This is a genomic window from Leifsonia sp. ALI-44-B, from assembly GCF_001984125.1.
GTDB lineage: Bacteria > Actinomycetota > Actinomycetes > Actinomycetales > Microbacteriaceae > Okibacterium.
Genome location: NZ_MTQL01000007.1, coordinates 1,066,923 through 1,181,504 on the forward strand (window position 1 = coordinate 1,066,923; position 114,582 = coordinate 1,181,504).

The following is a 114,582-nucleotide window of genomic DNA, read 5'->3' on the forward strand; positions in this document are numbered from 1 at the left end:
CCGCATCGACGCCATCCGACCCGCCGCCTGCCCGCGCACCCTTCGCCTTCGAACGTGCCATCTCGCCTCCGAACGTCGCCTATCGCCTCGCACCAGCTAATCGAAAGCGGGGTTCGGCCGACCTCCACCGATCGGCGGGTTCTGCGCCGTGATGTTCCGTCGCTCTCATGAGGGGCGCGTTGCTGAGCGGGTGCGCGGGCGCGGCGACGAAGTGGGCAGGCCGTCGGGCGTTCGCACGTTCAGGCGTTCAGGCGTTCAGGAGGAGCGAAGCATAGAGCCGCGTCGCCCGTCGGTCGAGGAGACGCCCGCCCGCTCGCACGCCGACGATCAACGCCGCACCCCCCAGAAGCGCGGCGGCCAGCACCGATCCGCCGGCCGCGATGGGCGACCCCGTGGCGGACGTGACCACGGTCAGCACGATCGACGGTGCGGCAACGACGAGGGCCGAAGCGGTCGCCGCGGCGAAGACCAGGATGCTGGGGGCCCCGGCGCCGGATCGTGAGGCGTTCGGGCCTTCCTCGTTCTTGGCCACGGGCACCACGACGAGTGTCGACACGACTGCGCTGCAGGCCAGCGCGCCGGCGGCCACCGCGAAGAGGATGCCGCCGAACGCCAGGACGACGAGAGGGTCCAACTGCAGGGCGGCGATCCCGAGCGCCACGAGGGCCACCGGCACAGTGATGACGGCGTGCGCGATCAGGCGGCCCAGCCGGTCATCTCGCCCACGAACCGCCGAGGTGATGGTCGCGGCGAATGCCGTCGAGTCGTGGCTCACGTCGAGCGATCCGCTCGCGGCGACGAGCAGGACCGACACCACGACATAGATGATCATGGGGCTGTATTCGCCCGAGAGCGCGCCCAGGGCGAGACCCAGGAGGGGGAGGGCCAGCGCGAAGATGAGGTTTTGTGAATAACGAGGGTCGCGAAGCCAGGCCGTGAGCGTGCGCGCGGTGATGGCACCCCGCACGGTGTCGGGCACGATGCCGAAGAACCCGAGCCCACGACGGGCCGTTCCGCGCGGAGGTGCCGAGCTCGGCTTCATGCGCGCGCCGACGAGCGCCGCCCAGAGCAGCGTCAGCAGCGCGATGGCGCCCGCCGATACGGCCAGGGCGACGAGGAGGCCGGAGGTATCGCCGACGACGACGCTCGAGGCGAGCGCCCAGGGGGCTCCAACGGGTGTGACTGCGACGATGGTGGCCCCGGATTGGACGCTGCCGAACGCCCCGCTCAACATGTCCCGAGGCAACAGGGCGAGGACGGGGATTGCCAACAGGACACCGCCGAGAACGATGCCGCCGACGATCTCGGTGCCTCGACGCGTGGACGCGACGAGCGCGAGGCCGTCGAGCACGACGCGCTGTGCCAGAACCGCGATCATCAGACCCAGCAGTCCGCCCAGGAGCGCGACGCCGGCCGTGCCGATACCGCTGCCGGCCCACGTGGCCGCGAAGCCGAGGACGAAGCCGAGTGACAGGAGCCCGGGCAACCCCAGCACGCTCGAGAGGGCGAGACCCGCCATCACCTGCCAGCGGCGCAGGGGATACCCCCGCAGCTTCTCGATCGTCAGCGCTGAGTCGGCGCCGAACATCAAGACCGGTCCGAGGGCCCACGTCACGATGAGGGAAGCCCCGGCCAGCACGCCCGCCGCCGCGGCGAAATCGTCATCGAGACCGGTCGAGCCGGTCGAACCGGTCGAACCGGTCGAACCGGCGACCGCGAAACCCGCGATCACCATAGCGACCACCAGACACGAGGCGACCACCCAGACGACGAGTTGCGAGCGCCGACGCCGGAGATCGTTCGCGAGGAGTGCGAGCTTGGCGCTCAGGATTGCCGTAACCACGCGGGCCCCTGCGTGTTGGTGCGGCCGCCGACCAGGTCGACGAATCGTTGCTCGAGCGTGAGCCCCGCCCTGACCTCGTCGATCGTGCCGACGGCGAGGATGCGACCGGATGCGACGACGGCGACGCGGTCGCACATGCGTTCCACGAGATCCATCGAGTGGCTCGAGACGAGGACCGTGCCCGAACCGGCGACGAAATCCTGAAGGATGCCTCGGATGTTGACGGCCGAAACGGGATCGACGGACTCGAACGGCTCGTCGAGGATCAGCACCCGGGGCGCGTGCACGAGCGCCGCCGCGATGGCGACCTTCTTACGCATCCCCGCCGAATAGTCGACGACGAGTTTCGACGCCGACGACGTGAGTTCGAGCAACTCGAACAGGTCGCGAGCCCGGCTCCGCGCGGTCGCCCGGGGGATGCCGTGCAGCATGCCCGCGTGCACGACCAGCTGTTCGCCGGTCAATCGGTCGAACATCTGGGCCCCGTCGGACAGGACACCGATCGACCGTTTGGCCGGGATCGGGTCGCTGTGCACGTCGACGCCGAGGATGCGGGCGGTGCCGGCGTCGGGTGCCAGCAGACCCGTGAGGATCGACAGCGATGTCGTCTTACCGGCGCCGTTCGGGCCGACCAGGCCGAAGAAGGAACCGCGAGGAACGGTCAGGTCGATGTCGTCGACGGCGACCACGCCGTCGAACGCCTTGCGAAGGGCACGCAGTTCGATAGCGGACATCCGACCATCGACGCCGGGCTCGTCATCCGTCATGCCGCTCCGTTCGGTCGGTGCAGCCTCGCGGCCGCCGTCTCGTCGCTGTGCCCTCCAGGCTACGAAAAGACGGCGGCCGCGGGCTCCACCGGTGGCCGGATTTCGATCACCGGCGCTCCCCCGAACGACGGAGGCGGGTCGTGCGGCCCGTGCGGCCCGTGCGTCAGTACGCGAACTGCCACATGTAGCGACGGCCCTCGAGCGCATAGCCGCGCGTGGCCGCGTAGTGTGCCGCGAGGCGGAACATGAGGCTGTAGAACACGACGGGTGCCACGAGCGCGCGCTGGTCGGCGGCGATGCCCGGCAACTCGAGGTCGCGGCCGTCGAGCACGACGGTCTCGCCCGAATACTGCTCGAGGAAGCGCAGCACGCGCTCGCCCATGGGCCGCGTCTCGTCCTCGCCGAGGAACAGGAAGCTTTTCGTGTTCTTGTCGAAGACCTCGAACGGGCCCTGGAAGAACTCGTCCGAGTTGATGGTCTGCGCGTGCATCCACTGCATTTCCTGCAGGAAGCAGCTCGTGAACGTGTTGCCCGGTCCGATGAGGGGGCCGGATGCCATGAGGTAGGTCACCGGCACATCCTTCATGTCCTCGGCGATCGCGGCGGCGCGCGGCTCGAACGCGTGAACGGCGGCTTCGAGCGCGGCGGGGAGGGCGCGCAGGGCGGCGAGCTCGGCATCCACGGCCACGCCGTCGCGTTTCAGGATGGCGAGGGCCACGAGTTGCAGCAGGATCTGGTTGCCCTCACCCGATTGGGCGACGAACGCGGTGTCGAGGGCCTGGGCGAGGGGCCCGTCGGCCTTCAGTGTGACGGCCGCGACGGAGGCTCCGCGCGAGACGGCCCACTCGGCGGCCTGAACGGTCTCGGGCGTCTGGCCCGTGCCCGACAACGTGATGACGAGCGTGTCGGCGCCTACCGACGGGGGTGCGCGAAAGAAGAACTCGTCCGAGTTGATGGCCACCGACGGGGTCAGGCCCTTGCGGTCGAGCTGGTACTGCGCGGCCTGCAGGCCCACGTAGGAGCCGCCGGCGCCGACCCAGAAGACGCGACGAAGGCTCGGCATTCCGCTCACGAAGGCGTCGATCTCGGGCCAGAGCGAGAGCGCGTGCTCGCCCGCCGAGCGGTAGGTGTCGGGGATGTCGGTGACGGCTGTCTCGGGGTTGTACGTACCGTTCGTCACGGTGTGTGCTCCTTTATCTGGGTGGTCGGCGACGCGGATGCCGCCGACGCGGTGTGTGGATGAGAAAAATGTGAGGCGGCCCGCGCCGACAGGGCGATGGGGATGCCGTGTCCGAATGCCCCCGGTGCCGCGCACGTCGAGGCTGCCGCCCGGGCGGCAGCGGCCAGCAGTTCGTCGACGTCGTCGCCGCGCAACAACCCGACCAGCACCCTGGCGACGAACGTGTCGCCGGCCCCTAATGTGTCGACGACGGTCGCGGGGGCCGCGGGTGTCGTCCAGCGCTCGCCGCGCGTCGCCAGCAACGCGCCGCGCTCGCCGCGGGTCACGAGCGCGTAGACCGCCCCGGCATCGAGCGCGCGATCGGCGAGGGCAGCGGCATCCACGTCGTCGAGCGAGCCGCCCGAGAACGTGCCCAAAAACGTGTGCGGCGCAATGCGCTCGATGTGCTCGGGATCGCGGAAGATGGCGAAGTCGTAGGAGACCCGCGTGAGGCGGCCGAAAGCGGGGATGAAGGCATCCAACCCCGAGGTTGCGCCGACATGCACGGCATCGGCCGCGGCGATCAACTCGAGGTCACCGGCCGTGGGCTCGAATTCGCTCACACCCTTGGCCGACGACAGGAACACGCGGTCGCCGTCGACATGCCCGATGACGCAGTGCGCCGTGTCACCGCCGTCGATCACGCCGACTCCGCGGATGTCGACCCCCTCGTTCTCGAGCGACGCCACCAGGTGTCGCCCCGCCGCATCCGCCCCGACGCGCCCGATGTAGCCCGTGCGCGCCCCGAACCGCCGCGCGAAAACGGCCACGTTGAGACAGTTGCCGCCCGGATACATGAGCCCCGCTGCGTCATAGCAATCGACCACGTTGTCGCCGGCCGCCATGATCGTCGGCGCGCGCCGGCCACCGGCTGGTCCCGTCGTTGCACCGACGGGACCAGCCGGGTTCTGCGCAGCGCGGCCGGGTGAGCCCCCGGTCACCGACCCACGGGCGCGAAACGACCCGCGCCGAAAGCGGTGAGCAGCGGGCTCTTCTGCCCCGTCACGATCTCGTCGGCCACGAGCTCGCCCACGATGAGCGCGAGCGTGGCGCCCGAGTGCGTGAAGATGGCGTGCAGCCCCTCGATCTCGTCGATGGCACCGATGAGCGGGTCGCCGTCGGCCGGGATGGGCTTCGGGCCGACGCCGTAGTGCGCCAACTCGAGCGTGGGCGAGCCGGCGAGCACGCGGGATGCCTCGGCCAGCAGCCCCTCGACGGTCGAATCGTGCACGGTGTAGGTGCCGTCGCCGTTGTCGACGACCTCCTCCTCCGACCATCCGGAGTCGAGCACCAGGTGCCCGTGCGGTGTCGGGCGCACGGCCACGCGCGGGGTGTTGAGCACTGCCGTGAGGGCCACGTCGACGGGTTTCGTGGCGACCAGCAGCGAGATGGGCGTCTGCTCGCCGACCTCGATGCCCAGCTCGCTGAGCGCGCGCGGCACCCAGGGGCCCGTCGCGAGCACGACGTGGTCGGCGGGGATGGTCTCACCCGAGGCCGTGAGCGCGCCCGTCGCCCGGCCGCCCTCCACCTGCACGGTCGTGCGGCCCACGCCGTCGCGCACGACGCCGCCCGCGGCGCGGAACGCGGCCAGCAGGTGCTCGCCGAGCATCGGCAGGTCGACCCAGCCCTCGCCGGGGTTGAAGATGGCGCCCTCGGGGTTGATGGCCGTTGCGTCGACGCCGGGGGTCCAGCTCGCGACGTCCTCGGGGGAGAGCCAGCGGGAGTCGTAGCCGATCGACTTCTCGTGCAGGTGGCGCTCGCGGTAGGAGGCATCCGGGTCGGCCCATGTGAGGCCGCCGTCGAAGCGCACGAAAGCGGTGCCGCCGGCGTCGACGCCGCCCGTGCGTGCCACGAGCGTGCGGTAGCGGTCGATGCCCGCCAGGCGCAGGGCGTGGTATTCGGCGCTGCGCTCACCGGCCGAGTTGAGCCACGAGAGCGATCGACCCGAGGCGCCCGAGTTGAGCGTGGATTCGGTGACGAGCGTGACGGCGGCACCCGCCGCGGCGAGCTGGGTGGCGGTCGAGATGCCCAGGATTCCGCCGCCGATGACGACGACGCGGGGGGACGAGGAGGAGGTGGTCATGAGTGAGATTCCTTCGAGCTGGTGATGAGAAAAGATCAAGACTGGATGTCGGCGCGCAGGCGTTCGATGAGTTCGAGCACGTGCAGCGAGTCGTTTGGGTCGACGGGCAGCGAACCGCCGCGCAGCAAAGCGTCGGCGAACTGCCGGTAGAACAGCGGGTAGGAACCGGGGTGGGCGGGCACGGGCGACGTGCCGCCGTCGATGCCGAGCAGCCCCCAAGAGGTCTCGGGTTCGACCCCGTAGCCCTCGGCGGTCGGCAGCAGCCCCGCTTTCAGCTGCGCCTCCTGACCGTCGAGACCCCACTTCGTGTAGGCGCTCTCGGAGCCGAGCACGTGAAAACGGGCCCCGGCCTGCGCGGCGAACGAGCTCATCCAGAGGTGTGAGCGCACGCCGCCGCGGTGCTGCAGCGCCACGAACGTGTCGTCGTCGGCGCGCCCGCCCGGGCGTCGGGTATCGATCTCGGCAGACGCCTCGACGACCTCGCCGAAGAGCTGCACGGCCTGGTCGATGAGGTGCGTGCCCAGATCGAACAGGATGCCCCCGCCATCCGCCGCCGTCGTCTCGGCTTTCCACTCCTTCGCGAGTGTCGGCTTCCACCATTCGAAACGCGATTCGAAGCGGTGCACGGTGCCGAGGCGGCCGTCGCCGATGAGCTGCCGCAGCGTGAGGAAGTCGGCGTCGAGGCGCCGATTCTGGAACACCGTGAGCGGCACCCCCGCGTCGGCGGCGTGCGCGATGACCTCGCGGGCCGCCGCGCTCGTCGGCACGAACGGTTTGTCGATCACGACGGCGAGCCCCGCATCGATGGCGCGGTGCGCGAGCTCGGCGTGCGTGACGGGCGGCGTGCCGATGACGACCAGATCGAGGGCCAGGGCCTCGGCGCGCGCGAACACGTCGTCGGCGTGGGCGAGGATCTCGGCGGCCGGGTGCAGTGTGGCGGCATCCGCTCGTCGTTCGTCGTCGGCCGTGACGATGGCCGCGACCTCGAACTCGGGGTCGGCGGCCAGCAGCGGGCCGTGGAAGACGCGGCCCGAGGTGCCGAAACCGAAGATGGCTGCGCGCAGGGGCATCACAGCACCTCCGACAGGAAGCGCTGCAGGCGCGGGCTCTGCGGGTTGTCGAAGAGGTCCTCTGGTCGGCCCTTCTCCACGATCTTGCCCTCGTCCATGAACACGACCTGATCGGCCACGCGCCGCGCGAACTTCATCTCGTGCGTGACGACGACCATGGTCATACCGCGCTGGCCGAGGGATGCCATGAGGTTCAACACGCCCTTCACGAGTTCGGGGTCGAGCGCGCTCGTGACCTCGTCGAAGAGCATGACCTCGGGCTCCATGGCAAGGGCGCGGGCGATGGCGACGCGCTGCTGCTGGCCGCCCGAGAGGTCGCGCGGGCGGTGGTCGGCGCGTTCGGCGAGCCCCACCTCGGCGAGGCGTTCCGCGGCGATGCGCAGCGCCACATCCTTCTTCATGCCCTTCACGTGTTGCAGCGAGAGCGCCACGTTCTCGAGCGCCGTGTGGTCGGGGAACAGGTTGAAGTGCTGGAAGACGAGGCCGATGCGCCGGCGCAGGGCGTCGGGCTTCTCGGCCAGGGCGCTGTCGCCCGCGATGCGCACGTCTCCCGACTTCGGTTCGTGCAGCCGGTTGATGCCGCGCAGCATGGTCGACTTGCCCGAGCCGGAGGGCCCGATGACGCACGTCGTGGTGCCGGGCTGCACCTTCAGGCTCACGCCGCGCAGCACCTCGATGGGGCCGTAGGCGAGCGTCAGATCGATGAGCTCGAGGCTCGAACCGCGAAACAGGGTGCCGTCGGCGACGGGCAGGGGGGAGGTGTAGGTCACGTGTTGCTCCCGTGGGTGAGGGTGACGGAGGGGGTGGCGGGCGCTTCGTGACGCGGCGGGATGCCGGTGGCGGGCGTTCCGGGGGATGACGGGGTGGCGCCGGGCCCGGCGGGGCTCTGCGGCGTGACCTCGTCGAGTTCGTCGAGTCCGCTCTTCGGCGGTGCCGGCTTGCGGCGGCCCGCGCGGAACCGGTTGTCGAAGTAGTTGACGAGGTGGGTGAGCGGCACCGTGATGACGAGGTAGAACAGGCCCGCGAGCACGAGCGGCGACAGGTTGCCGGTCAGGACGGCCGCGTCCTGGCCCACGCGGAACAGTTCGCGCTCGGACACGAGCAGGCCGAGGAAGTAGACGAGGCTCGAATCCTTGACGATGGCGATGAACTGGTTCACCAGGGCGGGCAGCACGCGGCGGATGCCCTGCGGCACGACGACGAGGCGCATGGCGCGGCCGTAGCTCATGCCGAGCGCGCGGCAGGCTTCGAGCTGGCCGCGGTCGACCGATTGGATGCCGGCGCGGAAGATCTCGCCGATGTAGGCGCTCGCGATGAGGGCCAGGGCCAGGATGCCGAGCGGGTAGGGCGATGGGCCGAACAGCTGCTGGCTGAACCGGGCGAAGCCCTGCCCGATGAGCAGGATCGTGAGAATGGCGGGCAGCCCGCGGAAGATGTCGGTGTAGATGCGGGCCGGGATGCGCAGCCACCGCGATGTGGAGATGCCCATGACGGCCAGGATCATGCCGCCGACGACACCGATGATGGTGGCAGCGGCGCTGATGATGAGGGTGTTGACGAGTCCGACGGTCAGCAGCTGCGGCAGCACCGCGAGCATGGCGTCGAAGTCGAAGAAGGTTCGGACGATGTTGTCGAGCCAGTCCATTTTTGTCTCTCAGACGTGGATTCGGTGGGGAGATGTCGAGGGTGTCGGGCGGCCACGGCCGGCGGGGGAGCCGCAGCGGCCGCCCGACACGACGTCGGTCAGGACGCGGGGGTGGGGGTGGCCGACGAGGTCTGCTCGGCCTTCGGCAGGTACTGCTCGGGCATGGGCGAACCGGGGAACCACTTCTCGTAGAGGGTCTTCCAGGTGCCGTCCTCCATGGCCTCGGCGAGGCCCTTGTCGAGCGCTTCCTTCAGGCCGTCATTGCCCTTGGCGAGGGCGAACCCGGCCGGGGCATCGAACGAGGGGATGTCTTCGACCGACACGAGCCCGTACTGCTCGATGTAGGCCTTGGCCGACTCGTAGTCGAGGAAGTGCGCGTCGATGGTGCCCGTGTTGAGCGCCGAGACGGCCGCGTTGTTGTCGGGGAATCGCACGAGGCTGGCGTCGGGGAAGTTCTTCACGGCGTAGCTTTCCTGCAGCGTGCCCTGCACGACGCCGAGGCGCTTGCCGCTCAGCTCGTCTTCGGAGGTGATGCCGCCCTCGGTGCTGAGGATGGTGAGGTAGCCCGCGAGGTAGCCGCTCGAGAAGTCGACGGTCTGCTTGCGTTCGTCGGTGATGCCGATGGCGGCGACCCCCACGTCGTACTGCTTGTTGGCGACGGCCGCGAGCAGGGCCGAGAAGTCCTGGCCCGTGAAGGTGACCTTGTCGATACCGATGCGCTTGGCGACATCCGTGAAGAGTTCGATGTCGAAGCCCGTGAAGTTGCCCGAGGCGTCGGTGAACGAGTAGGGCTTGATGTCGCCGACACTCGCCACGCGGATCTCACCGGGGGTGATGAGGTCGTAGGGGTTGTCGGCGGCCGAGGTGGTGGATCCCCCGGACGATGCGCAGCCGACGAGGAGCAGGGCGGCCGCGGCGGTGGCGGCGAGGGCGGCCGTGAGGCGGCCGGTGGAACGTTTCTTCACTGCAGGTCCAATCTGGGTGGGGGAGGGAATGGAGACCGGTGTTCGGTCAAGCGACTCCGTTGTTGCTTGCGGTGCGTGGTGAAGCGGTTTCTTGGTGGATGAGTCCGGACTCAGTGCGTAGATTGAGTCCGGACTCAACGTGTGTGAGAAGCTACAGGCAGCCCTGGTGGGTGTCAAGCGTTGCATTTGTCGATCGAAGGGGTTTCCGCATGGCCGTTCCACCCGCACGACGCCGCGAGGTCACCGTCGCCGATGTGGCGAAGAAGGCCGGCGTGGGCAAGGCCACGGCATCCCGCGCGCTCGGCAATTACGGGGCCGTCAGCGATGCCGTGCGCGAGCGCGTGCTGGCCGCCGCCGAAGAGCTCGACTACCGCCCCAACGAGCTCGCCCGCAGCATGAATACGGGAAAATCGAACACCATCGGCGTCATCGTGGGCGATATCGAGAACGGCTATTTCGGCCTCGCCATGCGGGGCATCTCCGACACCGCCAAGGCCGCCGGATACGACGTCATCCTCATCAACACGTCCGAGAACACGGATGCCGAAATCGACGCCGTCCGCGTGCTCCTCGATAAGCGGGTCGACGCCCTGATCGTGGCGCCCGCGTCCTCCTACGTGACACAGCATTTACATGATGTTTACGAATCCGGCCGCCCGCTGGTGCTCCTCGACCGCCGCATCGACGGCCTGCCCGTCGCCTCGGCGCTCGTCGATCTGGCCCCCGCCGCTCACGCCGCGACGACCCTGCTGCTCGACGAGGGGCACCGCCGCATCGCCTTCGTCTCGGCCCTCGGAACCGACGGCGACGGCTTCGAAGCCCTACCCCTCGGCAACTCCTCCGTGGCCGACCGCCTCGACGGCATCATCGCGGCACTCGGCGCGCGCGGGGTGAGCGTCGACCCGGCCCTCATTCGGTTTCACGCCCACGGGCTCGAGGCGACGAGGGATGTCGTCACGGGCCTGCTCGACAGGGCCGACCCGCCCACGGCGCTCATCGTCTCGGACAGCCTCATCGCCATGAACACGCTCCTCGTGCTGCGCGAACGCGGCGTGCGCGTGCCCGACGACCTTTCGCTCATCTCGTTCGATGACTTCGAGTGGGCTGCGCTCGTCGACCCGCCGCTGACGGTCATCGCGCAGCCCATCTACGAGGTGGGCGTGCAGGCGGCGACCACGGCTCTGCGCCTGCTCGACGTGGGCGCGGGCACGGCGACGCCCCAGCCCCTCGCGGCCCAGGTCATCCGCCGCGCCTCGGTCGCCCCGCCCCGCGCTCTGCCTAGCTCGTCGGCCAGCTAGTCGGCGACGTCGCCCGCGCGCAGCAGATCGGCCTCGAGGCTGCGCACGATCGGCAGAACCTTCTCGCCGAACTGTTCGACCTCCTCGATGAAGTGCAGGAAGCCGAGCAGCATGAGGTCGACGCCGCGCTTCTTGTAGTCGACGATGCGCGTGGCCACCTGTTCGGCGTCGCCGATGAGCCGCGTGCGGAACCCGTCGTTGTATTGCACGAGGTCGTCGAACGACGAGTCGGCCCACATGCCCTTCTTGTCGCCCGTCGAGGCACCCGCCTGCTGCACCGACGCGCGGAAGGCTTCGACCGATTTCACGTCGGCGTGCGCGATGATCTCGCGCAGCTGCTCGCGGGCCTCGGCCTCGCTGTCGCGCACGATGGTGAACCCGTTCAACCCGAAGCGCACCGTGCGGTCGTGCGCCCGCGCGACGGCCGTGACGTCGTCGTACTGCTCAGTGAAACCGTCGAAGTCCTTGCCGTTCGAGAAGTACCAATCGGCGTGGGCACCCCCGTTGAAGCGGGCCGCCGTCGAGTTGCCGCCCTGGAAGATCTCGGGATGCGGTCGCCCCTCGACCGGGTAGGGCCCGGGCCGCAGGCTGAAACCGTGCGAGCGGTAGAAGTCGCCGTTGAAGTCGAACTCCTCGGTCGTCCAGAGACCCCGCAGCATCTCGATGAACTCCGCGGACCGCCGGTAGCGTTCGTCGTGCTCGAGCCAGGGCAGGCCCAGGTCGGTGTACTCGTTCTTGAACCATCCCGACACGACGTTGACGGCCGCGCGGCCCTTCGAGAACTGGTCGGCCGTGAGGATGAACTTGGCGAGCACGGCGGGCTCCCAGAAGCCCGGGTGCACCGCGGCGATGACCTTGAGCTTCTCGGTGGCGAGCAGCAGGGCGAGGCTCATGCTGGTCGACTCGTGCTGTTGCGCGGCGCCGTAGCTCGACGCGTATCGCACCTGGCTGAGCGCGTATTCGAACCCCACGCGCTCGGCCGTCTGCGCGAGCTTCACGTTGTAGTCGTAGTCCCATGACGTGCGCTGCTCGATGGTCGAGACGACGAGGCCGCCCGAGACGTTGGGCACCCAATAGGCGAATTTGAGCGGTTCGGCGGAGGGCAGCGTGCGGATATCGGTCATCGAAACTCCTCGGAATGCGGATGGACTGCCCCCACGCTAAGGACCCACCCTGGAGACCGGTTCGAAATCCCGAACTGTGACGAAGAATGACGCCGTGCGCGCCGCTCAGCAGCGCTGCAGCTCGTGGCCCTCAGTGCCCGCCGGCGCAAGATCGCGATCGCGGATGACGGTGGATGCGGGCAGCTGCGGGTCGTCGCACACCTCGGCGACCGAGCCGCCCAGGTCATCCGTGTATTCGATGTCGATCACGCGGTCGCCGTAGACGTCGGTGTAGGCCGCGCACTCGTCGTACGGCTGGCACTCCTCGGCCACCGCGAAGTCGAAGCCGATCTCAGTGCGCCCGCGATCACCGAGCTCCGCCGTGTTCTTCTGCCCGGCGGCGAGCCCGTTCTCGTGCGCCAGCCCGACCAGCAGCGTCGCGAGCGCTTCGGCGTCGGCCACGTCGAGTGCGCCATCCGACCGTGTGTAGGAGTCGAGGTTGTCGAACTCGACCGCCTGATAGCCGTCGGATGCGCAGTGCCCCACGACCGCGGTCAGTTGACGCGCGATGCCCTCACGTTTCTCCGCCGTCGAAGCGTCGAGGATGCGCTCATCTGGCCACCCCGGGTCGAACACCTCGGCCCCCGACGCATCGTGCAGGATCAACTCGTCGGGCCACTCGGCGCCCGGCTGCGTCTGGAACCCGTTGACGTAACAGATCGAATACACCCCCGGCGCGGGCATCTCGGCGCTGTCGCGCACGACGATCCCGACCCCGGCATCGGGTTCGTACGGGCCCCCGAGCTGGTAATCCACGGCCGCCCCGGCCGGCCAGTCGACGTCGGACTGCCCGGCGGACGTCTGCGAAACCCCGGCGGTGTCGCCAGAGCTGACCGGGCCCGCGGAGGCGCACCCGGCTAGTGTCGCCAGCCCCACACTGAGCGCGCCGACCGCGCCGACCACGCCGAGAGAGGCGCGAAGGCGCGCACCCCTCGTACTCACGGCGCGGTGCAGGGTCTTCGGGGTCGGAGTCATTTGGCCAGGATGACACACGCCGGCGGTGCACCGAGACGAAGCCGGGAGACGATCGCCGGGCGAAGCGGAGGATGACGCGTTGAGCCCGGGGCCGGGTCGGCGCGCCTGAGCGATACCGCCGACACGGTGTGCCCGACAACGCAGAAGCGCGCAGACATCCGAGGATGCCCGCGCGCTTCGCGAGGTGCTGCAGGGGGTTAGTGGTTGCCGTCCACCGAACGCTTATCGCCCGCGTCGGGCGCCGTGCCCGGCTGGACACCGGACTCGGTGGGGTGAGCCGGTTTGGCCGAGCCCTCGACCGGCGCACCGGCGGCGTGGGCGGTGGCGGCATCCGGGGCCCCGACCTTCGCCGTCTGGGCGGCCTGACCGCGCGTCTTGCGCAGGCTGAGCACGGTGGCCACGGCGATCGTCAGACCGATGAACACGAGCGAGAACCAGATGGGGATCTCGGGCGCCCACTCGACGTGCTCGCCGCCGTTGATGAAGGGCAGTTCGTTCACGTGCAGAGCGTGCAGCACGAGCTTCACACCGATGAACGCGAGGATGACGGCCAGCCCCTGCGCCAGGTAGACGAGACGCTCGAGCAGCCCACCGATGAGGAAGTACAGCTGACGCAGACCCATGAGGGCGAACGCGTTGGCCGTGAACACGATGTAGGCCTCGCTCGTGAGGCCGTAGATGGCGGGGATCGAGTCGACGGCGAACACCAGGTCGACGAAACCGATGGCGATGATCGTCAGCAGCATGGGCGTGAAGAAGCGTTTGCCGTCGATCTTCACGGTGATGCGGTCGCGGTGGTAGTCGTTCGTGAGCGGCAGGATGCGGCGCGCGAACGAGATCATCTTGCCGTTGGCGGGGTCGCTCTCGTGGTTGCTGAACGCCTGACGGTAGGCCAGGAAGAGCAGCAGCGCGCCGAAGATGTAGAAGATCCAGGAGTAGTTCTCGATCAGGCCGGCGCCCACGGCGATGAAGATGCCGCGCAGGATGAGGGCGATGATGATGCCGATCATCAGCACCTTCTGCTGGTAGGCCTTCGGCACCGCGAAGCCCGTCATGATGATCAGGAACACGAAGAGGTTGTCGATCGACAGGGCCTTCTCGGTGAGGTAGCCGGCGAAGTACTCGCCGCCGAAGCTCCAGCCAGAGAAGATGCCGATGCCCACGCCGAAGATGAGGGCCAGGCCGATGTAGAAGGCGGACCAGCGGGCGGATTCGCCGATCGAGGGCTCGTGCGGTTTGCGCACGTGGGCGAAGAATTCGTACACGAAGAAGGCGATGGTCACCGCGATGGTGATCAGCCAGATGGTGGGGGTCACGTTCACGTGAGGCTCCAAGGGGTCGACGAAATAGGACTCAAAGTCTCATCCGCCATCGCGTGGGTTGCGCGTGTGATGGCCGTTGCTCCGGGACGCGGCTATGGGTCCGTACTGACGAAGCTTCCGTTGGTGGATTACTCCCCTTGCGGAGGAAAAAGTACCGTCCGAACCTGAGGAAACCATGTATTTGGATGGAATCAGGAGCGCTCGGTGGCACCATTCGCGTCGGCGAGGGCGCGGGCGGTCGAAGCGAGCACCGCGCGGAAAGCGACCGTGGCCGGGTGTTCGGCGCCCGAGTGTCGCACCGAGGTGAAGATCGTGCGGCGCGGGGCAGCTTCGAGGTCGATGAGGCGGCACGACGTGTCGCGGCCCGTCCAGACGAGGTCGGGCATGAGCGCGACGGCGTTACCCGACTCGATGAGGCGGATCTGGGCCTGCAGGTCGGCTGTCTGATAGCGCACATCGGGCTCGAAACCGGCGCGGCGGCAGAGCTGCTCGGCGAAGTGGCGCGACGCGGTGCCGTGCGGCTCCATGACCCAGGCGAGATCGGCGGCATCCTCGATGCGGTCGACGGCGTGCAGCTGGCGGCTCGCGGGTGGCGCGGCCAGGCGGATGGCGTCGGTCGTCAGCTGTTGGCGGTCGAGGTCGGGCCAGAGCGGCGCGGCGTGAGCCGGGTATTGCTCGGCCACCACCATGTCGTAATCACGCGCCCACGTTTCCGAGAGCGCCGTCTCGGGTTCGCGCTGCGTCATCTCGACGCGGACATCCGGATGCTGCGTGCGCATGGTGTTGAGCGCGTCGGGCATGAGCGCCAGGGCCGCCGACTGGAACACGGCAACGCGCACGGTGCCGCTCGCGCGATCTTCGGCCCCGCGCAGCTGGCCCTCGGCGCGTTCGAGAATATCGAGCAGCTCGGCCGTGTGTGCCACGAGCATCTCGGCCTCGGGCGTGAGCTGCACGCGGCGGCCCACCTTGCGCAACAGCTCGACGCCCGTTTCCTGCTCGAGGATCGAGAGCTGCTGCGACACCGTCGAGGGGCTGAAATTGAGCGCCGCGGCGACATCGGCGAGGGTGCCGCGGATGCTGAGTTCGCGCAGCAGGCGCAATCGTCGCACGTCGAGCATCCGGCCCCTTTCATTCTTCGGAAATCCTAATGGATACCGCTCGAAAAGAGTTGCTATTCATAACGGGAGCGCGACCGCATACTGAACTCACCCCCACCTCCTCAGGCGACGCCCGACCGGCGCCGTCTCCGCGTAAAGGACAGTCAATGACCGACGTCACCGAGAACCGCTCCGCTCCGGCCCCCGAACCCGCGCGTGAGGATGCCTCAGCCAGCGCTTCTGCCGCCTCTGCTGCCGCCGCCGCCGACACGTCGTTCGAGCAGGAGCTCGCGGGGCTCTCCGACGAGGCCATCGCGCTCGTGCGCCGCTGGCTGACCGCGGCCGACGACCAGCCCGTCGACGCCTCCGCGCAGCAGCTCGCGGGTGTGCTGAAAGACCCCAACGGCCTCGACTTCACGGTCGGCTTCGTGGACGGCGTCGTGCGGCCAGAAGACCTCACCGTCGCGGCGCGCAACCTGGCCCGCCTGGCCCCCAAGGTGCCCGCGTTCCTGCCCGTTCCCATGCGCGCGGCCGTGCGCCTCGGCGGCATCGCAGCCCCCATGCTGCCGGGTGTCGTCATCCCGATCGCCCGCAAGGTGCTGCGCCAGATGGTGAGCCACCTCATCGTCGACGCCACCGACCAGAAGCTCGGCGCGGCCATCGCCAAGATCAAACGCGACGACGTGCGCCTGAACGTCAACCTGCTCGGCGAGGCCGTCCTCGGTCAGAAAGAAGCGTCCCGCCGCCTCGCGGGAACCCACGCCCTGCTGGCGCGCGACGACGTCGACTACGTGTCGATCAAAGTGTCCTCCACGGTCAACCCGCACTCGCCGTGGGCGTTCGACGAGGATGTCGACCACGTCGTCGAAAGCCTGACGCCCCTGTTCGAGCGTGCGGCCGCGGCATCCACGCCCAAGTTCATCAACCTCGACATGGAGGAGTACAAGGACCTCGACCTGACGATCGCGGTCTTCACGCGCATCCTCGACAAGCCCGAGTTCCACGACCTCGAGGCCGGCATCGTGCTGCAGGCCTACCTGCCCGACGCGCTCTCGGCCATGATGCGCCTGCAGGAGTGGGCCGCCGCCCGCCGCGCCACCGGGGGTGCCGCCATCAAGGTGCGCATCGTCAAGGGTGCCAACCTGCCCATGGAACAGGTCGAGGCGTCGCTGCACGACTGGCCGCTCGCCACCTGGGGCAGCAAACAGGACAGCGACACCAACTACAAACGCGTCGTCGACTACGCCCTGCACCCCGACCGCGTGAAGAACGTGCGCATCGGCGTGGCCGGGCACAACCTCTTCGACATCGCCTTCGCCTGGCTGCTCGCCGGCCGCCGGGGCGCGCGCGACGGCATCGAATTCGAGATGTTGCTCGGCATGGCGCAGGGCCAGGCCGCGGCCGTGAAGAAGGATGTCGGCAGCCTGCTGCTCTACACGCCCGTCGTGCACCCGCAGGAGTTCGACGTGGCCATCGCCTACCTCATCCGTCGCCTCGAAGAGGGCGCCTCGTCGTCGAACTTCATGTCGGCCGTGTTCGAGCTGTCGGCCAATGAGGAACTGTTCGAGCGCGAGAAGAACCGCTTCCTGGCCTCGCTCGCCGACTTCGACCGCGCCGTGCCGGGGCCCAACCGCACGCAGAACCGCCAGCTGCCGGCCGCCCCCGCGCCCACCGACACGTTCGAGAACACGCCGGACACCGACCCGTCGCTGCCCGCCAACCGCGAGTGGGCGCGCGACATCCTGTCGCGCGTCGCCGACACGCGGCTCGGGCTCGACACGCTCGAGGCATCCACCGTCACGACCAAGAAGGCTCTGGCCGAGCGCATCAAGACGGCCACGCAGGCCGCCGGCGACTGGGCCGCGCGGGGCGGGGACGGCCGCGCCGAACTGCTGCACCGCGTGGGCGACGTGCTCGAACAGAACCGAGCACGCCTCATCGAGGTGATGGCCGCCGAAACCGGCAAGACCGTCGACCAGGCCGACCCCGAGATCTCTGAAGCCATCGACTTCGCCCACTTCTACGCCGAGCAGGCGCGCGAACTCGACCGCGTCGACGGCGCCACCTTCGTGCCCGCGCGCCTCACGGTCGTGGCGCCGCCGTGGAACTTCCCCGTGGCGATTCCCGCCGGTTCGGCGCTCGCCGCGTTGGCCGCCGGGTCGTCGGTGATCATGAAACCCGCGCCCCAGGCATCCCGCTGCGGTGCCGTGCTGGCCGATGCGCTGTGGGAGGCCGGCATCCCCGCCGACGTCTTCCAGCTCGTGCAGGTCGACGAGGGCGCCCTCGGCCGCGAGCTCATCGCGCACCCGAGCGTCGACCGCGTCATCCTGACCGGCGGCTACGAGACGGCCGAGCTGTTCCGCTCGTTCCGCCAGGATCTGCCCCTGCTCGCCGAGACGAGCGGCAAGAACGCCATCATTGTCGCCCCGAGCGCCGACATCGACCTCGCCGTGAAGGATGTCGTGAACTCGGCATTCGGTCACGCCGGCCAGAAGTGCTCGGCCGCGTCGCTCGTCATCCTCGTCGGCTCGGTCGCCCGCTCGCGCCGGTTCCACGACCAGCTCGTCGACGCCGTGTCGTCGCTCACGGTCGGCTACCCGACCGATGCGACCACGCAGATGGGTCCCGTCATCGAACCCGCCGCGGGCAAGCTGCTCTCGGGTCTCACCGAACTGGGTGCGGGCGAGAGCTGGCTCGTGCAGCCGCAGAAACTCGACGACACCGGGCGTCTCTGGAGCCCCGGCATCCGTGACGGTGTGCGCCGCGGCTCGACGTTCCACAAGACCGAGTACTTCGGTCCCATCCTCGGCATCATGACGGCCGCCACGCTCGACGAGGCCATCGCCATGCAGAACGAGGTCGACTACGGTCTGACCGCCGGGCTGCACTCGCTCGACCCCGCCGACCTCGAGGTGTGGCTGGCGGATGTCGCGGCCGGAAACCTCTACATCAACCGTGGCATCACGGGCGCCATCGTGCGTCGTCAGCCGTTCGGCGGCTGGAAGAAATCGGCCGTGGGCCCCGGCACCAAGGCCGGCGGACCGAACTACCTCATCGGGCTGGGCTCCTGGCAGTCGGACACGTCGTCCGCGTCGACGCCCGTCACCAACCCGGATGTCGTGGCGCTGCGTGACGCGGCCCTCGCGTCCGGCGCGCTCGACGCCACCTCCGGCATCCCCGCCATCGACCGCCTCGAGCGCTCGCTCGCGAGCGACGCCGAAGCGTGGGCGACCCGCTTCGGAACCGCGACCGATGTCTCGGGGCTCAGCGCCGAACGCAACGTGTTCCGCTACCTGCCGCGCCACACCGCCATCCGCCTGTCGGAGGGAGAGTCACTCGCCGACCTCGTGCGCGTCGTGGCGGCGGCCTTCGCGGCCGGTGCGCGCCCCACGGTGTCGGTGCCCGAGGCGCTGCCCGCGCGCATCCACTCGGTTCTCGAGGCGCGCGACCTGCGCGTGACGGTCGAATCGGATGAGGCGTTCCTCACGCGCGCCGGCCGCAGCCGCGCCGACCGCGTGCGCCTCATCGGCGGCTCGGTGTCGGCCCTGGCCGCGGCGACGGGCGGCCGCCCCGACCTCGGCATCTACGGCAACCCGGTCACCGAATCGGGCCGCGTCGAAATGCTCCCGTTCCTGCAGGAGCAGGCCGTCAGCATCACGGCGCACCGCTTCGGCACGCCCAACGCGCTGTCCGAGGGCCTCATCTAGCCTGCTCGTTCGGCAGCGCACGCCGCTGCATCATCCGGCCCTCGGCCTCGCGGATTCAACCCGCGGAGCCGAGGGCCGGTCTGCGTTTACTGCGTGCGGCTGTTTTAGACCGTCGGGCCCGTGACGGGCCAGACGTAGTCGAGGTCGGGCGGCACGTCGGGGAAGAGGGGCGCGTAGAACTCCGGATACTTGCGCAGCAGGTTCGAGCGGTGCGAAATCATGATCGACTCGTCGGTGAGCCAGGGTGGGCGTTCGAACGTTTCGCCGATGTAGGCGTCGAGGTCGGCCGGGGCGGTGGCGAGGTCATCCAGCGTCTTCTCGAGGCACGTGTCACCGAAACCGCGGCGCACCCATTCGGCGCACGTCGCCTCCTGATAGTCCATGAGGGCGGCTCGATAACCCCGCCACATGCGCGTGACGGGGTGGTTTTGCCATCCGTAGGTCGGGATGGTGAGGGCGCGCATGATCTGCAGGGTCTCGACGCGTTGTTTGCCGAGGCGGCGGTCGTCGAGCACGCGGGCGCTCTCGTCGAAGTCGGCGAAGGGCACGAAGGTTTGCATGGGTCCTCGGTTCTTGACGGCAGAGGGCAGGCGGCAGGCGCAGGCGCGCGGCAGAGAAAAACCCCCGCCTCCCGGAGTGTTCTCCGAATGACGGGGGCGATGGTGGGTGGGCGCCCTACTCGGGTGAACCGCCCGAGACGGTGTCGGCCTGAGGCTCGTCGTCCTTGCCATCGGTGCCCGTGCCGTCGGGCAGGTTGTCGGTCTTCTGCGTCTCCTCGTCGGACACGTTGGTCGAACCGTTGGAATCTTCCTCTGGGGTCTCGATCTTGTCGCTCATGACTCCAACCTACGCCCGGTGCGGATGCTCTGCAGGGGCTTTCATCGCGTGCAACGGTGAGCGTAGAATCGCTCGCCCTCGCCCCGCGGTCCACCCCGGCGGTCGACTCCGGGGGCCTACTCCGGTGGGTGCAGTCGCGGGCGGAATGTCCCCCTCACGGACGATTGTGGCCCGTATGGTCGCCCTGTCAGCATGGAATCTCCGCCACAGTCAGGACATCCGCATGATTGAAGCCCGCTCGCTCACGAAACAGTACGGCGATAAGACCGCCGTCAACGACGTGAGTTTCACCGTCCAATCCGGCAAGGTCACGGGGTTCCTCGGGCCCAACGGCGCCGGCAAATCCACCACCATGCGCATGATCGTGGGGCTCGACCGCCCGACGAGCGGGTCCGTGACGGTCGACGGCAAGCCGTACGCCGACTACCCGGCGCCGTTGCACGAGGTCGGCGTCCTGCTCGACGCCAAGGCCGTGCACACGGGCCGCAGCGCCTACAATCACTTGCGCGCCATGGCCGCCACCCACGGCATCCCCACGTCGCGTGTGAACGAGGTCATCGAGATGACCGGCCTCACGGGCGTGGCCAAGAAACGCGTCGGCGGCTTCTCGCTCGGCATGGGGCAGCGCCTCGGCATCGCGGCGGCCCTTCTGGGCGACCCGCGCGTGCTCATTCTCGACGAGCCGGTCAACGGCCTCGACCCCGAGGGTGTGCTGTGGGTGCGTCAGTTGGTGCGTTACCTCGCGTCCGAGGGGCGCACGGTTCTGCTGTCATCGCACCTCATGAGCGAGATGGCTCAGACCGCCGACCACCTGATCGTGCTCGGGCGGGGCCGCGTGATTGCGGATGCTCCCATCGCCGACATCCTCGCCGGTGACCAGACCGCGGCCGTGCAGGTGAAGAGCCCGCGGCTCGACGACTTGGCGGCAGCCCTCGTGGCGCTCGGCCGGCCGAACGTTGCGCTCGCACCCCTCTCTCCCGGAACCGCCTCGGTGACCGGGCTGACCGCCGAGGTGATCGGCGACACGGCCGCCGCCAACGGCATCGCGCTGCACGAACTCACGCCGACGTCCGCGTCGCTCGAGGACGTGTTCATGCGCCTCACCCAAGATGAGGTCGAGTACCGAACCGGGGTGGGCGAGCAGGGCTCGATGCCCTCCGGTGCCCACGCGGCCGCCTCGACCACTTCCGCTTCCGACGCCCAGGAGGCGACCCGATGAGCACGACATCCGCCCCCAGCCGTTCCCACGCGGGCGCCCCCGCACCCGCTCAGCGCGGAAAGCTCAACTTCGGCGGTCTGCTCGTCTCCGAGTGGATCAAGCTGACGACCGTGCGGTCGACCGTGTGGTCGCTCGCCATCCTGGTGCTCATCAGCGTGGGCCTGGGCCTCTTGATCGCCACCTTCCTCGAGGCGGGGGATGCCGGTGCCGCAGCAGGCTCCGACGCCCCGGGTGGGCCTGCCGCCGCCGCCGCAGCCACCGACTGGGCCCTCACCTCGGCAACCGCGGGCATGGCGATGGCCTCGCTCGTGGCCGCCATCCTCGGCGCCCTGAACATCACAAGCGAGTACTCGACGGGCATGATCCGCTCGTCGCTCGCGGCCGTGCCGAAGCGCCTGCCCGTGCTGTTCGCCAAGGCCGTCGTGCTGGCGCTCGTCACGTTCGGCGTGGGCCTCATCACGCTCTTCGGCACCTACCTCATCGTCACGCCCATCCTCGAGGGCAAGGGTTTCGAAGCCCACCTCGACGACCCGCAGACCGTCATCGCCCTGATCGGCGGGGCGGCCTACCTCGCCATCGTGGCGGTCTTCTCGCTCGGCCTCGGCACGATCATCCGCAGCGGTGCCGGCGCGATCGCCGCTGCTGTCGGCGTGCTGCTGATCCTGCCGCCGCTGTTCATGCTCGTGCCCCTCAAGTGGCTGCAAGATCTCGCCCCCTACCTGCTGTCGAGCGCGGGCGCGCAGATGCACACCATCCCCAACGGGGCATCGGATGTCGAGGGCTGGGTCGCGGTTATCGTGAGTGTCGCCTGGGCGGTCGTGTCGCTGGCCATTGCGGCCGTGATGCTGAAGCGTCGCGACGCGTAACCTCGCAGCATGGAGAAGTGGCTGTTCGATGCCCCGACGGCGACGGCGCTCTCGCAGATCATGCCGGTGCTCTTGCTGGCGCTGATCCTCGAGATGCGTCGCACCGAGATGCATCTGCGGGGTCGCAGCATCCGCAAGACGCGCATCATCCTCGCGGTGTTCTTCGGGGCGTTCGCGGTGATCGAGACGCTGCTCGTGTTGTCGATCGACGGCCGTCTCTTCCCCGCACGCTGGAGCGACCTCGTGGCGGCGCTCGTGATCTTCGCGCTGCTGTGGCTGCTATTCGTGCTATCGATGATGTCGGAGCGCGGGAAGCAGCCGTCGGCGGGGCGCGACGAGCCGCGGGACGACGACTAGGCGCCGAGCCCCGGCGAACGCGTGACGGCGACTAGCCTTCGACCTCGACGAGGATGAGGGGCAGCTCGTCGAGCAGTTCGCGAGCGAGGAAGCCGAGTGGGCCGACGCGCACCGAGAGTCGATCACCTGCGGCCGCGTGCGCGTGGGACGCCCAGACGGCGGCCTGCGCCGGCTCGGCTCCGCGGGCGCACAGGCCCGTGATCGCGCCGGCCAGAACGTCTCCCGAGCCGGAGGTGCCGAGCCCGCTATGGCCCGTGCCCGACTGCCACACGCGGCCGTCCGGGTGGGCGATGACGTTGTGGCACGAGACGACTGCCTGGTAGCGGCGGGCGATGGCGAGGGTGTCGGCGACGAGGTCGGTGTCGCCATCCTCGTCGGAATCGCGCTCGAGCAGGCGGTCGGCCTCGCTCGTGTTGGGGGTCAGAACGAGTCGGTTCGAGAAGGTTTGCACGATCTCCTCGACCTTCGGCAGAACCCCGAGGGCGTAAGCATCCAGGGCCAGGATGGTGTCGTCCCCGAGCAGGTCGGGAAGCTCGCGCAGCAGCGCCTCGGCTTCGTCGGCATCGTCGAGCCCGGGGCCCACGAGCACGACATCGGCGGACGAGAGGTCGTCGGCGATGTCTCGCGCCGAGGCTCCGGCGACGTGGCCACGGTCGGTCTCGGCCAGTGGCGCGACGCCGGATTCGGGAACGGCCACGGCGACGTGCGGTGCGACCGATCGCGCCACGGCGAGCGTGAGCCGCCCGGCCCCGACGCGCAGGGCGGCAAGGCCCGCGAGTTGAGCGGCACCGGGGGAGCGGAGCGCGCCGCCCACGACGACGACCTGTCCGCGGCCGTACTTCGAGTCGCCGCCGCCCGGCAGGGTCCACTCGCGCAACAGGTTGGGCGTGATGACGGTCGGCGTGGGCGTCACGTCGGGTCGCCCTTCGGATGCCGGTTGAGACGCTGCGGGCGAGCCATCCGTGTGGTCTGCCGAGGTCGTGTCAGTGTCGCTCATGCTGTTCCTCCGATGACGGCCGCCTCGGGCGACCCTTCGCTGCGGGTGTCGTCGCGCTCGCCCGAGTGATGGGTGACGGGAGCGCCGGCGCGTTCGAGGTGGGTGGTGTCCGAGAAGGCGTCGAGCTGCCAGGGCTCGCCGGGGGCACCGCGGCTGATGCGGGTCAGCGACGCATTCTTGACCGAGTGCGACGACGCGAATTCGAGCAGCTCGGCTTCGTCCCAGCCGAGGCACACGTAGAGCAGCAGCATGACGATCGAGTCGTGCGCGACGATCACGCCGAGGCTATTCGACCCGGTGTCGTGCGCATCGTCCTCGATGTCGCGCAGCACGCTGCGCAGGCGAAGGGCCAGGTCGGCCCAGGATTCGCCGCCGGGCGGTCGGTAGGAGAACTTGCCGAGCCAGTCGCGCCGCTCCTCTTCTTCGGGATGCCGTGTCTGCACCCCGTGGCGCGTGAGCAGATCGAGGATGCCGAGCTCGCGGTCGCGCAGACGCTCATCCCGTCGCGGCGACAGCGGCAGCTGCGCAGCATCGAGCGCCAGCTCGAGTGTCTGGCGGGCGCGCAGGTAGTTCGACACCCAGAGCCGGGTGCTGTCGAGGCGCAGTCGCTCGTCGTTGTCGGCGAAGACCGAGCCGAGCGCGGCCGCCTGCCGTTCGCCATCCTCTGAGAGGGGAACATCGGCGTCGCGCATCTCGATGTGGATGACTTCGGCGCCCTCCGCTTCGGCAGCGCTCGCGGCCCGGTTGGCGATGCTCTCGCCGTGGCGGATGAGCCAGAGTTCTGTGACAGCCATGTTTTCAGGCTATCCAGCCCCTGCCGCCAGACAAGTGGTTGACGTGTTGTGCGCCGACCCCTATCGGGAGGCGCTCGCGGCACCCGTCAGAAGCGTGAGGATGTCTTGATAACGCTCGGTCGTGCGCGCGACGATATCGGCGGGCAGCTCGGGTGGGGTGCCCGTCTGGTCCCAGTTCGCGGCCAGCCAGTCGCGCACGATCTGCTTGTCGAACGAGGCCATGCGCTCGGCCGGTGTTCCGCCGGATGCCCACGCCTCGGCATCCCAATAGCGGGACGAGTCGGAGGTGAGCACCTCGTCGGCCAGGACGATTTCGCCCGTGTGCGGGTCGCGCCCGAACTCGAACTTGGTGTCGGCGAGGATGACGCCCGCGGGTTCGGCGAGGGCCGAGGCGCGGCGGTAGATCGACAGGGAGAGGTCGCTCAGGGCTGCGGCGTCGTCGGCGCCGATGAGTTCAACGACGCGCTCGAAGCTGATGTTCTCGTCGTGTTCGCCGAGCGGCGCCTTGTAGGCGGGGGTGAAGAGCGGCTCGGGCAGCCGGTCGCCGTTCTGCAGGCCGGCGGGCAGCGGGATGCCGCACACGCTCTGCTGGGCCTCGTACTCTTTCCAGCCCGACCCGGTCAGGTAGCCGCGCACGACGCATTCGACGGGGAACATGTCGAGCTTTTTGACGAGCATGCTGCGGCCGACGACCTCGGTGGGGATGATCTCGCGCACGGTGGCCGGATCGGTGGCCGCGTCATCCGAGCTCAGTTCGTGATCGGCCACGAGATGGTTGGGCACATCGGACAGCTGGTCGAACCACCACAGGCTCAAGGTCGTGAGCAGCTCGCCTTTGCCCGGGATGGCGGGCGACAGAACGTGGTCGAAGGCGCTGACCCGGTCGCTGGCGACGACGAGCATGCGCCCCGCGGCCCCGTCGGTGCGCCCGGCGGCGGGCTCGTACAGGTCACGCACCTTGCCGGAGTAGACGTGGGTGAAGCCGGGCAGTTCGAGGTAATCGCTCACACGCCCATTATCGCGGAGTCTCCGTGCTCATCGATGCGTGCTGCTGCTCGGTAGATTGGCTCGCAACGAGGTTTTCGGGGGAGGGTGCATCCGCGCACTCAAGATGGGGGTTCACATGTCGATGGGTTCGCGCGATGGTCTGCGGTCGGAGAATTCCGGAGCGCCCGACGTCGGAGTGAGCGTCAGCACGGACGCGCCTTCGTCGAGGCGTCGGGTGTGGTTGCTCGTCGGTGGGATCGTGGCGGCGGTCGTGATCATCTCGCTCGTCGTCGTGTTTTTCCTCACCCGCTCGGGCGGCGATCCCGTCTCCGCTCCGACATCCTCGGCCTCGGCCTCCGCATCGTCGACCACGGTTCCGACCGCGTCGCCCGCCGCCGCGCCCTCGGCTACGTCCAGCGCTGCCCCCGTCGAACCGGCCGAGCCCGTCGCCCTGCCGACCGATTGCTACAAGATCTTCGACCAGGACTACCTCGACACGTATGGTTCGGCCGAACTGAACAGCCCCCTTCTCGACCCGATCATCTCGCGCATCCCCGATATCGAGGCGCTCCGCGCGAGCTTGCCCGGTATCGACTGCCGCTGGGGCGGCCCCACCGAGGGTGGCACGGCGAGTTCCGTCAACGCGGTCACGCCCGCGCAGCAGGATGATGCGATCGCGCTCGCCGTCGCGAACGGGGCCTCGTGCGAGGATTGGGAGCAGGGCACCAAATGCCGCATCTTCCAGCGCTTGGACGAGTGGTACACCGCCGAAGAGTATTTCTTCCGCGACGGCCTGTGGGTGTCCTCCTGGGTTGCCGGCACGATCGGCGACGAGAACACGATCACCCAGGAGATGACGTCGTCCATCGAGTCGACGCTCTGGCCCTGACCCCGGCTTCGGCGGCGGTTGCGCTACCGAGGCGCGGAGGGCGCTGCCGGCTCGGTGGGCGCCGCGGCGGCGATGAGCTTGTGCAGCGTGGAGCGCAGGCCGTCGAGTTCGTCTAGCGTCATGCCCAGTTCGCCGACGATGGTGGCCGGGATGCTCTCGGCCCTCGACCGCAGCGCCCGCCCCGCGTCGCTCAGCGTGATGTCGAGAACGCGTTCGTCTCGCTGCGAACGCTCGCGTTGAACGAGGCCGGCGCTCTCGAGGCGCTTGAGCAAGGGGGACAACGTGGCCGGCTCGAGCTGCAGCACCTGCCCGAGTTCTTTCACCGAGCGCGGCTCGTTCTCCCACAGCGCGAGCATCACCAGATATTGAGGATGCGTCAGCCCCAGCGGTTCGAGCACGGGCCGGTACAGCGCCAACACGCCGCGCGACGCCACGGCCAGCGCGAAGCACACCTGGTTCTCGAGCGCGAGCACATCGGCGTCGGCGGGTAGCTTCTCGGTGCCTGCCGCGGTCTGCGCCGTTGCGCGAGTTCGTTCAGCTGTCGACATCCGAGCATCCTCCGCAATTAGTATGTACACTAATCATTATGGCACGAAGCAAAAAGAAGCGTCTGACGGTGAAAGAGGCCGGTGGCATCACCGGCTGGCTCACCGCTACGCTGCTGCCCTATCTGGGCCCGCCACCCCTCGGTGACCGCAACGAGCCGCAAGCGCCCTCTTCGGTCGACAACCCGTGCCCGCTCTGCGGAGCGCCCATGTCCGAGCACCGTGTCGACCGTTCGGGCGAACGCACGCAGCTCTACTGCCCGACCGCGCCCACCCCTTAGCGCTCTAGCGGGTCTCGAAAGGCTCGCTCCGCCCCACCGTCTGGCGGTCCCGCCGCCTCGCGCCTGCCGCCTGCCATATTCCGGTCGGCGAGGCATCCCTTCTACGCGGCGCCTCCTAACGCCGCCACCCCTCGTGCCGTTGGCGTCTCCGGGCCACGTCCAGCCGTTGGTCGCGTCTGCGCGCTACGTCGAGCCCGGTTGCCTCGCCTGGCACCACGTCTCCTCGCGGCGTTCCACGTGTCTTCGCGGCGTGCCGCTTCGCCGTGCCACGTGTCTTCGCGGCCTGCCGCTTCGCCGTGCCACGTGTCTTCGCGGCCTGCCGCTTCGCCGTGCCACGTGTCTTCGCGGCCTGCCGCTTCGCCGTGCCACGTGTCTTCGCGGCCTGCCGCTTCGCCGAGCTTTGCTCCTGTTGCTGAGACCGCGGCAGCGTTCGAGCGCCGCATCTTGTCGTTCGGATGTTGTCGTAGGTGGCGACAGCACCCGGACAACCCCCGTGCGGCCTGGGCCAGCACTTTTTTCTTGGGTTGAGCTATTCCAGGCGGTATATTCCAGGTGGACTATTCCAGATGGAATAGTCCACCTGGAATAACCAAAACGCGGAAAGAAAGTGCCTGTCGCCGACAGGACGATGAGGGCGGTGACGATATGAATCGACGGAAACAGGGCGAAGGCCTCGGGATGCCAATGATCCGCGTCGCGGCTCTCGGGTTTCTCGCGGAACGACCGATGCACGCCTACGAGATGTATCAGCTGGCCCTGAAGCGCGGCGAGGATCGCGTCGTCAACGTCAGCCCGGGATCTCTGTACCGAGCGGTGTACGCGCTGGAGGATCGCGGGTACGCGGCCGAATTCGAAACATTCCGTGAGGGTCCGAGGCCGGAGCGGACCACGTTCGAAATCACTCAGGCCGGGCGCGAAGCCTACGAGCGCGAACTGCAGCACATGGTAGAAGTGCCTGCCGAGGAGTATCCCGAATACATCCTCGCCATATCCGGGATGCATGCGCTCGCGGCCGATGTCGTTCACGAAGCCGTCACCCGACGCAATCGTCACCTGGCCGCCGAGATCGAGGCCATCGACGAAGCCACCGGGGAGGCCGACGAGCGAGGCGTGCCCGAGATGTACGTCCTTCACCGTCAATTCCGTCGGCACATGATCTGCGCCGAGATCGACTGGAACGAGCAGCTCCTGGCCAGGCTCGGCGCCCGAGACATCCCCTGGCACGACGACCGCAGTCCCGAAGAGCGCGCTCGCAACGGACCCGCCTCGCCGCACGTGGGCACGAGAAGCGGTCGGCGTCGAGAGGCGGCGGGGGATGCATCCGGGCGGCGTTTTCGTTCAGACAACGTTCCCGTACCGCCCGACGAAACAGCGGTAGCTCGCGGAACGCTCGATAGGGCCTCGCACGAGCGCCGGGTAAGCGGCGTCGCCATCGGAGAAGACAAGCGAGAACCTGAAACGAACTCGGCCGACGCAACCCGGGACTGGACTGCCGAACTCGAGGAACGCGCGCAGCGTGAAAAAGCGGCGCGAGCATGGCTCCGCTCAATGGCCCGAACGCCTGACGCCGAACCTACGAACTAATGCGGCACGGGACGGCGGCACCGAGAACGTCCCACCAAACTCTCCCTAGAAGCATCCCCACACCCCACCCGGCCCAGCCTGACGCTGAGCCTTTGCATCCTTAGGACACCGTGGAAACCATCGCAAAACCGTGGCCGGCACTCTGGTCACTCGTCATCGGATTCTTCATGATCCTGATCGACACCACCATCGTCTCGGTCGCCAACCCCGCCATCATGCGCGGGCTCGGCGCAGACCTGAACGCCGTGCTCTGGGTGACCAGCGCCTACCTGCTCGCCTACGCCGTGCCGCTGCTCATCACGGGGCGACTCGGGGACCGCTTCGGGCCGAAGAACCTCTACCTCGGCGGGCTCGTCATCTTCACGCTCGCCTCGGCCTGGTGCGGATTCGCCGGCAGCATCGAGATGCTTATCGTGGCCCGCGTGTTCCAGGGACTCGGCGCATCGCTCATGACGCCGCAGACTATGGCCGTCATCACGCGCATCTTCCCGCCCGACCGTCGCGGCGCCGCCATGGGACTCTGGGGAGCCACCGCCGGTGTCGCCACGCTCGTCGGCCCCATCCTCGGCGGCGTGCTCGTCGACGGGTTCGGTTGGGAATGGATCTTCTTCGTCAACGTGCCCATCGGCATCGTCGCATTCGTGCTCGCCGCGCGCCTCGTGCCGTCCCTCGAAAAGCACCCACACAAATTCGACATCCTGGGCGTCGTGCTCTCGGCCGTCGGCCTGTTCCTGCTCGTGTTCGGCATTCAGGAAGGTGAGGCCTACGACTGGGGAACCATCGCGGGGCCCATCACCGTCTGGGGCCTCATCGTCGCAGGCATCGTCGTTCTGATCGGCTTCGTCGTCTGGCAGCGCTACAACCGCGGCGAACCGCTCCTGCCGCTGAAGCTGTTCCGCGACCGCAACTTCTCGCTCGCCAACGGCGCCATCACGACCGTCGGATTCACCATCACGAGCATGAGCCTGCCGCTCATCTTCTTCTACCAAACCGTGCTCGGCCTGACGCCCACCCAATCGGCCCTCATGATGGTGCCCATGGCCGTCATCTCGGGCGTGCTCGCACCCGTCGCCGGCAAACTCATCGACCGCTACAACCCGCGCTACATCGCCGTCACCGGCATGCTGCTGCTGGCCGTCGCGCTCGTCTGGTACTCGCTTCTGCTCACACCCGACCGCCCCATCTGGATGTTCCTGCTGCCGAGTGCCGTCCTCGGCCTCGCCAACGCCGGCATCTGGGGTCCGCTGTCGACGACCGCCACGCGCAACCTGCCGCCGCAACTCGCGGGAGCCGGCTCGGGCGTCTACAACACCACGCGCCAGATCGGTGCGGTGCTCGGAAGTGCGTCGATCGCCGCGCTCATGCAGGCCCGCATCAGCGCCGAACTCGGTGGCGGGGCATCCGGTGCAGCACCCGGCGGCGAAATGCCCACGACCGGCGGCGAACTGCCCGAGGCGCTGCACGCCGGGTTCACCGCGGCGATGGCTCAGGCCCTGCTGCTGCCCGCCGCCGTCGCGCTCGTCGGGGCCGTCATCGTCGTGTTCTTCGCCAAGCCGAAACCGCCGCAGTGGGGTCCCCGGGCCCAGGCTGCGCCGGATGACGCCGCCGCGACCGCAGAGGCCGCAGAGGCCGGAGAGGAAACGCAGACGACGCGGCCGTAGCGGGAAACCGGGGCTGAGGCATCCGGTTAGGGTGTGACGATGGCGAAGAAACGTATCGAGGTGCGCGCAACCACGGCCGACGACTGGCAGCAGGTGCGCGCACTGCGACTGGAGATGCTCGCCGACACCCCCATCGCATTTGGCGAGACTCTCGAGGCCGCGCAGCGCGTCACCGAGGCCGGATGGCGTGAGCGCGGCCGCCGCGGAACCAACCCGCACAGCACAGCCCTCGTCGCCATCGACCTCGACACCGGAGCCTGGGCCGGCATCATGGGCGGCTACGTGGACGACGCCGTCGGGTCGAAACCGCTGCTCGTCGGCGTGTACGTGTCACCCGCCTACCGCGGCAAGAACTCGCACGTCACCGATCTGCTGCTCGCCGGCGTCGAGGAGTGGGCCCGCGGCGAGGGCGACGAGCTGCTGCTGCACGTGCACGAGGGCAACCCGCGCGCCATCGCCGCCTACGAGCGACGAGGTTTTCACGCGACGGGCGTCACCGTGCCCTACGTGCTCGACCCCACTACGCGCGAACTCGAGATGCGCAAACGCCTGCGCTGACCACACCCGCGCGCCGGCCGAGGCCCGAGCACGCGACTCAACCCCAGGGGATCGAGCCGACGAGGACGCCGACGACGAGCATGACGACCGAGACGATTGCGGCCCGCCAGAGAACCTTCTTGTGGTGGTCGCCGAGGTTGACGTTGGCGAGCGAGACGAGCAGCAGAATGGCGGGAACCAGGGGCGACTGCAGGTGCACGGGCTGCCCTGTGATCGACGCGCGAGCCATCTCGACCGGGTCGATGCCGAAGTTCGCGGCGCTCTGCGACAGCACGGGCAGGATGCCGAAGTAGAACGCGTCGTTCGACATGAAGAACGTCATCGGGATGCTGAGCAGGCCCGTGATCACGGCCAGGAACGGTCCCATCGACGCCGGGATGACCTCGACCAGCCAGTTCGCCATGGCGTCGACCATGCCCGTGCCGTCGAGCACGCCGATCAGCACACCGGCGGCCAACACCATCGACACGACGCCGACGACGCTCGGAGCGTGCGCCACGATCTCGGACGCTTGGCTCTTCATCTTCGGGAAGTTCACGAGGAGCGCGATGGCCGAACCGATCATGAAGACGTAGAACAGCGGCACCAGGTCGAGCACCAGGAGCGTCATGACAGCGAGCGTCAGCGCCAGGTTGAACCAGATGAGCTTGGGGCGCAGCGTGGAGCGATCAGAGTCGAGCATGGTGTCCGACATGGCCGTCGCGATGGGCTGCGTGATGACCGCGACGCCCGAGCTCGCGAGAGCGGAACCCGGGGTCGCGTCATCCGTGTCGGTGGTGCCGCGCGCACGGCCGAACGTGGTGCCCGCGAGCGTGCCGTCGGTGCCGAGAGAGCTGCCGTCGGAGTCGAAACGGCCGAGGCGCTTGCGCTCGGCGAGCCCGAGCATCCAGGCGAACAGGAAGACGATGACGAGACCCGCGATGAGCGAGGGGATCATGGGCACGAAGATGTCGCTCGCGTCGACCTTGAGGGCCGCGGCGGCACGCACCGTGGGACCGCCCCAGGGCACGATGTTGAGCGTGCCGTTCGCGAGACCCGCCACACACGTAAGCACGACCGGGCTCATGCCGAGCCGCAGGTAGATGGGCAGCAGCGCGGCCGTCGTGACGATGAACGTCGTCGAGCCGTCGCCGTCGAGCGAGACGGCGCCCGCGAGGAGAGCCGTGCCGACGACGATCTTGGCCGGGTCGTTGCCGGCGACCTTCAAGATGAAGCGCACGAGCGGGTCGAACAGCCCGACATCGATCATGATGCCGAAATAGATGATGGCGAACATGAGCAGGGCGGCCGTGGGCGCGAGCTTGCCGACGGATTCCATGACCATGTCGCCGAGCCCCAGGCCCGCGCCGGCGAACAGGCCGAAGATGGTGGGAACGAGGATGAGGGCCACGACGGGCGTGAGCTTCTTGGTCATGATGAGCACCATGAAGGTGACGATCATGGCGAAACCGAGAATAACGAGAGACACACTGACTCCTTTGTCTGTTTTGTCTGCGGAATGGTGCGCCGCCCCCAGAGGCTCGCAGACGCGGCATCCGCTGTCTCGCTTTGCCTCGTTTAGGAGAAAGCACGCATAAAACCGGTTTTGCGCATTGTGCTCATGAGGCCGACGCGGGTCTCTCTGGGTACCCTGAAGGGCGACGAGGCGAAGGAGGTCGCATGCCGGGCACATCCGCAACGCGCGCACCCCGCGCAACGCACGCACCCCGAGCAACGCGCGCACCGTTGCGCTTCGTCACGCAGGTATTCATCCTGCAGGTGGCCGTCGTGCTCGCGACCGTGGCCATCTCGGCCGGCGTCTTCGTGTGGGTGGGCACAGGTCAGCTGGTGCGCGAGGCCGAAGCGACCGCGCTCGCCATCGCGCGCAGTGTGGCCGAAGATCCGGATGTGCGGTCCGACGTGGCCGAGTGGTCGGCCAACCCGGGCACGCCGTCCGCGGCAGAGCTGGCGAACGGTCCGCTCGAGACCGTGGCCGAGAACGTGCGCGTCAGGACCGGCGCGTTGTTCGTCGTCATCACCGACGATCAGGGCATCAGGCTCGCGCATCCGAACCCCGACGAGCTCGGCGAGACCGTGAGTACGAGCCCCGACGTCGCGCTCGCCGGACGTGAGGATGTCTCCTGGGAACGCGGCACGCTCGGCGACTCGGCCCGCGCGAAGGTGCCCGTGCTGGCGCCGGGAGCGGCACCCGGTTCGACCGACGACGTGGTGGGCGAGATCAGCGTGGGCTTCGCGGCCTCCACGGTTTTCGACACGCTGGGCGACGAGATCGCACCCGTCGTGATCGGGGCGTTGGCGGCCCTGGGCGTCGGCGTGGCGGCATCCATTCTCATCGGGCGGCGGCTGCGGCGGCTGACGCTCGGCCTGCAACCCGAGGAACTGCGGGCACTCGTGCAAGACCAGGAGGCCGTGCTCTCGGGCGTGGGCGAGGGCGTGATCGGCCTGGGCCCCGACGACCGCATCACGGTGTGCAACGACCAGGCGGCCCGGCTGCTGGGCGTGGCGGATGCCGCGGGCCACACGCTCGACGACCTGCACCTGCCCGCCGACTTCCGCGCGCTCGTGCGGGGCAACGGCACTGAACAGCAACTGCTGCTGAACGGCCGCGTCGTCTTCATCGACGTGCGCACCGTGTCGCGCGATGGAGCCCACCTCGGCCGCGTCGTGATCGTGCGCGACCGCACCGACGTCGAGGCGCTCAGCCGCAAACTCGACGCCGTGAACGCCATGACGACCGCGCTGCGCGTGCAGCGCCACGAGTTCGCCAACCGCCTGCACGCCATCTCGGGCCTCATCGCCACGGGCGAACACGAGCAGGCCGAACGCTATCTCGCGGATGTTCTGAACCACGGCCCGCTCAAATACCCCGTCGAGCACGCCGACCGCCTGACCGAGCCCTATCTGCAGGCGTTCCTGGGTGCAAAGGGTGTCGAGGCCTCCGAGAAGGGAGTGCTGCTCACGATCGGCGCCGAGACGCTCGTGACGGGCCGCGTGGTCGCCGCCGAAGATGTGACGACCGTGCTCGGCAACCTGATCGACAACGCCGTCGCGGCGGCCGTGGCGGGGCGCACCACGCCGGCGTGGGTGGAGGTCGAGGTTCTGGATGACGGGGCCGACCTCTATTTGTCGGTCATGGACTCGGGGAACGGGCTGGATGCCGGGCGCGAGGATGTCGATCGAGCAGAGCCCGACCCCGACGCCGTGCACGGCCTCGGCTTCGGGCTGCCACTCTCCCGCGACATTGCACGCCGCAGCGGCGGCGACCTGTGGCTCGCCTCGCGCGGCGTGCCCGGCGAACACGGCGCGGTCTTCTGCGTGCGAATGCCCGGAGCCGTCGAGCCCGCCCGTGCCGACAACTCGAGCGAAGGAACACCGTGAGCGCAGCATCCGATGATCTCGTCGTCCTGGTCGTCGATGACGACTTCCGCGTGGCGCGACTGCACGCCGAGTATGCCGCGCGCGTGCCGGGCGTGCGTGTGCTCGAACCGGTCGGCACCGCGGCCGCCGCTCGCCAAGCCATCGCGCACTACCGCCCGGGCCTCGTGCTGCTCGACGCCTACCTGCCCGACGAGAGCGGGATCGATCTGCTGCGGGACATCGACGCGGATGTCTTCCTCCTGAGCGCCGCCTCGGACGCCGACACCGTGCGCACGGCCCTGCGCCGCGGGGCGCTCTGCTACCTGATCAAACCGTTCGCGGCCGAGGCCCTGACCGACCGCATCGCGGCGTTCCAGCGGTTCGCCAACGTCGTGCCCGCCGACCCCGCGCGAACCCTCGACCAGGAGGCCATCGAGCGGGGCCTGCGCATCGTGCACTCGGGGGACAGCCCCGGCGGCTCGCGCTCGCGGTCGGCGACAGAGCAGGCCGTGCTCGACGCCGTCGAACGCGCCGACGCCGAGCTCTCGGCCGTCGACGTCGCCGAGCGCGTGGGTGTGTCGCGCGCGACCGCGCAGCGTTACCTCTCGGGGCTCGCGGCCGACGGGTCGATCCGTGTGCAACTCAATTACGGCAGCACGGGGCGCCCCGAACACCGGTACCTGCCGCGCGGCTAGCTCCGAGCCGCTCGTTGCGGGTTTCCGCAAGGGGCGCAGACCCGCACGTTACCGGGCCGCAATCCGCACGCCTGCGCCGAATCGTTGCCGCGCACCTGAGCGCGCCTCAAGACTGGGGCATCGGCCGTTCACCTCCCGGCCACCCGAATCAGGAGCCTCCCATGAGTCCACGTTTTGCGATGCCGCACGCCCTCCGGGCCCGGCCTCTCGCCGCAGTACTGGCGGCCGCCCTCGCGCTCGGGGTCATGCCCCTGGCTGCCCAGGCCGCCCAAGCCGCACCGACGACAGGCACTGCCGCCTCCTCCGTCCGTGCCGCGATCACCGACCCACAAACGGTCGTCAGCCTCACCTTCGACGACACCAATGCCGACCAGATGGCGGCCGTGCCGATCCTCGACGCCGCGGGCATCAAGGCCACCTTCTACGCCATCACGGGCTACATCGGCGCGCCCGGATATCTGACCCTGCCTCAGCTGCAGGGCATCGGCGCGAGCGGCCACGAGATCGGCGGCCACTCGGTCACGCACCCCGACTTCACGACCATCACGGCGGCCGAGGCCACCCGCGAGGCCTGCAACAGCCGGGCGACCCTCGCCGACTGGGGCTTCGCCAATGTGCGCAGCTTCGCCTACCCCTTCGCGGCCGTGAACGCCGCCGCCGAGAAGGCCGTCGCCGATTGTGGCTACAACTCCGCCCGCGGCCTCGGTGACATCGAATCCCGCTTCGGCTGCGCAGGCTGTGGCTTCTCCGAGGCGCTCCCGCCCGCGGATCCCTTCTACACCCGAGCCCTCGATCAGTTCGACTCGTCCTGGACCCTCACCGACCTGCAGAACGCCGTGCTCAACGCCGAGAACAACGGCGGCGGATGGGTGCAGCTCACGTTCCATCACGTCTGCGACAACGCCTGCGACTCCCTCGCGATCTCGCCCGCGCTGCTGCAGCAATTCACGGATTGGCTGACCCCCCGCGCGGCCAGCGAGAACACCGTCGTCAAGACCGTGGGCGACGCGATCGGCGGCGCCGTCAAACCCGTCGTCAGCCAGCCCCTCCCGCCCGCACCGGGCGCCGGGGTCAACGGCATCGTCAATCCGAGCCTCGAGGATGTCGCGACATCCGGTATCCCGTCCTGCTGGTCGACGGCCGGCTTCGGCACCAACACGCGCACCTTCAGCACCGTGACCCCCGGGCGCACGGGAGTGGTCGCCGAGAAGCTCGTGGTGACGGGTCACACCGACGGCGACGGCCAACTACTGTCCACCTTCGATCAGGGCGCCTGCGCCCCCACCGTGACGGCCGGGCATACCTACTCGTTACGCGCCTGGTATCAGTCGACCGTGCCCACGCAGGTCAACGTCTACCTGCGCAACACGGCCGGTCTCTGGTCGTATTACACGTCGAGCGCCTACTTCGCGGCCGCATCCACCTGGACACAGGCCGAATGGACGACGCCCGCCCTGCCCGCCGGAACCACGGGCCTGAGCTTCGGCCTCAACGTGTTCCAGAACGGTGAGATCACGACCGACGACTACGCGCTCTACGACACCGTGGGTGCGCCCGCCGTGCCCGGAACGCTCGTCGCCGGCACCCCCACCATCACGGGCACGGCGAAGGTCGGCGAAACCCTGACGGCCAACCCCGGCACATGGACGCCGGCATCCACCACGTTCACCTATCAGTGGCTGCGCGGTGCGACCGATATCGCCGGTGCGACGGCCGCGACCTACACCGCGACGGCCGCCGACCGGGGCGCCCAACTCTCGGTGCGCGTGACGGGTTCGGCGCCCGACTGGACGCCGCCGACAGCGACCGCGACCTCGGCCGCGACGACCGCCGTGCTCGCCGGAAACGTGACGACGAATCGTCTCGCCGGGGCCGACCGCTTCGGCACCGCGATCGCCGTCGCTCAGACATTCGCCCCCGGTGTCGCTCGTCTCTACATCGCGAACGGCTACGGGTTCCCGGATGCCCTGAGCGCGGCCCCTGCCGCGGCTCACTTCTCGTCGCCGTTGCTCCTGACGGCGCCCGAAGCACTCCCGGCCGCGATCAAGGCCGAGATCCAGCGGCTGAAACCCGCGAAGATCGTCATCGCGGGCGGAGTCAATGCCGTCAGCAACAGCGTGCTCGCCGAGCTGAAGGCGCTCGCGCCGACCGTTCGACTCTCGGGCGACGACCGCTTCGGCACCTCGCGGGCCATCGCCGCCGACGCCTTCGGCACCAACGCTCCGACGGCCTACGTGGCCACGGGTTACGACTTCCCGGATGCCCTCACGGCATCGGCCGCCGCGGCGAAAGCTCAGGCGCCCGTCGTGCTCGTCCCCGGAACGAACGCGACCCTCGACGCGGCGACTCTCGCGGCGCTGAAGACGCTCAAGACGACCACGGTGAAGATCGCGGGCGGCCCCAACGCCGTCAGCGTCGGCATCGAGAACGGCCTGAAGGCGAGCTTCGGGGCCACGGCCGTCAAGCGCCTGTCGGGTGTGGACCGTTACGCCACCGCCGAGGCCATCAACCTCGACGCGTTCGGCTCGAGCGCCACCGTCTACCTCGCCTCGGGGGTCGGTTTCCCCGACGCTCTGGTGGGTGCGGCCCTCGCGGGCACGAAAGGCTCCCCGGTCTATTTGACCGGCCCCGGATGCGTGGTGCCCAGCGTGTTGCAGGCCATCGACCGGCTCGGCACCACCGTGGTGACGCTCCTCGGCGGCCCGAACGTGCTCTCGGCCGACGTCGCCGCGCTGAAGGCCTGCGGGTAACTTGCCGGCCGCCCCTCCTCCGGCCGGCGCCACCCGAAGGCGCCGGCTCGGACCCTCGAAGAAGCGCCCCTCCCCTCGACTGTGCGGGGGAGGGGCGCTTCGCTGCGCGCGGTGCGCACGGCCGACGGGCGATGGACGATGCGCTACCAGCGCGGGTGTATGCTCGCGCGGAAGTGACGGTCGTAGATGTCGTGCACGACGCGGTCGAAATCGGCACCGAGCTCGGGCACGTCAGCGGCCTGCGCGTTGGACGTGGCCTGCGACACATTGCGCGCGCCCGGGATGACGGTGCTCACGCCCGGCTGCTCGACGATCCACTTGAGCGCCGCCTGCGGAACCGACACGCCCTCGGGAACCGCGCGCGCGAACTCCTGCGCGGCCGCGACGCCCTCCTCGAAGTCGACGCCGCTGAAGGTCTCGCCCTGATCGAAGGCCTCACCGTGCCGGTTGAACGTGCGGTGATCGGATGCCGCGAACGTGGTCTCGGCCGTGTACTTGCCCGAGAGCAGGCCGCTCGCGAGGGGCACCCGCACGATGATGCCGACGCCCGCCTCGGCTGCCGCGGGCAGCACGGCGTCGAGAGGCTTCAGGCGGAAGGCGTTGAAGATGATCTGCACGGTGGCGATGCCCGGGCGCTCGATGGCCGCGAGGGCCTGGTCGGCCTCCTCGACGCTCACGCCGTAGGCCGCGATCGACTGGTCGTCGACGAGCGCGTCGAGTGCGTCGTAGACGGCGTTGTTGTGGAACACGGCCGTCGGCGGGCAGTGCAGCTGCACGAGGTCGAGCGTGTCGACGCCGAGGTTCTTGCGCGAGCGGTCGACCCAGGCGCGGAAGTTCGCGGCCGTGTAGTTCTCGGGCGTCTGGTCGACGCGGCGGCCCATCTTGGTGGCGACCGTGAGGTCGAGGTCGGGGTTCGCGGCGCGGAACCGGCCGATCAGGCTCTCGCTGCGACCGTCGCCATAGACGTCGGCGGTGTCGAAGAAGGTCACACCGTTCTCGACCGAGGCGTCGAGCACGGCCAGGGCGTCGTCTTCCGAGACGTCACCCCAGTCCGCGCCGAGCTGCCAGGTGCCGAGACCGATGACCGAGACGTTGCGGCCCGTGCGGCCGAGGATGCGTGATTCCATGCCTCGACCCTAGCCGCGACATCCGACGCCCGAGAGGGGTTGCGGTGGGGGCCAGCCGCGTTCGTCCCGCTATTCGGCCGGGACGGCGAGCTCGGCGTCGAGCTTGTCGAACGACAGGCGCCAGCCCTGCTCGGTCTGGTGGCGGCCCTCGAGGTCGAAGGGCGTCTCGTGCAGCGTGAGGCGGCCGTGCCCATCGCGCTCCTCGAAGCGGATGTCGAGCTGCACGTCGCTGAGCTCTGCGCCGCCGCCCGTCTGCGCGTCGAGCCGCACGGCCAGGTGGGTGGGGGCCTCGAAGGCCGTGATGACGCCGTCGATGGGCAGCAGTTCGCGCGTCTCGGGGTCTTGCATGGCGAGCTTCCAGACGCCGCCCTCGCGCGCGTCGACCTCGACGGTCTCGCGCGGCGTCGTGAACGTCTCGGGGCCGAACCAGGTCGCGAGCAGGTCGGGTTCGGTGAAGTACGCGAACACGCGCTCGACGGGCGCCGCGAACGTGCGGCTCAGGTAGACATCGGTCTCGGGCAGGCCTTCGGGGCGGTAGTGGTGCAGCTCGTCGTTCACGGGGATCCTTTCGAGCGGAGGCGGTATCCGCGGTGCCGGTCGGTCTCAGGGCAGTGTATTCGCGGCCGTGGGTGGCGTGCGACGGGTTGCGTTCGACTGGCGGGGTGCGCACGGAGGATGCGGACGAGGGGTGTGAACGTGCCGCTCATGCAGAGGGGCGCAGGAGGGGCGGCTCGCGACATCCGCGAACCGCCCCTCGTGTCGTGCTGTGCCGTGCCGCTAGTGGGCGAGGACGCCCGAGAGTTCGTTCGAGGCCTCGGGCAGAGTGGCGGTGGTGAGGATTTCTCCAGACTCGATGTCGACGGCGTGGATCTTCTTCGAGGCGGGCTCGGTCACGTAGGCCACGTGGTCGCGCACGAAGATCGTGGGCCGGGGCTGCTGCCAGTCGAGGGGTTCGCTCCACTCGGCGATGACGGGGATGCTGTTCTCCACCGTTCCCGCCTCGGGGTCGATCACGTGGATGGCTCCGTCGGTGCCGAGCACGAGGCCCTCGCCGTGCGGTCCGCGCGCGAGTGAGCGGAACGAGTAGCTCGTGCCCAGGTCGACGAGCTTCAGCTCCTTGGTGCGGGTGTCGATGAGCGAGATGCGCTCGGGGCGCTCGAGTTCGGCATCCTTGTCGGTCTTGTAGTCGCCAAGGGTGATGGGTGACTGGTCGCTGCCGGCCTGGTTGCCGATGCGGCCATAGGCGTCGGGGCTCGGGACCTTGGTGATCTCGCCGTCCTGGTAGATGAGCACGCCGGACTCGCAACCGATGACGACGGCTTCGTCCTCGGCCGTCGCTTCGCCGTGGACGCCCAGGCAGTCCTCGTTGCGCGCGATCTCCGTGCGGTTCTCGTCGAGCACGATGATGCCGGGGCGGGATTCCTCGGTGCCGAGGGTGACGACGAGTTCGCCGTTCGCGAGCTCGACCGCGACGCCGTGGTGGGCATCCGCGGTCTTGTAGGTTTCTTCGGGTTCGAGGGCCCCGGCGCCGTCGTCGCTCGCGTGCTCGATGTCGTGCGTGTCGAAGATTTCGACCTCGCCCGTGCCGTCGGTGAAGAGCACGGTGCGGCCCTCGTGGCGCACCACGTGACCGGGCTTTTCGCCGCCGAACGTCTGGTCGGTCAGCTCGCCGGCCTCGGCATCCAGCAGCGTGAAGCCCGAGCTCGTCGAGACGAAGAGGTGGCGGTCGTCGCCGGCGGGGTTCAGACGATTGAAACCGTCGAGGGGGATGTCCTTCGTGACCTCGAGGGTCTCGGGGTCGAGCAGGTAGATGCCGCCGTCGTAGCTGACGGCGATGGCGCCCGAGCCGGCGGAGTCGGAGTGGCTGTCGGCGGAGGAGGCGCTGGGCGTCGAGGTGGTCAAGGCTCCCGAGGCGCAACCCGTGAGTGCGAGGCCGCCGGCGAGGAGGGCCGCGAGGGCCGTGGTGGTGCGAGTTTTCTTCTGCATATTTTTCACGTTTCTAAACGAGGGTGACTGCTGTGGAGGAGGTCAGGGGGAGAGTCCGCGGGCGAGCGTCTCGACATTGGCGTCCATCATGTCGAGGTAGCTCGGGGCACCTCCCTTCGCCGAGGTCAGCGACTCGGAGTAGAGCGAGAGCACCGCCACGTCCAGCCCGGCCTCGTCGGCCAGCACCTGGCCGAGCGTGTCGGGCTGTGACGAGTCGACGAAGATGGCGGGCACACCCGATGAGCGGATGGCCGAGGCCAGCGAGTCGAGATCGGAGGCGCTCGGTGAGGCCAGCGTGGTGCCCGACGGCACGATCGCGCCGATGACGTCGAAGCCGTAGCGTTCGGCGAAATAGCCGAACACGTGGTGATTGGTGACGAGTGCTCGGTTCTCGGCGGGGATATTGTCGACGGCGTCTTGGATGCGGGATTCCAGGGAAGTGAGCTTGTCGCGGTAGGCATCGGCGTTCGCCTCGATGGCCGCCGCGTCGATTCCGGGCACGTCCTTGATGAGGCGGGCCGCGATCACATCGACGGCCGTGCGCATACGGGCCGGGTCGGTCCAGAAGTGCGGATCGAGCTGGCCGGCGCTGTCGTTGTGCTCGGAACCGTGCTCCGACTCGGTTTCGGTCTCGGCGCCGGCTGTGTCACCCGTTTCGCCGTGGTCGTCGGCTGCGGCGTCCTCGCCCGCATGGTCGGACTCGAACGTGAGGGGATCGACCTCTTCGCCGACGGCCAGGGTGGCCACGCCATCCGTCGCCGCCGCGTCGACCGTGCGCAGCACACCTTCCTCGAGACCCAACCCGTTGTAGACGACGAGGTCGGCGTCTTGCAGCGCAGCAGCTTGTTTGGCCGAGATGCCGAACGAATGCGGGTCGGCGTTCGCACCCATAAGCACCGTGACCTCGACCTCGTCGCCCGCGATGTTCTGCACGACGTCACCCAGGATGTTCGTGGTCACGACCACCGTGCCGGCGCGATCCCCGGCGGGGCTGCAGCCCGTGAGCACACCCGCGGCGGTCAGGGCTGTGGCGACGAGGGCGACGACGTGGGAGCGGCGGCGGCGTCCCCGGGCGGCGAGCACCGGCAACGGGAAGCCGCCGGCGGGGAGGTGGGCGGCTGCGGAGAACCGAGCGCGCCTCATCGTCCGACCTCGACCAGGTGGCTGGGGGTGATCGTCGTGTCGAAGCTGCGGGTGAGGCGCAGACCGTCGGCGTAGTCGATCTCGTGGATCTGGCGGGTGCCGGCGTCGTTGACGTAGGCGCGCGCGGTGTCGATCTGGATGCTGGGGGTGCCGCTCGCCGCATCCGCCCCCGCGCTCGTGCCGCCCCCGAGCAGCGGCACGCTCGTCAGCAAAGAGCCGTCGTCGGTGGAGTAGGAGTTGAGCGTTCCATCGGCGAGGAGCGCGAGCACGGTCGACCCGTCGCCCGGCGACGTGACGGCGCTGACGGAGGCCGCGGTCGTGGCGACCGACCAGGCGCGGTCGGAGACGTCGAGCGAGAGCACCGTGTTGTCGGCGGCGCGCGCGGCGAGGTAGTTGGCGCCGGGCCGGTAGTCGAAGGATGTGGCGCGCGAACCGGCGGGCAGGGTGTCGGGGTAGGCGATCTTCTCGCCCGCGAAGCTGCCCGACGTGTCGGTGACGAGCAGGGCGCCGTCGGCGCACCCGATGACGATCCCCGTGCGGGCCGTGGCGGTGCCGGCCGGAGCGGCGCACGTGTCGGCGAGCGTGCCGAGGTCGGCGGCGTCGGGCCCGTGCACCTGAACCGTGCCGGTGGGGGAGTCGGACGCGTCGCCCGCCACCGTGATGAGGTTCTCGCCGAACGGGACGGCCAGGGCGGCGCCCGCCGTGGCCTCGGTGAGGTCGGCGCTCGCCGCGAGGGAACCGTCGTCGAGTTTGGCCCGGTCGAGAATGCTGTTCGCCGGAGCGGCCGACGCGGTCGAGCGACCGGTGGAGCCGCCGACGCTGTCATCCGCCGCACCGGCACCGGCACCGGTGATCGCGACGAACGTGCGCGATGACGCGACGCTCGCTCCCGCGGCCCCGTCGATGACGCCGACCGTGTCGGGCGCCGTGCGGTAGTAGTGCTTGTGGTCGCCGTGATCGACGGTCCAGGTGCCGCCGTCGAAGACCGACAGGGCGCCCGTCGAGGCGGTCGAGGCGTAGGCGTAACGGCCGTCGGTGCGCAGGGCATCGATCGTCGGGGCCTTCTTGTCGCCATCGCTCAAGGTTCTGGTGTCGCCCGACAGCAGGTCGAGCAGGTGCACCTCGCCGGTCGCGGCGTCGGCGAAGATCAAGCCGTTCTGCGGTTCGGCCGACTCCTCGGCTCCCTCGACGTAGCCGTGGGGCTGGGCGGCGTCGGATGCGGCATCCGTGCCCTTGTTGTCGGTGCCGCTCGGGCCGCCACCGGGTGCGCACCCCGTGAGGGCGAGGGTGGCGGCGAGGCCGAACGTGGTCGCGCCGATGGCGACGCGATGCTGACGGGATGTCATGTGGTGCTCACTTTCAATGCGGATGTTGCGGGTGTTGCCGGTGTTGCCTGTGTCGCCGCGTCGGTGTGATCGGTGTCGCTGTGCATGTCCCGTGCCGCGTGCCCGGTCTCGCGGCGGACGACGGCGCGGACCCCGACCGAGACGAAGAACACGAGCACAGACATCCCCGCGATGGTGGCCCCCGCGGCGGTCGACGCGTGCCAGGAGACGAGCAGCCCGGCGAACACCGAGAACGCCCCGAGCGCTGCGCCGCCCGCCATGATCGCGGGGATGCTGCGGGCCCAGACGGCCGCGGCGGCGGGTGGTGCGATGAGCAGACCGAACACGAGCAGCGTGCCGACGACGTGGAACGACGCCACGAGCGCCAGGGTCACGAGGCTCAGCAGCACGGCCTGGGCGAGGCGGGGGCGCAATCCGAGGGTGCGGGCGACGCGTTCGTCGAACGCCAGGGCCACGAATGCGCGGTGGAACACGACGCTGACGATCGCGGCGACGACAAGGGCGGCCGCGAGAACGGCGAGGTCCTGCGGGCGCACGGCGAGGACATCCCCGAAGAGGAAGCCCGTCAGGTCGACGGCGTAGGACTGCGATTTCGACACGATGATGACGCCGAGGGACAGCATGCCCACGAAGAGCAGGCCGATGGCGGTGTCGTGCGAGAGCTTGGAGCGGCGCGTGATGGCGGTGACGCCCAGCGACATGGCGATGGCGCTCGCGGCCGCGCCGATGAGCACATTGCCGCCGAGCAGCGAGGCGATCGCGATGCCGGGCAACATGCCGTGGGACATGGCGTCGCCGAGGAAGGCCATGCCGCGCACGACGACCCAGGTGCCGACGATGGCGCACAGCGCCGAGGCCAGGATGCCGCCCCACAGCGCGCGCTGCACGAAGGCCACCTCGAAGGGCTCCACGATCCAATCCATGCTCGCTACTATAGGTAATGAGAACCGTTATCGTTAAACCGAGGGAACCCATGGATGCCGCCATCACAGCCGCCAACGTCAGCCTGCGCTACGACCGGCACGCCGTCTTCGAGGGCTTCGACGCCCGCATCGCGCACGGACGGATAACCGCTCTGACCGGCCCGAACGGATCGGGTAAATCGTCGCTCCTCGGTCTCGTCGCCGGTGTGATCTCGCCCACCGCGGGCACCGTCGAGCGCAACCTGCCGGGCCGCGTCGCTTTCGTCGCGCAGCGGAGCGCCGTGGCCGACACGCTGCCCCTCACGGTGCACCAAACCGTCGCGATGGGCCGCTGGTCAGATCTCGGGATGCTGCGCCGCCCCACCTCGGCCGACCGCACGATCGTCGACCACACGCTCGACCTGCTCGGCATCCGACACCTCTCGCGGGCGCCCCTCGGCGACGTCTCGGGCGGACAGCGCCAGCGCGCCCTTGTCGCCCAGGGTCTCGCCGCGCGCACGCAACTCCTTCTGCTCGACGAACCCACGACGGGCATCGACAACGCGGGGCGCGACCTCGTCTTCGCGGCCCTCGGCGACGCCCGCGATCGCGGCGTCACGGTCGTGCTCGCCACCCACGACACCGACGCGGCCGCCATCGCCGACGACACGCTCGCGCTCGGCCGCCGCTAGCGGCGGATGCGTACCGCTTGGCCGTTCGTCGCTTGTAGCAGGTCTGCGGGCGAGAGCTCGATGTCGAAGCCGCGGCGACCGCCCGAGACGAAGATCGTGGCGTGGGCGAGGGCCGAGTCGTCGAGCACGGTGGGGAGCGGCATCCGCTGGCCGATGGGGCTGATGCCACCGACCACGTAGCCGCTCTTCTTCTCGGCCAGCGCCGGGTCGGCCATAGCGGCCTTCTTGCCGCCGAGAGCCGTCGCGACGGCCTTCAGATCGAGCAGGCCGTCGACGGGCACGATGCCGATGCCGAGCCCGTGGTCGGTCTGTACCATCAGGGTCTTGAAGACGCGAGCCGGTTCGACGCCCAGAGCGCGCGCCGCCTCGGCGCAGAAATCGGTGGCGCCGTCGTCGTGGGCATAGGCGTGCGGGGTGAAAGCGATCTTCGCGCGCGTCAACGCCACCGTCGCCGGCGTGCTGGGCCCGGTGTCCGCGGTCTTCTTGGCCATGCGATCGTCCTTTCCTGAGCAGGAGTGCGGCGGCTAGCGGTAGTGGTGTTCGCCGCGCGCGGCCTTCTCGACGACATCGGCGATGCGAGCTGCCCGCACCGACGGCGTCTTGATGTTGCCGATGCGGAAATAGATGCGGAACGTGTCGACCTTGTTGAGCCGCGCGATGAAGCGGGCCGCGTCGGGGTTGGCGTCGAGGGCCGCCTGCAGATCGGCGGGGGCTTCTGCGCCTTTCTGGCGGTAGGCGGCATCCCACCGCCCGTCGGCTTTCGCGCGATCGACCTCGGCGAGACCCGCCGGCCGCATGCGACCCTCGTCGATGAGGCGCGCCACGTGCTCGCGGTTGACCTGCGACCACGGGCTGTTCTTGCGGCGCGGCGTGAAGGCCTGCAGTGTGTAGTCCTCGTCGAAACGCCCGGCCTGCCCGTCGATCCAGCCATAGCAGAGCGCCACGTCGAGCGCCTCCGACCACGTGAAACCGGGCGCCGCCGAGTTCTTCTTGCGCAGCTTCAGGCGCACGCCGCCGTCATCGGGCGTGCCCTCGAGATAGGCCTGCCACCCGTCGAGGGTCACATCGAGAATCGGCTTGTCGGCAAAGCTCACCATGCCCCGAGTATAGGAAGGACCGCCGACACCGGGGGCGGAGGTGGCAAACTGATCTGATGGACACCGTCGCGCTCGAAAAAGTCATCGCCGAAACCGAGTTCTCGGGTGTGGTGAAGATCGTGGATGCGAGCGGCACGCTGTTCGAGTCGGCCTCGGGCCTGGCGTCGCGACGCTGGAACGTGCCCGTCGCGCTCGACACGCGGTTCGACACGGCATCCATCACCAAGCTGTTCACGGCCGTTGCGGTGCTGCAACTGGTCGAGACCGGCGAGCTCGACCTCGAAGCATCCATTCACGACTATGTCGACCTCGACGACACCACGATTTCGCCCAAGGTCACGCTGCTGCACCTGCTCACCCACACGTCGGGAGTGGCCGACGACGTCGACGAGGAGGCGGGCGAGAGCTACGACGAGCTGTGGAGCCGAGTGCCGGTCTACACCCTCACCGAGACCATCGACCTGCTCGCGACCTTCGCTCAGAAACCCGCCGTCACCGAGCCCGGAGTCGAGCCCTATTACAGCGACAGCGGCTATGTACTCGCGGGTCTCGCGCTCGAATCGGTCACCGAACGCCGCTATCGGGATGTCGTCACCTCGGCCATCTTCGACGTCGCCGACATGCCGGGCACGGGTTTCTGGGACCGCCGCAGCGACGCCCCCGCCATCGCCGAGGGCTGGAACAGATCCGACGACGGCACGTGGACCGAGAGCGTCTTCGCGGCCCCGCCCATCGGCAACCCGGCCTCGGGCGCCCAGGCCACGGCCGACGACCTGCTCGCCTTCCTGCGGTCGCTGCGCTCCGGCGGCCTGCTGACGGCCGAGATGACCGAAGAATTCCTCACCCCGCAGGTCGAGTTCGACGAAGACCTCTTCTACGGTTTCGGCCTCGAGTTCGATCTCGACGACGACGGCGAGGTGCGCTCCTACTACGCGGATGGCGTTGGCGCCGGCTCGAGCGGCATCGTGCGGCACTACCCGGCGGCCGGTGTCGACGTGGTGGTGCTCTCGAACAGCGAAGACGGCGCGTGGGACGTCGTGCGCGAGATCGACGGCAACTTCTAGCAGTGCGGCCGATGTAAGCGCCTTCATGCTGATCGACAGCTGAAGGTTAAGGGGAGGTGTCCCTCGGCGAACGACGGGCATCCGGCGACTGCCGAATCGACGAACGCTCACTGCTCTCTCTAGAGCCACGGCAGGCGCGCTCATAGGGTTCGAGTGCCGGGGCCTCGCGCCCGCGGCATCCACCCGCACCGCGACGACCCCGAAACGTCGCCTTCGATCGAGGTATCCGAACCCATGCGTCACATCGCTCCTCAGCGCGCCCGAAAACCCTTCCGCCTCCGAAAGGCCACCATCGTCTCCGGCGTTGCCGTGGCCGCCATCGCGCTCGCCGCCTGCGGTGCGGGCATCGCGGCCTCGGCCGCCGGTGGCCTGCTGCCCCCGGCCGTCGCGCCGGTCACGCTGCACACGCCGACGGCCGCGCCCGACCGCATCGTCCTGACGCCGACCGAGGCGCCGGCCACCAGCCAGAACGTCAGCTGGCGCACGAGCACGGCCGTGACCGCACCGAAGGTGCAACTCGGCACGCCGTCTATCGCGCCCGTGGAGGGCGGGGCAACGGTCGACGCGACCTCACAGACGATGAAAACCGACCTCGGCTATGAGATCGAGTACCACTCGGCCACACTGACCGACTTGAAACCGGGAACCACCTACAACTACCGCGTGGGCGACGGCGAGACCTGGAGCGAATGGCTCGAGTTCCGCACGGCGACGGCCGAAGCATCCGATTTCTCGTTCATCATTCAGGGCGACGGGCAGAACGACGTGAAGTCCTACGTCTCGCGCTCCTACCGTGCCGCCTACGAGGCCCGCCCCTACGCCCAGGCCGTGCTACACGTGGGCGACCTGATCGACACCGAGACGGCTGACGCCGAATGGGGCGACTGGTTCGCCGCCGCGGGCTACGCCAACGCTTACATGAACGTGCTCGCCTCGCCGGGCAACCACGAGTACTACCCGGGCCCCGACCTGACCGACTACTGGCGCGCGCAGTTCGAATACCCGAAGAACGGCCCGGCCGGCGCCCTCTACTCCGAGAACGTCTATCGCACCGACTACCAGGGCGTGCGCTTCATCATGCTCGATTCCAACCTGCAGGACCCCGCGAGCATGGCCGCGCAGACCGCCTGGCTCGAGCAGCAGCTCGCCGACAACCCGAACGCCTGGACGGTCGTGCAGTTCCACCATCCCGTGTTCTCGGTCACATCGGGGCGCGACAACTCCACCGTGCGAAACGCGTGGATGCCGCTGCTCGAGAAGTACGATGTCGACCTGGTGCTGCAGGGCCACGACCACGCCTACGGGCGCGGCAACCTGTTCGCCAACGAGAAGGACCTGCCCGCGGGCGCCTCTGCCGACACTGCCCAGACGGGCCCCGTCTACCTGATCACCAACGCCGGCCCCAAGAACTATGTGCCCGACCCGCTCGAGGCCAACAACTGGGTCGCCAACGACGCGCACCTGCGCAAGATGACGCGCGATCTGCAGTTCTTCCAAACGGTCGACGTGACGGATGGCGAGATGCACGTCGAATCCTGGACGCTCGACGGCACGCTCAACGACGCCTTCACGATCACGAAGTCGAACGGCTCGAAGCTCGTGACCGACGAGACGACGGCGCGCGCATCCGGCCCCGGATCGACGCGCGGATCGATCAACGCACCGACGATCCCGGCCCCGGCCGTGCCCGGCGCTGAACCGACCCCGCAGCCGACGCCCTCGCCGACGCCGACGCCGACGATGCCTCCGACGACGACGACGCCTCCGACCGCCGAGCCGACCACGCCCCCGGTGACGCCGACACCCACGCCGACGGTGCCTCCGACGACGCCGCCCGTGACGCCCACGCCGACCCCGACCGTGGCGCCCACGACGCCTCCCGTCACGCCCACGCCGACGCCAGGGCCGACCGTCCCGCCGACGACCGGCCCGACGGTGCCGCCCACCACCGGCCCCTCGGCCACGCCGGCCCCGACGACCCCGCCGGCGACCCAGGCCCCGTCGACCACCCCCGCTCCCGTTCCGACCGCCGCCATCACGCTCTCGCGCTCGGCCGTCGAGCTCGGTGGCAGCCTGGTCGTCGCGGGCACCGGCTACCAGCCCGGTGAAGAGGTCAACATCGTCCTGCACTCCACACCGGTCGTGCTGGCCGAAGTGCGCGCCGATGACACCGGTGCGCTGCGCGCGGGCATCATCGTCCCGGCCGACACCGCGATCGGCGAACACCGACTCGTCGTCACGGGCGCGGACACCGGACGAACGGCCGAGGCGCCGCTCACGGTCGTGCGATCGGCGGAGGCGCTGCCCGGAACCGGTTTCGCCGGCACCCCGCTCGCACTGGCCGCGTTGCTCGCCCTCGGCGGCGGAGGCGCAGCCCTCGTCATCGCGCGTCGACGCCGGCTTTCGCGTCAGGCGGCCTCCGAATGAGCGCCGACCGCAGCATCCCGAACATCTCTCCGGCCGCCGAGACGGCCACCCCGAGCTTTGAGAAAGGCCGTCGCCCCATGACGACTTCTGAACGGCGCTCAGCGTTTCTGAGCAATCCTCGCGTGCGGTCCGGCGTTTTCGCCGGTGCCGTCGCCACGATCGGCGCGCTCCTGCTGCCCCTGGCTCTCGCCTCGGGTGCGCAGGCGGCCCCGGTCCCGGCATCCGCCCCCGCCGCCGTGGCACCGGCCATTGCCCCCGCCGCGGTGGTCACGCCCACCACGCGCTACACGCCCACCCGCGTGCCCGACCGTATTGCGCTCACGCCCACGGGTGACGGTCGCACCCAGCAATCGGTCACGTGGCGCACCAACACCGAGGTGACACCGGCTCAGGCTCAGGCGCAGATCCGCGTCGTCACCGCCCGCGCCTACCCGACCGACCAGCGTGTCGTGACCGCCTCGACGAACACGACCGTGAAGACCGATCTGGGTTACACCGAGGTGTTCCACACGGTCGACTTCACCGATCTGGCCGCCGGCACCACCTACCAGTACCGCGTCGGCGACGGCACGAACTTCAGCGAGTGGCAGCATTTCACGACGGCCGCTGCGACATCCGATCCCTTCTCGTTCATCTTCCTCGGCGATGTGCAGAACGGCATCTCGTCGCAGGCGTCCCGCGTCATGCGCAACGCGTTCCGCGACCGACCCGACGCGGACGTCGTCGTGCAGGTGGGCGACCTGGTCGAAGACGCCAACTCGGAAGAGCAGTGGGGCGAGGTGTTCGACGCCACCGGTTACGAGTTCGGCGAGACCAACGTGCTCGCCACGGCGGGCAACCACGAATACGAGGGCACGCTCTCGAACCAGTGGCCGGCCCAGTTCCCCTTCCCCGACAACGGCCCCGATGTGTCCGGCGAACTCGCCTCGCGCCTCGACGGCACGGTGTACTCCTACGACCACCAGGGCGTGCGCTTCATCTCGCTCAACAGCAACATGACGGATGCTCCGGCCCTCGCCGCACAGACCGCCTGGCTCGAGAGCACCCTCGCCAACAACCCGAACAAATGGACCGTGGTGTTCTTCCACCATCCGGTGTTCTCGCTCGACGAGGGGCGCAACAACCGCTCGCTGCGCGAATCGTGGCAGCCGCTGTTCGACAAGTTCGGCGTCGACCTCGTGCTGCAGGGCCACGACCACGCCTACGGGCGCGGTAACGCCGACGCGGCCGAGGTGGGCAACCCCGAGAGCTGGGATGACGAGCGCAGCTACAACGGCACGGTCTATGTCGGATCGGTCGTCGGCGAAAAAGCCTACGACGCCGGCCCCCGCCTCTGGAACGAGAACGACGCTCACCTGCGCCGCCTCGGCCAGGGCCTGCAGCTCTACCAGCTGATCGATGTCGCGGGCGACAGCCTGCGCTTCGAGGCGCGCACGGGCGACGGCAACTACTACGACGGTTTCACGATCGTGAAGAACGCTGCCGGCAAGGCCGTCACGGATGACCAGGCCCCCCAGGTGATCGACCCGGGCAACCCGGCTCCGTGCCTCGGCTGCAACCCGAACCCCGACCCCACGGATCCCACAGATCCGACCGACCCCACCACGCCGACCGACCCGGGCGCCTTCGCCTACGAGGTGGTCTCCTCCCTCGACGCGGTGAACCCGTCCAACGCCAAACTGCCCGCCGGTTCCGCCTACTCCGAATCGAAGGACCTGCTCTACCTGGGTGACCAGAACAGTCAGAAGATCTTCGAGATGAACCCCGACACCGATCAGGTGACGCGCGAGATCACCCTGCCCGAAAACATCCGCGATCTGGGGATCGACGACGAGAAGCAGCTGCTCTACGTGGGTCAGCAGAACCGCAACTGGGTGGTCGTCTCGATCGCCGACGCGACGTTCGGCCAGATCGTGCGCGGGCCGTTCCCGTTCATCGAGTCCAACCGCTCGATCGACGTCGACCCGGCCCTCGGTTATGTCTACGGGGCCGTTCCCTCGCGCGGTATCGAGGTGTTGGATGCCGAAACCGGCACGTCGCTCGGCGTGATCGGCAAGACGGCCGACAGCTACTACGTGGCCGCCGACCCGACATCCGGAATCGTGACCGTCGCCTACTTCCAGGACTCGACGACAGCCATCAACCTGGCCGCCTTCGACGCGAAGAACGATTTCGCGCCGCTGTGGGAGAAGACCACGCGCGCGAAACCCCGCCAGGTCGACATCGACTCGACGCACGGCCTGCTCTACGTGGGCTACACGGGCACGACGACGGCCGGCTTCTCGGTGCACGACCTGAAGACCGGTGAACTGCTGGGCGACTTCGCGGACCCGAAGTTCGGCAAGGACCTGTACGGCATCTCGGTGGATGAAGAGAACCAGCGCGTCTTCAGCTCGAACCGCGACTTCCGCCTGAACCCTCCGGGGCAGGAAACCGTGCCCGTCGCGGTGACCGTATCGAAGCGGGTCGTCGAGGAGAAACTCGATTTCGCGCCCTCCGGCACGATCACCTCGGTGAACGGCAAGAACGCGAAGCTCCCGGCGGGTTCGGCCTACTCGCAGTCGAAGGATCGTCTCTACCTGGGCGACCAGAACAGTCAGAAGATCTTCGAGATCAATGCCGACACCGATCAGGTGACGCGCGAGATCACGTTGCCCGAGAACGTGCGAGACCTCGGGATCGACGACGAGAAGCAGCTGCTCTACGTAGGTCAGCAGAACCGCAACTGGGTGGTCGTCTCGATCGCCGACGCGACGTTCGGCCAGGTCGTGCGCGGGCCGTTCCCGTTCATCGAATCGAACCGTTCAATCGACGTCGACCCGGCCCTGGGTTATGTCTACGGCGCCGTTCCCTCGCGCGGTATCGAAGTGTTGGATGCCGAGACCGGCACATCACTCGGCGTGATCTCGGGCACGGCCGACAGCTACTACGTGGCCGCGGATCCGGCATCCGGAATCGTCACGGTCGCGTACTTCGACGAGCTCACCACCGTGACCAACCTCGAAGCCTTCGACGCCCGCAACGGGTTCGCCCAGCTGTGGGAGAAGACCACCCGGGCGAGCCCGCGCCAACTCGACGTCGACTCGACCCACGGCCTGCTCTACGTCGGCTACACGGGCACGAAGACGGCCGGATTCTCGGTGCACGACCTGAAGACGGGTGAGCTGCTCGGCGACTTCGCGGACCCGAAGTTCGGCAAGGACGTCTACGGCATCTCGGTGGATGAGGAACGCCAGCGTGTCTTCACCTCGAACCGAGACTTCCGCCTCAACCCTCCGGGCGAGGAGCTGACGAGCGTGGCCGTGAACATCTCGACGCGCGTGGGGGCGGGTGGAACGCCGCCGACCGACCCGACCGACCCGACGGACCCGACGGACCCGACCGATCCGACCGATCCGACCGACCCGACCGATCCCGTTCCGCCGACCGGGGTCACCTACACGGCTACGCCGCTCGCGGCCATCCCCTCGGCGGCCTCCAACGCCGACCTCGACGCCCGCCCCGTCGGCTCGGTGGTCGACCCGAAGACTGGACACGTCTTCGTCGGCAACGAGCAACGCCCGGCCCGCATCTGGGAGGTCGACCCGGCCACCGACACGGTCGTGAAGACGCTGGCGTTGCCCGCGCCCAACGCGGCCGACGAGGGCATCCGCGATGTGGCGCTCGACCCGGCCACCGATGAGCTCTATGTCGCCTACGCGAACGCGTGGCTCGTCATGAAGCCCGACACGGGCGCCCTGGTGCGCGGGCCGTTCACCTTCACAGCCAATGTGCGCGGCATCGACATCGACCCGGCAACGGGGCGTGTCTTCGGCGCGCTGCGCGGAACCGGTTTCCAGGTCATGGATGCGGCGACGGGAGCTTTCGTCACCACCGTCGAGACGCCCGGCAGCACGTGGACTTCGCACGGTATCGCGTTCGACCGCGCGAGCAACACGGTCGTCGTGGGCAACGACAACGCCGCGGGCACCGAAGGTGTTCGGGTGTATGACGCGGCGACGCTCGAGCTGAAGCAGTCGCTGGCGCTGGCCGCCCCCGACATCCGCTCGCTCGCCGTCGACCCGATTGCGGGGCGCCTGTACCTCGGACATTCGACGACCACGTTCGATGCGAGCGGTGTGACGGTGCTGAAAACCTCGGACCTGTCGAGCGTCGCGCGCTACTCGAAACACGAGTACGGCAACAAGGTCTATGGCATCTCGGTCGACCCGACGCGCGGGCGAGTGTACGTGTCGGCGCGTGACCGCTACCCGGCCAGCCTCATCGAGTTGGCGCGCGGCTAACCCGCAGCGCCCCGGTTCGGCCCGATGGCCGTCGTTGCGTCGAGACACCACTCGAGCAGCGACGGCCATCGTCCGTAGCCGGCACCCGGCTCGAGGTGCCCGCCGTTCGGGATGACGGTGACCGGGATGTCGAGGGGTTCGCCGAAGGATGCCGCGACGCCGTGCGGTGAATAGGGGTCGTTATCCGAACCGACGAGGAGCGTGGGCGTCGACGGGGTGGTGAGCGGCAGCGCGGCAAAGGCGGTGAGGGCGTCGATCCCGGCCAGGACATCCGGTTCGGGCGGCGCGACGAGCAGCACGCGTTCGACCGTGTCCTCGGCGGGCCGCGCGGCGAGCCAGACGATGCACGCGAGGCTGTGGCACACGACGATCACGCGGCGTCGGCCGTCGTCGGATGCTTCGGCGAGGGCTCGGGCAACCGCGTCGGCCCAGGCATCCACTTGGGGTGCGTCGGCCTCGGGCAGCTGCGGGTAGACCACGCGCTCACCCCGCTCGCCCAGTTCAGCGGCTAGGTGGTGCTGCCAATGCCCAGCGGGCCGGAAGTTGTCATACCCGTGCAAAACGAGAAACGCTCGAGATTCGGATGCGTCGCGAGAAACCATGCTCGATCCAACCGCATGCGCCGCCACCCCGGCAATTCGATGACCCGCCGTGACGATGACCGCGCCTGGCGGAATTACTCTGGCCCTCGCAGCATCCGCGCCCTATGATCAGGGAGCGCGGAGGGGGATTCCGCCGGAAGCGGAGAACCGTGGGGATGTCGACGTCGACGTATCGGGCCGGGCTTGTCACCGCGAGTGCACTCGCGGTCGTGCTGCTGTTGAGTGGATGCACGGCACCCGCGCCCGCTGCCGGGGACAGTGTGACAGCGGCATCCGTCGGCTCGGAGGCCTCGACGGCCCGTGCGACACCCGAGCCCAAGCCGACCGACGAGTTCTTCGTCGCCGACTATGAGCCCGGCGACGTCTTAGCGCGCGCACATGTTGCCGCACCCGATGGCTCCGTCTCGGCGGATGTCTCGTTAGTCGTCGCTGACGGACGGGTTCTCAACATGAAAGTCGAGAACATCGTCAACCGAACGGAGCGTATGTTCACGATTTCGGTCAGCCCCGACGCCGGCGTGCAGCCGGGCGATTGCCCCGCTGGCATGAGGATGGCCGCTGGTGACATCCCGGCCGAGGCCACGAGCAATGAGCAGCCCGTCGGATGGTGGGACACGCCGAGTTTTGCCGACCCGCGATGGTGGCGCACCGTCGAGATCAACGACGTCTGGCAGGGGGACCCGGAGACCTTCGTCAACTGCCCGGCGCAGGTCATCGCCGCGGAAACGTGGGCGTGGGACATCCCTGAGCTACCGAAACACATCGTGGCGAGCGATGGCGGACCGGCGAGGGGCGCCAGCGGAACGGTCGAGCTCGAGGGCAGCGCCCCGGTACGGTATCTCGTGGCAGACGGGGATGTGCTCGCCGAAATCTGCGCGCGGTTCGGCATCACTCGTCTGCAGCTCGACGTTCTCAATCCGCGGCGCGACCAGGTGGCCGGTTCGGGCATCGCCGTCCGCGGTGAAACGCTCAATCTTCAGGACACGCCCGACGCCCGTGCCACCTACTACCCGCCCCCGCGCAAATTCGAGTGATCACCCGACGAAAGGGAAACACATGTCGTTCCAGGCTTATCTCGATGCAATCGAGACGAAGACCGGTCTCACGCCGCGTCAGCTCGTCGATATTGCTGTGAAACGCGGCTACGACGATCCGGCGGTCAAGGCCGGCGAGATCCTCGCGTGGTTGAAGGATGACTACGACCTGGGTCGTGGCCACGGCATGGCCCTCGTGCATGTCATCAAGAAGGGCCCGGCTATCGACTCCAAGCACGTCGGGTCGGGCGGCGCCCACAGCGACGAGTCCGAGATGCTCTGGCTCGACGGTCAGGCGTCCAAGCCGAAACCGTGACCCTGCCGCGCCTGTCGGCCACCTGGCATCGGGGCTCTCTGCCGTCCGCTGAGGCGAGCGAGTTGGCACCCGGGGTAGCTCCCAATTAAGTCTCAGGCGCTAGTTCGAGCGGTCGAACAGAAGCCTCCTTGTGGCCCTCATACTGGAATCGGCGAGACACCAGTGCAGCATCCTCGGCTCTCGGAACGAACGACGAACGCGAGGCGACGAAAATGACCGTATACAGCGAACTCTCTCAAGAATTGGCGAGAGAGATCTTCGAGATCGCATCGGCCCGATTGAGACGGCGGGGACACGCCGTAGAACAAGATCCCGTGACGGGTCGTTACTCCGTTGTTTACGCGGCACCGTCTCCGCGCGCTCGACGCCTGCAAGCCCGTTTGAATCGCGTTCTCGAACGAGATGCCAGACGTCGTCTGTGAGGGGCGGCGCACAAAATTTCACCGCCACATTGTGTCCGTTCAGGCCGCTCGCTGCGCGCGACCCCAGCCAACCCGCGCCTCACAGGTCTAGACGGCTGGGGTCGAGCGCCCCCGCTAGTCGGCGACGCGGGCCGCGATGTCCGTGCGGTACTGGCCGCCCTCGAGCGTAATGCGACCGAGAGCGTCGTAGGCGCGGGTGCGTGCCTCGGCGAACGTGGTGCCGAGCGCGACGACGCTGAGGACGCGGCCGCCCGAGGCCAGGAGCGTGTCGCCCGAACCATCCGAAGCATCCGAAGCATCCGAAGCATCCGCGGTGCGGGTGGCGGCGTGCGCGATGTGCACGTGCTCGAGTGAGGATGCCTCGGCGAGACCCCCGAGCGGGCGGCCCGTGATCGGGGTGTCCGGGTAGTTCTCGCTGGCCAGCACGACCGTCACGGCCGAGGTCTCGGAGAACGCCGGCGCGGGCACGGTGCCGAGCGTTCCGGTGGCGGCCGCGAAGAGCAGCTGCGACAGCGGCGACGCCAGGCGGGGCAGCACGACCTGCGTCTCGGGGTCGCCGAAACGCGCGTTGAACTCGATCACGCGGATGCCGTTATCCGAGGCACCCTCGCGCTTCGAGGTGAGAATGAGCCCCGCATAGAGCAGGCCGATGAACGGCGTGCGCTCGGACGCGAGCTGCGCGATCACCGGGCGGGCGATCGTCTCGACGACCTCCCGCGTGAACGCCTCCTCGCTGCCGAACGTATCGTTGAGCCACGGCAGCGGCGAGTACGCGCCCATGCCACCCGTGTTGGGCCCGGCATCCCCGTCGCCCAGACGTTTGTAGTCCTGCGCCGGCGACAGCGGGACGACCGTGTGCCCGTCGCTCACCAGGAACAGCGACACCTCCTGGCCGTCGAGGAACTCCTCGACCAAAACGCTGCCGTGCTGCAACCAGTGCGCGGCGTGGGCGATGGCCGCCTCGCGATCCTCCGACACCAACACGCCCTTGCCCGCGGCCAGACCGTCGGCCTTCACCACATACGGCGCGCCGAACTCGTCGATTGCGGCAGTGGCCTCGGCCAGCGTGCCCGCACGAACGGCGCGGCCCGTGGGAACACCAGCCGCCTCCATGATGCGCTTCGCGAATGTCTTCGACCCCTCGAGCGCCGCGGCAGCCTTGCCGGGCCCGAAAACGGGGATGCCCTGCTCGCGCAACTCGTCGGCGACACCCGCCACCAGAGGAGCCTCTGGCCCCACGACGACGAGGTCGGCACCCCACGCGATGGCATGATTGGTGACCGCGACGGGGTCGTTGGCGTCGAGCGCGACGACGGGCACATCCAGCGCGATACCCGCGTTGCCGGGGGCCGCCTGGATGTCGTGGCCGGCCTCTTCGCCGAGCAGGGACAGGACGATGGCGTGCTCACGGGCACCGGAGCCCAGTACGAGGATTTTCACGGGTACTAGCCTATTGGGCATGGCACGCGCGCGTATCCCCGATGATTCTGGTGAAGCATCCGTTTATCGAGCCCTACAGGCCGAGCCGAAGCCCGCGCGCGACGACACCGCCACGGCCGTGCGCTACACGCTGCAGCTGCTCGCCGAGCGCGCCGAGGGCAACACGCTCGAGGTGCGCGTGCCGCCGTTCGGTGCCGTGCAGTGCATCGAGGGCCCCCGCCACACGCGCGGAACGCCGCCCAACGTCGTCGAAATGGATGCCGCAACGTGGCTGGCCCTCGCCACGGGCCGAGAAGCGTGGGCGGATGCGGTGGCCGCCGGCCGCGTGCATGCCTCGGGTTCGCGAGCCGACCTCACGGGCGAGCTGCCCATCCTGCGACGCCCGCAGTGAGAATGTCGGCGAACGCAACCCGCTATACGTGAGGCGGGCGATGACGGATGGTTGAACTGCACCATTCCGACACGTAAGGAGCTCGACATGGACCACCACAACGACGCACACGAAGCGCATCCCGACGAGACCGTCGAATCGCTGAACGAACCCGACCAGTCGTCGTCGGATGTCTCGGACGACAAGGTCGACGAGGCCACCGAAGCCGCCGAGCACGCGGCCGACGAGCAGCCGCTGGCCGCCCAGGAGAGCAGCGACACGCTCGACAAGTAACTCCCCTCAGTAAGGACCGCATGATCGGCTACTACGTCCACCATCACGGGTCCGGGCACCTGAGCCGCGCCACCGCGCTGGCCCGGGTGCTCGGCGACGAGCTCACGGGGCTCTCGTCGCTCGCACGACCCGCCGGGTGGACGGGCGACTGGCTGCAGCTGCCCGCCGACACCGGTTCCGACACCGACGAACCCGTCGACCCGACCGCGCGCGGGGCCCTGCACTGGGTCCCGCGCCGGGCGGCGGGCGTTCGAGCGCGAGCGGCAGCACTGTCCGACTGGTTCGAACGGGCCCGTCCGCGCGTAATCGTGACCGATGTGTCGGTCGAGGTCGCACTCTTAGCTCGCCTGCACGGCGTCCCCGTCGTCGTCGTAGCCCAGCCCGGGCGGCGGGATGACGAGGCACACCGTCTGGCTTACCGCATCGCCGATCGTGTCATCGGGTTTTGGCCGGCAGGTTTCGACGTCTTGCAGACGGCCGAGCCGCTGGGGGAGCGCCTCGCTACCGTCGGTGCGCTCAGCCGGTTCCCCGTCGCCGAGCGAAAGGGTGACTCCGCCACCGACATGGCTCCGCCTCCTGCTCCGGCTCCGGCTCCGGCCCCGGGAGAGATTCTCGTGTTCTCGGGAACAGGCGGGTCCGGCCCAGGGGCCCTGAATGCCGTCGTGCGGGCGGCACGTGCCGCCCTGCCCGATCGTCACTTCACCGAACTCGTGGATGCTTCGGCGGCGCAGGTCGAGACCGCGCTGGCCCGAGCATCCCTCGTCTTCTCGCACTGCGGGCAGAACGCCGTCGCCGAGATCGCATCGGCCCGCGTACCGGCGGTCGTGGTGGCCGAGGAGCGGCCGTTCGCCGAGCAGGAAGCCATGGCAGCGGCGCTCGCGGCCTCCGACCTGCCCGTCGAGGTCATGACTCCCGAGAGTGCCGAGAGCGCCGAGAGCGCCGATTGGACCGCACTCGCTGCACGACTCGATGCGGCCGACGGCGACGGGTGGGCGGCCTGGGTCGACGGCGCCGCGGCCGAGCGTGCGGCACAGGTCATCCGCGACGTCGCCGAGGATCGCTCACATGACTGAGCCGAGGGAAGCTGCGCCGCAGCCCCAGCCCGACTTCCATTCGCAGGGTCAGCCCGCCGGGCAGCTCGCACCGAGCATGATCCCGGGCCTCACCCTGATCACGATCGTGCACGGGCGCGAGCAGCACCTGGCGCGCCAGCTCGCCGCGATCGACAGCGCTGAGGCTGCACCTGAGCTGCACGTCATCGTCGCCATGGACGACCTTGCCGTCGCTGCGCGTTACGCCGACCGTCCGCGCACCCTCGTCGTCGAGTGCCCCTCGACGGGCGCCCACCTGCCCCTGGCCGCAGCCCGCAACACCGGCGCCGCGGCCGCTCGCGAACGCGGAGCCGAGGTGCTCGTGTTCCTCGACGTGGATTGCCTGCCCGCATCCGGCCTCTTCTCGCGCTACGACGAGGCCGTGCGCGCGCATCCCGACGATCTCGTGTGCGGCGCCGTCGGTTACCTGCCCAAGGGCACCGACTACGGCCGCCCCGACCTGTTCGCCGATGCGGCCCGTTTTCACGGCTTCCGCCCGCGTTTAGATGCCGGTGCCACAGCCCCCGGCGACCACCTCGCCTTCTGGTCCCTCTCCTTCGCAACGACGCCCGACACCTGGCAAAGGATCGGCGGATTCTTCGAGGGATACTCGGGCTACGGCGGCGAGGACACCGATTTCGCCGTGACCGCTCGCGAGGCCGGGGTACCCCTGCGTTGGGTGGGCGGGGCCGAGGCGTTCCACCAATACCACTCGACCACCAACCCTCCCGTGCAGCACGTCGACGACATCGTGCGCAACGGCGCGCTCTTCGCCGAACGCTGGGGCTTCTGGCCCATGCGAGGCTGGCTCGACCAGTTCGTCGAGCGCGGGCTCGTGCGCCGCGACCCAGCTACGGGCGATTACAGCGTCGCGCCCTGATCACAGGCACAGCGTAGGCACCGCGGGAAAGCACAGCGCGGGCACCGCGGGAAAGCACAGCGCGGGCGCTGATTAGCCCATCTAATCGAACGCCCGCGCGGCGATGTCGCCGGCGCAGAGCGCCGAGGGACATCACCTGATTTTACCCGGTAAACGGCACATATCCGGGACGTGACGTGACGATCGCGTTACGTCTCATCGAGGTCTGCGTCCGCTCGCGCTAGGTCTGTTCCGTTGTCTGCGTGCGCTCGCGTCGCAGGGTGCGCATCACCTCGTCGGGCTGGGGCCGGTGCACATAGGGTTCGAGGTCGGCGGCCTGCAGCGCGTCGAGCAGGGAGGGCTCGCCGGGCTCTGAGCGCAGCAGTCGGGCGTTCGGCAGGCTGCGCAGCACCGAGACGTCGTCGAGGGTCGCGAACCAGTCCGTGATCGTCAGGGTCCCGGCCCCCACGTCGGTGCGCGCGTGCAGCACGAGTTCGCGCGCCGCCGCCTGCACGGCGCGCATGCTGCGTCGGGCCGCCTCGACCGACGCGAAGTAGTCGGCGCTGATGGCGACGGGCAAGCGGCCGCGCACGAGACGCCAGAACACGAGCGGCGCGCCCTCGGCGGGCGTGTCGATGTGGGCCGGCCGCACATCGTCGGGGATGTTGCGATGCAGCGTCATCCAGGCCGCGGCCGTCTCGGTGCTGGTGGGTCCGGGCAGCTCGGTGAAGTGCACCCGGGTTTGTTGCCGGCCGCGGCGCAGATCGGGTTGGGCGCCGATCGCCCAGTCCGCGAGGGATGTGCCGGCGCTGCGGTTTCGGCGGGGGCGTGTGCTCATTCGGCGACCGGTTTTCGTTCGGGGGTGGCGGGCCGCGGAGACGCGGGAGCGGGTGGGCGCGCGGGAGTGGGTGCGATCGTCGGTCGAGGGGGCACCGCGGTGGGGCTGGGCGACGAGGTGGCGTTGCCGGGGCGGGACGTCGACGGCGGAGCCGCGGGCGGCACGTCGACGGCGACCGCGACGGTCACACTCACCACCGTGCCGTGCGGGGTGCTGGTCCCGGCGGCCGGGCTGGTGGCCGCGACGGATCCGGGGGGCTGGTCGTCCCGCGGTTCCTGCCGGAAACGCACCGAGAGGCCGAGGGCCTCGAGCCGGGTGGCCGCATCGTCGGGGGCGAGCCCGGCCAGGTCATCCGGAACCGTGGAACGGCCGCTCGCGACGACGAGGGCGACGGTCGAACCGGCGGGGGCGTCGGTTCCGGCGACGGGGGTGGTGGCGAGCACGGTGCCCGCGGCATCCACCCCGTCGCGTTTGCGGATCTCGCCGAGCATCAGACCGGATGCCTCGAGCAGGGCCTCGGCGTCGCTCACTGATCGTCCGGTCAGCGACGGCACCGCGGCGAGGTCGGGCCCCGAGCTGACGATCAGGGTGACGGGCGCATCGACACCGAGGGTGGTGCCGGCCGCCGGGTCGGTGCCGATGACCTGCCCGTCGGGGGCCGCAGGGTCGGCCTCGCTGCGCTGACCGGCGGGCGAGACGCCGGCGTCGACCAGGAGGCGGGTTGCCTCGTCGACGCTCTGACCCGCGACGGTCGGAAGAACGACGCCTTCGCGGATGGCCGACGACGCGGTCGGGCCGAACGAGGTGATCGCCGACCAGGTCAGCACCGCGATCGTGGCGGCCGAGGCCAGAGCGAGGGCGGTGCCGCGGGTCGCCGCGCGGCGTCGGCGCCGTCGGGGGAGTTCGCGCGTGAGTTCGTGCTGCAGGGCCGTCGCGGTGGCGATGCGGCGTTCGAGTTTGCCGCGGCGCACGGTGGCGATGGTTTCGGTGGGCGTGCGATCAGCGGCGAGGTAGTGGGCCGCGCCGGAGTGCGCGACGCCGGAGTGTGCGCTCGCCGCGCTGCCCGCTTCGAAGCCGCCGAGCGAATCGGCTCCGGGGTCACCGAGCAGTTCACCGAGATCGGTGGCCTTGATGACGGCTGACTGCAATTCGCCCGCCGATGCGAACCGGTCGGAGGGATCTTCGGCTCGCGCGATGGCAGCGATCCGGCCGAGACGCCGCAGCAGCGCGCCCGGCGCAGACGGCTCGGCCGCTTCACCGTCATCGGGCTCCTGGGCGTCGAACGTGTCGTTCCGCCCCGTGCCTCGTTCTCCGTCGTCGACGACCAGCAGAAGTGTGTCGAGCATGACGCCGAACCCGTAGACGTCGTCGGCCGCCCGCGGGGCCGCGCCGTTCCGCCGCTCGGGCGCCGGATATCGCACCGATTCGCCGAACCGTTCGAGCAGCCGAACCGGCGACACCCCCGCGTCGGCCCGCGCGAGGTCGGAGGCCTGCGGCCCGAACCCGACCACCTTCACGCGGGTGGCATGCCCCGGAGCGCTCGCGACGACGACGGTCGACGGCCCGAGGTTGCCGTGCGTCATGCCCTGCTCGTGCATCAGCTGCAGAAGCTCGGCCACGTGGCGGGCGACATCGGCCACGAGCCGGGACCCGTCGGCTGCGGGGAACGCCGCATCACGCGCGAATCCGTCGACGCTCGTGCCTCGCAGGGTCTCGCGCACCGCCCAGCGCACGGTTCGGCCGCGAAACTCGCCCGTGCCCGCGTCGAAGATGCCCAGGGCGGCGGCATGCGTGAGCCGCGCGGGCGCCGCCACCCCGGCCGCGAACAGCGCGGTGGCCACGGGGTCGGCGAGCAGACCGTCGTGCAAGAGCAGCACGTCGACGGGGCGGTCGAGCAGCTCGTCGTGGGCCGCGAAGCGAGTTGCAAAGAGCTCGTGCGCGGGCGTCTGCGGGTCGCCCAACCGGTAGCGGCCGGCGAGCAGGTCGTTCGCCTCGGCCTGGGCGTCCCCGCCCGGCGCCGCGCCGCGCCGACTCATTGGATCGCCGCCCGGGCCGTCTGCTCGGCATACGCGAGCGCCTGCTGCCGCACGGATTCGACGTAGGCGCCGTCGTGGTTGTAGGAGCGGACGGCCGCGACCCAGGCGGCGTCGGTGTCGAGAGCACCGCCCGAGGCGCACAGGTAACCGGCCGCGGCGAGGGCTGCGTCGTCGAGGTCGTTCGGGTCGGCCACGCCGTCGCCGTCGCCGTCGAGCCCGGACACGGCCCACGTCGAGGGGATGAACTGCAGCGGCCCGACCGCGCGATCCCAGCGCACGTCGCCGTCGAGTTGCCCCGCATCGGTATCGGGCACCGCGGCGAATCGCTCGCCGTTCAGCTCAGGGCCGATGATCGCGGGCGCGGTCGTGCCGTCGTCCTGCAGCACGGCGCCGTCATGGCTGCCGTGCTGGGATTCGACCTGGCCGATCGCCGCGAGCGTGTTCCAGCCGAGCGCGCAGCCCGGGTTCGACGAGCCCATGAGGTGGGCCGCGGTCGCGTAAGAACGCAGGGCACGCAGGGGGATGCCCGTGGCCACACCGGTGCGCTCCAACCATCCGGGATCGATGGTCACGTTCGAGGGGGATGCCGCGAGCTGCGCGTCACCCGACCCGCCCGCGTAACCCGGCCCGATGCCCCCGCCGTCGGCCCCGGTCGCCTGCACGCCGATCGCCGCGGCCGGGGGAGCCTCCGCCACCATGGGGGCGGGTTTCGGCATGCCGAAGACGTAGCCGACCGCGCCGAGCACCAGGAAGGCGCACAGCGCGAGCCCGACGACGAAGCTGCGGGAGGAGGTCATCCGAAGCGCCCGTTCACGTAGTCGCTCGTGCGCTGATCGCGCGGCCGGTCGAACATGGCCTCGGTGGCGCCGTGCTCGACGATGACGCCGGGCGTGTTCTGCGCCGCGAGGAAGAACGCGCAGTCGTCCGAGACCCGGCTGGCCTGCTGCATGTTGTGGGTGACGATGACGACCGTGGTGGATCCCTTGAGCTGCTCGATGGTCTCTTCGACGCGGCGGGTCGAGGTGGGGTCGAGGGCCGAGCAGGGCTCGTCCATGAGCAGCACGCGGGGTGAGACGGCCAACGAACGCGCGATGCACAGGCGCTGCTGCTGGCCGCCCGAGAGCCCGCCGCCCGGCTGGTCGAGGCGGTCCTTCACCTCGTCCCACAGGGATGCTTTACGCAAAGAGTCCTCGACGAGCACGTCCCTGATTTCGCGCGTCGACGCGATGCCCGAGAGCTTCAGTCCCGACACCACGTTGTCGTAGATCGACATGGCGGGGAACGGGTTGGGCTTCTGGAAGATCATGCCGATGGAGCGGCGCGCGGCCGTGATGCGCTGGTCGGCCGCGTAGATGTTGCTGCCGTCGAGCCGCACCTCTCCGGCGAGGGCCGCGCTCGGAACGAGTTCGTGCATGCGGTTGAGGATGCGCAGGAACGTGGACTTGCCGCATCCGGACGGGCCGATGAGCGCCGTCACCTCGCCCTTCTTCATGGTGAGGGACACGCGGTCGAGCACCTTGCGCGTGCCGAACCAGGCCGTGATGGAGTCGGCCACGATCTCGGCGGGCTCGACGTCGCCGAAGAGGGCGCGACGCACCTCCTGGCCGCCCACCGTGGTCGGGGCGGGCGGTTGCGAGTGCGCGATGAACTCCTCCGATCCTCCGGTCGTGGGGGTGCCGGGGCGGGCCGAGCCGACGACGGGCTGCGGCCCGGAGAGGGGGGTGCCCGCCTCGCGCGCCCAGACCGAGAGAACCTCGGTGTCGAGGCGTTCGGCGGGGGCAGACCCATCCGAAGCGGTCGGGATGGCGGTGGTGACGGTGTTGTCGGCGGTGCTGTCTGCGGCGTTCTCGGTGCGCGTGCGACGCAGGCGCGACTTGGGGCTGGGTTTAGTGGGCATGAGATCTCGTCTTCTTTCGAACCGGGTCAGAGCAGATTGGGGATGAGCCACTGGGTGATGGCGGAGGCGGCGAGCAGGCCGACGGCCAGCACGGGCGGGAAGCCGACCAGCCACGTACGGCCGCGGCCCCAGCGGCGCCACAACCAGGCCAGCGCGAAGCCGAGCGCCACGAGCAGTTGCACGAGCAGCACCAGGCCGAACAGGTTGCTCGAGTCGGTGCCCATGGCGGCCTCGGCGGGCGGCAGCGCGGCGGTGGGGATGGCGACGGCGGGCCGGTCGAAGCCGTCGCTCACGAGTCGGGCGTCCACGCGATAGACCTCGGTGGGCATGAACGGGGCACCCGCGGCGGTCGTCAAGGTGAGGCGACCTTCTCGGCCGGTGACGGGCGGCGGCGCGACATCCCCGGCCATGCGGATGCCGATGACCTCATAGCTGCACGCCCCCTGCGAGGTCGTCACGCCGAAGCGATCGCCCTGCTTCAGGGCCTGGAAGCCGGAACCCGCCGCGCCATAGCTGCTCGCGCGGGCCATGAGCACGCTCGTGCCGACCTGACACGGCAGCACGGTGTCGCGGCGATGACCGATGCCGAGCATGGTCTGCGCCGACGCCGTGCCCTCGACGACGACCTCCTGCGGCAGGCCCACGCTCGGGGCCGCGAACACGGCGAGCGGCGTGCCCGGCGGGATCAGCTGACCGTTCTCGTCCACAGGCCCCGTCGGCGCCGACCCCTCGGCGAGGCTCAGTCGCAGCTCACTGAACAACGACTTCTGCGAGGCATAGTTCTGGATCGGCGAGATCAGCACGAGGTTGGCGAGCAGCGCGAGAATCGTCGCCGAGATCATGGTCAGGATCAGGGCGAGCACACGCTGCTGCGCGGGTGCGTCGACGCGCGGGGTCTTCGTTCGGGGCTGCTTGGAGCCGCGGGGCTTTCTGCGGCCGAAGCCCGTGCGCGCGCCCGGGGCTGCGCCTGAGCCCGGGCCTGCGCCGGGCGCGATCGCACCCGTGCCGATGAGTGTCGTCGGCACGGAGCCCGGACCGGCCGGGCGCTCGGTCGTGGCGCTCATCGCCGCCTGCGCAAGAACTGCGACGTCAGCGGCGGTGTCACGAGCACGGCCGCCAGGCCGATGAGCGCGAGGGCCATGAGCGTCTGCTGCCCAGCCCATCCGTTCTGGGTGGCCAGCACCACGGGAACGCTCTTCACGGCGCCGACGCCTCCGGCCGTCAGCTCGGAGTCGCTCGTGCACACCCCGGTGTCGGGGTCGCACACCTCGGTCGACGCCGCGCCGACCGCATTCGGGTCGGTGGCACCGGGGGCCGCGCCGCCCGTGCCCGCGCCGCCCGTTCCGGTGCCGCCGGTTCCCGCGCCACCCGTTCCGGCCGTGCCCGTTCCCGCACCGAAGTCGGGGCCCGCGTTGACACCGGCGCCCGCGAGCTTCCACGGAGCCTGGCAGGCCGCATCGCAGCCCGCCGGGAACGGCGCCGTGTCGACGAGGTTGTTGTGGCTCGGCGAGTCGCCGGGCTTGAAGGTCGGGTTGTTGCACGGGTTGCCGCCGTCGGCGCCCAGCGTCGAGTTCTTCACGGCGTCGAGCTTGGCGATGGTGTCGGCATCCACGCCCGGAACCTTGCGGATCTGTTCCATGGCCGCGAGCACGAGGTTCATGGGGAGCGGCGAATAGCCGAGAGTTCCCATCGTTTGCTGACCTTCGCACAGCGCGTATTGCGTGAAGAAGCCGAGGCTGGCACCGTGCGCGTTCTTGAAGACGGGCGTCTCCTGCGTCGGCACCATGAAGTAGGAGTAGGCCGACAGGGCATAGCTGCGCGGGTCGCCGTAGGCGTAGACCGCCGAGAGGTCCTGCGCCAGATAATTCTCCGAGGCCGGGTCGGTGTTGATCTTCGCCTGCGTGAGCGCCACGGCGACGGCCGTGTCGGTGGGCACGGTGTAGAAACCGGCCGCGTTCTTGAGGTTCGCCACGGGGAAGCCGACGGCCTGCGAGTACGAGTACTCGTCGTAGTTGATCGTGTAGGGGGTGCTCTCGGTGTACTTCGTCACGCCCGTCGAACCGTTCTGCGCCACGAAGTTCTTCAGGTTGGATGTCGGGAAGTAGCTCGTGGCGTGTGCCCCGTCGCATCCGCCCGTCGTCGTGCAGAGCGAGGCGTAGTAGCTCGGGAACTGCCGCTGCAGCCACAGCGTGAACTGCGCGGTGGCTCCCGAACCCTCGGACCGCACGACCACGGTGATGGGCGCGGCGGGCAGGTTGACGCCGGGGTTGTCGGCCGCGATGGCGCCGTCGTTCCACTGCGTGATCTGGCCCGTGAAAATCTTGGCCGCGGCATCCTGAGACAGGTTCAGGCTTTCGTAACGGTTGCCGTTGACGGGCAGGTTGTACATGAACGACGTGCCGCCGGCCACCATGGGCATCATCGAGAAGCCGAAGTCGGGGTAGGAGGTGTCCTTCGGGTCGGCCGTGTCGCCGCGGTAGGGGATCTCGGAGACGGCGAACTGCGCGTTGACCTTCTGGGCGAAGGATTTTCGGCCCGTCGACGAGCCGTTGGGCGTGTAGTCGACCGTGACGCCGCGGCTCTTCACATCGGCCTGCCACTGGGCCACCGCGTTGCCGGCCCAGCTCGAGCCCTCGCCCGAGATGCGCTGATACTGCGCGGCGGCGGCGCTGAGCGGCATGGTCAGCGCGAAGATTCCGGCGATGGCCGCGAGCGCGAGCAGGCGCGTACCTCGGCGGCGGGGGCGCGGGGTGCCGGCGCGGTCGCGATCGCGGGGCTGCGGGATGGATCGGGTCATGAGGGTTCTCCAGAGCGGGGCGAAGCGGGTGAGTCGGGACGCGGCGGTATCGGGATGGGCGGGGCGATCGTGTAGCGCCCGGTGGCGAGCTGCTGCGCCGCGACCTGCGCGCTGCCCGCCATGCGCTCGGCGGTCTTGCGCGAACGGATGCTGAGCGCCGACCGCTGCCCGGGCGTCAACTTGCCGGGCTCCTGCCCACCGAGCTTGCGCGCGATGAGGAACAGGATCAGCACGAGCACGAGCAGCACCGCGGCGGTCGCAAAACCTCGAGCCTTCATCGTGTTCTGGCTCGACTTCACGAACTCGAGCGCCGCCAGGGGCAGGCTCACCATGGGCCCGCTGAACGGGTTGAAGTTGAGGTTGCTCGTCACACCGGCGGTCAGCAGCACGGGCGCGGTCTCGCCGATGCCGTGCGCGGTCGCGAGGATGAGCGCTGTCGTGAGTCCCGAGCGCACGGTCGGCAGCACCACCTGCCACACCACGGCCCAGCGGCTGGCGCCGAGCGCCAGGCCGGCCTCGCGGAGGTTGCCGGGCACGAGGCGCAGCACGACATCCGCCGACCGGATCATGATGGGCAACATCAGCACCGTGATGGCGAGGGATGCCGCGAAACCGTTGAATTCGCGCGTGATCGCCACGATGACCGCGGCGTAGATGAAGAGGCCCGCCACGACGCTCGGCAGGGCCGTCATGGCCTCGACCACGGTGCGCACCAGGCGAGCGAATTTTCCGCCCACCTCGGCCAGGAACAGGGCCGTCGTGAGGCCGAGCGGCACCGTGACCGACACCGCGATGCCGATCTGGATGAGCGTGCCGACGATGGCGTGCAGGATTCCGCCGTCGGTCAGCGCGGCGAGGGGGCCGACGCCCGACATGTCCTGCGTGAAGAAGTGCAGGCGTTCGACGACGTTCTGGTTCGAGGCGGGATCGAAGATCTGGCTGAAGACATCCTGACCGCTGATCAGCGTGAAGCCGATCACGAGGCCGAGGGTGCCGACCACCGCGAAGCCGGCCGAATAGAGCATGACGGTCCAGAAGCGGTCGACCACGGCCGGGCCGCGCTCGCGGAACAGAACGAGCGCCGTGTAGAGGAAGACGAACCAGACGTAGGAGGTGAAGAACAGCCAGCCCACCGGGATGAGGCCCAGCACCATCGTGAAGAGCACGCCCGCGCTGAGGCCCGCGATGGCCGAGCCGACCACCGTGAGCGTGTCGTCGCGCGAGGTGCCGATAATGACCGGGATGGCGGGAGCCTGCGCGTCGTCGAGGGCCAGGCGGGGGAGCGAGGTCTCGGCGGCCGGGGTGCGATCTACGCGCAGTGGCGCCGGGAGCAGCGTGGTCGGGGGAGCGGGGTTTCGCGCGGCCTCGGCCGCCAGACGTTCGCGCCGAGTGGCGGCGGGTTCCGCCTCGGCGGGTTGGGGGCCGAAGACCCGGCGGTCGGCATCCGTGGTCGTCATCATGCCTCGCTTTCGGCGCCCGAGCGGGAGCGCGCGATGATGGTCGAGGCCGTGAAGTTGATGGCCATCGTGAGCAGGAACAGGGTGAGGCCGGCCGCCATGAGGGCCGACATCGCGAACGGGTTCGCCTCGCCGTAGCGCAGGGCGATGTGGGCGGCGATCGAGTTGGCGCCGCGCTCGAGAATGTGGAAGTTGATCTCGAAGAGCGGCGAGATGATCAGATAGATCGCGATCGTCTCGCCGAGCGCCCGGCCCATGCCGAGCATGGTTCCGCCGATAATGCCGCCCTTGCCGAACGGCAGCACGACCGAGCGGATCATGCCCCAGCGGGTGGCGCCGAGAGCGTAGGCGCCCTCGCGTTCGCCGATGGGTGCGCGCGAGAACGACTCGATCATGAGCGAGGCCATGATGGGCACGATCATGAGCGAGACGACGAGTCCCGCGATGAACGTCGACGACGTGTAGAGCGAGTCGTTCGGCAGCGGGTTGGCGGGGTCGGCGCCATCCACCGCGAAGATCGGGATCCAGCCGAACCAGGTCGACAACCAGCGGGCGAACGGCACGATGGTGGGCTGCAGGAAGGCGAGACCCCAGAGGCCGAACACCACCGACGGCACGGCGGCCATCAGGTCGATCACCGAACGCAGCGTGCGCTGACCGGCGCCGCGCGCCACCTCGGTGGTGAAGAGCGCTAGGCCGAGGCTGAGCGGCAGGGCGATGATGAGCGAGACGATCGCGATCATGACCGTGCCCGTGATGAGGGCGGCGATGCCGAACTGGTTGGTCTCGGGCGTCCACTTCGTTTCGGTGAGGAACTCTCCGATACCGACCGCGCTGATGGCCTGCACCGCGTTGATCGTCAGGAAGGCGCCGACGAGCACCATGATCGACAGCACGATGGCGCCGCCGAGTCGAGTGGTGCCGCGGAACAGCTTGTCCGACAACTCGCTCTCGTGGGCCAGGGGCTGCGGGGTGGCATCCTCCGACCCGGTCACCGGGTAGTCGGGCTGCGTCGTGGCGGGGCGCGGGGGAACGTCGATGCTCATTCGGCCAGCTCCTTGCGACGGCGCCCGAGCCATGGGGCGAAGATTCCGGCCGCGAGGGCGCCCGCCAGCCCGGCGATCAAGCCGTATTGCGGAAAACCGATCTCGGTCGCCGCGGTCTTCGCACCGGCGAGGGGCGCTGGCGTGTTGGCGGCGTTCGCGGCCGCGTCGGCATTGGGGGCGGATGCGGCGGCCACGGGTGGCACGACCGTGCGAGGCACCACACCCGTCGGTGCGGCATTCGCCACCCCGGGTTGCACGCCCGCGCTCGCCGCGCCCCCGGGTGCCGCTGCGGCCGGCGCGACGACCGAGTTGAGCGCCGACACGGCCGTCGTGGCCTGCGAGGCGAAGTCGCCGCTCAGCGGTGCGAAGCCGGGTGGCAGCTGTCCGCGCGCCGATCCCGGTTGCTGGCCGGGGCCCGTGATGTAGCCGAAGATCTTGGCGAACGTGCGGCCGGAGTCGGGGGTGAGGCTGCGCTGGGCGACCACGCCGTAGACGGGCACGGCCAGCGGATAGGCGCCGCCCGCATAGTCGGGGGCGGCGGGCGCCTTCAGGGGCGACGTGATGCCCGTGGAGGTATAGCGCCCGAACTGCTTCGTGAGGCTGTCTTCGTTCGCACCGACGCAGGAGTTGCCGTCGCTAGTGCAGAGCGACGCGGTGACGAGCTGGTAGCGGGCGGCGCTCGCCGTGTCGGTGGCGACGGCGATGTTGCGCGAGCCGTAGACCTGCGGGGCGGCTCCGGCCTTCCAGAGTGCGGGCACGCAACCTCCCGTGTTTCCGTCGCACCACTTGCCCCGGGTGGGCGCGGCGCGCAGGCCGTTGCGGGCGGCGGCGGCGGAGTCGGCCACCGACGGGTAGATGTCGACCATGGTCGCGCCGGCCACATACTCAGAGGGCGTCGGGGGCGTGCCGGGAGCGGGCGTTCCGGGCGTGGTCGACGGCGGCGTGCCGATCGGGTCGGAGGAGGCGTAGAGGATCTGCGGGTAGGAGCTCTGCGTCGGCGGGTAGCTCGGCGGGGTGTCGCGGTCGAACGACTCGGGCGTCTTCGTGACGTTGCGCTTCTCGGCCGCGGCCTTCTCGAGCGTCGCCTTGTCGCCCGCGCACTCGGCATAGGTGCGGGTGGAGTACCACGGATTCACGGTGAGCCCGTCGGGGTCGGGGCAACCATTGAGGAAGGCGTGGGCGTCGCGATCGGCGACCACCCAGTCCCACAGCGCCGCCGCCGCATCCGATTTCAGCGTCTCGGTTTCGAGCTTGCGGATGCCGTCGTTGCCGTAGCTGCCGAGCGTGCCCTTCAGCTGCGGATTCAGGGCGAGGAATTCGGGATCGCTCGAGAGTGAATCGTTGAGCGACGACTGCGCCCAGGGGGCCTTCGAGGCGAGCAAGCTTCCGGCCGTGTCGAAACCGTAGCTCTGCGTGAGCAGCTTCGCCACGAGGCGGGCGTTGAGGCGGATGTCGGTCAGGACAGCTCCCCGGTCGCACCCGTCGGTCGCGCAGCGGTTCTCGTAGTTGAACCCGATCGTCACGCCGCTCAAAGCGGTCGGAACATAGGTGGCGTCATTCTTCGTGGGGCGGCTCGACAGGATCAGCGGGCTGGCGCCGGAGTCGAGCGAGCGACGGGCTTGGTCGTCGCTCAGTTGTGAGTATCCCGTGGAGACGCCTGCAGTGCTGCAGAGGCCGGGAATCCAGGACGCCATCGCGGGCGAGGCCAGTTCCGATCCGGCCGAGAGCACACGCGAATCGCTGCTCGCACACACTCCTGCCGCATCGGCGAAGCCGATCTTCACCTGCATGCGTTGGCCCCACATCGACGGGGTCAGGCCGGAGGGGTGGGCGCCGAGGCTGGTACCCACGCGATAGGGCACGGCTACGAGCCAGCAATTCGACGTCGAGGGAGCGTCGTTCCGCATGCCGCAGCCCAGGAACGTGGACTCGGTGCCCGTCTGCATCTCGAACGAGCGGTTGACTGCACCGAGAGACGAGGATGTCTGCAGGCGGCTCTGCTCATTGGTTGTGATGCGGCTCAGGATCGTGCCGCTGCCATCGACCGCGTCTGTTTCGGTGCCGTCGATCGCGAGCCAGGGCATACCCCGCCGGTCCTTGAAGTCGCTCGATCGCGCCAGCGCGTCACCGTCGAACAGTCGGTTCGACCACGCTTCCCCGTTGTCCAGGTCGCTGCCGCCCGGACCTTCTTGGCAGGTGCGCGGGTCGGGTGAGGTCGCGTCGGGGCTGGGCTTCCCGTCGGGACCCGGGGCTCCCCAGCATTGGAAGAGCATGAGCGCCGAGCCGTTATTGATGGCCGCACCGTTCTCGTCGACGATGGGTGGCAAGCCCGTGACAGAGACAGAAACGCCCTGACCGGTGACATTGTCCGTTTGGCCGACAGTCATCGTGAGGTTCGAGAAGAGGTCGCGCCAGCCCGTCTTGATCGGCGCCGCGATGTCCTCATAGGTCTTGCCGCCCGTGAAGGGGATGACCTGGGTCGCGTCCCGCGGTACGACACTCTCGGCGGGGTTGTCGCGGTTGTCCCACCGCACCGTCTTCTGGCTGCCGGTGACGGTGGCGCCCTGCGGCCCCCACTCGGCTGTCGAGGGTGCCGCGGCCGCGGTGGGGGCGGTGGCCGTGGTGCCGGTGGCGAGCAGCCCGACGAGGCACAGCGTTCCGACGACGGCGGAAACGGATCGAATCAGGGTGGGGCGGGAGATCATCAAGGGGTCCTCGGGTCGTGCGGGTCGAGTCGGTCTGCGGCGGAGCGGGGTGTGCCGGAAGAAAGATGGGGCGGGATGGTGGGCGGCGACTGTTCGGCGCCCACCATCCCGGCTGATTCGTGCTGTTGGGAGCTGGTTGGTGCGGGGTGGCGCTGGCTAGTGCGTGCTCGTGCGGTGGATGCCGGCGGCGCGCTTGCGCGTGCGCAGGATGCGGCTGGCGACGACGGCGGCGAGGCCCGCGATGAGGGCGGCGAGACCGCCGAGCATCAGGGGAAGCTGGGCCGCGCCGGTGTTGGCGAGTCCGTTGGCGTTCGTTCCCGTGCCCGATCCGGTGGTGCCGGGGTTCGTGCCGTCGGGGGTGTTCGCGCCGGGGGTTGCCGAGGGGGTGGGGGTGACGGCGGCCGGAACGATGACGAAGGCCCGGGCGAACGAGTTCGCCGAGGTTGCGCCGGTCAGGGTCAGCGTGTGCGCCGCGTCGGTCGAGGCGAACAGTGCGGCGGGCGGGTTGAAGACGTAGCGGGCCGATCCGTCTGCGGCCGCGGTGGCCGTCTCGGCGAGCGTGATCGGGTCGGACGTGACCACGCCGGTGATCGTCTCGCCGGCCGTGAAGGTGCCGACGGGGGCGTCGACGTAGTAACGCACGTCGGGCTTCGCGGTGGCGCCCTCGGTCAGCTCGACCGGGGCGGCCGGCACCGTGAAGGATGCCGCTGCCGACGCCGCGGAGGCGCCGAACTTCGCGTCGCCGCCATAGCTGGCCGTGAACTCGACCGTCGCGCCGGGCGTGAGGCCCGCGGCCGTGTAGGTGGCGACGCCGTTGGCGACGGTTCCGGTGCCGAGCTTGGTGGTGCCCTGCATGAAGTCGACGGTGCCGGTGGCGGATGTCGCGGTCACGGTGTCGGCGACGACGGTCGCGGTGAGCGTGGCTCCCGTGTCACCGCTGGCCGCGGCGGCGAGGTTGACTGCCGTGGCGGCCTTCGGAACGTCGATGACGAGCGCGGTGGAGGTCGAGGCCGTGTAGGCGTCGCTGCCGGTGTAGGTGGCGGTGTAGGTGTGCGAGCCGATGCTGGCACCGGTGACCGTCGCCGTGGCCTGGCCGGCCGCGATCGTGCCCGAGCCGACCTTGGCGTCGCCCTCGAAGAAGTCGACTGTGCCGGATGCGTCGGAGGGAACCTTGGCGGTGAGCGTGACGGCGCCCGCCTTGACGGCGCCCGTCAGAGTCGTGGTGGAGGCGACCTTCGGCGCGGAGAACGACCAGGTCTTGCCGGCGGCGTCGATGGTGAAGGCGCCGAAGGCGACGATGGACTTACCGTCGGGGCCTGCAACGGCGGTCCCCGTTGTGGTATCCAAGCAGTACATGCCGAGCGAGTAGGTCTTCCCGGGCTGGACGAACGAATCGAGGGTGCCCTGACGGGTTGTCGCGTCGAACCAAGCCGAGGAGATCACACCCATCTCCGGCATATCGATTGAGCCGTCCTCTCGGATTAGCGCGCCACCACCGAGCGAGGCGGCCACGTTGATCTCGTAGGGGGCGGCGCTCGCCGGCCAGGCTTCGGAACCTTGCTCGGACAGGAAGGAGGCGGCCGTGATCGAATTGTCTTCGCGGTAAGGGCAGGTGAGCGTCGTCGCGACTTTCGGCGCATTCCCGCTCAGGGATTGAAAGAGTTCGAGGGAGTTGAATTTCTCACCGCTCGCCGAGACGGCCGGGGTCACGCTGAAGGTCGCGCCGGGCTGGACATCGGCTACGGCGGGGGCGGCCAGTGCCAGGCTGGCCGTGACGAGGGCGAGTGCGCCGATTGTCGCGCGGGTGAGGCGGGCGGTGTGTGTCATGTGGGGTTCGTGATCTTTCTCATCGGGTTGCTCCGCACGCCGTCGGCGGGGAGTGCGCGGTGCGGGCCGCGCGGAGGAGGGCCGGGCGAGTGAACTCGCCCGGCCCTCGGTGGAACTAGTTGGTCCAGTTGGACGCGTAGCGACCGGTGGTGCCGGTGTAGTTCAGTCGGAGGAAACCGAACTCCGTGACGACGGAGGTCGAGTTGACGCCGACGACCTTCTGACCCAGGCCGCGCGCGTAGCTGTCAGCCGTTGCGGCGTTCTGCGTCGGGTACACGATGTAGGTGTCGCGGGCGAAGCGGAACGTTGCAGCGGTGGGTTCGGCCGTGGCCGAGCCGTAGTACGCGGCGTTCGGGGCCAGGGTGGCGTCGGTCGTGCCCGTGGTGGCGAGCACGCCGTTGGCCTGCAGCAGCGAGAGCGTCGCCGAGTTCGAACCGGTGAAGGTCGAGGCGACGGTGCCCTTCTTCTGCGAGATCCACTGACCGGCGGAGAACGGCGCGATGTTGCCGGCCGTGTTCAGGGCCGATGCGTCGTTCTCGGCCACGCCACCGGTGGTGGCGCCGGTGACCCAGGTGCCGACCGTGCCGACGCCGATGGCGCTGAGGAAGAACGACCGCGTGCCCGAGGAGGCCTGCGGAAGAACCGGGTTCAGCGGAAGCTGCGCGTTGGTGGAGGTGCCGGGCGCCGTGTTGTAGACGGGCTTGTTCGAGACGAGCGTGATCTTGCCGTCGTCGGACGTGCCGTCGCCGAAGATGGCGTTCAGCTGGTCGCTGGTGAGGTTGGTGACGGAGTTGTAGGTGGTGCCAGCGCCCTTCTGCAGCACGGGCGCGACGGCGTCACGGGCGAACGGCACGTAGGTGAGCTTGTCGTTGGCCGTGCCGGGGATGACGGTGGTGCCGGGCTTCGACGAGCTGCGCGCGTAGTCGAACTCGCGCACGCCGTCGTTGTCCGTGCCGGTGCCGACGTTCTTCAGGTCGTAGCTGGTGGTGACACCGCTGACCGTCTGAACGAAGATGTCGTTGGCGGGGTTCCACGAGGCGCTGAGCGCCTTGACGCCGTCGCCGGAACCGTGGGGGCGACCGACGGCCTGTCCGCCGGCCTTCGGGGTGATCGGGTCGGGGGCGCCGAAGGCGTTCCACGAGCCGAGGTCGGTCTGCGTCGCGGCGCGGGCCACGCCGTTCGCCGAGTAGCCGTTCGTGATGCCGTTCAGAACGTCCTGAATGGTGTCTGAGCCGCTGATCTGGTTGGCGCGACCCGTGGTGCTGGGGTCGGCGTTCGCGGCCAGGGGCGCCGTGACGGTGAGGGCGAGAGCTGCGGCTCCGACGGCGACGAACGCCTTCGTGATCCGTGAGGTGGGTCGTGACACGGGAGTGTCCTTTCTCAGTGGATGTTGTATGCGCTCAGGAGGATGGGCCTCGTTGAGTGCCGCGCCCCGTGAGTGGGCTCCGTTGCAGATGGGCTGCGGTCGAGTCCGGTCCATTCCGCGGCACGGGGCGACCGCTGGCGGGAACGGAAAGTGGTGGAGATGCGAAGCCGTTGTGCGCTTCGGCATGAGTCTCACTCACCCCACATCCGGTTCACAAGTAGGACGAACAACTCGGTTTTGGAACAGTGGATGAGGCGTGGATGAATGCGGGATGAACGACCCAGAGACATCCGCGCGTTTCTGCGGCTCACCGGGCGCTTTTTCGTGCAGAACGGCTCAGTGCGGGAGGCGCGGCTGCCAGCGTTCTGCGTACCAGGCGAGGCTCGCGGCGTCGAAAACGGGCTGTTCCGGCTGCGGCAAGCCGGTCCCGCGCCAGATCGCCGACGTGTCGAACCAGGTGTCCCGCGTGATGGCGTCGATCTGGCTGGGCGTCACGCCGAGGGGGGCCGCGAGGCGGGCGGCGGCGGCCGGGCTGAGCACCCGCTGCGGGGGAGTCGCGGCCAGGCCGGCGAACAGCGCGTCGACGAGGTGCCCGAATGGCACGGGGCGGGGCAGGGCGGCGTGGAAGACACCGGCCGCACTGTCGAAGGGCTGCAGGGCCAGCGCCGCGATGAGTTCGCCGAGCGTGCGGCGTTCGATCACCGAAACGAGCGCTGAGCCCGATCCGATGCGCGCGTCGAGGGCGCGCATGAGCGGCAGCAGTCCGCCGAGGAACCAGCGGTCGCCCGGGCCGAAGACGAAGTGGGGGCGGATGACCGTGCCACCCGCGTCGAGGACGATGTTCTCGGCATCCCGCCTGCTCGTGCTGAGGGTGCTGCGCGGGGAGGGTGTGGCCGTGCGCTCGGTTTCGCCGCCGCGCAGGGAATCGCCATAGACGCCCGCCGTGCTGACATAGAGCACTCGCTCGACGCCGGCCCGACGCGCGGCCTCGACGAGGCGCCGCGTTCCCTCGACGTTGACGACGCGGCAAAGCTCGGGATCGGCGCCGATGTAGCTCGCCGCGTGCACCACCACGGCCGCGCCGCCCACCAGAGTGTCGAGCGCGTCGGTGTCGCCCAGATGGCCCGCAACGACACGCGGATGCGCGAGCCGGGGGTGGCGCGTGAGCACCGTGGTGGCGGCATCCGATCGGTCGAGGGCGTCGAGGATGGCGCCCCCCACGAAACCGGTCGAACCCGTTAACGCAACGTGACGCGGTGTGTTCGCGCAGGAGATTCCGGACATGGCGGCCCTAACATGAGTGGGTAGACGACGACGAGGGACGGTCACGAGTGAGCATGACGGGACGAGCACCGCAGCAACAGCGCGGCCACGAGCGCCGCGAAGCGCTGTTGGAGGGCGCCGCCCGCGTGTTCGACCGCTCGGGTTTTGCGCAGGCCAGCCTGAGCGAGATCGCCACCGAGGGCGGGGCCACGATGGGGTCGCTGTACTTCTACTTCCCCTCGAAGGAGCAGCTCGCCCTGGCGATCATCGAGGAGCAGAACGCGCGCACGTTCCGGTCGCTCGAGGCGGCCGGGCAGGGGCGCGACCCGCTGCAGACGCTGCTGCACGGCTCGAAGGCGATCGCCGACCAGCTCATCACCGACGCCGTCGTGCGCGCGGGCATCCGGCTGTCGCTCGAGCAGGGAACGCTGTCCACGCCCACCAACGGTTTCTACCGCGAATGGATCGGCGGCATCACGGCGGTGTTCGAACAGGCCGTGGCCGAGGGTGAGCTGCGCTCGGATTTTGAGGCGGCCGACCTCAGCCGCATGGTCGTCGCCACGTTCACGGGAACGCATGTGGTCTCCAATGTGCTCACGGGCCGCGCCGACCTCTATCGATCGCTGCGGGTGATGTGGGGTGTGGTGTTGCGGGGCATGGTGCCCGGCAACCGGCTCGACGGCTATCTGGCCGACGCGGCGGCGCTCTTCGACGACGCGCAGCCCGACGCGGCGTAGTCGATCCACGCTCGCGCCGGGCTGCCGCGCCGCCGGACCGCCGGCTGCGTGCTCTCAGTCGGCGAAATAGGCGAGCGACGACGTGACCGCGATGCCGCCGATGCCGGCCTCGACGTCGACGCTGTGCAGCGTGCGTCCGTCGTGGGGCAGCGAGCGGCGGCGGGTCACGATCATGCGCGACGGCTGCGGCACGCCGACCACGCGCACCGGTGAGGTGGCCGTGAACGTGGCGCGCCGCATCCACAACGTGTCGGTGTTGTCGCGCGCCACCTCATCGCCCGCGTAGATGAGCGCCTGGGCCATTTGGCCGCCGATCGCGGCCGCATCGGTGAGCCCGATGGACGGCCAGTAGCGCGCCTCGAGCCCGGCCGCCCGGCGGGGTGCCGTGCCCGACGGCCGCACCGTGTGCTCCATGTCGAGTGTGGCGGCCGTCTCGTCGAGCGCGCTCAGCGACGACACATGCTCGAGCGACCGGAAGAGGGTGGTGTGAATGCGCGGCTCTCGCATGGCCCCCAGTGTCGCGGACCACGGCAGGCCGGCGATCGACGGGGCCGGATGCCGCAGCGTCACCGTGCCCGAGAGTGAACCGATCCGGCATGCGAGCACCGTGCGGAACTCGTCGGGCCGCGCGGTGGCCTCCATTGCGCGGGAGACGGTCAGCGCGACCGGTATGGCATCGACCCGCTCGAGCGGCGTGGCCCCTGCGCGCACGGCGAACTGTTCCAGCCAGGACGCCTCGATGCCGTCCGAGCTCACCCCGATGCGTCGCAGGTAGGCCTCGGCGAGTTCGGCTGCGAGGGCCAGCGCGTCGAGCGTGCTCAGGTGCGGCACGCGCGCGCTCCCACCCTTGGTCGACCAGTCCTCGGGGTAGGTGATCGATGCGACACCGGATGCAGCGAGCGAGGTCGGCTCGGCGGGGTCGGTGTTCTCGGCGGTCGTGTCGGCCAATTGCAGCAACTTCTGGTCGATGCGCCGGTAGCCGGTGCCGAAGTAGCGGTTCGCGGCGGGACCGAGCAGGGTGTCGAACGCGTCGGGGGCGGCGGCTGAGGCCGGCGCCGAACTGGGGGCGGTGATCGCGGCGGGTGAGGTGGTCGCGGCGGCTGAGGTGGCGGTGGCGGTGGCGGCGGCGGCGGCGGTCGCGGTGGATGCCGCCGCTGTCGGAATGGTCGTCGTGGCGGAGGCGGCTGGCGGAGTGGATGTCGTGTGCATGGTGTCCTCGTCGTGGTGTCGGATGGGCCGGGTGGAGTCGGATAGCGCAGGATCACTCTTCACCGGCATCAAGGTGTGCGCTCTACTTATCCCGGGAACGATGCGTGATCTTTGCATGAACGACGGGCGAAGCGGGCGCGTTCTCCCCTCCCGTCTTGACACACTCGACATATGGCAACCGACCAGGCGGCGTATTTCGACGTCGACCACACGATCACCCGCACGGGCACCCTGCGATCGTTCCTCGACTTCTATGCCGCCGACCCCCGCGGCCGTTTCGTCGCCCAGCGGGTCGCGGGCCTCGAGCGCGCCGTCGCGGCCACGCACGATCGCGTCACCCTGCACCGCCTGTTCGTCGAGGCCTTCGCGGGCGAGACCTGGTCGGGCCTCGAGCGCGCGGGCGCCGACTGGTTTGCAGACTTCGCCGTGCGCGACGGCTTCACCCCATCCGTCATCGAGCGGATGCGGCGCCACCAGGATCTGGGCCACCGCGCGGTGTTCGTCAGTGGCTCGTGGTGGCCCTGCCTCGCCCCGATCGCGGCCCACTTCGGTGTCACCGAGGTGCTGTGCACGATGCCTGTGGTGGTGCGCGACCAGGTGACGGGGGAGATGGTGCGCGCGATGGTGAGCGATACTAAAGCGACGGCGGTGCGCGATCACGCGGCCCAACACTCGATCGACCTGGCTCGGAGTATCGCCTACGGGGACGACGAGAGCGATCTGCCGCTCCTGCGCACGACGGGCCGCGCCGTCGTCGTGGGAGGCGACCCGGTACTCCTCGGCTGGGCGGCGAACCGGCGCGGATCGGTCGAGGTCCTCGATGCCCAGCGCATCCCCGTCGTGTCGTCCGAGGTGGGTCAGTGACCGGCTCGCGCCACTGACGCGTGTTTCGGGCGTGTCACGCCAAGTTGTACCCCCGGTGAACACTTCTCGCAAGGCCTTCTCCGAGAAGCGCTTCTCGGCGATGATCGGCTAGTGGGCCGAGTCCCGCTCCGGCGTTGTCGCCGTCCCACCCCCGCGAGAAACGGAGACCCGCCCGCAGATGAGAATCGCCGTGTTGTGCCACATGCATCACCCGATCGCCGAGCCTTTTCAGGGTGGAACCGAGACCCATACGGCGATCTTGGCGGATGAGCTTGTGGCGCGCGGTCACGACGTGACGCTCTTTGCGAAGGAAGGCTCTGAGACGACGGCCGCGGTGTATCCGCTCGTGCCCGCGGACTTCGAGTTCGTGTTCGCGGCGTCGCCGCTCGTGCGGGTGCAGCAGAAGGGCTTCCTGGCCGAGGCCGTGCACCACAGCATCCAAATCATCAGTGAGGGCGATTTCGACATCGTCATCAACAACTCGCTCAGCGTGCTGCCCTATACGCACATGCGGCACCTGCCGATGTTGACGATTCTTCACACGCCGCCGACGCTCGCGGATGTCAACGCCATCGTCACGAGCCCGGGGTGGTCGCCCTCGCCGCAACACCTCTTCGTCACGGTGTCCGAATCGAATGCCGCGCCCTGGCGCCTGATCCTGCCCGAGGTGCACGTCGTGCACAACGGCGTCCTGCCACGCCCAGCCTCCGCCGAGGGGGTCACCCCGGCCGATGCGGAGGCCGCCGACCTCGCCGCGACGCTCAGCGAAGCCGTGGCTGGATTCGCCGACAGCGGGTCCGATGCTCACGCCGACCCCGTCACGCCGACCTCCTACGCCGCCTGGGCCGCACGCATCACGCCCGAAAAGGGTTTGCACGTGGCCATCGAGGCCGCCGCGCGCGCCGGGATCGAGCTGCGCATCGCGGGCCCGATCGCCGACCCCCGCTACTTCGAGGAAGACATCGAACCCCTGCTCGGTCGGGGAGCGACGTATGTCGGCCACCTCGACTCAGAGGAGCTCGACCGCTTCCTCGCCGCCGCCTCGGTCTTCGTGGCATCACCACTCTGGGCCGAACCCTTCGGGCTCTCGGTGGTCGAGGCCCTGCGACTCGGCGCCCCGGTCGCGGCCCTGCCGAACGGTGCGCTCCCCGAACTCATCTCCACGGCCAATGGCGCACTGGCCCGAGACGAGAGCGCGGCGTCCCTCGGTCGCGCCATTCGCACGGCCCGTCGCCGTGATCGCGCCCGAGTGGAAGCATCCGCCGCGCCCTACACCGTCACGCGAATGGTCGACGGCTACGAACGCTTACTCGATCGAATCCTCGCGGGCAACATCGAAACCGCCGACGTGCGCGCAACGGCTTAACTGCCCCTGCCCCGCATTTCTGTCACCCATTCGGGGGCATTTCGCAATGGGGTTACCAGGATGCCGGTGAGCCCGCAGGCTGATCTTCGACGGCATCGCGCCGCCACCCCGACAGGAGGCACAGATGTATTTCCACGTTCAGGACTTCATCAACGAGATCGCCCAAGACGAGCCGGATCCCGCGGCCGCCAACGCGCTGCAGGAAGGTCTCGGCGGCCAGTTCGGCGAGATGCGCACAATGATGCAATACCTCTTCCAGGCCATGAACTTCCGCGGGCCGGCGGCGAAGCCGTACCGCGACCTCATCCAGGGCATCGGCACCGAGGAGATCAGCCACGTCGAGCTCATCGGCACGACGATCTCCCGCCTTCTCGACGGGTCTCCGCAGTACCAGGGCAAGCCCACCGACCCGCTCGACAAGGCCGGCGCTGGCGGAGCCATCCCCCTCAACATCGCGCTCGACCACAGCAACATCCACCACTACCTCGTGGGCGCCCAGGGCGCGTTGCCCGTCGACGCGGCCGGCAACCCGTGGAGCGGCAGCTACGTCTACAACTCGGGCAACCTCACGCTCGACTTGCTCTACAACCTCATGCTCGAGTCGACCGGCCGCCTGCAGAAGTGCCGCATCTACGAGATGACCGACAACAAGACGGCGCGCTCGACCATCTCCTACCTGATCGTGCGCGACCAGGCCCACGAGAATGCCTATGCAAAGGCCCTCGAGTCCCTCGGCGTCGACTGGGGCAAACTGCTGCCGATCCCGAAGACCAACGCCGAAGCCTTCCCCGAGGTCAAGGAACTCGTCGATCGCGGCCTGCAGAGCAAGCAGTACTCGTTCGACCTGCGCGGCCAGTCCGAGGCGGGCAAGATCTTCCGCGGCGCCTCGCCCTCGAATGACGGCACCGAACTGGATGCCTCGGAGCAGGCACCCGTCGGCAGCCCCATCACCATCGCCCCCGAGCGCATGGAGGAGTTCGCCCCGGGTCTCGACCCCGAGCTGCTCGCGCTCATTCAGGCGACCGCCGACCTCGAGCTCAACGAGATCGAGAACATGTACGGCCCCGTCGCGAAATAGCGGGGTGCGCCGATAGACGGGCGAAGGGCGGTCACCGGGATGGTGGCCGCCCTTCGTTGTGCGGGCGTGCACCTGTGTGCGCCACGTGCGGGCGTGCGCAAGTCTGTCGCGGACGACCGGAGCTACATGCGGCGTGCGACCTCATACAAGGTGGGCGCGACGTCTTCGACATCGGCCACGAGGAACTCGACGTTGCCCGCGCCGTCGCTCACGATGACATCCCAGACGCCCGGATGCGAGAGGAGCGTCGCCGTGAGGCTGCCGCGCGTGAAAACGCGCACGTCGCGCAGCTGGATCTCGGAGTGGTCGACCCACCCGTCGAGCACGTCCTCGCCCGGGAACGTCGGCAGGCCGTAGGGGTCGACGTCGTTCACGAGTTCTCCTCGGGTTGGGTGATCAGACGGTGCCGCATGCGACGAGGGGCACCCACCGCATCCGGTGGGCGCCCCTCGCGCTGAGGTCGTGCCGAGTTTATGCCCGCTGGCGGCGTCGACGCGCGATCACGGTCGAGCCGGCTCCGAGCATCAGGAGCAGAGCGGCTGCGCCCAGGGCGAGCACACCGTTCTCGGCACCCGAGTTCGCGAGCGAGCCCGTGTTCGAGCCGGAGCCCGCGGTGCCGGAGCCGGTGCCCGAGCCGGAGCCCGCACCTGCTTCGTCACCCGTGCCCGGGGCCGGAGTGGCCGGGTCGGTCGGATCGGCCGGGTCGGTCGGTACCGGCGTCGGCTCGGGCGCCACGACGGCGGCCGTCGACAGCGCCCAGTTCTGCACGAAGAAGTCGGCGGGGTCGATCGTGCCGCGCGCGCCGGCCCAGTCGATCAGCAGCTGACGGATCTCCTGCAGTTCGTCATAGACGATGGGGGCGTCGGCCACGGCCGGGAACCCGCCGCCACCCGACTGGCGGTAGTTGTTCACGGCCAGCACGAACTGGTCGTCGTCGGCGATGGCGCTGCCGTCGGCGTAGGACAGGCCCTGGATGCGCGATCCGACCGGCTGCGAGACGTTGATCTCGTAGTCGACACCCGACAGAGCGTCATAGTTGTAGTCGGGGATGCCCGTGGGGCGGTCGGCCGTCACGGCGTTGGTGCCCGTGGCCGGGTCGAACGTCGCGCCGGGGGCGACCTGGTTGAAGTACCGCGCCGAGAATTCGAGATACTCGCGCAGCTGAGCGCCCGTGATCTGCACGCCGCGCAGCGTGTTCTCATAGATGTAGAGGCCGGCGATATCGCGAATCGTGACCTCGCCCTCGGGGAACATGGCCGTGCGCGAGAACGGCGAGGCCTGCGAGATGACCGGGATGTCGGCCAGCGGGCCGCCGTCGAGGGCCGTCTCCACCGTGTCGGCCTGCACGTAGTTGATGAAGTCGATGATCGCCGTGTCCTCATAGCGCGAGGTCTCGGCGGGCAGCGCCTCGGTCGAGCGCGCGACGGGCGTGTTCACGTAGTCGATGGTCTGCTGGTGCTCGTCCTGCAGCGCGGCGACGACCTTCTGGCTCTCAGTCGGGGTGTCCTTGCCGTAGTGCGGCTTGACCGTCGGCTTGGCGGCATCCGACCAGTCCACGTTGAAGTTGCCCGAGGCGTCTTCGACCAAGTTGAGCGTGGTCTCGGTCACGCCGCGCGCCCAGTAGTTCGGCTGCGTGATGAGAACCTTCTCGCCGGCCACGTTGGTGAGCACGGTCTCGGGCTTGTCCTGGTGGCTGTGGCCGGCGACGAGCACGTCGATGCCGGGCACCTGCGTGGCGATGTTGTTGGCCACGTCTTCGTTCAGGTCGGCGGGCACGTAGTCGGCGTCGGCGACGGTTCCCTGACCGGTGTGGGCGAGCACGACGACGACGTCGGCCTGCGCCTCGATCTCGGGCACCCACTTCTTGGCGGTCTCGACCATGTCATCGAATTCGAGGATGCCTTCGACGTTTGCTTTGTCCCAGATGCGGATGCCGGGCGTCACCACGCCGAGCACGCCCACGGTGACCTGCTTGCCGTCGATGGTGCGCTCGATGAGCTCGTAGGGCTTGTGGTACGGAGCATCGGTCTTCGCGTCGATCACGTTTGCGCCGAGGAGCGGTGCCTGCAGATCGTTCTCATAGGCGCTCAGCATGTCGAGGCCGTAGTTGTACTCGTGGTTTCCCACGACCTGGGCGTCGTAGCCGATGGCGTTGAAAGCCTGGGCCATGGGGTGCTCGATGGTGTTGTCGAGAACGCTGGCTGCGCCATCCCCCATGCCGTAGTAGTAGGTGAGGGGCGTGCCCTGCATGGCGTCGCCGTTGTCGAAGACCATGACGGATTCGGCACCCTTGGCGGCGCGCACCTCGTCGACGACCGTTCCCACACGCGTGAGGCCGAGGATGTCGGCGTCCTTCGTGTAGGCGGCGTTGGCGAAGTAGTCCCAGTTGAACACGTGTCCGTGGGTATCGGTGGTGGCGAGCAGTGTGAGCTCGACGGTGTCACCGGTTGCGGCGGGCGCGGCGGTGGCGGGTGCTGCGGCGACGATGCCGAGCCCCGTCAACGCCACGATGCCGACGATGCGATGTAAGCGCATAGTTGTCCTGTCTCAAGAAAAGTGGTGGATGTGAGAGAACCTATCCACCCCTTGTGAACGGGACGTTACGACACCCTTTCGGGGGGTAAACGTTATCGAAGGGTGATGTTGGGGCCGCGATGCGGGCGTGGCCGGTCGACGCGTGTCGCCGGCCACGCCCCAATCGCTAGTCGGTGCTGCGGATGCCGCGCACGAAGCTCTGCGACCGCTCACGCAGCACATCGATGCGGTGCTGCTTCGCGGCGTCGACATCGAAGCCCACGTAGGCCACCGTCGGGCGGCGGCGCACGTTGACCGAGCACTCGAAGTCGGCGCACACGAGCGTGCCGACGGTGTCGCCGCGTCGCCCGGCCGCCCCACCGCGCTTGACGCTGAAGAACGCCACGTCGTTGGGCAGCTCCACATCCTCGCACCAGGCGCACTGCGGTCGGGTGCGGGGTTGCACGTCGCCCTTCCGCAGCAGGATGCCCGTGGCCACACCGTCGAGGTGCAGCACGACGTAGCCCTGGGCCGGGGCCTTGGGGTCACGCCATCCGAGGTAGTCGATGGCCTCCCAGTCGATGCTGTCGAGGTGGGCGGGCAGGTTGAGCTCCTTGCGCTCGCGCTGCGACGCGTTGATGAAGGATGCTCGGATGTCTTTTTCCGTCAGGGGAAGCATGGGTGATCGCCTTGTCTGTGTCGCACGAACGACGACGCGCTCGTGTCTTACTCGTTCTCGTACTCTGCTGATTCGCGGATGCCGGGTGTGCGCATCGGGCCCACTCCTGTCGAGCGAGCGCGGGCAACCGCGGCGGGGTAGCGCCGAGTGGCGCCGGAAACACCGGGAAAGGCGGCTACCTGATGCCGGCGAACGATACGCCGGCAACCCCCAGACGCCCCGCGGGCAGGTTCGAAACGGTCAGACTCACGTCGGCGAGTATACGCCGGGGAGTGGGTGGGGTCGAGGTCGGGTGGAGTTCTCGCCGCGGCTGATCAGCGCGGTCTCGCGCGGCCAGCCGTGCGAAGCCAGTCGATCTGGCCCGGCCGTCAGGAGCGAGCGGCCGCGAGTCCCCACGCGGAGGTGTCGAGCGCGTCGATGGCAGCAATAGTGGCGGCAATAGCAGGAACCCGATGCGAGGCCTCGGCCGACACGAGGTGCACGGTGCGCGAGTCGGGGGTCGCCGGATGCCGTGCCACCACGTTCGCGGGAAGCGGCACGCTCGCGAGCGCCAACGACGGAAGCAGTGCCACCCCGAGCCCCGCCTCCACCATGGCGAGCACGGCCGAGACGTTGTCGGTCTCGTAGTCGATGCTCGGCGTGAAACCGTGCGCCGCGCACAGGTGCAGGAGGTGGCCCCGGCAGCGCGGGCAGCCCGCGATCCAGCCGGCGGCCGCGAGGGAATCGAGGGCGAGGGGCGACGCGTCGGGGGAGAGACGCGCGGCCGGGCCCGAGTCGCCTAGCGCGCCGCGCGGCGCGTCGGCATCGCGCCGCAGAATCAGAACCATGTCCTCACGCCACAGCGGTGTCGCGGTCAGCCCGGCGGCGCTCGCCCCGTGTGGATCGTCGGGGTCGCCCGGATAACTGAAGGTGAGGGCGATATCGGCCGTGTGATCGCGCACCGCCTGCACGGCCTCGGGCGGCTCGGCCTCGATGTAGCGGAACCGCAGTCCCGGATAGTTGGCACTCATGCGCTCGATCAGCCGCGGCACGATGGTCGACGACGCCGACGGAAAAGCGGCGATGCGCACCCATCCCGTGCGCAGTCCGGCGAGCTCGGCCAGCTCCTCGGCTGCCGAGTCGATCGAGCGCAGCACGGTCGCCGCGTGGCGCGCCAGGATGTCGCCGGCCTCGGTGAGCAACGCGCCGCGGGGAACGCGCGTGAGCACCGGCATCCCCAATCGCTGTTCGAGGCGCCGAACCGTTTGGCTCACGGCGGGCTGGCTGTAGCCGAGCAACGCGGCGGCGGCCGTGATCGACCCGGTGTCGGCGATGGCCCGCACCACGCGCAGGGTCTGCGAGTCGAGGTCGGCGGCCAGAGGCGTGCGGGGCTCGGTCATGGCCCCAGCATAACGTCCGGTTATGCCGCCGATAGAGAAGCTGTCGTTGTCGAATGGATGCCGCACGGGCACCCTGGAGCCATGACGACGCTCGCGCACCCCCGCCGCACCCTCGACGAGGCGCGCGCCCAGTTCGTGGGCGGTCGCCGCTATCTCGGGGCCTGCTCGGTGGGCCTCGCCAGCGCCGACACGCTCACCGCCATGCGCGCCGACCAGCAGAACTGGGCCGAGGGCACGTGCTCACCCGCCGCCTTCGACGCCGGCATCGCCCGCACGCGCGACGCCTACGGCCGCCTGGTCAACGTCGCGCCCGACCGTATCGCGATCGGCTCGCACGTCTCCGCCATGGTCAGCGTTCTCGCGGCCGGGGTGCCCGACGGCGCCGAGGTGCTGTGCGTCGCCGGCGACTTCAGCTCGATGGTGTTTCCGTTCATGGTGCGCGAGCGCCGCGGCGTTCGTGTGCGACACGTCCCCGTCGAGGCGCTCGCCGACTCCATCACAGCCGACACCTATCTCGTCGCGTTCTCGCTCGTGCAGTCGGCGTCGGGCCGGGTAGCGGATGTCGCGGCGATCGTGGCGGCCGCAGCATCCACCGGCACCTTCACGCTGTGTGACACCACGCAGGCCGCCGGCGCTATGCCCGTGGATGCCTCGCTTTTCGACGCCACCGTGTGCCACGCCTACAAGTGGTTGTGTGCCCCGCGCGGCGCCGCGTTCCTCACCCTCGGCGTCGACTATCAGCGCACGCTCGTTCCGATCCAGGCCAATTGGTATGCCGGCAATGACGTCTGGGCCTCGTGCTACGGCCCCGAGATGCAGCTCGCCACCGACGCGCGCGCCTTCGACGTGTCGCCCGCCTGGCCCGTCTGGGTGGGCGCCGAACCGGCCATCGACCTCTTCGCCTCGCTCGACCTCGCCGAGGTGCACGCCCACAACGCGGCCCTCGGCGACGCGCTCTGCGACGGTCTCGGCCTCCCGCGCGCGGGCCAGGCCATCATCACATGGCCGGATGCCTCGGCCCACGATCTCGCGGCCCTCACCGCGCACGGCATCACAGCCTCGGGTCGAGCCGGCCGCGCCCGCGTCGCCTTCCACCTCTGGAACGACGACCGCGACGTCGCCGACGTCCTCGCGGCCCTCGGCCATTGACTGCATTAAACAGCGAGACTCCCTGATCCACATGTGTGGGGGAGTCTGCGCTGTCGAGTTTAGACGAATGCTGTGAGTTGATCAAGAGCGAACCGGCGGGCGCGACCGCGTTTTGGTCAGCGGTAGGGTCTCCCTTCACAGTCCACCGCGTCCGAGTAGTGCCCCTCCTGAAGGGCGTTCTTCGCATCCTGCCGAAACGCACCCGTCGGGATGACCGCAACCTCGATCGATTCCGAGGCCTCAATGCTCGACGCGCTCGAGCAGATCGCGACGACCGTCCAGCCTTCTTCGTCACCGTCGAACGTGGCTGGGAGGTTCACCCGCGGAGAGGCGTCCTGGGTGAGTAACTCCGAGTCATCACTCCGCGCGAGCGCGACGCTCTCTAATCCGTTGCCGACAAAAGCCGACGGCGTCGTCGCCGCGCTGCAACTCGTCAGCGTCATCGCGAGCACGAAGAGGGCACCAACTGAGGCTGTCCGGACAGTTAGAGCCCGCACGATATTGACGAACTGTAGGGGTTCAGGGCGGTCAAGCGGCCGCTTGTAGCGACGGTATTCCAACCGATGACGCCGGTGCGGCCGTGCACGCCCTTCTGTTTACTCACGTTGTAGTGATACCGCGTGCCCACGGCTCGTGCCTTCCACGTCTGCCCCGCTGACATCGGCGGTGATGAACACGAGACGGTCGTGGCCACGCTTGTCCCCGCGCTGATATTGAGACCGGCTGCAACGGAGCCGCGACTCGCACCAAGACTGAGCTGGATGTCCCGGCTGGCCGTTTTGCCACGACTGATCTGACAGGTTCCACCGGAGGATCGGATATTGCACGAGCCAATGACACCGCCCAGTTGATTTCGAGAGGATGAAACGTTGACCACTCGGTAGCGCAGGGCGGCCGATTCCGCGGACTCAGCCGTCTCGGACGAGGAGTCATTCTGGACCTGGCCGTCAGCATGAGCTGCCTCGATCGAACCGCCAGAGAGAAGAATGGCGAGAAGGGCTGGAGCCGCTAAGCGAGTCTTGAAATTCAACATGTTGGACAGGTTAGTATTCTGAATTGCCCAGCTCAAGAGGGTCGTTCGACCTGCGGAACAACCATGCGGTCACAGGAAAAGGGCCGAGACGAATATCTCGTCACGGCCCTTCTCCCAACAGCGTCTCGCGCAGCGCGGGGAGGGCGAATGCGGTTCGGAAACCTACCGCGCGGTTGCCGGAATCGCCCGGCTGAGCGTGGTCGTGGCCCATCCCAGCAGGGCGAGGATGAGGCCGACCCCGATGGCGAAGAAGGCGACGCCGAACGAGACGACCGAGGTGAAGAGCGACGCCCGCAGGAACGATGCGTCCATGACGGTGGCGCGGATCGGGTCATCCTTCTCGAGCTGGGCGTAGGTCTTGCCGTCGGCCATGGCGGTGGCGTGCATGTTGATGGCGTCGGCCTGGGCGAGGGCGCTGAACGGGCCCGTCACGGGCGCATTGGCGAGGAAGGAGGCATCCTCGCTCACGGTGATGTGCTGGTCGGCGAGCTGGGAGCTGACGACACCCCAGACCACGCCGCCGGCGACGATCATGACGATGCCGGCGATGATCGCGAGTAGGCCGGCCCAGCGGGCGAGAAGGCGTGTGCGTGGGCTGAGCGGTGTGGTCGTGGCGGCGGTGGAACCGGTGGCGGTTGCGGTGCTCATGAGTGTTCCTTCTGTTCGTGTGACGTTGTCGTCATGACTCCAGAGTCGTCCTCCCGCGCCAGCTGGGTCAGGGCCGAAGGTCCCACGACGAAATGAATAAATCTCGGATGTCGTGGGCCCTTGGACTCTGTCGGGACGAGGCGACGCGCGGTGGACTGAAGGGACACGGCACGACAGAGCGAGGAACGCATGAGAACACGCACGGTAGACAGCGCACACTGGCAACGGTTGTGCCGCGCAACGCGCGAGCGGCTGTCGCGAGGTGGGGCGCTCGGGCGTGAGCCGGCGGACACCCCATCCTCGAGCGACGGTGAGATCAAACGCTCGCGCTAGGCCCGACTCAGGGTCGAGCGCTGTGCGGATGCGTGAGCCCGTAGACCGCCGCCTGCGTGCGACGTTCGACCCCGATCTTTCCGAGCAGGCCCGAGACGTAGTTCTTGACGGTTTTCTCGGCAAGGCCCAGCTGCTCGCCGATCTGGCGGTTCGTCATCCCCTCGGTGATCAGGGTGAGTACCTGGTGCTCGCGCAGGGTGAGCTGTACGTCGTCGGCCGGGCGCTGGTCGAGCACGCGTTGCCGCGCGCGACGAACGAGCTCGGCGTCCATGAGCTGGGCGCCCGCCGCGACCTGTCTGATGGCGCTCACGAGCCCGGCACCCCGGATGTCTTTGAGCAACCACCCCTGGGCACCCGCCAGCACGGCGCCCTGCTGGGCGTCGTCATCGTCGAACGCCGTGAGCATGATGCACGGCAGCCCAGGGTGGGCCGAGCGGATGTCGCGGCAGGCGTCGATCCCCGACCCATCGGGCAGCCGCACATCGAGCACGGCCACGTCGGGGGCCGTCGCATCGACGCGGGACACGGCGTCTCGCACGGTCCCCGCCTCGCCCACGACGGTCAGGTCGGCCTCGCGCTCGATCACGTCGACGATGCCGCGGCGCACCAATTCGTGGTCGTCGAGCAGGAAGACGCGGATCATCGGGGCACCTGCCACGTGAGCACGCTGCCGCCCTCGGCGCCTGGGTCGAGCGAGCTCGACCCGCCGTGGGACGCGGCGCGGGCCGCGAGGTTCGCGGTGCCACTCGAACGCGCGGGTGGGGAAACACCCGGCCCGGGCCCGTCGTCGCTGATGCGCACCTCGATCGCGCCGGCCGTCACCCCGACGGACACGATCACGGTCGTCGCGTGGGCGTGACGCACGGCATTCGCGAGCCCCTCACGCACGACGGCTTCGGTGTCGTCGAGCAGGTCGTCGACGATCACGCCGTCGACGTCGCCCTCGAACACGATGCGCGGCGAGGTGGGGAAGGATCCCGCGACCTCGCTGACGACATCCAGCAGTCGGTGCCGCGCCGACGGCCGCGCGCGGCGCGCCGAGCGCAACGAGAAGACCGACGTGCGAATCTCGGCGACGGCTTCGTCGAGCAGGTCCGAGACGCCGTCGATGCGTGCTCGGGCGGGCTCGGGAAGGGCGTCGAGATCCATTCCGTTGAGCGCCAGTCCCGCGCCGAAGAGGCGTTGGATCACGTTGTCGTGCAGGTCACGGGCGATGCGGGCGCGGTCCTCGAGCAGGGCCACGCGCTCCCGGGCGGCGCGGGCTCCGCGCAGTTCCAGCGCCACGCTGGCCTGGCTCGCGAAGTCGGTGATCATGTCGAGGTCCAGGTCATCGAAACGCAGGGCACCGGGCGGCCGGGCGACGAGGAGCGCGGCATCCACACCCCCGGCTCGGCTGAGTGGAACGGTCATGGCGCTGCCGGTCGACGCAGCACCGTCGGGCGCGCCGGGATGCGGAAGGCCGGCAGACACCACGGGATTGCCTGAGGAGATCACCTGAGCGGCCGGGGTCGTGCCTGCGCTGAACACCCGGCCGGCATAGGCCGCCGCATCGGCGCCCCACGCTCCTTCGGTGGCGAAGGCACCCGAGCCGGTGCGCACGATCAACGCCACGACGGCTGCATTCGTGAGCCGGAGTATCGAGGTTGCGATGAGCCCGAGAGGGTCGGCGCCGTCTTCGTCGAGCAACGCCGAGGCGACCTCGGCCGAGGCGAGCGACCATCGCTGGCGGCGTTGCGTGTCACCGAAGAGGCGCGCGTTCGAGATCGCGACACCGGCGGCCGCAGCGAGGGCCAGCAGAAGCTCCTCGTCTTCGTCGCTGAAGGGGCCACCCGAACGATCGGTGAGATAGAGGTTGCCGAAAACCTCGCCGCGCACCTGGATCGGCACGCCCAGGAAGCTGTCCATGGGCGGATGGTGGGCGGGAAAACCGACCGAGCGAGGGTCGTCGGCGAGGTGTTTCAGGCGCACGGGGCGGGCTTCGGCGGTCAAGGCGCCCAGGACCCCGAGGCCCGTCGGGAGGTGCCCGATCGTTCGTCCCAGGTCGTCGTCGATGCCCACATGGATGAATTGCTCGAGCATGCCGTCGGGGCCGATGACGCCGAGCGCGCCATATCGGGAGCCGACGAGGTTCACGGCCGCTTGGATGATGCGACGCAGCACCACCTCGAGGTCGAGGTCCTCGGCGATCGCACGCGTGGCCGAGAGCAGATCGCGCAGCCGCTCCTGCGTGTGCAGCACGTCGTGGGCCTTGTCGACCAGCTCGCCGACGGCCCGCTCGAAATCGGATGTCGGAAGCGACGGGCGATCCGCGGATGTGTCAGGGCGCTCGGGTTTCACGGGGCTCCTCGGTGGCTGTTTCGAGCTGATGGGACCTCTGGCCCTACAGCGCGCGGGTGAGCCGCACGACACTGGAAATCTATCGCAGACAGATGAACGGGGATAACCGTGGGCAACACGACGGCACAGACGACCGGGCTCCTGAGGGCCGACGAGCCGCGCATATCGGACGCCCCGGTGTTCCGGTGCATCGTCGGCTACGACGGGTCGTCGGCGGCCGACACCGCGCTCGGTTGGGCCGTCGAGAGGGTCGAGCGGGCCGGCCGTGAGGACGTCGTGGCGCACGAGCTCGCCGTTCATCTCGTCGGGGTCGTCGATGGCGATGCGGGTGTCATGGGGGCCGCCTACGCGGAGGAGGCCACTCGTGCGCATGCCCAAATCCTGTCCGATGCCGCGGCGCGGGTCGTGGGCGAGCACCTCGGCCTCGGGGTCACGACGCAGCTCGTCGACGGGCTCGTGGCCACGGGCCTCGCCGACTCAGCTCGGCCGGGTGACATCGTCGTCGTCGGATCGGATAAGACCGGCTATGCGCACGGTCGGCTATTCGGGGTGCGCAGCATTCAACTGGCCGCAGCCGCGACCGGCCCGATCGTCGTCGTGCCGTCGGCAGACCTGCGGTTTCGGGCGGGTGTCGTCGTGGCCGTGGATGGCACGGATGCGTCGATCGCGCTTGCGCGCCTGGGCGCCCGGGAGGCCGCGTCGCGTGGGCACACCCTGAGCCTGGTGCTTGCGGTAGCGCCCGATGCTGCCCCTGCACAACGGCAGCGGGGGGACGAAGCGCTCCGTGCAGCTTTCGAGGCGGCGCACGATGTCGACGCGGGGCTCGAGATCAGCCGTCACCTCGCCCATCGGCGGCCGGCCGAAGCGGTGCTCAACCTGGCACGCGACCGCTCGCTGCTGATCGTGGGGCGTTCGCGCCGCACGCCCGCACCCGGTATCGGGGGCACGCTGCACGAGGTGCTCCTCAACGCGAACGTCCCCGTCATGATCGTGCCCTGACCGAGTGGGGCCGAGTGCGATATAGCTGGGCGATGCGCGTCCCACGTCACGCGTAGACGTCGAGGGGCCTGAACGAATGTGTCGTCCCGGCCCCTCAGCGGTGCGGCGGGCTAGCCGCGGTCGGTGCTGCGCTTGGCGGCGCGGCGGCGCAGGAGGACGAGCACGAGACCCGCCACCACCAGCAAGGCGGCGATGCCCGCGACGAGACCGAGCGTCGAGCCGTCGGCACCCGTCTGCGACAGAGAACCGCGGCGGATGGCATCCGGGTCACCCGCGGGAGCGGCCGACGAGGTCGCGCCCGGCACGATCGGAACGGCCGTGGCCGAGGGGGTCGGCGTGACCGGCGGCACCGGGGGAGTGGTCGGGTCGACAGGCGGTTCGGTCGGCTCGACCGGTGCAGCAGCCAGGCCCGACACGCGCACGTAGTCGAACGTGGTCGTGAAGCCGGCGCCCGCCATCGAGACGAGGCCGATGCGCGGCGTCACGCCGAGTGGCGTCGTCCAGGTGCCCGATTCATCCCAGGTTTGGCCGTCGAGGCTCGTGTACCCCGTGTAGAGGTTCTCGGTCGCGCTGTGCTGGCGCACGATGCGCAGGTAGGTTTCGTCGCCGACGGGCCCGCCGACGCCGTTGCCGTAGACCGGGTAGCCGGCCGGAACGGGGCTCTGACGCTTGGCGAACTCGGTCTGGCGGGTCTCCCAGATCGACGACACCGCGTGCTTGATGAAGTTGCCGTCGTCGGTGTAGAGCACGATGCCGCCCTGCACGTAGTTCTGGCAGCAGCCCTCGGCCGGCACGTTCACCGACACGCGCGTCTCGACCACGTAGTCGCCCTCGGGCGCGGCCTCGGTGACGAGACCGGCGGCGTTGGCCTCGGGGCCGAGGTCGCCCGCCTGCGTGTCGAAGCTGAACGAGCCGTCGGCGACACCGAAGCTCGAGGCATCCGGTTGGCGGATCCACGACCACTGAGCACCGAGCGCGTCGCCGTCGAAGTCATCCGACAGCGCGGCGATCGTCTCGCCGGGTTGCGGCTGCACGACGGGGGCGGATGCGGGAGCCGCGGCCTGCCCGGCAACCGTCACGGGTGCGGGCTGCGGGGTGTCGCTCGGCCCGGCGCCGCCGCGCACGGTGGGCCAGCCATCCACCCAGTCGATGCGGTCCATGAGCACGGGTCGCTTCGTGTAGGTCTCGCCCTCGACCATGTAGGGGTCGTTGCGGTCGACGGCGTGGTAGACGATCCACGAGGTGCCCGCGAGGTCGGTCGCCATGGTGTTGTGGCCCGTGCCGATCCAGCGGTTGCCGTTCTGGTGCAGCAGCGGGGTGCCGCCCACGCGGCCGGCGAGGAGCGACGTGCCCGTCTTGTCGACGAAGGGCCCGGTGGGGCTGGTCGAGCGGCCGACGAACACGCCGTAGCCCGTGAGGGGCCCGGCGCAGCAGTTGGTGGCCGAGCCGAGCAGGTAGTAGTAGCCGTCGTGTTCGACGACGTTGGTGCCCTCGTAGCGGTTCGAGATCGAGATCTGCACCTGCGTGGCGGGGTCGGTCGTGAGGCCGTCGGCGCTCAGCTCGCGCACCGAGAGGCCGCCGAAGTAGCTGCCGTAGTAGATGTAGTTCTGGCCGTCGGCCGTGATGACCTCGGGATCGAAGGTCCAGCGGCGGTCGTTGGGGTTGCCGCCGGGAGGGGCGGCGGGTGCGACGACGGGTCCGCCCGAGTCGGTCCAGGGCCCGGCGGGGCTGTCAGAGGTGGCGACGCCGATGGCCGCGCCCCCGTCATCCGGAACGCCGTCGCCGTTGGTGTCGGGGCCGACCGTCTTGGTGGCCGTGTAGTAGAGGTTGTACTTGCCGTTCAGGAAGACGACGTCCGGCGCCCACATGTCGCCGTCGTTGATCCAGGCGGGCTTCTCGGGCAGCGCCTCGGTGACGAACGTCCACGTCACGAGGTCGGTCGACCGATAGGTCGGGATGCTGTAGAAACGCAGGCTGCCGTCGGGGTTCTTCTCCTCGGAGTCGAGGGCGTCGCGCGTGCAAAAGAGGTACCAGGCGGCGTCGGCTGGGTCGGCCGAGCGGATCACGTCGGGGTCGGCGCACTGTTCGGCGGGCCGACCGTCCGCGAGCGTCAGCGTGAGCGGGTTCGTGAACGTGTCGGCGGCCACGGCGGCGCGGGCACCTGACGCGGCGATGGCGGATGCTGGGGCCACGGTGGTTGCCGCCGATGTCGTCGTCGCGCCGGTCGTTGCCGGTTGGGTGGATCCGGCACCTGCGGCGGCGGCTGGCGCCACCCCGAGCAGCAGGGCCGCGGCGGTGAAGCCGGCGGCAAGCGAGAGTTTTCTCATGTTTCCTCCACGTTGAGGGTTGGTCGAGCGGGGTGTCTGAGGGTGAGGTGCGGGGGCTACGGCAGGTCGACGACGGGCGTCGAGCCGTCCCAGGAGAGGGGCAGCACGTTCATGCCGCGGTAGACGATGGCCGGGTCCCACGAGTGGAAGAAGATGCGGTCTTCGCCGTCGGGGCCCGCCACGACATCCTGCCCGCCAGGGCCCACATAGGCGTCGCCGGTGATCTCGGTGGTGAGCAGCGGGCCGTCGGCTTTCGTGTAGGGGCCGGCCAGCGCCGTGGCGGTGGCATAACCCGTGGCATAGGCCTCGCCGCCGTAGTCGTTCGCCGAGTAGAAGAGCACGTAGGCGTCGTCGTGTTTCACGATCACGGGCGCCTCGATGAGCGAGCCCTCCCACGCCTCGGTCTGCTGCAACAGGCGGGTCGGCTCACCGGGGAGCGTGACGCCATCCGCGCCGAGGGGCGACAGCTGCAACCAGGTGTCGAGCCCGCAGCAGTTGCCGTCGTTCTTCCACACGAGGTAACGCGCGCCGTCCGTGTCGGTGAAGCTCGACGCGTCGATGGCACCGCCCTCGTCGAGCGGGCAGATGAGCGGGGTGTCGCTCGCGCCCACGAACGGTCCGGTCGGCGCATCGGCCGTGGCCGCACCGATGCACTGCTGGTCCGAATCGGCATCCTGCGCCGTGAAGTAGAGCGCGAAACGCCCGTCGGCCAGCTCGGTCACATCGGGGGCCCACGTGCGGCCCTCGTCGGCCCAGGCGGGCAGATCGGGGAAGGCATCCTCACCGGCCGGCTGCCACGTCTCGAGATCGGTAGAGGTGGCGTATTGCAGGTTCGCTGCCGGGTTGTTGGTCGCGTAGGCGTAATAGGTGTCGCCGACGCGCAACACGTCGGGGTCGGGAAAGTCCTGGTCGATCGCGAAGGCGGGCGTTGCGGATGCCGGAGCCGCGCTGTCGGCACCGCCCGCGTCGCCCGAGCCGCTGCCCGAGCACGCGGTCAGGACGAGAACCCCCGCGGCGAGAGCGGCCAGGGCCCCCGGCATCCGCACCCGCATCAGCCCTTCACACCCGAGGACGCGACGCTGTCGACGATCTGGCGCTGAGCGAGCGCGAACAGGATGAGCACGGGAACCGACGCGATCACGGCACCGGCCATGACGATCGAGAAGTGCGTCGAGTAGGCGCCCTGCAGCTGGGACAGACCCGGCTGCAGCGTGAGGTTCTCGGGGCTGAGGAGCACGTAGATCGGCCACAGGAAGTCGTTCCAGTTGGCCAGGAAGCTCAGCACCGCGAGGGTGGCGAGCGCCGGGCGCGACAGCGGAACGATGATCTGCAGGAAGATGCGCAGGTCGCCGGCACCGTCGATGCGGGCCGCCTCCTCGATCTCCATGGGCAGCCCGATGAAGAACTGCCGCAGGAAGAACACGCCGAAGGCGCTCGCGGCACCCGGGATCGAGATGGCCCAGATGGTGTCGAGCCATCCGAGGTTCTGCACGATCAGGTAGTTGGGGATGAGGAAGATGACCGGCGGCACGAGCAGCGTCGCGATGATGAGGCCGAAGACGATTCTTTTGCCGCGGAACTCGAGCCGGGCCAGCGCATAGGCCGCCGCCGACGCGGTCACGAGGATGAGGATGGTCTGCAGCGTGGCCGCCAGGAAGCTGTTCAGCAGCCAGCGGAAAATCGGCTGCTGCCCCGACGACAGCGTGGCATAGGCCTCGGTCGAGAAGGGGTTCGGGATGAAGCCGTAGGGGTTGGTGATGACATCGCCGTCGGTCTTGAACGACGTGATGAGCACCCACAGCAACGGCAGCACAATGATGAGCGACACGACCACGAGCAGCACATAGAGGATGGCTTGGCGCACCGTGCGCGGGCGGAAGCGGCGTTTCGGGGCCACGGTTGCCGAGGCGTTCGCCCGGCCGCGCCCGCTGCCCGAGCCGCCGCCCGAACCGCTGCTCGCGCCGCCGTTGCCGGGGCCGCCGCCGTTACCGTTGGCGCTGCCGGCACCCTCGACGCCGTCGTCGCCGCCGCGGGGGCGGGTGGGGGTTGAGGTAGACATCCTTGTCCTTACTCCGCGCGTTCGCGCTGTAGACGGAAGTTGATGACGCTGATGATGGCGAGCACGGCGAACAGGATGTAGCTCATGGCCGAGGCCGCGCCCATGTTGCTCTGCGCGAGACCCTGGTCGGAGATGTACATGATGACCGTGCGCGTGGCGTTGCCTGGCCCGCCCTTGGTGAGGATGAACGACTGGCCGAACATGTTCGCCGACGCCAGGATGGTGGTGGTCGTCACGAACAGCATCACGGGTCGCAGCCCGGGCAGGGTCACGCTGAAGAACTTGCGAATCGCGCCCGCGCCGTCGAGCGAGGCCGCCTCATAGAGGTCGGCGCTGATGCCCTTGAGGCCCGCGAGCAGGATGACGGCGTTGAAGCCCAGCGTCCACCACACGGTCACGCCCACGAGCGAGACCCAGGCCCACGGAACGTCGACCGTCCACGGCAGGTCGGAGGGGAGACCGACGAGCCCGAGCAGGTAATTCAGGATGCCGGACTGCGTGTCGAGCACATAGCGCCACACGACGCCGATGACGGCGACGCCCAGCACGTAGGGCGCGAAGAAGATGGCGCGGAACGCCGTTCCACCCTTGATCTTGTTGTTGAGCAGCACGGCGAGCAGCAGCGGGATGACGAGCATGACGGGCACGCTCAGCAGCGTGAAGATGCCGGTGGCACCCATGCTCTGCCAGAAGTCGCCGAAGGTGATCGACCCGGGGGTGAAGAGGTCGATGTAGTTCTGCAAGCCGATGAAGGCCTGCTCGGCCTTATAGGGGCTCCAGTCGGTGACGCTGATCACGAGGCCGAAGATGGCCGGCGCGATCACGAAGATGCCGAACAGGATCAGGAAGGGCGCGAGGAACAGGTAGGCGGTGCCGGTGCGGCGGGGTGCCCCCGACTTGCCGACGCGTGAACGTCGGCGAGCCGGGGGCACCGCCACAGCGGGCGCGGCCGGGTTGGGACCGGCCATCGTGCTGGAATTAGTCACCGTACTTGGTCTTGTTCTGCTTGAGGACCTCGTCGGCCTTGGCGGCCGCGTCGTCCAGGGCCTGCTTCGGGTCCTTCTTGCCGGTGACCGCTTCGTTCAGCGCCGTCGTGATGAAAGCGTTCGCGGCGGTGATGCCGGGGGCGCTCGTCTCGTAGTGCGCGTAGGGGAGCTGGTCGAGGAACGGCTTCAGGTTGGGGTACTTCTCGACGAGGGCCGGGTCGTTGCGCACCTCGTTGGCGGCGGGGAGCTCACCGGTCTCGGCCCAACCGGCCGAGTTGGCGTTCATCCACTTGACGAACGTGGCGGCCGCGGCCGTCTTGTTCTTGTCCTGGCCCTTGTTGTTCAGGAACATCCAGTGCGTCGAGCTCGACCAGACGGCCTTCTCGGTGCCGATCTGCGGAACGGGAGCGACCGTCCAGTCGATCGAGTTGAAGCCCTCGTTGGTGGTCTGCCAGACGCCGTTCCAGTTGTACGCCGTCTTGCCGGCCAGGAGGCCCTTGATGTTGCCGTCCTGCGCCACGTTGGCGGGGCTGTAGCCATCCTTGATGAGGTCGGTCATGTGCGTGAGCGCCTGGACGCCCGCGTCGGAGTTGAACGTGGCCTTCGAGACATCCTCGTTGTAGAGGTCGCCGCCGAACTGCCAGAGCAGCGACTGGAACTCGAACGTGCCCGTGAAGACGTAGCCGTCGACCCATTCGCCCTGCACGCCGGCCGCCTTGAGGGCTTCGAGGGCCTTCATGTAGGCGTCCTTGTCGGAGGGGACGGTGGCCGGGTCGATGCCCGCGGCCTTCAGCACGTCGTTGTTGACGTAGAGGCCGAGGGGCGTGACGCTCCACGGGATGCCGTACTGGTTGCCCGAGTAGGCGCCCGCGTCCATGAGGCCTTCGGGGAAGTCGTCGGCCGAGTAGCCGAGCGCCTTGACGATGTCGTCGGCCTTCAGGAGCAAACCCTGCGCCGCGTAGGTCGCCACGTCGTCGCCGTGGGCCACCGCGACATCCGGACCCTTGCCGGCCTTGACCGCGAGGGGGAGCTTCTTGTTGACGTCGGCCCATTCCATGGGGACGTTCTTGACCTCGATGTTGTCGTGCTCGCTGTTGAACTTCTCGATGAGCTTCGGCACGAGAACGGGGGCTGCGCCACCGGTCCAGCCGTTCCAGAAGCTGATCGAGACTTTGGGGCCGTCGTAGTCCTCGCCGGAGACGGAGGCGCCTCCGCCGGTGCTGCCCGATGACCCGCAGGCCGTCAGGGCCAGGCCGACGCCGAGCGCCAGTGTCGCCGCAAGTGCTCTGCGGGCGGTTCCCTTCTTCATGAGTACTCTCCTTTGAGTTTTACGCCCAGTGGGCGGTGCACAGGGTGGCGCCCCTCAAGAATGATCGGGCGTCGAAGGTGAATTTACAGCGCTAGAAGTCGGCCGTCAAGATCTAGACATTTCTCCAGCGCGGTAATCTGGCGGCACGGGATGCTCCGGGTCTAGAGTTCGGGGCGAGCGACGCGGGTGCGGTCATCCGCCGTCGTGGCACCGGCAGCACACGCGAGACACCACACGCGACATCGGAGGAACCATGGCGGGAGTTCGCTTACAGGACGTGGCCGAGCACGCCGGGGTGTCGATGAAGACCGTCTCGAACGTCGTGCACGCCCACCCCAACGTGTCGGCACCCATGCGCGAGCGCGTGCAGCGCGCCATCGATGAGCTCGGCTATCGGCCCAACGCCATCGGACGCCGCCTGGCGACGGGGCGCACCGGACTGATCGCGCTGGCCTTCGCGGATGTGCGGCTGCCCTACTTCTCCGAGCTCGCCAATGTCGTCTCGAAGGCTGCTGCGGCGACGGGGACGGGCTACCGCGTGCTGCTCGAAGAGACCGAGGGCACCATCGAGGGCGAGCGGGCGGTCTTGTCGGCGAGCGAGGCCGGCCTGGTCGACGGCATGCTGCTGCAGCCTTCGCAGATGTCCTCGCGCGAGATCGCCGAGCGGCACGGCGACCTGCCCATGGTGTTGCTAGGCGAAGGGCCGGCGCCGCTCAGTGTCGACCGCGTCATGATCGACAATGTCGCGGCGGCGACCGTGGCGACCGAGCATCTCGCGGATCTCGGGCGCACGCGCATCGCGTTCGTCGGGCACGAGGATGCGAGCATGTCGTGGACGTCGAGGCAGCGCATCGTCGGCTACCAGCAGGGGCTCGAGAGCCGCGGTCTGCCCGTCGAACACGATCTGTTGATCCCCACGGGGGCCATCGCTTCGGATGAGGCGGCCCGGGCCGTCGGTGCGGCGATCGATCGCGGCATCCGCTTCGATGCGCTCATGTGCCGCGACGATCTCGCCGCCATCGGCGCTCTGCGGGCCCTGCACGAGCGGGGGATCTCGATTCCGGATGACGTGGCCGTGATCGGGTGGGACAACATCGCCTTCGACGCCACGACGTTCCCGAGCCTGTCGTCGGTGTCGCCGAATACGCACGAATTGGCGCGCGTGGCGCTCGAGATGTTGGCCGAACGCATCGAAGGATATGACGGCATCGGCCGGCACCGTTTGGTCGATTTCGAGCTGGCTCTGCGCGAGAGCGCCCCGGGCTCGCGGCGACACGCCGGTGTCGCGATTGCAGAGTTTACAGCGCAGTAAATTGCGTGCATGATGTGTGCATGAGCAGTAGCCCCGCGCGCCTCGATGACGAGGCCCTTCGAGCCAGCCGCCAAGACGGCACCTACCCCCGACCGCAACTGGTGCGCCCCGATTGGGCCGATCTCACCGGCACGTGGTCGTTCGCCTTCGACGATGCCGACGAGGGGATGGCGGCCCGCTGGTTCGCCTCGCCCGATTTCGATCGCCGTATCCAGGTGCCGTTCCCGTTCGAATCCGAGGCCTCCGGCATCCATGACACGGGTTTTCATCCCGTGGTCTGGTACTCCCGCGAGCTGACCGCCGATGACTTCGCGGCCGCCGGTTTCGGCACGGGCCGCCGACTGCACGTGCACTTCGGCGCCGTCGACTACCGCGCGCAGGTGTGGCTCGACGGTGTGCACCTCGGGGCGCACGAGGGTGGGCACACGCCCTTCTCGTTCGACGTGACCGACGTCGTCGGTGCCGGTGCCGGTGCCGAGCGTGCCTCGCACACGCTCGTGGTGCGGGTCGAGGACGACCCCTTCGACGTGTCGCAGCCGCGTGGCAAACAGGATTGGCGGCTCGAGCCGCACTCGATCTGGTACCACCGCACCTCGGGCATCTGGCAGCCCGTCTGGCTCGAGTCGACGTCGGATGTCTTCGTCACGCTCGTGCACGCCACGCCCGATGTTCCGGGCGGCACGATCGCGCTGCGGCTCGACCTGAACCGGCGACCCGCGGCCGATGCCGACGTGCGCCTCGACGTGGTCGTTTCGTTCGAAGGTGAGCAGCTCGCCTCCCAGACCGTGCGCGCGCTCGACGTTACGACTGCGCTTGTCGTGGCGCTGCCCGTGCAGACGAACGGGCAGGCCTATGAAGAATTGCTGTGGTCGCCCGAACATCCGCGCCTGCTCGATGTGCGCGTCACGGTGCGCGCCGCAGATGTCGTGGTCGACGAGGTGTACTCCTACCTCGGCCTGCGGTCGGCGGCTGTCGCGGGCGGGCACTTCCTGCTCAACGATCGGCCCTACTACGTGCGCAGCGTGTTAAACCAGGGCTACTGGCCCGAGTCGCACCTCGCCGCCCCGAGCCCCGCGGCCCTCAAACGCGAGGCCGAGCTCATCAAAGAGCTCGGTTTCAACGCCACGCGCGTGCACCAGAAGTTCGAAGACCCACGCTTCCTCTACTGGGCCGACGCGCTCGGTCTGCTGGTCTGGGCCGAAACGCCCGGCACCTTCGAGTTCAGCCCGCGCGCCGTCGCCCGTATGAGCGCCGAGTGGACCGCGGTCATCGAGCGCGACCTCTCGCACCCGTGCATCGTCACGTGGGTTCCGCTCAACGAGAGCTGGGGCGTGCAGCACATCGCGCACGACGAGCGCATGCAGGCCTACGCCCGCTCGCTCGTCTCGCTGACGCGTGCGCTCGACCCCTCTCGGCCCGTCGTGTCGAACGACGGGTGGGAGCACGTGGACTCCGACATCCTCAGCATCCACGACTACGAATGGTCGGGCGAGGTGCTGCGTGCCCGCTACCTCGATCAGGATGCCTGCAACGCCGTGCTCGGCGGCTTCGGCCCGGCTGGCCGACGCATGCTGCTCGATGGGCAAGAGGTGGGCGACCGGCCCGTCATGGTCACCGAATTCGGCGGCATTTCGTACGCCTCGAAGGCCGTGCCCGACGACGCATGGGGCTATTCGAGGGCGACCAGCTCTGAGGACTTCGTCGACCGCCTCGAGGCCGTCGTGGGCGCCGTCGCCGCCAGCTCGTTCGTGGCCGGGTTCTGCTACACGCAGCTCGTCGACACGCTGCAAGAGACCAACGGCCTGCTGGCCGACGACCGCACACCGAAAGCTCCTATGGAGACGCTGCGCGCCGTCATCACGCGCACGGGTTCGGCGGGGCGCTAGTCAACGAGACGCTCCTCGGGGTGGCGTCGTCCGGCGTCACCCGCTCGTCTGCGCGCTGACCGGTGCTGCGTCGATCGATGCCGAGGCGATCGACCTCATATCGGCTGTCTCAGCGCTCAGCGCTCAGCGATCATCGGCAGAGACGACCCGGCGGCCCGCGCGCGACAGGCGGTAGCCGGGCTCGCGCACGCGGCGCGTCCACGCGTAGGTGTTTCCAGCAGGGGCCGAGAGCACGGCGTCGTAGCGGGTGTCGCTGTCGACCGCGGCCGCCGGGTCGTGGCGCAGTTCTACCTGGCCGACGAGACGCCACCGTCCGCGCGGGCTCGCGTGCAGCAGGCGCAGTCTCAGAGGCGTGCTCGTGAGGGTGTGCGCGAGGGCGTCGAGGTCGCCGGGGAGGCGTGGTTCGGCATCCGCGATCAGCATGAGCAACACCGGGCCGTCGGCGCCGCGGTAGGGCATGATCGTGGACAGGCGCGCGCCGGCGATGCTGCGGCGCAGGGTGAGCCCGAACCGCCCGGGCACGCCGAGACCCGACGACGAGGTGAGGATGTCGACGAGTCCGGCGCTCGGCGTCGGAACCCGCAGCGCCAGCCCCTGGATGTCGGGGAACACCGCGGGGAGGCCGACGCCACGCGAGATGCGGCCGGTGATGGCGACGGGCCGAGCATCCTCGAGTTCGTCGAGCCACGCCAGCCCTGAGGGGGTGCGGCCCGCGCGGGGGGTGAGGGTTCCGGTCACGGTCACGCCGTGCGGATGCATGGGCCGCGAGCCGCGCACGCTGCGCAGAACCGCGATCCCGGCCTCGAGAACACGGCCGACAACGGTAGAGACGAGAGCTGCCATGCGACAACGCTAGGCGGCGACATCCGGCGGCGGCTAGACCCTTGCGCGCTGAGGGTTTGGTGCGCCGGTTCAGGCGAGTTCGGTGACAAAACCGATCTTGTTCCCGTCGAGGTCGGTGAGCTCGAAGAATTCGACCACGCCCTCGAAGCGCTGCAGAGCGCTGACCTCGAGACCTCGCGCTGCGAAGGCCTCGCGCTGTTCCGTTGCGTTCTCGACGCTGAGGTTGACCGAGATTCCCTCGCGGCCGGCGAGTTCGGGCGCATGCGCCAGCTGCAGCCAGAAAGGCCCGAGGTCGAATTCGGCCAGGTCGTCCATCGGGCGCTGGTCGGGCTCGCCCAGGTCGAAGGCGGCCTGGTACCACCGGATGGCTGCGTCGAGATCGCGAACGGGCACACCGACGGTTATCGCGCGAGGCTTCATGGGTCGAATGTAATGCGGCCTGCGTTTGTGAACAAACGCTTGACCCCTGCTCGGGGGCCGGGATATGGTCAGGGAAGTTTCTTACTGAAACGATTCACAGGTTTGCACAACGCGGTGCGAAGGTGCGCGCGTTCTGTCCGGAAGGCCACGATGACTCCGTCTCGCGCACCCCACCTCACCCGCCGCCAATTGATCGGCTACACGGCCGCCGCCTCGATGGGGGCCGCGCTTGCCGCGACCGCCGCGCGCGGTGCCGCCGCCCAGGCTTTCGGAGCCCCCGTGGTCTCTGCGGCCGCCGCGCCGAACGCTGCCTCGTTCGCTGCGCCGCCCGCGAGCGTCGCGCCGAAATTCCGCTGGTGGTGGCCCAACGGCGAGGTCGAGATCGACGAGATCGTGCGCGAGGTGAACCAGGTCGCCGACGCGGGTTTCGGCGGGCTCGAGATCGCCGATGTGCACCACAGCGTGCCCAAGAACCTGCTCGACGTGAAGAATTTCGGATGGGGGAGCCCCCGTTGGTTGGCCGCCGTCGAGGCCGCGCTGGTGGCGGCCGAGAAGCGCGGCATCACGCTCGACGTGACGCTCGGGCCGTCGTGGCCCGCGGCCCTGCCGAACATCACGCCGCAGTCCGTCGAAGCGCTCACCGAGGTGGCGCACGGTCTGGCGGAGGTGCCGGCGGGCGGACGCTTCAACGCCGCACTGCCCGAGCCCGTGGTGGCGGCATCCGCCGGTGTGACCGAGAAGATTCTTCTGAAGGTGCACGCCGCAAAGATTCTCACGAAGCCGACGCGTGGACAGATCGTTCTGCAACGATCCTCGCTCGTCGACCTCACGAACAAGGTCACGAACGGGTCGCTCGACTGGACGGCGCCGTCGGGGGCATCCGGCGAACTGTGGGTTCTGCTCGCCTATTGGCGGCGCGGTTCGGGGCAGGAGGCCGAGGGTGGCCCGCACACGTCGCCGACCGCCTATGTCGTCGACCACTTCAGCCAGGCCGGCGCCCAGGCGGTGATCGACTACTGGGAGGCCAACATCGTCACCCCGCGCGTGAAGGATCTGCTCACGCGCGCCGGCGGCAGCTTCTTCGAGGACTCGCTCGAGATCGAAACGCATTCGACGATCTGGACGCGCAACCTCGTCGAGGAGTTCCAGAAGCGCATGGGCTACGACCTGCTGCCCTACCTGCCCGTCATCATCGAGCAGAAGGAGAAGTACCTCTACGACTTCGACGATGTGAAGAACATGCGGGTGCGGGACGACTACAACCAGGTTCTGAGCGACCTCTACACCGAGAACCACCTCGTTCCGCTGCGCGACTGGGCGCATCGACTGGGCCTCACCTACCGCGTGCAGGCCTACGGTCTCGAGCAGGACTCGATTCAGCAAGCCGGCATCGTCGACATCCCCGAAACCGAGTCGTTGGGCGCAAAGAATCTCGACGACTACCGCGTGCTGGCGTCGGGGCGCGACCTCGCGGGCCACACCATCCTGTCGTGCGAGGCGGCCGCGTTCCTGGGCAAGGCCTACAACACCACCTGGACCCAGGTGCTCAACACGCTCAACGAGACCTTCGCGGGCGGCGTCAACCAGACCGTGCTGCACGGCTTCCCCTACGCCACGGCGCCGGGCCTCGGTTGGCCGGGGTTCGCGGCCTTCAGCCCGTACTACAACAACGCCGTCGGCTATTCGGAGGCGTGGGGTCCGCGCACGCCGAACTGGACCCACGCTCGGGATGTCTCGGCCTTCGTCGCGCGCACGCAGCAGGTGCTGCAGACCGGGCGCCCGCGTTACGACATCCTGTTCCTGCGCCAGAAGGGGTGGGCACAAACCGGCATCGGCGCGCCCTGGGCGACGGCCTCGGGCATCCCCATCGGGTGGACGCACGGATTCCTGGCGAACTCGTCGCTCGACGCTCCGGGTGCCGTCATGAAGAACGGCCGGTTCGCGCCAGAGGGCGGCAATTATCGCGTCGTCATCCTCGACATCGACCGGTTCCGCGGCAATGAGGCGACCATGTCGGTGGCGGCGGCCACCAAGCTGCTGGCGCACGCGAAAGCCGGCCTGCCGGTCATCTTCTTCGGAGACTGGACGAACCCCGAGGCGACCGGGCTGCGCGACGCATCCGCAAACCAGCAGGTGGCCTCGCTTCTGGCGCAGGTGAAGGCGCTGCCCACGTCGACGACCGCGCTCGGCAACGACGACATCCCGATCGCCCTGGCCGCGCTCGGCATCGGGCGGGATGTCGAGCACTCCTCGTCGATGCTCAAACACATCCGCCGCGTGGACGGGAAGGTCGACTATTACTTCCTCACCAATACGCGTCACAATCCGCCGAAGGACAAGCTCGTCCTCATCGATCAGGACGTGTGGTTGACGGCCGAGTCGGGCGACAGCATCCCCTATGAGTTGGATGCCTGGACCGGGCGCATCACGCCCGTCGCGCATTACCGGCGCGAGGGTTCGCGGGTGCGCGTTCGGGTGCGGCTGGCCCCGGCTCAGTCGACCATCATCGTGCTGGCGGGTCGCTCGTACGCGGGGGTGACGGCGCCTCTCGTGCACGTCGTCGAGACGACCGCGACGGGTGCGCGCTTCGCGGTGGGCGCGGGCGCGGGTGCCGGTGCCGGTGCCGCCGAAGTGGTCGCCGAGGCGGCCGGCACCTATCAGGCCACGCTGTCCGACGGCCGCACCAAGACCGTGACCGTGAAGGATCTGCCCGCGGCCATCGACCTGCCGTCCTGGCAGCTCGAGCTCGACGATTGGCAGCCCGTCGACCCCGCGCGCATCGAGACGAAGCACGTCATGCACACGATCGCGCTCGACAGCCTGCAACCCTGGAACAAGATCCCGGGGGTCGTGGATGCTTCGGGCATCGGCGTCTATAAGACCACCCTCACGCTCGACCCCGCGTCGTGGAAGATCGGCCGCGTCGGCATCCACCTCGATCTGGGGCAGGTCATCGACACCTTCAAGGTGTGGGTGAACAGCGAACTCGTCGCCGAGCGAGACATCCTCGACACTCGCCTCGACATCAGCGCCTATGCGCGACCGGGTCGCAACACCGTGCGCGTCGAGGTGGCCTCGACTCTGATCAACCGGCTGCGCGTCGTGAACCCGACGGTGTATTCATCGGTGGGCTCGCAGGCCTATGGGCTGCTCGGTCCGGTGCAGGTGCGCCCGTACGGCATTGCGCGGGTCATCTGATGCCCGGCCGGAATGTGGGAATTCAGAGCGTGATGAGCGCGAGTGACGCGAAAAGCGCGAGTGCCGCGATGCGAAGGGGAGAAATGTCAGAGATGTCCGGTAGGCGGAACGGGGAGTCGAATTCTCTGCGCGGTCAGCGGCGCGCGAGCGTGGTCCGTGTCTTCGGCGCAGCGAGCGTCTTCTCTCTCGCCGCGGTGGGTCTCGGAGTGAGCGCCGCAGTGGCCGCGCCCGCCGAAGCATCCATCTCGGGTGTCGTCACCGAACTCGACCGCCCCGTCTCGGAGGTCGTCGTCTCGGCCTACCGCTGGGATGCGGCAGCCGACGACTACGTCTTCGAGCAGGAGACCGACACGGCCGGAGATGGTTCGTGGACCCTCGAGTTCCTTCCGGATGGCGAATACACCCTCGACTACGGCACCGAATTCTCGTCGGCACGCTTCGCACTGGGCGAATCACTGGCGGGCGACGACGACTACAGCGACGACGAGCCGCAGTTCGCGGTGACGGGGGCAGCGGCATCCGCGACGCCCTTCGCCGACGTCGACCTGAGCCTGCTCGGCGGTGCCCTCGAACTGACCGTCACGGCTGCCGATGGCACACCGCTCATCGACCTCGACGATGCGGCCGCCGAGCTGCGCGGCAAGACCCTGGACGGCGCGGTCGTCTCGACCGCTAAGACCTTTGCCGACGAAGAGGGTCTCGTGACGATTCCCCGCGTGCCCGTCGGCAACTACGTCGCCTACGTCGGCTCGGCGGGCGGTGCGCCCGCACCCGTCGCGCTCGGTGCATCCATCGAGGCGGGGGAGACCGTCGACTACGGGGCGCATGCCATCCCCGCGGTCGCGGACGGAGCGGTCGCGGCCACCGGAACGCTCGCGATCGCCGAGGCCCCGCGCGTCGGCTCGGCCGTCGATGTGACGCTGCCGACCTTCGATCCGGCCGGCGACCCCGTCGAATATCGCTGGTACGCCGATGACACCCTGATCGAGGATGCGACGGGCTCCACCTTCACGCCCACCGACGACGAACTCGGCACGACCCTCACGGTCTGGGTGTTCGCGCACGCGGCCGGCAAGGACCCGTACCTCGAGAGCGCACGCGCGTCGGCGGTCGTCGTCGCGGCTGACGACCCGTCGGCCACCCCGACCCCGGCTCCGACGGCGGCGCCGACACCGGGCGTCCCATCCGACAACGCGGGCTCCGCATCGCCGGCTCCGGGTGCGACACCGGGCGGCGGCGGCCCCGGCGACCTCGCCCAGAGCGGTGTCGCCCCCACGCTGGGCGTCCTCCTGGCCGCGGCTCTCGTCGCCGCCGGCCTCGTGCTCGCGCGCCGCTACCGCGCCCGAGCCGCCGGAGCTGACGTCGGGGCCGACGCTCGGGGAGGCGACGACGAGCGGTGACCGCTTGAGCGAGGAATAAGCAGTCACACCGATAGGGCGCCCGGCCTCCGGCAGGGCGCCCGTTGTCGTCTGTTGGCTATCTTGACGTGTTACGATACGAAACGTGCCGTATCTTTCTGCTCGACCTTCCGAGGCCTCTGCCCTGACGACTTCCACCCCGACGTCCTCGGCCGGAGGCCGCCCCCGCGACGCAGTCCGCGAGGGTCAAATCCTCGCGACCGTGCTCGAGATGCTCGCCGACACGGGCTACGACAGCATCACGTTCGAGGAGGTCGCGCGCCGCGCCAAGGCATCCAAGGCCACGCTTTACCGCCGCTGGCCCACCAAACGCGACATGGTCGTCGCCGCAGTCAAGGCCGGGCCATCGTCGGGCCACACGCAGGACGCCATCGACACGGGCTCGCTGCGCGGCGACCTGCTCGCCCTGTGCCACCGCCTCAACAACACGCTGCGCGCCAGCGACGGTTCGATGAGCCTCATGCTGCTGCAAGCCGGTCTCGAAGATGCCGAACTCTGCGAATACCTCGAGGCCGCCACGGGCCCGACCGGCGCGCGGCTGCCCGCCCCCGTGCTCGAGGCAGCAATCGCTCGCGGCGAGCTCCCGGCCGGCGCGAAACCCTTCCCCTACGAAGAGGTGACGGGCTCGGTCCTCCTCCTCCGCCGCCTGAACGGCCTCACGGTCGACCACGCCTACCTCGAAACGCTGATCGACAGCATCCTCATCCCCGCCCTCGCTGCCAGCGCCGCGTCCCTCTCCGAACCGCCGCGCGGCATCTTCTCCGGCGCGCCCGCCTCCGACTGACCCCCCGAAAGGCATCATGAACGACATCTCCAGCCCGGCCCCGCTCGCCATCGACGGCTTCCGCACCGAGCGCATAGCCGCCGCGCCGGGCGTCACCCTCAACGTCGCGGTCGGCGGCTCGGGCGACCCCATCGTCCTCCTCCACGGCTTTCCGCAGACCCACCTCATGTGGCGGGATGTCGCGCGCGACCTCGCGGCGACCAACACCGTCATCGTCCCCGACCTCCGCGGCTACGGCGCGAGCGACAAGCCCGAAGAAACCTCGCCCGACGTCTACTCGAAGCGCACCATGGGCGCCGATATCGTCGCCATCGCGCGCGAACTGGGCCACGAGAAGTTCTCGCTCATCGGCCACGACCGGGGCGCCCTCGTCGCGGTGCGCGCGGGCCTCGATCGCCCCAAAGTCGTCACCCACCTCGGCATTCTCGACGTGCTCCCCACCCTCGACATGTGGGATGTCTTGCACGGCGTCGACGCGAAAGTGGCGTGGCACCTCTACCTGATGGCCCAGCCGGCCGGCCTGCCCGAGCGCATGATCGCGGCCACCGGCGAAGAGTTCTTCGCATCATTCCTCGACGCCTGGGACACCGACGGTGCGACGTTCCCGCCGCACATCCGCCAGCACTATGTGGACGCGTCGGTGGCAGCCATCCCGTCGATCGTCGCCGACTACCGCGCCTCGGCCGGCATCGATCTGGATCTCGACCGCGCCGACCGAGCCGCGGGCGCGCAACTCGCCATGCCCGTCGGCATCCTGTCGCAGGACTGGGGCTCGCAGCTGGGGTTCGACGCGTCGTCGCTCTGGGCGGCCTGGGCCCCCGACCTCACCTACGAGCCCAGCCAGGCTGGCCACTACATGGCCGAGCGCGCCCCCGCCGACGTCGCCGCCTTCATCCGCGGCCTCGTCGCCCGCTAGCCCACGGCCGGAACGAGCTTCACCGAATGTGGCGCAACGTCACACCGAGGCGCCGCGCAGGCTGAGCGAGTCGTTCGGCGAACGAGTGCGAGAGCGAGACACCCGCAAGTGCGCCGATGTGCTCCACGACCTGAGGCACGCTCATCCCATCGGTCGCGAGACGCTCGCCGAACGGGTCGGCTCTCAGGGCTGCATCGGCGTCCTCGAAGCGCTGCGCGGCCCAGCTGCTTCGACCGTCGAGACGGCTCCGCAAACGCCGCAGCACTGTCGTCTGGTTCGCGAGCAGCGTCACATGCAGCGTCTTGATGTCCGCCCCGTGCAAGGCGTCGAAGATGACTCGGCGCCTCACGGGATCGGTCAGCGTCATCGGTACGATCAGCGTGCCGGGATGCTTGCGCGAAATGTCGACCAAGATCTCGGCCGCGGTAGGCGCCCACCATGGCGTCTCCTGAAAATCATCCCGAATGGCGGGCGGGTACATCCGCTGGATGCCGAAGCCCAACAGCTCGGGGTCGACCACCGCGCTCCCCGGAAGCTTGCGATGCAGCCCGAATGCGGCCTGCGTCTTCCCCACCCCGAAAGTCCCATTGATCCAGATCAACACACCCTGAGCCTAGAGCGCTGCGTTGGTGCGTGCTCGTAACCAATGGGCAACGAAAAGGCGCTCGGTATACCGCTCCAGGGCGCGGCGTGACACGGTCGAGTCATGAGTTCGCCACGGCGCCACGCACGCCCGGTCGTGACATCTGCGGCACTCGCCCTCCTTGGGCTCACGCTCACACTCGCGGGATGCGCCGGGTGGGGCGGCGGCGCCGCGTGCACCGCCATCGGCTACACCCAGTCGCTGACCGTCGTCACGGTGGGGCAGGTAGCGGAGGCGGCATCCATCGAGTTCTGCGACGCGGAGGGCCGCTGTTCGCTCACCGCCGAGCAGCGCGCCGATGACGACACCGTCGGCTCGGTCTACGACATCGTGCCCGTGAACGGCTCGACGTGGCAGGTCACGCTGTTCGCGGGCCAGGTGCCCGAAGCTACCGTGACTGCCCACCGCGAGGATGGCTCGACCGCCGGGGCAATCACGACGCCTCTCGCGTGGACGTGGCTTTCGGACGACCAGGTTTGCGGCGGCCCCACGGCTGCCTTCCCGGTCTTCCTACCCGTCGGCTAAGCGCGCAGTTAGTCGGCCAACGTGAGCGGCAACTGCTCCGAGAACACGCGCGTGGTGGGCGGTGCCGCGAGCAGTTCGCGGATGCGTCCGCCCCCGCCCTCGGGAGTGGCGCGCCATTCGACGTACCGCGTGTGGTCGATGGTGCTCGCCCACTTCTCGACGACGATCATGTTGGCGGGGTCATCGTCCGATACCAGCACCTCGAGGCCCTCGTTACCGGGCCAGGCGCGGGTCGCCGCCAGTGTCTCGCTGAGGATCTCGGACGCGTCGGCGAGCTTCGCCGGGTCGAGCTGGATCTCGAAATGCACGATCGTAGTCATGCCCAACCCAACGTGTCAGGGCTGTCCGTATTCCATGGGCGAGCCCTGCACCCACCAGCCGAACAGTGGCATCCAGAAGGGTGCGGAGAAGATCGCGATCCAGGCGGCGGCCGAAATCGTGACGCTCACCGCGGCGGTGGCGACGACGAGCAGGACCACGGCAGATGTCCCGGCGCGCACGGCTTCGGTCGACGTGTTGTCGTCGACGTCCTCCTCGTTCTCGGCCAGCAGCAGCCCGAGGGCGTCTTCGTCGGTAGTCATGTTTCCCACCCTCGTCGATCCTGAGCCTCGACTCTAACAAGGCCCGCCGCAAACCTGTCCGACCTTTGAGTCACTCGCGGGCTGTGTCCCGAGCTTGGGGGTGCGGGTGCGGAGGGTCAAGAACTCGTGCGCGATGTGGACGGCGGCTCGTCGAGCGCATCCAGTTCTGCGAGGGCCTGGTGTGCCCGCTCCAACCGGTCGGCGGGGGTGTCGTCCCACCAATACGGCCCGCGCTCGCCGAGGCCGTGTTTGGCGAGCCCGACACGCCTGCGTGCCGCCGCAACCGCGTCGTTGTCGGCATCCTTCTTCGCCGTACCCACGCCCGACCGCCCGCGGCCCAGATGTGATTTCAGCGCGGCGACGACGTCCTCGGGCAGGCTCGGATCGGTGCGCCGCCAGCGCCGCCCGTTGACGACGAGCCAGCGCTCGTCGTCGGTCGTTTCGCTATCGGGCCCGCCGGGTTGCGCGGAGGCGGTTTCGTCGTTTGGGGACAAGGGTCGCCCCGTCAGACGAGTTCCACCTTGATCCATCCGGGTTCGCGACGGTCGAATGCCTCGTATGCCGCGATCGCGTCGCCGATGTGCTCGTGCTCGGTGATCAGCGCGGTCGGATCGAATTGCCCCGATGCGACGAGGTCTATGAGGGGAGGCGTCACCGAATGGTGGTCGCAATTGCCCGCTCGAATCGTGAGGTTCTTGTTCATCGCTTCGCCGATCGGGTACTGCTCGACCGTCGGCGAATACACGCCGATGATGCCGATGCGGCCGTACTTCGCCACCACCTCGACCGCCCAGCGTGCCGCCTGGGAGGGGCCGTCGCCCGGCTTCCACTGGGTGGCGTCGGGGTCGGCATCCGGCGCTATCTGCGCGACCTCGGCGTCGAATTTCGCCGCGTCCTCGTCGGAGACCGCGGCCGGCCCGCGCTTCGGGCGCTCGGCATCCACACCCACCGCATCGATCACGCAGTCGGCTCCGATGCCGTTCGTGAGATCCATGATGGTCTGCACCGGGTCTTCGCGGTTGTAGTCGACGATCTCGCAGTTCTGGGCCAGGGCAGCGGCCAAGCGGGACTCCTCGCCGTCGACGATGATGACCCGTCCGGCGCCCTGCTTGAAGGCGGATGCCGCGGCGAACTGCCCGACGATACCGGCGCCGAAGACGACCACCACGTCGCCACGGGTCACGCCCGCGAGCTCGGCGCCGAACCATCCGGTCGGGAAGATGTCGGAGAGCAGGATCGCCTGCTCGTCGGAGACGTTGTCGGGCAGCGGGTGCATGCTGTTCTGCGCCCACGGGATGCGCGCGTACTCGGCCTGCAGGCCGTCGATGGGGCCGGTCGTCTCGGGGCCGCCGAAGAAGCTCGTGCCGGCCTGCGGGCCGTTCGGGTTGGCCACATCGCACTGGCTGGTCTTACCCATGCGGCAGTAGCGGCAGGCGCCGCACGACATGGTCGAGTTCACGACGACGCGGTCGCCCGGGCTGAACCCGCGCACGGCGTCGCCCACCTCGACGACCACACCGACGGCCTCGTGACCGAGAATCGTGCCCTCGCGCATGGGTGCCATGGTGCCGCGCACGAAGTGCAGATCGGTGCCACAGATGGCGCTACGGGTGATGTGGATGATCGCATCGTGCGGGTCCTGAATCGTGGGCTGCGGCACCTCGTCGAGTCGGATGTCGCCGATACCGTGCCAAACAACTGCCTTCATGATGAACCCTCGTTTCCCGCTGCGCGTGTCGTGTCTCGTGTCTCGTGCCTTGTGTCGTATTTCCGTCAAGGCACCAGTCAAACG

At 69.1% G+C, this 114,582-nt stretch carries 100 protein-coding genes and 1 pseudogene (1 of these 101 cut by a window edge); 36 read left to right on the forward strand and 65 right to left on the reverse strand.

Annotated features, from left to right (window positions below):
- From ALI44B_RS15600 to ALI44B_RS12115, 10 genes and pseudogenes are all read right to left on the reverse strand, one after another.
- Positions 1–61 carry the start of an HTTM domain-containing protein gene (locus ALI44B_RS15600; protein WP_179100261.1) on the reverse strand. The gene continues 857 nt to the left of window position 1, outside the view, so the window shows 61 of its 918 coding nt (coding positions 1–61); it begins with the start codon at positions 59–61; the stop codon falls past the left edge of the window.
- 186 nt (positions 62–247) lie between these two features.
- Positions 248–1,843, reverse strand: a complete 1,596-nt coding sequence (locus ALI44B_RS12075; RefSeq protein WP_143459223.1) for a hypothetical protein — start codon at positions 1,841–1,843, stop codon at positions 248–250.
- Positions 1,825–2,610 (reverse strand): ABC transporter ATP-binding protein, encoded by a 786-nt coding sequence (locus ALI44B_RS12080; RefSeq protein WP_238592195.1) that lies wholly within the window; start codon positions 2,608–2,610, stop codon positions 1,825–1,827. Before ALI44B_RS12080 ends, ALI44B_RS12075 begins: the two co-directional genes overlap by 19 nt.
- A 163-nt stretch (positions 2,611–2,773) precedes the next feature.
- Positions 2,774–3,790: an SIS domain-containing protein gene (locus tag ALI44B_RS12085; protein WP_083709955.1), complete on the reverse strand. Its 1,017-nt coding sequence runs from the start codon at positions 3,788–3,790 to the stop codon at positions 2,774–2,776.
- Complete coding sequence (locus ALI44B_RS12090) at positions 3,787–4,770, reverse strand: PfkB family carbohydrate kinase (protein WP_143459225.1); 984 nt, start codon at positions 4,768–4,770, stop codon at positions 3,787–3,789. Before ALI44B_RS12090 ends, ALI44B_RS12085 begins: the two co-directional genes overlap by 4 nt.
- Positions 4,767–5,912, reverse strand: a complete 1,146-nt coding sequence (locus tag ALI44B_RS12095; protein ID WP_077054884.1) for an NAD(P)/FAD-dependent oxidoreductase — start codon at positions 5,910–5,912, stop codon at positions 4,767–4,769. Before ALI44B_RS12095 ends, ALI44B_RS12090 begins: the two co-directional genes overlap by 4 nt.
- A 35-nt stretch (positions 5,913–5,947) precedes the next feature.
- Positions 5,948–6,982, reverse strand: a complete 1,035-nt coding sequence (locus ALI44B_RS12100; RefSeq protein WP_077054885.1) for a Gfo/Idh/MocA family protein — start codon at positions 6,980–6,982, stop codon at positions 5,948–5,950.
- Positions 6,982–7,752, reverse strand: a complete 771-nt coding sequence (locus ALI44B_RS12105) for an amino acid ABC transporter ATP-binding protein (protein WP_077054886.1) — start codon at positions 7,750–7,752, stop codon at positions 6,982–6,984. Before ALI44B_RS12105 ends, ALI44B_RS12100 begins: the two co-directional genes overlap by 1 nt.
- 95 nt (positions 7,753–7,847) lie before the next feature.
- A pseudogene (locus ALI44B_RS12110) lies at positions 7,848–8,627 on the reverse strand (amino acid ABC transporter permease); the annotation flags it as partial.
- A 98-nt stretch (positions 8,628–8,725) separates the two neighbouring features.
- Positions 8,726–9,592, reverse strand: a complete 867-nt coding sequence (locus ALI44B_RS12115) for an ABC transporter substrate-binding protein (protein WP_077054887.1) — start codon at positions 9,590–9,592, stop codon at positions 8,726–8,728.
- 209 nt (positions 9,593–9,801) lie between these two features.
- Here ALI44B_RS12115 and ALI44B_RS12120 point away from each other — a divergent pair, with 209 nt between their 5' ends.
- Positions 9,802–10,890 (forward strand): LacI family DNA-binding transcriptional regulator, encoded by a 1,089-nt coding sequence (locus ALI44B_RS12120; protein ID WP_077054888.1) that lies wholly within the window; start codon positions 9,802–9,804, stop codon positions 10,888–10,890.
- Here the strand turns inward: ALI44B_RS12120 and sfnG are convergent.
- The 4 genes from sfnG to ALI44B_RS12140 all read right to left on the reverse strand — a co-directional run bounded on the left by sfnG (position 10,887) and on the right by ALI44B_RS12140 (position 15,468).
- Positions 10,887–12,014, reverse strand: a complete 1,128-nt coding sequence (gene sfnG, locus ALI44B_RS12125) for a dimethylsulfone monooxygenase SfnG (protein ID WP_077054889.1) — start codon at positions 12,012–12,014, stop codon at positions 10,887–10,889. The genes ALI44B_RS12120 and sfnG overlap by 4 nt on opposite strands.
- Positions 12,015–12,119: 105 nt before the next feature.
- Positions 12,120–13,028 (reverse strand): endo alpha-1,4 polygalactosaminidase, encoded by a 909-nt coding sequence (locus tag ALI44B_RS12130; RefSeq protein WP_083709958.1) that lies wholly within the window; start codon positions 13,026–13,028, stop codon positions 12,120–12,122.
- Between the two features lie 197 nt (positions 13,029–13,225).
- On the reverse strand, positions 13,226–14,350 hold the full coding sequence (locus ALI44B_RS12135; protein WP_083709960.1) for a TerC family protein: 1,125 nt from the start codon (positions 14,348–14,350) through the stop codon (positions 13,226–13,228).
- Between the two features lie 191 nt (positions 14,351–14,541).
- Positions 14,542–15,468, reverse strand: a complete 927-nt coding sequence (locus ALI44B_RS12140) for a LysR substrate-binding domain-containing protein (RefSeq protein ID WP_077054890.1) — start codon at positions 15,466–15,468, stop codon at positions 14,542–14,544.
- A 146-nt stretch (positions 15,469–15,614) separates the two neighbouring features.
- On the opposite strand from ALI44B_RS12140, the gene ALI44B_RS12145 reads away from it, so the two are divergent.
- Positions 15,615–19,154, forward strand: coding sequence for a bifunctional proline dehydrogenase/L-glutamate gamma-semialdehyde dehydrogenase (locus ALI44B_RS12145; protein WP_077054891.1), 3,540 nt, complete (start codon positions 15,615–15,617; stop codon positions 19,152–19,154).
- A 104-nt stretch (positions 19,155–19,258) separates the two neighbouring features.
- On the opposite strand, the gene ALI44B_RS12150 is transcribed toward ALI44B_RS12145, so the two are convergent.
- Positions 19,259–19,714 (reverse strand): MSMEG_6728 family protein, encoded by a 456-nt coding sequence (locus ALI44B_RS12150; RefSeq protein ID WP_077054892.1) that lies wholly within the window; start codon positions 19,712–19,714, stop codon positions 19,259–19,261.
- A 115-nt stretch (positions 19,715–19,829) separates the two neighbouring features.
- The gene (locus ALI44B_RS16200) at positions 19,830–19,991 is read right to left on the reverse strand and encodes a hypothetical protein (protein WP_179100231.1); all 162 of its coding nucleotides are present in this window, start codon (positions 19,989–19,991) and stop codon (positions 19,830–19,832) included.
- A gap of 223 nt (positions 19,992–20,214) precedes the next feature.
- Here ALI44B_RS16200 and ALI44B_RS12155 point away from each other — a divergent pair, with 223 nt between their 5' ends.
- From ALI44B_RS12155 to ALI44B_RS12165, 3 genes are read left to right on the forward strand one after another with little or no spacing between them, the layout of a single operon-like run.
- Positions 20,215–21,210, forward strand: coding sequence for an ABC transporter ATP-binding protein (locus ALI44B_RS12155; protein ID WP_077054893.1), 996 nt, complete (start codon positions 20,215–20,217; stop codon positions 21,208–21,210).
- The gene (locus ALI44B_RS12160) at positions 21,207–22,076 is read left to right on the forward strand and encodes an ABC transporter permease subunit (RefSeq protein ID WP_077054894.1); all 870 of its coding nucleotides are present in this window, start codon (positions 21,207–21,209) and stop codon (positions 22,074–22,076) included. The genes ALI44B_RS12155 and ALI44B_RS12160 overlap by 4 nt, the downstream gene beginning before the upstream one ends.
- A gap of 9 nt (positions 22,077–22,085) precedes the next feature.
- Positions 22,086–22,433: a hypothetical protein gene (locus tag ALI44B_RS12165; RefSeq protein ID WP_077054895.1), complete on the forward strand. Its 348-nt coding sequence runs from the start codon at positions 22,086–22,088 to the stop codon at positions 22,431–22,433.
- A gap of 31 nt (positions 22,434–22,464) precedes the next feature.
- Here the strand turns inward: ALI44B_RS12165 and ALI44B_RS12170 are convergent, their stop codons facing one another.
- From ALI44B_RS12170 to ALI44B_RS12180, 3 genes are read right to left on the reverse strand one after another with little or no spacing between them, the layout of a single operon-like run.
- Entirely contained in the window at positions 22,465–23,430 is a 966-nt protein-coding gene (locus ALI44B_RS12170) for an NAD(P)H-hydrate dehydratase (protein ID WP_083709961.1), read from the reverse strand.
- Positions 23,427–24,224 carry a histidine phosphatase family protein gene (locus ALI44B_RS12175; protein WP_077054897.1) on the reverse strand — a complete coding sequence of 266 codons (798 nt, stop codon included), beginning with the start codon at positions 24,222–24,224 and terminating at the stop codon, positions 23,427–23,429. Before ALI44B_RS12175 ends, ALI44B_RS12170 begins: the two co-directional genes overlap by 4 nt.
- Before the next feature lie 60 nt (positions 24,225–24,284).
- Complete coding sequence (locus ALI44B_RS12180; protein ID WP_077054898.1) at positions 24,285–25,232, reverse strand: phosphoribosylaminoimidazolesuccinocarboxamide synthase; 948 nt, start codon at positions 25,230–25,232, stop codon at positions 24,285–24,287.
- A 115-nt stretch (positions 25,233–25,347) separates the two neighbouring features.
- Here ALI44B_RS12180 and ALI44B_RS12185 point away from each other — a divergent pair, with 115 nt between their 5' ends.
- A complete protein-coding gene (locus tag ALI44B_RS12185; RefSeq protein ID WP_179100262.1) occupies positions 25,348–26,100 on the forward strand; it encodes a hypothetical protein in 753 nt (250 codons plus the stop codon).
- 23 nt (positions 26,101–26,123) lie between these two features.
- On the opposite strand, the gene ALI44B_RS12190 is transcribed toward ALI44B_RS12185, so the two are convergent.
- Positions 26,124–26,648, reverse strand: coding sequence for a MarR family winged helix-turn-helix transcriptional regulator (locus ALI44B_RS12190; protein WP_077054900.1), 525 nt, complete (start codon positions 26,646–26,648; stop codon positions 26,124–26,126).
- Positions 26,649–26,686: 38 nt separating this feature from the next.
- Here ALI44B_RS12190 and ALI44B_RS12195 point away from each other — a divergent pair, with 38 nt between their 5' ends.
- From ALI44B_RS12195 to ALI44B_RS12210, 4 genes are all read left to right on the forward strand, one after another.
- Complete coding sequence (locus ALI44B_RS12195) at positions 26,687–26,926, forward strand: hypothetical protein (protein ID WP_077054901.1); 240 nt, start codon at positions 26,687–26,689, stop codon at positions 26,924–26,926.
- A gap of 678 nt (positions 26,927–27,604) precedes the next feature.
- Positions 27,605–28,510, forward strand: coding sequence for a PadR family transcriptional regulator (locus tag ALI44B_RS12200; protein WP_179100263.1), 906 nt, complete (start codon positions 27,605–27,607; stop codon positions 28,508–28,510).
- 110 nt (positions 28,511–28,620) lie between these two features.
- Positions 28,621–30,171 carry a DHA2 family efflux MFS transporter permease subunit gene (locus ALI44B_RS12205; protein WP_077054903.1) on the forward strand — a complete coding sequence of 517 codons (1,551 nt, stop codon included), beginning with the start codon at positions 28,621–28,623 and terminating at the stop codon, positions 30,169–30,171.
- A 39-nt stretch (positions 30,172–30,210) separates the two neighbouring features.
- On the forward strand, positions 30,211–30,729 hold the full coding sequence (locus tag ALI44B_RS12210; RefSeq protein ID WP_077054904.1) for a GNAT family N-acetyltransferase: 519 nt from the start codon (positions 30,211–30,213) through the stop codon (positions 30,727–30,729).
- 37 nt (positions 30,730–30,766) lie between these two features.
- Here the strand turns inward: ALI44B_RS12210 and ALI44B_RS12215 are convergent, their stop codons facing one another.
- Positions 30,767–32,170, reverse strand: a complete 1,404-nt coding sequence (locus ALI44B_RS12215) for a CitMHS family transporter (RefSeq protein ID WP_083710162.1) — start codon at positions 32,168–32,170, stop codon at positions 30,767–30,769.
- Positions 32,171–32,388: 218 nt separating this feature from the next.
- Between ALI44B_RS12215 and ALI44B_RS12220 the strand changes: the two genes are divergently transcribed.
- The 3 genes from ALI44B_RS12220 to ALI44B_RS12230 all read left to right on the forward strand — a co-directional run bounded on the left by ALI44B_RS12220 (position 32,389) and on the right by ALI44B_RS12230 (position 37,531).
- Positions 32,389–34,107 carry a sensor histidine kinase gene (locus ALI44B_RS12220; RefSeq protein WP_077054905.1) on the forward strand — a complete coding sequence of 573 codons (1,719 nt, stop codon included), beginning with the start codon at positions 32,389–32,391 and terminating at the stop codon, positions 34,105–34,107.
- Complete coding sequence (locus ALI44B_RS12225) at positions 34,104–34,781, forward strand: response regulator (RefSeq protein WP_077054906.1); 678 nt, start codon at positions 34,104–34,106, stop codon at positions 34,779–34,781. The genes ALI44B_RS12220 and ALI44B_RS12225 overlap by 4 nt, the downstream gene beginning before the upstream one ends.
- Positions 34,782–34,942: 161 nt before the next feature.
- Positions 34,943–37,531 (forward strand): cell wall-binding repeat-containing protein, encoded by a 2,589-nt coding sequence (locus ALI44B_RS12230; RefSeq protein ID WP_083709966.1) that lies wholly within the window; start codon positions 34,943–34,945, stop codon positions 37,529–37,531.
- Positions 37,532–37,674: 143 nt separating this feature from the next.
- Here the strand turns inward: ALI44B_RS12230 and ALI44B_RS12235 are convergent, their stop codons facing one another.
- From ALI44B_RS12235 to aztB, 6 genes are all read right to left on the reverse strand, one after another.
- Positions 37,675–38,658: an aldo/keto reductase gene (locus tag ALI44B_RS12235; protein WP_077054908.1), complete on the reverse strand. Its 984-nt coding sequence runs from the start codon at positions 38,656–38,658 to the stop codon at positions 37,675–37,677.
- Between the two features lie 69 nt (positions 38,659–38,727).
- Positions 38,728–39,216, reverse strand: a complete 489-nt coding sequence (locus tag ALI44B_RS12240) for an SRPBCC family protein (RefSeq protein WP_077054909.1) — start codon at positions 39,214–39,216, stop codon at positions 38,728–38,730.
- A 219-nt stretch (positions 39,217–39,435) separates the two neighbouring features.
- Complete coding sequence (aztD, locus tag ALI44B_RS12245) at positions 39,436–40,644, reverse strand: zinc metallochaperone AztD (RefSeq protein WP_143459231.1); 1,209 nt, start codon at positions 40,642–40,644, stop codon at positions 39,436–39,438.
- Positions 40,645–40,686: 42 nt separating this feature from the next.
- A complete protein-coding gene (gene aztC, locus ALI44B_RS12250) occupies positions 40,687–41,787 on the reverse strand; it encodes a zinc ABC transporter substrate-binding protein AztC (protein WP_083709969.1) in 1,101 nt (366 codons plus the stop codon).
- Complete coding sequence (locus tag ALI44B_RS12255) at positions 41,784–43,133, reverse strand: hypothetical protein (protein WP_077054911.1); 1,350 nt, start codon at positions 43,131–43,133, stop codon at positions 41,784–41,786. The genes aztC and ALI44B_RS12255 overlap by 4 nt, the downstream gene beginning before the upstream one ends.
- Positions 43,130–44,056 (reverse strand): zinc ABC transporter permease AztB, encoded by a 927-nt coding sequence (aztB, locus tag ALI44B_RS12260; RefSeq protein ID WP_083709971.1) that lies wholly within the window; start codon positions 44,054–44,056, stop codon positions 43,130–43,132. The genes ALI44B_RS12255 and aztB overlap by 4 nt, the downstream gene beginning before the upstream one ends.
- A 50-nt stretch (positions 44,057–44,106) precedes the next feature.
- On the opposite strand from aztB, the gene aztA reads away from it, so the two are divergent.
- On the forward strand, positions 44,107–44,727 hold the full coding sequence (gene aztA / locus ALI44B_RS12265) for a zinc ABC transporter ATP-binding protein AztA (RefSeq protein WP_077054912.1): 621 nt from the start codon (positions 44,107–44,109) through the stop codon (positions 44,725–44,727).
- Here aztA and ybaK read toward each other — a convergent pair.
- The gene (gene ybaK / locus ALI44B_RS12270) at positions 44,724–45,218 is read right to left on the reverse strand and encodes a Cys-tRNA(Pro) deacylase (RefSeq protein WP_077054913.1); all 495 of its coding nucleotides are present in this window, start codon (positions 45,216–45,218) and stop codon (positions 44,724–44,726) included. The two genes, aztA and ybaK, sit on opposite strands and share 4 nt — an antisense overlap.
- A gap of 33 nt (positions 45,219–45,251) precedes the next feature.
- Entirely contained in the window at positions 45,252–45,824 is a 573-nt protein-coding gene (locus ALI44B_RS12275; RefSeq protein WP_077054914.1) for a YdeI/OmpD-associated family protein, read from the reverse strand.
- Between the two features lie 56 nt (positions 45,825–45,880).
- On the opposite strand from ALI44B_RS12275, the gene ALI44B_RS12280 reads away from it, so the two are divergent.
- The 3 genes from ALI44B_RS12280 (at position 45,881) to ALI44B_RS12290 (ending at position 53,598) form a co-directional block, all read left to right on the forward strand.
- Entirely contained in the window at positions 45,881–46,888 is a 1,008-nt protein-coding gene (locus tag ALI44B_RS12280; protein WP_077054915.1) for a serine hydrolase domain-containing protein, read from the forward strand.
- Positions 46,889–47,041: 153 nt separating this feature from the next.
- Complete coding sequence (locus ALI44B_RS12285; protein ID WP_077054916.1) at positions 47,042–49,315, forward strand: purple acid phosphatase family protein; 2,274 nt, start codon at positions 47,042–47,044, stop codon at positions 49,313–49,315.
- A gap of 122 nt (positions 49,316–49,437) precedes the next feature.
- Complete coding sequence (locus ALI44B_RS12290) at positions 49,438–53,598, forward strand: metallophosphoesterase (protein WP_143459233.1); 4,161 nt, start codon at positions 49,438–49,440, stop codon at positions 53,596–53,598.
- Here the strand turns inward: ALI44B_RS12290 and ALI44B_RS12295 are convergent.
- Positions 53,595–54,200 carry an RBBP9/YdeN family alpha/beta hydrolase gene (locus tag ALI44B_RS12295; RefSeq protein ID WP_077054918.1) on the reverse strand — a complete coding sequence of 202 codons (606 nt, stop codon included), beginning with the start codon at positions 54,198–54,200 and terminating at the stop codon, positions 53,595–53,597. The genes ALI44B_RS12290 and ALI44B_RS12295 overlap by 4 nt on opposite strands.
- Before the next feature lie 155 nt (positions 54,201–54,355).
- On the opposite strand from ALI44B_RS12295, the gene ALI44B_RS12300 reads away from it, so the two are divergent.
- Positions 54,356–55,234 (forward strand): hypothetical protein, encoded by an 879-nt coding sequence (locus ALI44B_RS12300; RefSeq protein ID WP_077054919.1) that lies wholly within the window; start codon positions 54,356–54,358, stop codon positions 55,232–55,234.
- A gap of 22 nt (positions 55,235–55,256) precedes the next feature.
- Positions 55,257–55,550 carry a DUF4287 domain-containing protein gene (locus tag ALI44B_RS12305; RefSeq protein ID WP_077054920.1) on the forward strand — a complete coding sequence of 98 codons (294 nt, stop codon included), beginning with the start codon at positions 55,257–55,259 and terminating at the stop codon, positions 55,548–55,550.
- Between the two features lie 536 nt (positions 55,551–56,086).
- On the opposite strand, the gene purD is transcribed toward ALI44B_RS12305, so the two are convergent.
- Positions 56,087–57,412 (reverse strand): phosphoribosylamine--glycine ligase, encoded by a 1,326-nt coding sequence (gene purD / locus ALI44B_RS12310; protein WP_077054921.1) that lies wholly within the window; start codon positions 57,410–57,412, stop codon positions 56,087–56,089.
- 19 nt (positions 57,413–57,431) lie between these two features.
- Between purD and ALI44B_RS12315 the strand changes: the two genes are divergently transcribed.
- The 4 genes from ALI44B_RS12315 to ALI44B_RS12330 all read left to right on the forward strand — a co-directional run bounded on the left by ALI44B_RS12315 (position 57,432) and on the right by ALI44B_RS12330 (position 60,047).
- Positions 57,432–57,803: a sterol carrier family protein gene (locus tag ALI44B_RS12315; protein WP_077054922.1), complete on the forward strand. Its 372-nt coding sequence runs from the start codon at positions 57,432–57,434 to the stop codon at positions 57,801–57,803.
- 87 nt (positions 57,804–57,890) lie between these two features.
- Positions 57,891–58,076 (forward strand): hypothetical protein, encoded by a 186-nt coding sequence (locus ALI44B_RS12320; RefSeq protein WP_077054923.1) that lies wholly within the window; start codon positions 57,891–57,893, stop codon positions 58,074–58,076.
- 20 nt (positions 58,077–58,096) lie between these two features.
- Positions 58,097–59,149, forward strand: a complete 1,053-nt coding sequence (locus tag ALI44B_RS12325) for a glycosyltransferase family 28 protein (RefSeq protein ID WP_077054924.1) — start codon at positions 58,097–58,099, stop codon at positions 59,147–59,149.
- A complete protein-coding gene (locus ALI44B_RS12330) occupies positions 59,142–60,047 on the forward strand; it encodes a glycosyltransferase family 2 protein (RefSeq protein ID WP_238592196.1) in 906 nt (301 codons plus the stop codon). Before ALI44B_RS12325 ends, ALI44B_RS12330 begins: the two co-directional genes overlap by 8 nt.
- 220 nt (positions 60,048–60,267) lie before the next feature.
- Here the strand turns inward: ALI44B_RS12330 and ALI44B_RS12335 are convergent, their stop codons facing one another.
- The 12 genes from ALI44B_RS12335 to ALI44B_RS12390 all read right to left on the reverse strand — a co-directional run bounded on the left by ALI44B_RS12335 (position 60,268) and on the right by ALI44B_RS12390 (position 77,279).
- Positions 60,268–60,864, reverse strand: a complete 597-nt coding sequence (locus ALI44B_RS12335; RefSeq protein ID WP_077054925.1) for a hypothetical protein — start codon at positions 60,862–60,864, stop codon at positions 60,268–60,270.
- Positions 60,861–62,900 carry a PASTA domain-containing protein gene (locus ALI44B_RS12340; RefSeq protein WP_077054926.1) on the reverse strand — a complete coding sequence of 680 codons (2,040 nt, stop codon included), beginning with the start codon at positions 62,898–62,900 and terminating at the stop codon, positions 60,861–60,863. The genes ALI44B_RS12335 and ALI44B_RS12340 overlap by 4 nt, the downstream gene beginning before the upstream one ends.
- The gene (locus ALI44B_RS16540; protein WP_077054927.1) at positions 62,897–63,697 is read right to left on the reverse strand and encodes a lytic murein transglycosylase; all 801 of its coding nucleotides are present in this window, start codon (positions 63,695–63,697) and stop codon (positions 62,897–62,899) included. The genes ALI44B_RS12340 and ALI44B_RS16540 overlap by 4 nt, the downstream gene beginning before the upstream one ends.
- Positions 63,694–64,458 carry a phosphate ABC transporter ATP-binding protein PstB gene (gene pstB / locus ALI44B_RS12350; RefSeq protein ID WP_238592239.1) on the reverse strand — a complete coding sequence of 255 codons (765 nt, stop codon included), beginning with the start codon at positions 64,456–64,458 and terminating at the stop codon, positions 63,694–63,696. The genes ALI44B_RS16540 and pstB overlap by 4 nt, the downstream gene beginning before the upstream one ends.
- 365 nt (positions 64,459–64,823) lie before the next feature.
- Positions 64,824–65,861, reverse strand: coding sequence for a sortase family protein (locus ALI44B_RS12355; RefSeq protein ID WP_083709975.1), 1,038 nt, complete (start codon positions 65,859–65,861; stop codon positions 64,824–64,826).
- Positions 65,858–67,594 (reverse strand): substrate-binding domain-containing protein, encoded by a 1,737-nt coding sequence (locus tag ALI44B_RS12360; protein WP_083709977.1) that lies wholly within the window; start codon positions 67,592–67,594, stop codon positions 65,858–65,860. Before ALI44B_RS12360 ends, ALI44B_RS12355 begins: the two co-directional genes overlap by 4 nt.
- Entirely contained in the window at positions 67,591–69,054 is a 1,464-nt protein-coding gene (locus tag ALI44B_RS12365; protein WP_238592197.1) for a PstA family ABC transporter permease, read from the reverse strand. Before ALI44B_RS12365 ends, ALI44B_RS12360 begins: the two co-directional genes overlap by 4 nt.
- Entirely contained in the window at positions 69,051–70,097 is a 1,047-nt protein-coding gene (gene pstC / locus ALI44B_RS12370) for a phosphate ABC transporter permease subunit PstC (RefSeq protein WP_083709978.1), read from the reverse strand. The genes ALI44B_RS12365 and pstC overlap by 4 nt, the downstream gene beginning before the upstream one ends.
- Positions 70,094–72,802, reverse strand: coding sequence for a hypothetical protein (locus ALI44B_RS12375; protein WP_077054929.1), 2,709 nt, complete (start codon positions 72,800–72,802; stop codon positions 70,094–70,096). The genes pstC and ALI44B_RS12375 overlap by 4 nt, the downstream gene beginning before the upstream one ends.
- Before the next feature lie 156 nt (positions 72,803–72,958).
- Complete coding sequence (locus ALI44B_RS12380) at positions 72,959–74,629, reverse strand: Ig-like domain-containing protein (protein ID WP_077054930.1); 1,671 nt, start codon at positions 74,627–74,629, stop codon at positions 72,959–72,961.
- A gap of 115 nt (positions 74,630–74,744) precedes the next feature.
- Positions 74,745–75,995: a hypothetical protein gene (locus ALI44B_RS12385; RefSeq protein ID WP_077054931.1), complete on the reverse strand. Its 1,251-nt coding sequence runs from the start codon at positions 75,993–75,995 to the stop codon at positions 74,745–74,747.
- A gap of 336 nt (positions 75,996–76,331) precedes the next feature.
- Entirely contained in the window at positions 76,332–77,279 is a 948-nt protein-coding gene (locus tag ALI44B_RS12390) for an NAD-dependent epimerase/dehydratase family protein (protein WP_083709980.1), read from the reverse strand.
- A 53-nt stretch (positions 77,280–77,332) separates the two neighbouring features.
- On the opposite strand from ALI44B_RS12390, the gene ALI44B_RS12395 reads away from it, so the two are divergent.
- Positions 77,333–77,995: a ScbR family autoregulator-binding transcription factor gene (locus ALI44B_RS12395; protein ID WP_077054933.1), complete on the forward strand. Its 663-nt coding sequence runs from the start codon at positions 77,333–77,335 to the stop codon at positions 77,993–77,995.
- A 54-nt stretch (positions 77,996–78,049) separates the two neighbouring features.
- Here ALI44B_RS12395 and ALI44B_RS12400 read toward each other — a convergent pair whose 3' ends face one another.
- Positions 78,050–79,267, reverse strand: a complete 1,218-nt coding sequence (locus tag ALI44B_RS12400) for an AvrD family protein (RefSeq protein WP_179100264.1) — start codon at positions 79,265–79,267, stop codon at positions 78,050–78,052.
- Positions 79,268–79,375: 108 nt separating this feature from the next.
- Between ALI44B_RS12400 and ALI44B_RS12405 the strand changes: the two genes are divergently transcribed.
- The 3 genes from ALI44B_RS12405 to ALI44B_RS12415 all read left to right on the forward strand — a co-directional run bounded on the left by ALI44B_RS12405 (position 79,376) and on the right by ALI44B_RS12415 (position 82,512).
- A complete protein-coding gene (locus ALI44B_RS12405; protein WP_077054935.1) occupies positions 79,376–80,068 on the forward strand; it encodes an HAD family hydrolase in 693 nt (230 codons plus the stop codon).
- 202 nt (positions 80,069–80,270) lie between these two features.
- Complete coding sequence (locus ALI44B_RS12410; RefSeq protein WP_077054936.1) at positions 80,271–81,434, forward strand: glycosyltransferase; 1,164 nt, start codon at positions 80,271–80,273, stop codon at positions 81,432–81,434.
- Positions 81,435–81,558: 124 nt separating this feature from the next.
- Positions 81,559–82,512: a manganese catalase family protein gene (locus ALI44B_RS12415; RefSeq protein WP_077054937.1), complete on the forward strand. Its 954-nt coding sequence runs from the start codon at positions 81,559–81,561 to the stop codon at positions 82,510–82,512.
- A gap of 122 nt (positions 82,513–82,634) precedes the next feature.
- Here ALI44B_RS12415 and ALI44B_RS12420 read toward each other — a convergent pair whose 3' ends face one another.
- The 4 genes from ALI44B_RS12420 to ALI44B_RS12435 all read right to left on the reverse strand — a co-directional run bounded on the left by ALI44B_RS12420 (position 82,635) and on the right by ALI44B_RS12435 (position 87,084).
- Entirely contained in the window at positions 82,635–82,886 is a 252-nt protein-coding gene (locus ALI44B_RS12420) for a hypothetical protein (RefSeq protein ID WP_077054938.1), read from the reverse strand.
- Between the two features lie 97 nt (positions 82,887–82,983).
- Complete coding sequence (locus tag ALI44B_RS12425; RefSeq protein ID WP_077054939.1) at positions 82,984–85,047, reverse strand: bifunctional metallophosphatase/5'-nucleotidase; 2,064 nt, start codon at positions 85,045–85,047, stop codon at positions 82,984–82,986.
- 166 nt (positions 85,048–85,213) lie between these two features.
- A complete protein-coding gene (locus tag ALI44B_RS12430) occupies positions 85,214–85,705 on the reverse strand; it encodes an FBP domain-containing protein (protein WP_077054940.1) in 492 nt (163 codons plus the stop codon).
- Positions 85,706–86,073: 368 nt separating this feature from the next.
- The gene (locus ALI44B_RS12435; RefSeq protein ID WP_077054941.1) at positions 86,074–87,084 is read right to left on the reverse strand and encodes a LysR family transcriptional regulator; all 1,011 of its coding nucleotides are present in this window, start codon (positions 87,082–87,084) and stop codon (positions 86,074–86,076) included.
- 81 nt (positions 87,085–87,165) lie between these two features.
- Between ALI44B_RS12435 and ALI44B_RS12440 the strand changes: the two genes are divergently transcribed.
- Positions 87,166–88,233 (forward strand): aminotransferase class V-fold PLP-dependent enzyme, encoded by a 1,068-nt coding sequence (locus ALI44B_RS12440; RefSeq protein WP_077054942.1) that lies wholly within the window; start codon positions 87,166–87,168, stop codon positions 88,231–88,233.
- 116 nt (positions 88,234–88,349) lie between these two features.
- On the opposite strand, the gene ALI44B_RS12445 is transcribed toward ALI44B_RS12440, so the two are convergent.
- From ALI44B_RS12445 to ALI44B_RS12465, 5 genes are all read right to left on the reverse strand, one after another.
- Positions 88,350–88,676, reverse strand: a complete 327-nt coding sequence (locus tag ALI44B_RS12445; protein ID WP_143459237.1) for a hypothetical protein — start codon at positions 88,674–88,676, stop codon at positions 88,350–88,352.
- Positions 88,677–88,717: 41 nt separating this feature from the next.
- Entirely contained in the window at positions 88,718–89,266 is a 549-nt protein-coding gene (locus ALI44B_RS15950) for a hypothetical protein (protein ID WP_143459239.1), read from the reverse strand.
- Between the two features lie 162 nt (positions 89,267–89,428).
- The gene (locus ALI44B_RS12455) at positions 89,429–89,914 is read right to left on the reverse strand and encodes a hypothetical protein (protein WP_077054944.1); all 486 of its coding nucleotides are present in this window, start codon (positions 89,912–89,914) and stop codon (positions 89,429–89,431) included.
- A 340-nt stretch (positions 89,915–90,254) separates the two neighbouring features.
- On the reverse strand, positions 90,255–90,890 hold the full coding sequence (locus ALI44B_RS12460) for a response regulator (RefSeq protein ID WP_077054945.1): 636 nt from the start codon (positions 90,888–90,890) through the stop codon (positions 90,255–90,257).
- The gene (locus ALI44B_RS12465; RefSeq protein ID WP_077054946.1) at positions 90,887–92,584 is read right to left on the reverse strand and encodes a sensor histidine kinase; all 1,698 of its coding nucleotides are present in this window, start codon (positions 92,582–92,584) and stop codon (positions 90,887–90,889) included. The genes ALI44B_RS12460 and ALI44B_RS12465 overlap by 4 nt, the downstream gene beginning before the upstream one ends.
- A 108-nt stretch (positions 92,585–92,692) precedes the next feature.
- Here ALI44B_RS12465 and ALI44B_RS15955 point away from each other — a divergent pair, with 108 nt between their 5' ends.
- Positions 92,693–93,583 (forward strand): universal stress protein, encoded by an 891-nt coding sequence (locus tag ALI44B_RS15955; protein WP_077054947.1) that lies wholly within the window; start codon positions 92,693–92,695, stop codon positions 93,581–93,583.
- A 110-nt stretch (positions 93,584–93,693) separates the two neighbouring features.
- On the opposite strand, the gene ALI44B_RS12475 is transcribed toward ALI44B_RS15955, so the two are convergent.
- The 5 genes from ALI44B_RS12475 to ALI44B_RS12495 are packed head-to-tail and all read right to left on the reverse strand — an operon-like array spanning position 93,694 to position 100,264.
- The gene (locus tag ALI44B_RS12475; protein WP_077054948.1) at positions 93,694–95,910 is read right to left on the reverse strand and encodes a glycoside hydrolase family 43 protein; all 2,217 of its coding nucleotides are present in this window, start codon (positions 95,908–95,910) and stop codon (positions 93,694–93,696) included.
- Between the two features lie 56 nt (positions 95,911–95,966).
- Positions 95,967–96,950, reverse strand: a complete 984-nt coding sequence (locus tag ALI44B_RS12480) for a glycoside hydrolase family 43 protein (protein ID WP_077054949.1) — start codon at positions 96,948–96,950, stop codon at positions 95,967–95,969.
- A gap of 11 nt (positions 96,951–96,961) precedes the next feature.
- The gene (locus tag ALI44B_RS12485) at positions 96,962–97,969 is read right to left on the reverse strand and encodes a carbohydrate ABC transporter permease (protein ID WP_238592198.1); all 1,008 of its coding nucleotides are present in this window, start codon (positions 97,967–97,969) and stop codon (positions 96,962–96,964) included.
- 8 nt (positions 97,970–97,977) lie between these two features.
- Complete coding sequence (locus ALI44B_RS12490) at positions 97,978–98,937, reverse strand: carbohydrate ABC transporter permease (RefSeq protein ID WP_077054950.1); 960 nt, start codon at positions 98,935–98,937, stop codon at positions 97,978–97,980.
- 10 nt (positions 98,938–98,947) lie between these two features.
- Complete coding sequence (locus ALI44B_RS12495; RefSeq protein WP_077054951.1) at positions 98,948–100,264, reverse strand: ABC transporter substrate-binding protein; 1,317 nt, start codon at positions 100,262–100,264, stop codon at positions 98,948–98,950.
- Between the two features lie 253 nt (positions 100,265–100,517).
- On the opposite strand from ALI44B_RS12495, the gene ALI44B_RS12500 reads away from it, so the two are divergent.
- Complete coding sequence (locus tag ALI44B_RS12500) at positions 100,518–101,576, forward strand: LacI family DNA-binding transcriptional regulator (RefSeq protein ID WP_077054952.1); 1,059 nt, start codon at positions 100,518–100,520, stop codon at positions 101,574–101,576.
- Between the two features lie 20 nt (positions 101,577–101,596).
- Complete coding sequence (locus ALI44B_RS12505) at positions 101,597–103,462, forward strand: glycoside hydrolase family 2 protein (protein WP_077054953.1); 1,866 nt, start codon at positions 101,597–101,599, stop codon at positions 103,460–103,462.
- Between the two features lie 123 nt (positions 103,463–103,585).
- On the opposite strand, the gene ALI44B_RS12510 is transcribed toward ALI44B_RS12505, so the two are convergent.
- Positions 103,586–104,305: a hypothetical protein gene (locus ALI44B_RS12510; protein ID WP_077054954.1), complete on the reverse strand. Its 720-nt coding sequence runs from the start codon at positions 104,303–104,305 to the stop codon at positions 103,586–103,588.
- Between the two features lie 69 nt (positions 104,306–104,374).
- On the reverse strand, positions 104,375–104,725 hold the full coding sequence (locus ALI44B_RS12515) for a VOC family protein (RefSeq protein ID WP_143459245.1): 351 nt from the start codon (positions 104,723–104,725) through the stop codon (positions 104,375–104,377).
- A gap of 150 nt (positions 104,726–104,875) precedes the next feature.
- Here ALI44B_RS12515 and ALI44B_RS12520 point away from each other — a divergent pair, with 150 nt between their 5' ends.
- From ALI44B_RS12520 to ALI44B_RS12535, 4 genes are all read left to right on the forward strand, one after another.
- Entirely contained in the window at positions 104,876–107,923 is a 3,048-nt protein-coding gene (locus tag ALI44B_RS12520; protein WP_077054956.1) for a glycosyl hydrolase, read from the forward strand.
- A 206-nt stretch (positions 107,924–108,129) separates the two neighbouring features.
- The gene (locus ALI44B_RS12525) at positions 108,130–109,323 is read left to right on the forward strand and encodes a hypothetical protein (RefSeq protein ID WP_143459247.1); all 1,194 of its coding nucleotides are present in this window, start codon (positions 108,130–108,132) and stop codon (positions 109,321–109,323) included.
- 103 nt (positions 109,324–109,426) lie between these two features.
- Positions 109,427–110,125 (forward strand): TetR/AcrR family transcriptional regulator, encoded by a 699-nt coding sequence (locus ALI44B_RS12530; protein WP_238592200.1) that lies wholly within the window; start codon positions 109,427–109,429, stop codon positions 110,123–110,125.
- Between the two features lie 16 nt (positions 110,126–110,141).
- Complete coding sequence (locus tag ALI44B_RS12535; RefSeq protein ID WP_077054958.1) at positions 110,142–111,041, forward strand: alpha/beta fold hydrolase; 900 nt, start codon at positions 110,142–110,144, stop codon at positions 111,039–111,041.
- A 19-nt stretch (positions 111,042–111,060) separates the two neighbouring features.
- Here the strand turns inward: ALI44B_RS12535 and ALI44B_RS12540 are convergent, their stop codons facing one another.
- The gene (locus ALI44B_RS12540; RefSeq protein ID WP_077054959.1) at positions 111,061–111,645 is read right to left on the reverse strand and encodes an AAA family ATPase; all 585 of its coding nucleotides are present in this window, start codon (positions 111,643–111,645) and stop codon (positions 111,061–111,063) included.
- A 102-nt stretch (positions 111,646–111,747) separates the two neighbouring features.
- On the opposite strand from ALI44B_RS12540, the gene ALI44B_RS12545 reads away from it, so the two are divergent.
- Positions 111,748–112,209: a hypothetical protein gene (locus ALI44B_RS12545; protein WP_143459249.1), complete on the forward strand. Its 462-nt coding sequence runs from the start codon at positions 111,748–111,750 to the stop codon at positions 112,207–112,209.
- An 8-nt stretch (positions 112,210–112,217) separates the two neighbouring features.
- Here the strand turns inward: ALI44B_RS12545 and ALI44B_RS12550 are convergent, their stop codons facing one another.
- The 4 genes from ALI44B_RS12550 to ALI44B_RS12565 all read right to left on the reverse strand — a co-directional run bounded on the left by ALI44B_RS12550 (position 112,218) and on the right by ALI44B_RS12565 (position 114,498).
- Positions 112,218–112,529 (reverse strand): putative quinol monooxygenase, encoded by a 312-nt coding sequence (locus ALI44B_RS12550; protein ID WP_077054961.1) that lies wholly within the window; start codon positions 112,527–112,529, stop codon positions 112,218–112,220.
- A 15-nt stretch (positions 112,530–112,544) separates the two neighbouring features.
- On the reverse strand, positions 112,545–112,790 hold the full coding sequence (locus ALI44B_RS12555) for a hypothetical protein (RefSeq protein ID WP_077054962.1): 246 nt from the start codon (positions 112,788–112,790) through the stop codon (positions 112,545–112,547).
- A gap of 116 nt (positions 112,791–112,906) precedes the next feature.
- Positions 112,907–113,284 carry a biopolymer transporter Tol gene (locus ALI44B_RS12560; protein WP_077054963.1) on the reverse strand — a complete coding sequence of 126 codons (378 nt, stop codon included), beginning with the start codon at positions 113,282–113,284 and terminating at the stop codon, positions 112,907–112,909.
- Positions 113,285–113,295: 11 nt separating this feature from the next.
- Entirely contained in the window at positions 113,296–114,498 is a 1,203-nt protein-coding gene (locus ALI44B_RS12565) for an alcohol dehydrogenase catalytic domain-containing protein (protein ID WP_077054964.1), read from the reverse strand.
- Positions 114,499–114,582: the final 84 nt, after the last annotated feature.

Bases quoted from the DNA above. Each gene is read 5' to 3' on its own strand.
- ALI44B_RS12080 (WP_238592195.1), bottom strand. From the start codon at position 2,610: ATGACGGATGACGAGCCCGGCGTCGATGGTCGGATGTCCGCTATCGAA.
- ALI44B_RS12095 (WP_077054884.1), bottom strand. From the start codon at position 5,912: ATGACCACCTCCTCCTCGTCCCCCCGCGTCGTCGTCATCGGCGGCGGA.
- ALI44B_RS12100 (WP_077054885.1), bottom strand. From the start codon at position 6,982: ATGCCCCTGCGCGCAGCCATCTTCGGTTTCGGCACCTCGGGCCGCGTC.
- ALI44B_RS12120 (WP_077054888.1), top strand. From the start codon at position 9,802: ATGGCCGTTCCACCCGCACGACGCCGCGAGGTCACCGTCGCCGATGTG.
- sfnG (WP_077054889.1), bottom strand. From the start codon at position 12,014: ATGACCGATATCCGCACGCTGCCCTCCGCCGAACCGCTCAAATTCGCC.
- ALI44B_RS12130 (WP_083709958.1), bottom strand. From the start codon at position 13,028: ATGACTCCGACCCCGAAGACCCTGCACCGCGCCGTGAGTACGAGGGGT.
- ALI44B_RS12140 (WP_077054890.1), bottom strand. From the start codon at position 15,468: ATGCTCGACGTGCGACGATTGCGCCTGCTGCGCGAACTCAGCATCCGC.
- ALI44B_RS12145 (WP_077054891.1), top strand. From the start codon at position 15,615: ATGACCGACGTCACCGAGAACCGCTCCGCTCCGGCCCCCGAACCCGCG.
- ALI44B_RS12150 (WP_077054892.1), bottom strand. From the start codon at position 19,714: ATGCAAACCTTCGTGCCCTTCGCCGACTTCGACGAGAGCGCCCGCGTG.
- ALI44B_RS16200 (WP_179100231.1), bottom strand. From the start codon at position 19,991: ATGAGCGACAAGATCGAGACCCCAGAGGAAGATTCCAACGGTTCGACC.
- ALI44B_RS12155 (WP_077054893.1), top strand. From the start codon at position 20,215: ATGATTGAAGCCCGCTCGCTCACGAAACAGTACGGCGATAAGACCGCC.
- ALI44B_RS12160 (WP_077054894.1), top strand. From the start codon at position 21,207: ATGAGCACGACATCCGCCCCCAGCCGTTCCCACGCGGGCGCCCCCGCA.
- ALI44B_RS12165 (WP_077054895.1), top strand. From the start codon at position 22,086: ATGGAGAAGTGGCTGTTCGATGCCCCGACGGCGACGGCGCTCTCGCAG.
- ALI44B_RS12170 (WP_083709961.1), bottom strand. From the start codon at position 23,430: ATGAGCGACACTGACACGACCTCGGCAGACCACACGGATGGCTCGCCC.
- ALI44B_RS12175 (WP_077054897.1), bottom strand. From the start codon at position 24,224: ATGGCTGTCACAGAACTCTGGCTCATCCGCCACGGCGAGAGCATCGCC.
- ALI44B_RS12185 (WP_179100262.1), top strand. From the start codon at position 25,348: ATGTCGATGGGTTCGCGCGATGGTCTGCGGTCGGAGAATTCCGGAGCG.
- ALI44B_RS12190 (WP_077054900.1), bottom strand. From the start codon at position 26,648: ATGTCGACAGCTGAACGAACTCGCGCAACGGCGCAGACCGCGGCAGGC.
- ALI44B_RS12195 (WP_077054901.1), top strand. From the start codon at position 26,687: ATGGCACGAAGCAAAAAGAAGCGTCTGACGGTGAAAGAGGCCGGTGGC.
- ALI44B_RS12200 (WP_179100263.1), top strand. From the start codon at position 27,605: ATGCCAATGATCCGCGTCGCGGCTCTCGGGTTTCTCGCGGAACGACCG.
- ALI44B_RS12210 (WP_077054904.1), top strand. From the start codon at position 30,211: ATGGCGAAGAAACGTATCGAGGTGCGCGCAACCACGGCCGACGACTGG.
- ALI44B_RS12215 (WP_083710162.1), bottom strand. From the start codon at position 32,170: ATGATCGTCACCTTCATGGTGCTCATCATGACCAAGAAGCTCACGCCC.
- ALI44B_RS12220 (WP_077054905.1), top strand. From the start codon at position 32,389: ATGCCGGGCACATCCGCAACGCGCGCACCCCGCGCAACGCACGCACCC.
- ALI44B_RS12230 (WP_083709966.1), top strand. From the start codon at position 34,943: ATGAGTCCACGTTTTGCGATGCCGCACGCCCTCCGGGCCCGGCCTCTC.
- ALI44B_RS12235 (WP_077054908.1), bottom strand. From the start codon at position 38,658: ATGGAATCACGCATCCTCGGCCGCACGGGCCGCAACGTCTCGGTCATC.
- aztD (WP_143459231.1), bottom strand. From the start codon at position 40,644: ATGCAGAAGAAAACTCGCACCACCACGGCCCTCGCGGCCCTCCTCGCC.
- aztC (WP_083709969.1), bottom strand. From the start codon at position 41,787: ATGAGGCGCGCTCGGTTCTCCGCAGCCGCCCACCTCCCCGCCGGCGGC.
- ALI44B_RS12255 (WP_077054911.1), bottom strand. From the start codon at position 43,133: ATGACATCCCGTCAGCATCGCGTCGCCATCGGCGCGACCACGTTCGGC.
- aztB (WP_083709971.1), bottom strand. From the start codon at position 44,056: ATGGATTGGATCGTGGAGCCCTTCGAGGTGGCCTTCGTGCAGCGCGCG.
- aztA (WP_077054912.1), top strand. From the start codon at position 44,107: ATGGATGCCGCCATCACAGCCGCCAACGTCAGCCTGCGCTACGACCGG.
- ybaK (WP_077054913.1), bottom strand. From the start codon at position 45,218: ATGGCCAAGAAGACCGCGGACACCGGGCCCAGCACGCCGGCGACGGTG.
- ALI44B_RS12275 (WP_077054914.1), bottom strand. From the start codon at position 45,824: ATGGTGAGCTTTGCCGACAAGCCGATTCTCGATGTGACCCTCGACGGG.
- ALI44B_RS12280 (WP_077054915.1), top strand. From the start codon at position 45,881: ATGGACACCGTCGCGCTCGAAAAAGTCATCGCCGAAACCGAGTTCTCG.
- ALI44B_RS12295 (WP_077054918.1), bottom strand. From the start codon at position 54,200: ATGGTTTCTCGCGACGCATCCGAATCTCGAGCGTTTCTCGTTTTGCAC.
- ALI44B_RS12300 (WP_077054919.1), top strand. From the start codon at position 54,356: ATGTCGACGTCGACGTATCGGGCCGGGCTTGTCACCGCGAGTGCACTC.
- ALI44B_RS12305 (WP_077054920.1), top strand. From the start codon at position 55,257: ATGTCGTTCCAGGCTTATCTCGATGCAATCGAGACGAAGACCGGTCTC.
- ALI44B_RS12315 (WP_077054922.1), top strand. From the start codon at position 57,432: ATGGCACGCGCGCGTATCCCCGATGATTCTGGTGAAGCATCCGTTTAT.
- ALI44B_RS12320 (WP_077054923.1), top strand. From the start codon at position 57,891: ATGGACCACCACAACGACGCACACGAAGCGCATCCCGACGAGACCGTC.
- ALI44B_RS12325 (WP_077054924.1), top strand. From the start codon at position 58,097: ATGATCGGCTACTACGTCCACCATCACGGGTCCGGGCACCTGAGCCGC.
- ALI44B_RS12330 (WP_238592196.1), top strand. From the start codon at position 59,142: ATGACTGAGCCGAGGGAAGCTGCGCCGCAGCCCCAGCCCGACTTCCAT.
- ALI44B_RS12335 (WP_077054925.1), bottom strand. From the start codon at position 60,864: ATGAGCACACGCCCCCGCCGAAACCGCAGCGCCGGCACATCCCTCGCG.
- ALI44B_RS12340 (WP_077054926.1), bottom strand. From the start codon at position 62,900: ATGAGTCGGCGCGGCGCGGCGCCGGGCGGGGACGCCCAGGCCGAGGCG.
- ALI44B_RS16540 (WP_077054927.1), bottom strand. From the start codon at position 63,697: ATGACCTCCTCCCGCAGCTTCGTCGTCGGGCTCGCGCTGTGCGCCTTC.
- ALI44B_RS12355 (WP_083709975.1), bottom strand. From the start codon at position 65,861: ATGAGCGCCACGACCGAGCGCCCGGCCGGTCCGGGCTCCGTGCCGACG.
- ALI44B_RS12360 (WP_083709977.1), bottom strand. From the start codon at position 67,594: ATGACCCGATCCATCCCGCAGCCCCGCGATCGCGACCGCGCCGGCACC.
- ALI44B_RS12365 (WP_238592197.1), bottom strand. From the start codon at position 69,054: ATGATGACGACCACGGATGCCGACCGCCGGGTCTTCGGCCCCCAACCC.
- pstC (WP_083709978.1), bottom strand. From the start codon at position 70,097: ATGAGCATCGACGTTCCCCCGCGCCCCGCCACGACGCAGCCCGACTAC.
- ALI44B_RS12375 (WP_077054929.1), bottom strand. From the start codon at position 72,802: ATGATCTCCCGCCCCACCCTGATTCGATCCGTTTCCGCCGTCGTCGGA.
- ALI44B_RS12380 (WP_077054930.1), bottom strand. From the start codon at position 74,629: ATGACACACACCGCCCGCCTCACCCGCGCGACAATCGGCGCACTCGCC.
- ALI44B_RS12390 (WP_083709980.1), bottom strand. From the start codon at position 77,279: ATGTCCGGAATCTCCTGCGCGAACACACCGCGTCACGTTGCGTTAACG.
- ALI44B_RS12395 (WP_077054933.1), top strand. From the start codon at position 77,333: ATGACGGGACGAGCACCGCAGCAACAGCGCGGCCACGAGCGCCGCGAA.
- ALI44B_RS12405 (WP_077054935.1), top strand. From the start codon at position 79,376: ATGGCAACCGACCAGGCGGCGTATTTCGACGTCGACCACACGATCACC.
- ALI44B_RS12410 (WP_077054936.1), top strand. From the start codon at position 80,271: ATGCATCACCCGATCGCCGAGCCTTTTCAGGGTGGAACCGAGACCCAT.
- ALI44B_RS12415 (WP_077054937.1), top strand. From the start codon at position 81,559: ATGTATTTCCACGTTCAGGACTTCATCAACGAGATCGCCCAAGACGAG.
- ALI44B_RS12425 (WP_077054939.1), bottom strand. From the start codon at position 85,047: ATGCGCTTACATCGCATCGTCGGCATCGTGGCGTTGACGGGGCTCGGC.
- ALI44B_RS12430 (WP_077054940.1), bottom strand. From the start codon at position 85,705: ATGCTTCCCCTGACGGAAAAAGACATCCGAGCATCCTTCATCAACGCG.
- ALI44B_RS12435 (WP_077054941.1), bottom strand. From the start codon at position 87,084: ATGACCGAGCCCCGCACGCCTCTGGCCGCCGACCTCGACTCGCAGACC.
- ALI44B_RS12440 (WP_077054942.1), top strand. From the start codon at position 87,166: ATGACGACGCTCGCGCACCCCCGCCGCACCCTCGACGAGGCGCGCGCC.
- ALI44B_RS12445 (WP_143459237.1), bottom strand. From the start codon at position 88,676: ATGACGCTGACGAGTTGCAGCGCGGCGACGACGCCGTCGGCTTTTGTC.
- ALI44B_RS15950 (WP_143459239.1), bottom strand. From the start codon at position 89,266: ATGTTGAATTTCAAGACTCGCTTAGCGGCTCCAGCCCTTCTCGCCATT.
- ALI44B_RS12455 (WP_077054944.1), bottom strand. From the start codon at position 89,914: ATGAGCACCGCAACCGCCACCGGTTCCACCGCCGCCACGACCACACCG.
- ALI44B_RS12460 (WP_077054945.1), bottom strand. From the start codon at position 90,890: ATGATCCGCGTCTTCCTGCTCGACGACCACGAATTGGTGCGCCGCGGC.
- ALI44B_RS12475 (WP_077054948.1), bottom strand. From the start codon at position 95,910: ATGAGAAAACTCTCGCTTGCCGCCGGCTTCACCGCCGCGGCCCTGCTG.
- ALI44B_RS12480 (WP_077054949.1), bottom strand. From the start codon at position 96,950: ATGCCGGGGGCCCTGGCCGCTCTCGCCGCGGGGGTTCTCGTCCTGACC.
- ALI44B_RS12485 (WP_238592198.1), bottom strand. From the start codon at position 97,969: ATGTCTACCTCAACCCCCACCCGCCCCCGCGGCGGCGACGACGGCGTC.
- ALI44B_RS12490 (WP_077054950.1), bottom strand. From the start codon at position 98,937: ATGGCCGGTCCCAACCCGGCCGCGCCCGCTGTGGCGGTGCCCCCGGCT.
- ALI44B_RS12495 (WP_077054951.1), bottom strand. From the start codon at position 100,264: ATGAAGAAGGGAACCGCCCGCAGAGCACTTGCGGCGACACTGGCGCTC.
- ALI44B_RS12500 (WP_077054952.1), top strand. From the start codon at position 100,518: ATGGCGGGAGTTCGCTTACAGGACGTGGCCGAGCACGCCGGGGTGTCG.
- ALI44B_RS12505 (WP_077054953.1), top strand. From the start codon at position 101,597: ATGAGCAGTAGCCCCGCGCGCCTCGATGACGAGGCCCTTCGAGCCAGC.
- ALI44B_RS12510 (WP_077054954.1), bottom strand. From the start codon at position 104,305: ATGGCAGCTCTCGTCTCTACCGTTGTCGGCCGTGTTCTCGAGGCCGGG.
- ALI44B_RS12515 (WP_143459245.1), bottom strand. From the start codon at position 104,725: ATGAAGCCTCGCGCGATAACCGTCGGTGTGCCCGTTCGCGATCTCGAC.
- ALI44B_RS12520 (WP_077054956.1), top strand. From the start codon at position 104,876: ATGACTCCGTCTCGCGCACCCCACCTCACCCGCCGCCAATTGATCGGC.
- ALI44B_RS12535 (WP_077054958.1), top strand. From the start codon at position 110,142: ATGAACGACATCTCCAGCCCGGCCCCGCTCGCCATCGACGGCTTCCGC.
- ALI44B_RS12545 (WP_143459249.1), top strand. From the start codon at position 111,748: ATGAGTTCGCCACGGCGCCACGCACGCCCGGTCGTGACATCTGCGGCA.
- ALI44B_RS12550 (WP_077054961.1), bottom strand. From the start codon at position 112,529: ATGACTACGATCGTGCATTTCGAGATCCAGCTCGACCCGGCGAAGCTC.
- ALI44B_RS12555 (WP_077054962.1), bottom strand. From the start codon at position 112,790: ATGACTACCGACGAAGACGCCCTCGGGCTGCTGCTGGCCGAGAACGAG.
- ALI44B_RS12565 (WP_077054964.1), bottom strand. From the start codon at position 114,498: ATGAAGGCAGTTGTTTGGCACGGTATCGGCGACATCCGACTCGACGAG.